This is a genomic window from Caulobacter sp. RHG1, from assembly GCF_013181195.1.
Classification (GTDB): domain Bacteria; phylum Pseudomonadota; class Alphaproteobacteria; order Caulobacterales; family Caulobacteraceae; genus Caulobacter.
Map to the genome: position 1 here is coordinate 568725 of NZ_SMZP01000002.1, position 114454 is coordinate 683178.

At 67.4% G+C, this 114454-nt stretch carries 98 protein-coding genes, 2 tRNA genes and 1 pseudogene (1 of these 101 running past the window's edge); 38 read left to right on the forward strand and 63 right to left on the reverse strand.

The window, feature by feature from the left end; genetic code table 11:
- Window positions 1-128 precede the first annotated feature (128 nt).
- A complete protein-coding gene (locus E1H18_RS06450; protein ID WP_172264967.1) occupies window positions 129-794 on the forward strand; it encodes a hypothetical protein in 666 nt (221 codons plus the stop codon).
- 36 nt (window positions 795-830) lie between these two features.
- Here the strand turns inward: E1H18_RS06450 and E1H18_RS06455 are convergent, their stop codons facing one another.
- Window positions 831-1574 (reverse strand): TlyA family rRNA (cytidine-2'-O)-methyltransferase, encoded by a 744-nt coding sequence (locus E1H18_RS06455; protein WP_172264970.1) that lies wholly within the window; start codon window positions 1572-1574, stop codon window positions 831-833.
- Between the two features lie 116 nt (window positions 1575-1690).
- Between E1H18_RS06455 and E1H18_RS06460 the strand changes: the two genes are divergently transcribed.
- A complete protein-coding gene (locus E1H18_RS06460; RefSeq protein WP_172264973.1) occupies window positions 1691-3172 on the forward strand; it encodes an amidase in 1482 nt (493 codons plus the stop codon).
- A gap of 18 nt (window positions 3173-3190) precedes the next feature.
- Here the strand turns inward: E1H18_RS06460 and E1H18_RS06465 are convergent, their stop codons facing one another.
- From E1H18_RS06465 to E1H18_RS06475, 3 genes are all read right to left on the reverse strand, one after another.
- Complete coding sequence (locus E1H18_RS06465; RefSeq protein WP_172264976.1) at window positions 3191-3553, reverse strand: iron chaperone; 363 nt, start codon at window positions 3551-3553, stop codon at window positions 3191-3193.
- 19 nt (window positions 3554-3572) lie between these two features.
- Entirely contained in the window at window positions 3573-5324 is a 1752-nt protein-coding gene (locus E1H18_RS06470) for a class I adenylate-forming enzyme family protein (RefSeq protein ID WP_172264979.1), read from the reverse strand.
- Between the two features lie 121 nt (window positions 5325-5445).
- Entirely contained in the window at window positions 5446-6852 is a 1407-nt protein-coding gene (locus E1H18_RS06475; protein WP_241735908.1) for a serine hydrolase domain-containing protein, read from the reverse strand.
- Window positions 6853-6947: 95 nt separating this feature from the next.
- Here E1H18_RS06475 and E1H18_RS06480 point away from each other — a divergent pair, with 95 nt between their 5' ends.
- Window positions 6948-8183 (forward strand): serine hydrolase, encoded by a 1236-nt coding sequence (locus tag E1H18_RS06480; RefSeq protein WP_172264982.1) that lies wholly within the window; start codon window positions 6948-6950, stop codon window positions 8181-8183.
- A 40-nt stretch (window positions 8184-8223) separates the two neighbouring features.
- Here E1H18_RS06480 and E1H18_RS06485 read toward each other — a convergent pair whose 3' ends face one another.
- The 4 genes from E1H18_RS06485 to E1H18_RS06500 form a co-directional block, all read right to left on the reverse strand.
- Window positions 8224-10944 carry a valine--tRNA ligase gene (locus E1H18_RS06485; protein ID WP_172264985.1) on the reverse strand — a complete coding sequence of 907 codons (2721 nt, stop codon included), beginning with the start codon at window positions 10942-10944 and terminating at the stop codon, window positions 8224-8226.
- Window positions 10945-11071: 127 nt separating this feature from the next.
- Entirely contained in the window at window positions 11072-11614 is a 543-nt protein-coding gene (locus E1H18_RS06490; protein WP_172264988.1) for a DUF2497 domain-containing protein, read from the reverse strand.
- A gap of 131 nt (window positions 11615-11745) precedes the next feature.
- A complete protein-coding gene (locus E1H18_RS06495) occupies window positions 11746-13230 on the reverse strand; it encodes a TolC family outer membrane protein (RefSeq protein ID WP_172264991.1) in 1485 nt (494 codons plus the stop codon).
- 122 nt (window positions 13231-13352) lie between these two features.
- Window positions 13353-13925 (reverse strand): protein-L-isoaspartate O-methyltransferase, encoded by a 573-nt coding sequence (locus E1H18_RS06500; RefSeq protein ID WP_172264994.1) that lies wholly within the window; start codon window positions 13923-13925, stop codon window positions 13353-13355.
- Window positions 13926-14220: 295 nt separating this feature from the next.
- Here E1H18_RS06500 and E1H18_RS06505 point away from each other — a divergent pair, with 295 nt between their 5' ends.
- The 3 genes from E1H18_RS06505 to E1H18_RS06515 all read left to right on the forward strand — a co-directional run bounded on the left by E1H18_RS06505 (window position 14221) and on the right by E1H18_RS06515 (window position 17757).
- Window positions 14221-14397, forward strand: a complete 177-nt coding sequence (locus E1H18_RS06505) for a hypothetical protein (RefSeq protein WP_172264997.1) — start codon at window positions 14221-14223, stop codon at window positions 14395-14397.
- Between the two features lie 102 nt (window positions 14398-14499).
- Window positions 14500-15573 carry a glycosyltransferase family 4 protein gene (locus E1H18_RS06510; RefSeq protein ID WP_172265000.1) on the forward strand — a complete coding sequence of 358 codons (1074 nt, stop codon included), beginning with the start codon at window positions 14500-14502 and terminating at the stop codon, window positions 15571-15573.
- A gap of 21 nt (window positions 15574-15594) precedes the next feature.
- Complete coding sequence (locus E1H18_RS06515) at window positions 15595-17757, forward strand: amylo-alpha-1,6-glucosidase (protein WP_172265003.1); 2163 nt, start codon at window positions 15595-15597, stop codon at window positions 17755-17757.
- Between the two features lie 17 nt (window positions 17758-17774).
- On the opposite strand, the gene E1H18_RS06520 is transcribed toward E1H18_RS06515, so the two are convergent.
- The 3 genes from E1H18_RS06520 to E1H18_RS06530 form a co-directional block, all read right to left on the reverse strand.
- Window positions 17775-17849 (reverse strand) — tRNA-Asn (locus E1H18_RS06520).
- A gap of 146 nt (window positions 17850-17995) precedes the next feature.
- Window positions 17996-18070, reverse strand: a tRNA-Asn gene (locus tag E1H18_RS06525).
- A gap of 216 nt (window positions 18071-18286) precedes the next feature.
- Window positions 18287-18991: a glutathione S-transferase N-terminal domain-containing protein gene (locus tag E1H18_RS06530; RefSeq protein WP_172265006.1), complete on the reverse strand. Its 705-nt coding sequence runs from the start codon at window positions 18989-18991 to the stop codon at window positions 18287-18289.
- Between the two features lie 121 nt (window positions 18992-19112).
- Between E1H18_RS06530 and E1H18_RS06535 the strand changes: the two genes are divergently transcribed.
- Complete coding sequence (locus E1H18_RS06535) at window positions 19113-19538, forward strand: hypothetical protein (protein WP_172265010.1); 426 nt, start codon at window positions 19113-19115, stop codon at window positions 19536-19538.
- 1 nt (window position 19539) lies between these two features.
- Here E1H18_RS06535 and E1H18_RS06540 read toward each other — a convergent pair whose 3' ends face one another.
- The 3 genes from E1H18_RS06540 to E1H18_RS06550 are packed head-to-tail and all read right to left on the reverse strand — an operon-like array spanning window position 19540 to window position 22695.
- Window positions 19540-19977, reverse strand: a complete 438-nt coding sequence (locus tag E1H18_RS06540) for a VOC family protein (RefSeq protein WP_172265013.1) — start codon at window positions 19975-19977, stop codon at window positions 19540-19542.
- A 55-nt stretch (window positions 19978-20032) separates the two neighbouring features.
- Complete coding sequence (locus E1H18_RS06545; protein ID WP_370526441.1) at window positions 20033-21895, reverse strand: ABC transporter ATP-binding protein/permease; 1863 nt, start codon at window positions 21893-21895, stop codon at window positions 20033-20035.
- The gene (locus tag E1H18_RS06550) at window positions 21892-22695 is read right to left on the reverse strand and encodes a hypothetical protein (RefSeq protein WP_172265019.1); all 804 of its coding nucleotides are present in this window, start codon (window positions 22693-22695) and stop codon (window positions 21892-21894) included. The genes E1H18_RS06545 and E1H18_RS06550 overlap by 4 nt, the downstream gene beginning before the upstream one ends.
- A gap of 67 nt (window positions 22696-22762) precedes the next feature.
- Between E1H18_RS06550 and E1H18_RS06555 the strand changes: the two genes are divergently transcribed.
- Window positions 22763-23374 (forward strand): TIGR00730 family Rossman fold protein, encoded by a 612-nt coding sequence (locus E1H18_RS06555; RefSeq protein WP_172265022.1) that lies wholly within the window; start codon window positions 22763-22765, stop codon window positions 23372-23374.
- Between the two features lie 103 nt (window positions 23375-23477).
- Entirely contained in the window at window positions 23478-23792 is a 315-nt protein-coding gene (locus E1H18_RS06560) for a hypothetical protein (RefSeq protein ID WP_172265025.1), read from the forward strand.
- A gap of 79 nt (window positions 23793-23871) precedes the next feature.
- On the opposite strand, the gene E1H18_RS06565 is transcribed toward E1H18_RS06560, so the two are convergent.
- Window positions 23872-24624, reverse strand: coding sequence for an SDR family oxidoreductase (locus E1H18_RS06565; RefSeq protein ID WP_172265028.1), 753 nt, complete (start codon window positions 24622-24624; stop codon window positions 23872-23874).
- A 105-nt stretch (window positions 24625-24729) separates the two neighbouring features.
- Between E1H18_RS06565 and E1H18_RS06570 the strand changes: the two genes are divergently transcribed.
- From E1H18_RS06570 to E1H18_RS06585, 4 genes are all read left to right on the forward strand, one after another.
- Window positions 24730-25146 (forward strand): helix-turn-helix domain-containing protein, encoded by a 417-nt coding sequence (locus tag E1H18_RS06570; protein WP_172265031.1) that lies wholly within the window; start codon window positions 24730-24732, stop codon window positions 25144-25146.
- Between the two features lie 63 nt (window positions 25147-25209).
- The gene (locus E1H18_RS06575; protein WP_172265034.1) at window positions 25210-25815 is read left to right on the forward strand and encodes a DUF2975 domain-containing protein; all 606 of its coding nucleotides are present in this window, start codon (window positions 25210-25212) and stop codon (window positions 25813-25815) included.
- A complete protein-coding gene (locus tag E1H18_RS06580) occupies window positions 25815-26063 on the forward strand; it encodes a helix-turn-helix transcriptional regulator (RefSeq protein WP_172265037.1) in 249 nt (82 codons plus the stop codon). The genes E1H18_RS06575 and E1H18_RS06580 overlap by 1 nt, the downstream gene beginning before the upstream one ends.
- Before the next feature lie 31 nt (window positions 26064-26094).
- Entirely contained in the window at window positions 26095-26949 is an 855-nt protein-coding gene (locus E1H18_RS06585) for an alpha/beta fold hydrolase (protein WP_172265040.1), read from the forward strand.
- 12 nt (window positions 26950-26961) lie between these two features.
- On the opposite strand, the gene E1H18_RS26665 is transcribed toward E1H18_RS06585, so the two are convergent.
- From E1H18_RS26665 to E1H18_RS06605, 5 genes are all read right to left on the reverse strand, one after another.
- Window positions 26962-27075 (reverse strand): hypothetical protein, encoded by a 114-nt coding sequence (locus tag E1H18_RS26665; RefSeq protein ID WP_370526442.1) that lies wholly within the window; start codon window positions 27073-27075, stop codon window positions 26962-26964.
- Between the two features lie 359 nt (window positions 27076-27434).
- Window positions 27435-28574: an acyl-CoA dehydrogenase family protein gene (locus E1H18_RS06590; protein WP_172265043.1), complete on the reverse strand. Its 1140-nt coding sequence runs from the start codon at window positions 28572-28574 to the stop codon at window positions 27435-27437.
- 109 nt (window positions 28575-28683) lie between these two features.
- Window positions 28684-29898: an acyl-CoA dehydrogenase family protein gene (locus tag E1H18_RS06595; protein WP_172265046.1), complete on the reverse strand. Its 1215-nt coding sequence runs from the start codon at window positions 29896-29898 to the stop codon at window positions 28684-28686.
- A 150-nt stretch (window positions 29899-30048) separates the two neighbouring features.
- Entirely contained in the window at window positions 30049-30930 is an 882-nt protein-coding gene (locus E1H18_RS06600) for a nicotinate-nucleotide--dimethylbenzimidazole phosphoribosyltransferase (protein ID WP_172265049.1), read from the reverse strand.
- Window positions 30931-30975: 45 nt separating this feature from the next.
- The gene (locus E1H18_RS06605) at window positions 30976-31323 is read right to left on the reverse strand and encodes a hypothetical protein (protein ID WP_172265052.1); all 348 of its coding nucleotides are present in this window, start codon (window positions 31321-31323) and stop codon (window positions 30976-30978) included.
- An 89-nt stretch (window positions 31324-31412) separates the two neighbouring features.
- On the opposite strand from E1H18_RS06605, the gene E1H18_RS06610 reads away from it, so the two are divergent.
- On the forward strand, window positions 31413-31631 hold the full coding sequence (locus E1H18_RS06610) for a DUF1289 domain-containing protein (protein WP_172265055.1): 219 nt from the start codon (window positions 31413-31415) through the stop codon (window positions 31629-31631).
- A 3-nt stretch (window positions 31632-31634) separates the two neighbouring features.
- Here the strand turns inward: E1H18_RS06610 and E1H18_RS06615 are convergent, their stop codons facing one another.
- Complete coding sequence (locus E1H18_RS06615) at window positions 31635-31958, reverse strand: hypothetical protein (protein WP_172265057.1); 324 nt, start codon at window positions 31956-31958, stop codon at window positions 31635-31637.
- A gap of 282 nt (window positions 31959-32240) precedes the next feature.
- On the opposite strand from E1H18_RS06615, the gene E1H18_RS06620 reads away from it, so the two are divergent.
- Window positions 32241-32759 (forward strand): TIGR02281 family clan AA aspartic protease, encoded by a 519-nt coding sequence (locus E1H18_RS06620; protein ID WP_172265060.1) that lies wholly within the window; start codon window positions 32241-32243, stop codon window positions 32757-32759.
- On the opposite strand, the gene dusA is transcribed toward E1H18_RS06620, so the two are convergent.
- The 7 genes from dusA to E1H18_RS06655 form a co-directional block, all read right to left on the reverse strand.
- Window positions 32760-33755, reverse strand: a complete 996-nt coding sequence (dusA, locus tag E1H18_RS06625) for a tRNA dihydrouridine(20/20a) synthase DusA (protein WP_172265063.1) — start codon at window positions 33753-33755, stop codon at window positions 32760-32762. It abuts the gene before it with no gap.
- 246 nt (window positions 33756-34001) lie between these two features.
- On the reverse strand, window positions 34002-35414 hold the full coding sequence (locus E1H18_RS06630) for a TolC family protein (protein ID WP_172265066.1): 1413 nt from the start codon (window positions 35412-35414) through the stop codon (window positions 34002-34004).
- Window positions 35414-36481 carry an efflux RND transporter periplasmic adaptor subunit gene (locus E1H18_RS06635; RefSeq protein ID WP_172265069.1) on the reverse strand — a complete coding sequence of 356 codons (1068 nt, stop codon included), beginning with the start codon at window positions 36479-36481 and terminating at the stop codon, window positions 35414-35416. Before E1H18_RS06635 ends, E1H18_RS06630 begins: the two co-directional genes overlap by 1 nt.
- Window positions 36465-38162 (reverse strand): ABC transporter ATP-binding protein, encoded by a 1698-nt coding sequence (locus tag E1H18_RS06640; RefSeq protein ID WP_172265072.1) that lies wholly within the window; start codon window positions 38160-38162, stop codon window positions 36465-36467. Before E1H18_RS06640 ends, E1H18_RS06635 begins: the two co-directional genes overlap by 17 nt.
- Before the next feature lie 311 nt (window positions 38163-38473).
- Window positions 38474-41032 (reverse strand): TonB-dependent receptor domain-containing protein, encoded by a 2559-nt coding sequence (locus tag E1H18_RS06645; protein WP_172265075.1) that lies wholly within the window; start codon window positions 41030-41032, stop codon window positions 38474-38476.
- Window positions 41019-42041, reverse strand: coding sequence for a FecR family protein (locus tag E1H18_RS06650; RefSeq protein ID WP_172265078.1), 1023 nt, complete (start codon window positions 42039-42041; stop codon window positions 41019-41021). The genes E1H18_RS06645 and E1H18_RS06650 overlap by 14 nt, the downstream gene beginning before the upstream one ends.
- On the reverse strand, window positions 42038-42577 hold the full coding sequence (locus E1H18_RS06655) for a sigma-70 family RNA polymerase sigma factor (RefSeq protein ID WP_172265081.1): 540 nt from the start codon (window positions 42575-42577) through the stop codon (window positions 42038-42040). Before E1H18_RS06655 ends, E1H18_RS06650 begins: the two co-directional genes overlap by 4 nt.
- Before the next feature lie 246 nt (window positions 42578-42823).
- Between E1H18_RS06655 and E1H18_RS06660 the strand changes: the two genes are divergently transcribed.
- Both E1H18_RS06660 and E1H18_RS06665 read left to right on the forward strand, forming a co-directional pair.
- Window positions 42824-45115 carry a TonB-dependent receptor gene (locus tag E1H18_RS06660; RefSeq protein WP_172265084.1) on the forward strand — a complete coding sequence of 764 codons (2292 nt, stop codon included), beginning with the start codon at window positions 42824-42826 and terminating at the stop codon, window positions 45113-45115.
- Window positions 45116-45146: 31 nt separating this feature from the next.
- Window positions 45147-46484, forward strand: a complete 1338-nt coding sequence (locus tag E1H18_RS06665; protein WP_172265087.1) for a M20/M25/M40 family metallo-hydrolase — start codon at window positions 45147-45149, stop codon at window positions 46482-46484.
- A 143-nt stretch (window positions 46485-46627) separates the two neighbouring features.
- Here E1H18_RS06665 and E1H18_RS06670 read toward each other — a convergent pair whose 3' ends face one another.
- The 5 genes from E1H18_RS06670 to E1H18_RS06690 all read right to left on the reverse strand — a co-directional run bounded on the left by E1H18_RS06670 (window position 46628) and on the right by E1H18_RS06690 (window position 55051).
- Complete coding sequence (locus tag E1H18_RS06670) at window positions 46628-47557, reverse strand: glycerophosphodiester phosphodiesterase family protein (protein WP_172265090.1); 930 nt, start codon at window positions 47555-47557, stop codon at window positions 46628-46630.
- 54 nt (window positions 47558-47611) lie between these two features.
- Complete coding sequence (locus E1H18_RS06675; protein WP_206679031.1) at window positions 47612-50383, reverse strand: TonB-dependent receptor; 2772 nt, start codon at window positions 50381-50383, stop codon at window positions 47612-47614.
- 108 nt (window positions 50384-50491) lie between these two features.
- The gene (locus tag E1H18_RS06680; protein WP_206679032.1) at window positions 50492-51616 is read right to left on the reverse strand and encodes an ROK family transcriptional regulator; all 1125 of its coding nucleotides are present in this window, start codon (window positions 51614-51616) and stop codon (window positions 50492-50494) included.
- Window positions 51617-51628: 12 nt separating this feature from the next.
- Window positions 51629-52909 (reverse strand): MFS transporter, encoded by a 1281-nt coding sequence (locus tag E1H18_RS06685; protein WP_172265096.1) that lies wholly within the window; start codon window positions 52907-52909, stop codon window positions 51629-51631.
- A gap of 90 nt (window positions 52910-52999) precedes the next feature.
- Window positions 53000-55051, reverse strand: coding sequence for a glycoside hydrolase domain-containing protein (locus tag E1H18_RS06690; protein WP_172265099.1), 2052 nt, complete (start codon window positions 55049-55051; stop codon window positions 53000-53002).
- Between the two features lie 184 nt (window positions 55052-55235).
- On the opposite strand from E1H18_RS06690, the gene E1H18_RS06695 reads away from it, so the two are divergent.
- The 3 genes from E1H18_RS06695 (at window position 55236) to E1H18_RS06705 (ending at window position 60348) form a co-directional block, all read left to right on the forward strand.
- Window positions 55236-58148, forward strand: coding sequence for a TonB-dependent receptor (locus E1H18_RS06695; RefSeq protein ID WP_194247888.1), 2913 nt, complete (start codon window positions 55236-55238; stop codon window positions 58146-58148).
- 68 nt (window positions 58149-58216) lie between these two features.
- Window positions 58217-59506 carry a metallophosphoesterase family protein gene (locus E1H18_RS06700; protein WP_172265102.1) on the forward strand — a complete coding sequence of 430 codons (1290 nt, stop codon included), beginning with the start codon at window positions 58217-58219 and terminating at the stop codon, window positions 59504-59506.
- A complete protein-coding gene (locus E1H18_RS06705; RefSeq protein ID WP_172265105.1) occupies window positions 59503-60348 on the forward strand; it encodes a glycerophosphodiester phosphodiesterase family protein in 846 nt (281 codons plus the stop codon). Before E1H18_RS06700 ends, E1H18_RS06705 begins: the two co-directional genes overlap by 4 nt.
- Here E1H18_RS06705 and E1H18_RS06710 read toward each other — a convergent pair.
- The 7 genes from E1H18_RS06710 to E1H18_RS06740 form a co-directional block, all read right to left on the reverse strand.
- On the reverse strand, window positions 60345-63482 hold the full coding sequence (locus E1H18_RS06710) for a TonB-dependent receptor (protein ID WP_172265108.1): 3138 nt from the start codon (window positions 63480-63482) through the stop codon (window positions 60345-60347). The genes E1H18_RS06705 and E1H18_RS06710 overlap by 4 nt on opposite strands.
- A gap of 6 nt (window positions 63483-63488) precedes the next feature.
- Entirely contained in the window at window positions 63489-64457 is a 969-nt protein-coding gene (locus E1H18_RS06715) for a FecR family protein (RefSeq protein WP_172265111.1), read from the reverse strand.
- Window positions 64457-64951, reverse strand: coding sequence for an RNA polymerase sigma factor (locus E1H18_RS06720; RefSeq protein ID WP_172265114.1), 495 nt, complete (start codon window positions 64949-64951; stop codon window positions 64457-64459). The genes E1H18_RS06715 and E1H18_RS06720 overlap by 1 nt, the downstream gene beginning before the upstream one ends.
- A 219-nt stretch (window positions 64952-65170) precedes the next feature.
- Window positions 65171-65374: a hypothetical protein gene (locus tag E1H18_RS06725; RefSeq protein WP_172265117.1), complete on the reverse strand. Its 204-nt coding sequence runs from the start codon at window positions 65372-65374 to the stop codon at window positions 65171-65173.
- Window positions 65375-65423: 49 nt separating this feature from the next.
- Window positions 65424-65630 carry a response regulator transcription factor gene (locus E1H18_RS06730; protein WP_172265120.1) on the reverse strand — a complete coding sequence of 69 codons (207 nt, stop codon included), beginning with the start codon at window positions 65628-65630 and terminating at the stop codon, window positions 65424-65426.
- Window positions 65631-65696: 66 nt separating this feature from the next.
- Window positions 65697-68486 (reverse strand): TonB-dependent siderophore receptor, encoded by a 2790-nt coding sequence (locus E1H18_RS06735; RefSeq protein WP_172265123.1) that lies wholly within the window; start codon window positions 68484-68486, stop codon window positions 65697-65699.
- Between the two features lie 269 nt (window positions 68487-68755).
- Complete coding sequence (locus E1H18_RS06740) at window positions 68756-69532, reverse strand: IclR family transcriptional regulator (protein WP_172265126.1); 777 nt, start codon at window positions 69530-69532, stop codon at window positions 68756-68758.
- A 304-nt stretch (window positions 69533-69836) separates the two neighbouring features.
- Here E1H18_RS06740 and E1H18_RS06745 point away from each other — a divergent pair, with 304 nt between their 5' ends.
- The 8 genes from E1H18_RS06745 to E1H18_RS06780 all read left to right on the forward strand — a co-directional run bounded on the left by E1H18_RS06745 (window position 69837) and on the right by E1H18_RS06780 (window position 78477).
- Entirely contained in the window at window positions 69837-70511 is a 675-nt protein-coding gene (locus E1H18_RS06745) for an RraA family protein (RefSeq protein ID WP_172265129.1), read from the forward strand.
- Between the two features lie 3 nt (window positions 70512-70514).
- Window positions 70515-71495, forward strand: a complete 981-nt coding sequence (locus E1H18_RS06750) for a hydroxyacid dehydrogenase (RefSeq protein ID WP_172265132.1) — start codon at window positions 70515-70517, stop codon at window positions 71493-71495.
- A gap of 50 nt (window positions 71496-71545) precedes the next feature.
- On the forward strand, window positions 71546-72844 hold the full coding sequence (locus E1H18_RS06755) for an MFS transporter (RefSeq protein ID WP_172265135.1): 1299 nt from the start codon (window positions 71546-71548) through the stop codon (window positions 72842-72844).
- A gap of 41 nt (window positions 72845-72885) precedes the next feature.
- Window positions 72886-74010 carry an MBL fold metallo-hydrolase gene (locus tag E1H18_RS06760; RefSeq protein WP_172265138.1) on the forward strand — a complete coding sequence of 375 codons (1125 nt, stop codon included), beginning with the start codon at window positions 72886-72888 and terminating at the stop codon, window positions 74008-74010.
- 327 nt (window positions 74011-74337) lie between these two features.
- Window positions 74338-75558 carry a hypothetical protein gene (locus E1H18_RS06765; RefSeq protein ID WP_172265141.1) on the forward strand — a complete coding sequence of 407 codons (1221 nt, stop codon included), beginning with the start codon at window positions 74338-74340 and terminating at the stop codon, window positions 75556-75558.
- A 56-nt stretch (window positions 75559-75614) separates the two neighbouring features.
- Window positions 75615-76049: a hypothetical protein gene (locus E1H18_RS06770; protein WP_172265144.1), complete on the forward strand. Its 435-nt coding sequence runs from the start codon at window positions 75615-75617 to the stop codon at window positions 76047-76049.
- On the forward strand, window positions 76046-77422 hold the full coding sequence (locus E1H18_RS06775) for a tripartite tricarboxylate transporter permease (protein WP_172265147.1): 1377 nt from the start codon (window positions 76046-76048) through the stop codon (window positions 77420-77422). The genes E1H18_RS06770 and E1H18_RS06775 overlap by 4 nt, the downstream gene beginning before the upstream one ends.
- Window positions 77422-78477 (forward strand): lactonase family protein, encoded by a 1056-nt coding sequence (locus tag E1H18_RS06780; RefSeq protein WP_172265149.1) that lies wholly within the window; start codon window positions 77422-77424, stop codon window positions 78475-78477. The genes E1H18_RS06775 and E1H18_RS06780 overlap by 1 nt, the downstream gene beginning before the upstream one ends.
- A gap of 5 nt (window positions 78478-78482) precedes the next feature.
- Here E1H18_RS06780 and E1H18_RS06785 read toward each other — a convergent pair whose 3' ends face one another.
- From E1H18_RS06785 to E1H18_RS27250, 4 genes and pseudogenes are all read right to left on the reverse strand, one after another.
- Window positions 78483-79676, reverse strand: a complete 1194-nt coding sequence (locus E1H18_RS06785) for an alpha-hydroxy acid oxidase (protein WP_172265151.1) — start codon at window positions 79674-79676, stop codon at window positions 78483-78485.
- Window positions 79677-79683: 7 nt separating this feature from the next.
- Window positions 79684-80718 (reverse strand): cyclase family protein, encoded by a 1035-nt coding sequence (locus E1H18_RS06790; RefSeq protein ID WP_206679033.1) that lies wholly within the window; start codon window positions 80716-80718, stop codon window positions 79684-79686.
- 169 nt (window positions 80719-80887) lie between these two features.
- A complete protein-coding gene (locus E1H18_RS06795; protein ID WP_206679034.1) occupies window positions 80888-83659 on the reverse strand; it encodes a TonB-dependent receptor domain-containing protein in 2772 nt (923 codons plus the stop codon).
- Window positions 83660-83758: 99 nt separating this feature from the next.
- A pseudogene (locus E1H18_RS27250) lies at window positions 83759-83836 on the reverse strand (hypothetical protein); the annotation flags it as partial.
- A gap of 211 nt (window positions 83837-84047) precedes the next feature.
- Here E1H18_RS27250 and E1H18_RS06800 point away from each other — a divergent pair.
- Complete coding sequence (locus tag E1H18_RS06800; protein WP_172265153.1) at window positions 84048-84785, forward strand: IclR family transcriptional regulator; 738 nt, start codon at window positions 84048-84050, stop codon at window positions 84783-84785.
- Window positions 84786-85049: 264 nt separating this feature from the next.
- Here the strand turns inward: E1H18_RS06800 and E1H18_RS06805 are convergent, their stop codons facing one another.
- Window positions 85050-85949 (reverse strand): PAS domain-containing protein, encoded by a 900-nt coding sequence (locus tag E1H18_RS06805; protein ID WP_172265155.1) that lies wholly within the window; start codon window positions 85947-85949, stop codon window positions 85050-85052.
- A gap of 310 nt (window positions 85950-86259) precedes the next feature.
- Between E1H18_RS06805 and E1H18_RS06810 the strand changes: the two genes are divergently transcribed.
- From E1H18_RS06810 to E1H18_RS06825, 4 genes are all read left to right on the forward strand, one after another.
- Entirely contained in the window at window positions 86260-86634 is a 375-nt protein-coding gene (locus E1H18_RS06810; protein WP_206679035.1) for a TadE family protein, read from the forward strand.
- Window position 86635: 1 nt separating this feature from the next.
- Window positions 86636-88300 carry a TadG family pilus assembly protein gene (locus E1H18_RS06815; RefSeq protein WP_172265158.1) on the forward strand — a complete coding sequence of 555 codons (1665 nt, stop codon included), beginning with the start codon at window positions 86636-86638 and terminating at the stop codon, window positions 88298-88300.
- 18 nt (window positions 88301-88318) lie between these two features.
- Entirely contained in the window at window positions 88319-88594 is a 276-nt protein-coding gene (locus E1H18_RS06820) for a hypothetical protein (RefSeq protein WP_172265160.1), read from the forward strand.
- 136 nt (window positions 88595-88730) lie between these two features.
- On the forward strand, window positions 88731-89177 hold the full coding sequence (locus tag E1H18_RS06825; RefSeq protein WP_172265162.1) for an OmpA family protein: 447 nt from the start codon (window positions 88731-88733) through the stop codon (window positions 89175-89177).
- Window positions 89178-89222: 45 nt separating this feature from the next.
- Here the strand turns inward: E1H18_RS06825 and E1H18_RS06830 are convergent, their stop codons facing one another.
- From E1H18_RS06830 to E1H18_RS06870, 9 genes are all read right to left on the reverse strand, one after another.
- On the reverse strand, window positions 89223-89924 hold the full coding sequence (locus E1H18_RS06830; RefSeq protein ID WP_172265164.1) for a sugar phosphate nucleotidyltransferase: 702 nt from the start codon (window positions 89922-89924) through the stop codon (window positions 89223-89225).
- Window positions 89921-91009 carry a dehydrogenase gene (locus E1H18_RS06835; RefSeq protein ID WP_206679036.1) on the reverse strand — a complete coding sequence of 363 codons (1089 nt, stop codon included), beginning with the start codon at window positions 91007-91009 and terminating at the stop codon, window positions 89921-89923. Before E1H18_RS06835 ends, E1H18_RS06830 begins: the two co-directional genes overlap by 4 nt.
- Entirely contained in the window at window positions 91006-92010 is a 1005-nt protein-coding gene (locus E1H18_RS06840) for a galactokinase (protein ID WP_172265167.1), read from the reverse strand. Before E1H18_RS06840 ends, E1H18_RS06835 begins: the two co-directional genes overlap by 4 nt.
- A 5-nt stretch (window positions 92011-92015) precedes the next feature.
- Window positions 92016-92636: an SIS domain-containing protein gene (locus E1H18_RS06845; protein WP_172265170.1), complete on the reverse strand. Its 621-nt coding sequence runs from the start codon at window positions 92634-92636 to the stop codon at window positions 92016-92018.
- Window positions 92637-92646: 10 nt separating this feature from the next.
- Entirely contained in the window at window positions 92647-93225 is a 579-nt protein-coding gene (locus tag E1H18_RS06850) for an HAD-IIIA family hydrolase (RefSeq protein ID WP_172265173.1), read from the reverse strand.
- 4 nt (window positions 93226-93229) lie between these two features.
- Window positions 93230-93976: a transaldolase gene (locus E1H18_RS06855; protein ID WP_172265176.1), complete on the reverse strand. Its 747-nt coding sequence runs from the start codon at window positions 93974-93976 to the stop codon at window positions 93230-93232.
- Between the two features lie 93 nt (window positions 93977-94069).
- On the reverse strand, window positions 94070-95029 hold the full coding sequence (locus E1H18_RS06860; RefSeq protein WP_172265179.1) for a glycosyltransferase family 2 protein: 960 nt from the start codon (window positions 95027-95029) through the stop codon (window positions 94070-94072).
- Window positions 95026-95979, reverse strand: coding sequence for a glycosyltransferase family 2 protein (locus E1H18_RS06865; RefSeq protein WP_172265182.1), 954 nt, complete (start codon window positions 95977-95979; stop codon window positions 95026-95028). Before E1H18_RS06865 ends, E1H18_RS06860 begins: the two co-directional genes overlap by 4 nt.
- Window positions 95980-95981: 2 nt before the next feature.
- On the reverse strand, window positions 95982-96557 hold the full coding sequence (locus E1H18_RS06870; RefSeq protein ID WP_241735910.1) for a sugar transferase: 576 nt from the start codon (window positions 96555-96557) through the stop codon (window positions 95982-95984).
- 131 nt (window positions 96558-96688) lie between these two features.
- On the opposite strand from E1H18_RS06870, the gene E1H18_RS06875 reads away from it, so the two are divergent.
- Window positions 96689-97498, forward strand: coding sequence for a WecB/TagA/CpsF family glycosyltransferase (locus E1H18_RS06875; protein WP_172265188.1), 810 nt, complete (start codon window positions 96689-96691; stop codon window positions 97496-97498).
- Window positions 97491-98939, forward strand: coding sequence for an O-antigen ligase (locus tag E1H18_RS06880; protein WP_172265191.1), 1449 nt, complete (start codon window positions 97491-97493; stop codon window positions 98937-98939). Before E1H18_RS06875 ends, E1H18_RS06880 begins: the two co-directional genes overlap by 8 nt.
- Here E1H18_RS06880 and E1H18_RS06885 read toward each other — a convergent pair.
- Window positions 98875-100116 (reverse strand): lipopolysaccharide biosynthesis protein, encoded by a 1242-nt coding sequence (locus E1H18_RS06885; protein ID WP_172265194.1) that lies wholly within the window; start codon window positions 100114-100116, stop codon window positions 98875-98877. The two genes, E1H18_RS06880 and E1H18_RS06885, sit on opposite strands and share 65 nt — an antisense overlap.
- A gap of 31 nt (window positions 100117-100147) precedes the next feature.
- Window positions 100148-100921, reverse strand: a complete 774-nt coding sequence (locus E1H18_RS06890) for a polysaccharide biosynthesis/export family protein (protein WP_172265197.1) — start codon at window positions 100919-100921, stop codon at window positions 100148-100150.
- Window positions 100922-101201: 280 nt separating this feature from the next.
- On the opposite strand from E1H18_RS06890, the gene E1H18_RS06895 reads away from it, so the two are divergent.
- Window positions 101202-103319, forward strand: a complete 2118-nt coding sequence (locus E1H18_RS06895) for a hypothetical protein (RefSeq protein WP_172265200.1) — start codon at window positions 101202-101204, stop codon at window positions 103317-103319.
- A gap of 7 nt (window positions 103320-103326) precedes the next feature.
- Window positions 103327-104418, forward strand: coding sequence for an endo-1,4-beta-xylanase (locus E1H18_RS06900; protein WP_172265203.1), 1092 nt, complete (start codon window positions 103327-103329; stop codon window positions 104416-104418).
- Here E1H18_RS06900 and E1H18_RS27255 read toward each other — a convergent pair.
- From E1H18_RS27255 to E1H18_RS06935, 7 genes are all read right to left on the reverse strand, one after another.
- A complete protein-coding gene (locus E1H18_RS27255; RefSeq protein ID WP_172263912.1) occupies window positions 104376-104654 on the reverse strand; it encodes a hypothetical protein in 279 nt (92 codons plus the stop codon). The two genes, E1H18_RS06900 and E1H18_RS27255, sit on opposite strands and share 43 nt — an antisense overlap.
- A 69-nt stretch (window positions 104655-104723) precedes the next feature.
- Entirely contained in the window at window positions 104724-106949 is a 2226-nt protein-coding gene (locus E1H18_RS06910; protein WP_172265206.1) for a TonB-dependent receptor domain-containing protein, read from the reverse strand.
- Between the two features lie 225 nt (window positions 106950-107174).
- A complete protein-coding gene (locus E1H18_RS06915; protein ID WP_172265209.1) occupies window positions 107175-108452 on the reverse strand; it encodes an MFS transporter in 1278 nt (425 codons plus the stop codon).
- A gap of 23 nt (window positions 108453-108475) precedes the next feature.
- Complete coding sequence (locus E1H18_RS06920; RefSeq protein ID WP_172265212.1) at window positions 108476-109438, reverse strand: sugar phosphate isomerase/epimerase; 963 nt, start codon at window positions 109436-109438, stop codon at window positions 108476-108478.
- Window positions 109435-111621, reverse strand: a complete 2187-nt coding sequence (locus E1H18_RS06925; protein WP_172265215.1) for a PQQ-binding-like beta-propeller repeat protein — start codon at window positions 111619-111621, stop codon at window positions 109435-109437. The genes E1H18_RS06920 and E1H18_RS06925 overlap by 4 nt, the downstream gene beginning before the upstream one ends.
- Window positions 111618-112685 carry a sugar phosphate isomerase/epimerase gene (locus E1H18_RS06930; RefSeq protein WP_172265218.1) on the reverse strand — a complete coding sequence of 356 codons (1068 nt, stop codon included), beginning with the start codon at window positions 112683-112685 and terminating at the stop codon, window positions 111618-111620. Before E1H18_RS06930 ends, E1H18_RS06925 begins: the two co-directional genes overlap by 4 nt.
- Window positions 112682-113788 (reverse strand): Gfo/Idh/MocA family protein, encoded by a 1107-nt coding sequence (locus tag E1H18_RS06935; RefSeq protein WP_172265734.1) that lies wholly within the window; start codon window positions 113786-113788, stop codon window positions 112682-112684. Before E1H18_RS06935 ends, E1H18_RS06930 begins: the two co-directional genes overlap by 4 nt.
- 302 nt (window positions 113789-114090) lie before the next feature.
- Between E1H18_RS06935 and E1H18_RS06940 the strand changes: the two genes are divergently transcribed.
- Window positions 114091-114454, forward strand: the start of a protein-coding gene (locus E1H18_RS06940; protein ID WP_172265221.1) for a LacI family DNA-binding transcriptional regulator. Its footprint extends 647 nt past the window's final position; only the first 364 of its 1011 coding nucleotides appear in the window; it begins with the start codon at window positions 114091-114093; its stop codon lies beyond the right edge, outside the window.

The window sequence follows — 114454 nt, forward strand, 5'->3', positions numbered from 1 at the left end:
TCCCGGACGTTTTTCTGTTCGGTGAAGAAACCTGTCAGCCATCGTTCATCTTGGCCGGCGCATACCTAGATCAACGGATGGGCGTGGCGGTCACAAAAAGGCCGCCCCTTGAAAAGACAAGCTCTCTCATGAACACGAACGCTTCCAAGAGCAGGACCTCCAAGATGAAGACCGTTCTGGGCGTCACCGCCGCCCTCGTTTGCGGCCTCCTGGCCCCGACCCTGGCTTCGGCCCAGTCGTATGGCACGACCCGTTATAGCGGCTCCAGCTACGGCGGCGCCTACGACAATCAGGGCTATTACTACGATCCCTGCCAGCGCTCGACGACCAACCGCACCACGGGCGGCGGTCTGGCCGGCGCCGGCATTGGCGCGGCGGTCGGCAGCGGCATCGCCGCCCGCGGTCACCGCACCGACGGCGCGATCTTGGGCGGCGTCCTGGGCGCCGTGGTCGGTTCGATGGCCGGCAAGAGCTCGGCCGCCTGCGCCCCGGGCGGCTACACGGCTCCGCCGCCGCCTCCCCCGCCGCCGGCGGCTTATAACGGCGGCTACGGCGGCAGCTATCAGGAGCCCTACTACCGTCAGGGTTCGTATGACAACGCCGGCCGCGACGGCTATTACGAGCGCAGCTACGAGCGTCAGGACAGCTACCGCGTCGACAACCGCAGCGGCCAGGCCGACGTCAACGGCTGCACTCTGGCCGAGAGCCCGATCTACCTGCCGGACGGCCGCACCCAGAAGCGCTTCGTGCGCGTCTGCCCGGACGCCCAGGGCAAGTATCAAGTCGTCGACTAAGCTTCCAAGCACCTTGTGGTAGACGATCGGCCGCTCCTATGGAGCGGCCGATTTCTTTTGCGCCCAGACCAGCTGTTCGACCTGCCCGTCGCCGCCGGTGATCGGGCTCTGCGCCAGGCCCTTCACCGACCAGCCGGACGCTTCCAGGAAGTCGACGATCTCGCGTTCCACGCGGGCGATGGTCTCTGGATCCTTCACCAGCCCGCCCTTGCCGACATGCTCACGGCCGGCCTCGAACTGCGGCTTGATCAGCGCCACGAGGTCCGCGCCCGCTTCCGCCAAGCCCAGGGCCGCCGGCAGCGCCTTGGTCAGCGAGATGAAGCTGACGTCGCTGACCACCAATTGCGGACGCATCGGGATCAGACCCTCGTCCAGCGATCGGGCGTCGACGCCCGACAGGTCGGTCACGCGCGGTTCGGCCCTCAGCTTGGCGTGCAGTTGGTCGCGCCCGACATCGACGGCGAACACCCGGGCCGCGCCGCGCGACAGCATCACCTCGGTGAAGCCTCCAGTCGAAGCGCCGACATCGACCGCCACGCGCCCCTCGACCGCAACCGGCCACAGGTCCAAAGCATGGACCAGCTTCAGCGCTCCGCGCCCGACCCACGGGTGGGCCGCCTCGGCGACGATCTGAGCGTCCTCCTCGACAGCCTCGGACGGTTTGGCGACCACCTTGCCGGCCACTGCGACGCGGCCGGCCTCCACCGCCGCGCGGGCCTTGGCGCGACTGTCGAAGACGCCACGCTCGACGAGCAGCTGATCGATACGCTTCCTGGCCACGCGGCCTCCTCGAAACTGGGAAACGGGCTTTAGCACGGGGTTGCGGCCAAGGTCTCTTCGGGGTCAACTGAACGTTGATCACCGGCGCACAAGACGCCGGCTTTGGGAGGACTTCCATGCGTTTCAGTCGCCGTGGCCTGATGGCCGCCTCCGCCGCGATCGCGGCCGCGCCCTCCGCCTGGGCCAAGCCCAAGACCGGGCCTCAGCCTTGGACGCCCGACGCCACCGAGCTGGCCGGCCGCATCCGCCGCAAGGAGGTCAGCGCCGCCGAACTGGTCGAGCAGGCCATCCAGCGCATCGAGGTGCTTCAGCCTCAGGTCCAGGCCATCGTGACGTCCGACTACGAGCGGGCGCTGGACAAGGCCAAGGCTGGAGGCCTCACGGGCCCGTTCGCCGGCGTGCCGTTCCTGGTCAAGGACCTGGACCCCTACAAGGGCCTGCCCACGCGCTACGGCACCCGCGCCAGCCTGGGCGCCAAGCCCGAGACCGAGCAGACGGCCTATATCGACGCCTTCGACGCGGCCGGCTTCGTCACCCTGGGCAAGTCCACGACACCGGAGTACGGCTTCCTCCCGACCACCGAGCCGATGGGCTTCCTGCCCACCCGCAACCCGTGGAACGTCAAGCACTCGTCGGGCGGCTCGTCCGGCGGCGCGGGCGCGGGCGTAGCCTCGGGCATGGTTTCGATCGCCCACGCCAGCGACGGCGGCGGCTCGATCCGCATCCCAGCCGCCAATTGCGGGCTGTTCGGCCTGAAGCCTTCGCGCGGCCGGATGATCCCCAACCGGCCCAGCAGCCGCGGCATCGACCTGTCTGTATCGCACGTGCTGACCCACAGCGTCCGCGACTCGGCCGCCATGTTCGCCGCCAGCGAACAGACCGGGACGAACGCGCCGTTCAAGCCGATCGGCGTTGTCTCTGCGCCGCTGAAGAAGAAGCTGAAGGTCGGCCTGGTGATGAACACCGGTACTGGTCTGGCGCCCGATCCACAGGTGCAGACCGCCGTCAACAACGCCGCCAAGCTGCTGGAAAGCCTGGGCCACAAGGTCGAGCCTACGAGCTGGCCGATGGACGGCGCGCAGTTCGGCCAGGACTTCACCGCCCTGTGGGCGAGCGGCGCGGCCGAGCTGGTCGCCGGCATCGGAAAGGCCATCGGCCGCAAGCCCGACGCCACGGTGCTGGAACCGTTCAGCCTGGGCATGGCCGAACTGGTGCACAGCCTGCCGCAAGGCGCCCTGCCCGCTGCGCTGCAACGCTTGAATGCGTCGATCGCCGGCTACGACGCCTGGCTGACGAAGTACGACGTCATCCTGTCACCGGTGCTGGGCAAGCCGCCGGTCGAGCTGGGCTATGTCGCCGGCTGGGTTTCGTTCGAAGAGCTGCAGGCCCGTCTGATGGCCTATGTCGGCTACACCCCGGTGCAGAACGTCGCCGGCGCCCCGGCCATGAGCGTGCCACTGCATTGGACGGCCGATGGACTGCCGGTGGGCGTCCAAATCGCCGGCCGCGCGGGCGGCGAGGCCCTGCTGTTCCAGCTGGCCTATCAGCTGGAAGAGGCGCAACCCTGGGCGCACCGCAAGCCGCCGGTCAGCGCGTAACCTTCAAGTGCGGGGCGGCTAGCCGCCGCCCTGCGTCCTGGTCTTCACGTGATCCAGCATGTCGGCGATCAGGTCGAAGTCCATGGTCTCGGGCTTGCGCCAGCGGACGCAGCCCTTGCCGTGATCGACGCCTTGCAGGCGCTCGGGAAAGGCGTCCATGGCGCTCTCGCCGACATAGAAGGCGATGTGCTGCTTCTGGCTGTTGAAGGCGATCCACGGCAGCTTGGGCGGGCCATAGGCCGGCATGCCGAAGGCCATCAGCTCGCTGCCTTCGCCAAAGCGCTCCAGGCAGAGGCCTCGCAGTCGGTCCAGGGCCGGGCGGCGCTCGGGCGCGACCTCCTCCATGAAGTCGTCCACGCTCGCCGCCTTGGATTGAACCATCGCCGCCTCCTTGGCGGGCTCAGCCCGCCTCGAACACCTTCTTGAGTTCGTTCTTCATGATCTTCCCGTTGGCGTTGCGCGGCAAGGTCTCATGCCAGAACACCACCTTCACCGGCACCTTGAACGCGGCCAGGCGGTCGGCGACGAAGGCGCGCAGCTCGGCCTCGGTCGCCTCGGCGCCGGGCTTGAGCGTCACGACCGCCGCCGGCTCCTCGCCCAGGGTCTTGTGCGGGATACCGACCAGGGCCGCGTCCATCACCGCCGGGTGGTCGTAGAGGCAGTTCTCGACCTCGATGCAGTAGATGTTTTCGCCGCCGCGGATCAGCATGTCCTTGGCGCGGTCGATGATGAAGCAGAAGCCCTCGGCGTCCAGGCGCGCCAGGTCGCCGGTGCGCACCCAGCCGTCGACGAAGGTGTCGGCGCTGGCCTCGGGCTTGTTCCAGTAGCCGCGCACGACCTGCGGGCCCCGGCACCACAGCTCCCCGACCTCGCCGATCGGCAGCTCGCGGTACGGGGCTTCGACCGTCATGATCTTCAGGTCGGTGACAGGCACGGCGGGGCCGCAGCTGTCGGGACGGTTCTCGTAATCCTCGGCCGAGTTGGACGTCGCCGTCGCCGAGGTCTCGGTCATGCCCCAGCCATTGCCGGGCGAGGACTTGGGCCAGATCTCCTTGATCTTGCGCACCAGTTCCGGCGCCGAGGGCGCGCCGCCATAGGCCACGGCCTCGATCGAGGACAGGTCGTACTTCTCGCGGTTAGGATGCTCGATGATCTGCCAAGCGATGGTCGGCACGCCGCCCATCTGCGTCAGGCGCTCGTCCTGGATCAGCTGCATCGCCTTGTCCGGATCCCACTTGCGGATCATGGCGATCTTGGCGCCGCCGAACAGCGACGGGTTAAGCACCGCGAAGCAGCCGGTGGCGTGGAAGAACGGCACCGAGATCAGCGAGCCGCGCTGGGGGCCGTTGGGATCGGGCTCGGGCGGGGCCTCGCCGCGACGCAGGAAGCTGCGCGCGCCAGCCGCGGCGGCGGCGAAGATGTTGCTGTTGACGTTGCGATGGGTGCCGATCGCGCCCTTGGGCTTACCCGTCGTGCCCGAGGTGTAGAAGATCGTCGCGTCGTCGTCCGAAGCGATCGCCACGGCCGGCAGCGGCTTCTCTTCCAGCTTGGCCCAGTCGTTGGGACAGCCGATGGCGGTCTCCAGGCGCTTCACATAGGGATGGGCGATCTCTTCCTTGGAGCGGCTGACATAGACCCGCTCCAGCGCCGGGCAGTGATTCAGGTGCTCGGCCAGGCGTTCGAAGCGCTCGACGTCGACGATGGCGACCTTGGCGCCGGAATCGGTCAGGCCGTATTCCAGTTCCGGCCCGGTCCACCAGGCGTTCAGCGGCGTTACGATCGCGCCCAGCGACAGGCCGGCATAGAGCGCCACGGGCCATTCGGGCAGGTTGCGCATGACGATGGCGACGCGGTCGCCCTTCTGCACGCCGGCCGATTCCAGCTCGGCGGCCATGTGGGTCACGGCGCGGTAGAAGGCCTCGAAGCTGACCCGCTCGTCCTCGTGCACCAGGAAGATCTTCTCACCGTGGGCGCGGCCGGCCACGAGGGTGTCGCGCAGGGTCGGCGGAGCGTTCTTCCAGGTCCGGGTCTTCACGCCGCGGATCTCGATCTCTTCCATCTCACCCGCCGTTCCCGGCGCGGTGATCATGGCATAGGCCTGCTGGACGGACATCGCCGGCCACGGAGTCGGCTTCTGGGCGGCCTGGGTCATGCTTACTCTCCCGGTGTGTCGCGCCCTGTTTGATCGAGCGCGTTCGACGACCAGAGAGCACAGCCGCAATCCGGATGCAAACATCCGTTTGACGCTAGGGGAACATTGATAAGTTACAAGGTCAGCCTGGTGATTTTTCGAGCTTCTCCAGCCAGGTCGTGGCGTTCTTGTTGGCCGGATCCAGCGCCAGAGACTTGCGATATGCAGCGATCGCCGCGGCCTTGTCGCCGTTGGCGGCATAGGCCTCGCCCAGGCTGTCGAAGGCGTTGCCGCTGGCGGGATAAAGCTCAGCTGTCAGCTTCAGGACCGCCAGGCCAGACCGTGGCTTGCCGAACCCCATCAGGCGGTAGCCCCAGTCGTTCAGCTCGTGCTCGTCGGGCTTGAAGCCGGGATTAGCGGCGCGGAACTTGGCGACCACGGCGGCCGGGTCACCGCCTTCCTGCCCGGTCAGCGCCGCGCGCAGGGCCGGCACGCCGCTCAGGGTCATGCCGGGGATGAAGCCCTGGGCGATCTCGTCGACCAGGTCCTCAGGCGTCGAGCCGGCCAGATTGGTCAGGATCACTACCCCGACCTTGTCGTCGGGATAGAGGTACATGGCCGAACGGCTGCCGCCGGTCATGCCGACGACTCGGCGTCCCGGACGCTCCAGGACCAGCCAGCCCAGACCCCATTGCCCCTTCTTGCCGTCGTTGAAGGCGACCGGCGTCCACATGGCCGCCTGGGTGGCGGGCTTCATCAGCTTGCCGTCCTGCAGGGCGATCAGGAACTTGGCCATGTCGTTGGCGGTGCTGTTCATGCCGGCCGCGGCGCGGTGCAGGGCTGAGAAGATCTCGGTCCGCACGTTGGGCTGGTCGGGCGTCGCCTGGCGATAGCCGTAGGAGGTCACCCGGTTAGGATCTTTGTCGCGGGTGTCGCCAAAGCCGCTGTGGCTCATGCCGGCGATGGCGAACTGCTCGCCGGCCAGGGTCGCGTCGCGCGGCCGCTGACGCAGGCCGTTGATGGCCATCTGCACGAGGGCGTAGTTGGTCTGGTTGTAGTCGAACCGCTCGCCGGGCTGGAAGCGGATCGGCTTGGCCAGGGTCGCGGTCCAGGCCGCGCTGCTGTCCCCGTCGTCGTCCTTGAAGTCCGGCAGGCCGGAATTGTGACTCAACAGGCGGCGAACCTCGATGCCGCGCCAGGCCTCCGGCAGCTCCGCGACATAGGTCCCGATGGGCTTGGACAGGTCCAGGCGCCCGGCCTCGACCTCGCGCATCGCCGCTACGCCGGTGAAGGCCTTGGTGATCGAGTTGATCGGGAACACCGTACCCGGCGTCACCGGGGTCTGTTTGGCAACATCGCCGACGCCGTAGGCGCGGGACATGACGATCTTGCCGTCCTTGACCACAGCGATCTGCAGACCGGGGATGTGCTGCTCGGTCATGGCGCGGCGAACGATAGCGTCGGCCCGCGCAACGGGGTCCTCGGCGGCCTGAGCGGCGCCAACCGCGACACCCAGCATCAACAGTCCCAGAACCAGCTTGCCCGTCATCGTCACGCTCCCGCCATCGACGGGGGCGAGAGAACCAGTGACAGGCACGACGGCCCAGTTAAACCTTGGTCATGTCCCGAAGCGGAGAACGCATCATGCGCACCTGGATGAAACCGCTGGCCCTGGCCGCCGGCCTGGCGTTCGCCACCCCTGCCCTCGTGCTGGCCGCCCCGCAGGCCGCCGTCCTGGCCGAGGCGCCCGACGCCGCCCTGGCCGCGCGGATCGACGCCGTGCTGGACCGCGCCATCGCCGAACAGCGACTGGTCGGTGTGGTCGTGCTGGTCGCCCGCGACGGACAGCTGGCCTATCATCGCGCCGCGGGCCTGGCCGATCGCGAGGCCAGCCAGCCGATGACCGAGGAGGCCGTATTCCGCTTCTCGTCGGTGACCAAGCCCTTCGTCAGCGCCGCCCTGATGCGGCTGGTCGAACAGGGCAAGATCAGGCTGGACGCCCCGGTCACCACTTACCTGCCCGACTTCAAGCCGAAGCTGGCCGACGGGACGACGCTGGTCATCACCCTCCGCCAGCTCCTGACCCACACGGCCGGCCTGACCTATGGCCTCGCCGAGGGACCGTCGCACCCGTATCACACGCTAGGCGTCTCGGACGGCATCGACCTGTCGGGCATCAGCCTGGCCGAGAACGTCCGCCGCATCGGCCAGGCCCCGTTGGCGTTCGAGCCTGGCTCGCGCTGGCGCTACTCCGTCGCCATCGACGTCCTGGGCGCGGTGATCGAGAAGGCGACCGGCAAGCCCCTGCCCCAGGTGGTGGCCGAGACGGTGACGACGCCGCTGGGCCTGGAGGACACAGGCTTCGTGGCGACCGATCCAGAGCGCCTGGCCACGCCCTACGCCAACGCCCAGCCGGAGCCGACGCGCATTCGCGACAACCAGGACGTCCCGATCGGCCCGACCTTCGTCCGCTTCGCCCCCAGCCGCGCCCTGCACGCCGAGGAGTTTCCGTCCGGCGGCGCGGGCATGGTCGGCTCGGCCGGCGACGTGCTGAGCTTCCTGGAGACCATCCGCAAGGGCGGAGGGGCGATGCTGAAGCCGGCGACGGTCGCGGAGATGATGAAGGACCAGATCGGCGTCCAGGCCGGCACACAGGGCCCCGGCTGGGGCTTCGGCTATGGCTGGGCGGTGCTGGACGATCCGGCGGTTGCCGGGACGCCCCAGGGCGTCGGGACCCTGGCCTGGGGCGGGGTGTACGGCCACAACTGGTTCGTGGACCCGGTGAACAAGCTGACCGTGGTGCTGATGTCGAACACGGCGTTCGAGGGAATGAACGGGCGGGTGACCTGGGAACTGCGGGACGCAGTGTACGCCAAATAAACCGTCATCCCGGGCACAAGGCCCGGGATGACGAGGATAGTTAGCCCACTGCCGCCAACCGCCCGAGCGCCGCCTCCAGCTTCGCCTTTGCGGCTTCCGCGTCCGCCAGGCGTTCGCGGTTTTCCTCGATGACCTCTTCCTTGGCGCGGGCCAGGAAGTCGGGGTTGCCGAGCTTCTTGTTGGTCTTCTCGATCTCGCCGACGTGGCCGGCGATTTCCTTGGTCAGGCGGGCCTTTTCGGCCGCCAGGTCGATGAAGTCGGCGATGGCCAGGGCGCCGGTCGCCTCGCCCATCACGATAGGCACCGAGCCGGTCGGGGCAGCCTCGGCCTCGCTCACGCTGTCCAGGCGCGCCAGGGTCAGCAGCAGGTCGCGGTGACGGACCAGGCGAGCCTTGGTCTCCGCGCCGGCGCCGACGACGCTCAAGCCCGGCTTGGCCGACGGCGGCACGTTCATCTCGGCGCGGATCGAGCGGATTTCGCCGACCGTGCCGACCAGCCAGCCGATCTCGGCCTCGGCTTCGGCGTCGATCCACTCAGCCGGCAGCTCGGGCCACTCGGCCTTGATCAGCATGGTGTCGCGGGCCGGGCCGAACTCGGCGGTCTTGTCCCACAGCTCCTCGGTGATGAACGGCATCACCGGGTGCAGCAGCTTCAGGATCACGTCCAACGCCCAGGCGGCGGTGGCCCGGGTCTCGGCCTTGGCGGCTTCGTCCTCGCCGTTCAGGATCGGCTTGGCCAGTTCCAGATACCAGTCGCAGAACACGTTCCAGACGAAGCGGTACAGCGCGCCGGCGGCCTCGTCGAACGCCGGGGCTTCCAGGGCCTTGGTGACCTCGGCCACGGTCTTGACCGTCTCGCCGCGGATCCACTTGTTGATCGGCTGCTGCACGGTCGCGGGATCGAAGCCCTCGACGCGGACGCACTCGTTCATCTGGGCGAAGCGCGAGGCGTTCCACAGCTTGGTGCCGAAGTTGCGATAGCCTTCGATGCGCTGCTTCGACAGCTTGATGTCCCGCGCCTGGCCCGACATCGCCGTCATGGTGAAGCGCACCGCGTCGCAGCCCAGTTCGTCGATCAGGATCAGCGGATCCATCACGTTGCCCTTGGACTTGCTCATCTTGGCGCCCTTCTCGTCACGGACGAGGGCGTTGATGAACACCTGCTTGAACGGGGCCTCACCCATGAAGTGGATGCCCATCATCATCATCCGGGCGACCCAGAAGAAAATGATGTCGAAGCCCGTGACCAGGGTGCTGGTCGGGTAGAACTTGGCGACGTCGGCGGTCTTTTCCGGCCAGCCCAGGGTCGAGAACGGCCACAGGGCCGAGCTGAACCAGGTGTCCAGAACGTCCTCGTCGCGGTTCAGGACGACGTCGGCGCCGAACTGGGCGCGGGCGGCGGCATAGGCCTCTTCCTCGGTCTCCTCGACGAAGATCGCGCCGTCAGGACCGAACCAGGCCGGGATGCGGTGACCCCACCACAGCTGGCGCGAGACGCACCACGGCTCGATGTTGCGCAGCCATTCGAAGTAGGTCTTTTCCCAGTGACGCGGCTCGAAGACCGTCTCACCGGTCTCGACGGCCTTCAGGGCCGGCTGGGCCAGGGTCTTGGCGTCGACGTACCACTGGTCAGTCAGGAAAGGCTCGATGACCACGCCCGAACGGTCGCCGTGCGGGACCATGTGCTTGGTCTTCTCGATCTCCTTCAGCCAGCCCTCTTCCTCGGCGCGGGCGACGATCTCCTTGCGCGCGACGAAGCGGTCCTTGCCGACATACTCGGCCGGGACGCTGTCGTTCAGCTTGGCTTCCGGCGTCAGGATGTTGATCGCTTCCAGACCGGCGCGCTTGCCGACGCCGAAGTCGTTGAAGTCGTGGGCCGGGGTGATCTTCACCGCGCCCGAGCCCTTGGTCGGGTCGGCATAGTCGTCGGCGACGATCGGAATGCGACGGCCGACGATCGGCAGGGTCACGAACTTGCCGACCAGGCCCTTGTAACGCTCGTCGTCCGGATGGACCGCAACGCCGGTGTCGCCCAGCATGGTCTCGGGACGGGTCGTGGCCACGACGATGTAGTCGCGGGTCTCGAACTCGACAGCCTTGCCCTCGTCGTCGAAGGCGATCGGGTGCTGGTAGGTGACGCCGTCGGCCAGCGGATAGGCGAAGTGCCAATAGGCGCCGTCGACCTCCTTCTGCTCGACCTCGAGGTCGGAGATGGCGGTCTGGAACTGCGGGTCCCAGTTGACCAGGCGCTTGTCGCGATAAAGCAGGTTCTGCTTGTAGAGCTGGACGAACACCTTGCGGACGGCGGCCGACAGGCCCTCGTCCAGGGTGAAGCGTTCACGCGACCAGTCGCACGACGCGCCGAGGCGGCGCAGCTGGTTGGTGATGGTCCCGCCGCTCTCGGCCTTCCATTCCCAGACCTTGTCGACGAAGGCCTCACGGCCAAGGTCGCGACGGCCGATGTTGCCGGCGGCGGCCAGCTGGCGCTCGACAACCATCTGAGTGGCGATGCCGGCGTGGTCGGTGCCCGGCAGCCACAGGGCGGCCTTGCCGCGCATGCGGTGGAAGCGGGTCAGCACGTCCTGCAGCGTGTTGTTCAGCGCGTGGCCGATGTGCAGGCTGCCCGTCACGTTCGGCGGCGGGATCACGATGACGAACGGCTCGGCGTTCGGATCCTCGCTGGGCTTGAAGGCCCCGGAGGCCTCCCAGGCGGCGTACAGGCGGGGTTCGACGGATTTGGGATCGAAGGTTTTATCGAGCATGGCGGTGCGGATATGCCATCTGCGGCCCCGACGGGAAACCGGCGGGCCTTGGTTTTCTGAGGTAATTTTGAAACGAAAAAGGCGGCCGCCGAAGCGACCGCCTTGATTTCTCGGCTCTGGAGAGCGCTTAGACGCCGCGGCCGCGGGCGATCCGTTGCACTTCTTCCTCGACCTTGGTCTCGACGATGCGCGGCAGGTTCTGGTCCAGCCACTCTTTCAGCAGTGGGCGCAGCAGCTCGCGTACGACGTCTTCCAGGGTGCGAGCGTCCTTGGGCATCAGCAGAGCCGAGCTCAGGCTGCCAAAAGCGCTGGCGGCGGCCGAGGCGGCCGTCGTGCCGACCAGGGTCTCGGCGACCTGATCGCGATCGAAGATCGGCGGAGCGGCCGGGGTCGGCGGCGTGTAGACGGGCGCCGGCTCGGGCTCCGGCGGCGAATAGACGTCGATGTCGCCGACGGTGGCCAGGGGCTCAGGCTCCGGCTCGGGCGCGATCGGGTCGGTCAGCTCGAGGATATCGTCCTCGGGCTCTTCGTAGACGGGCTCCGGTTCCGGCGGCGGAGGCGGCGCGGCTTCAGCCGCAGGCTCCGCCGGCGCGTCATCCTCCGAGATGATGCGTCGAATGGAGGCGAGAATTTCCTCCATGGTCGGTTCTTGGGAGCTCTGATCGGACATGTGCGGGGCCGTCGTAAAGGGATACGAATCCTGGTGCGTCCTTGAAGAACGCTCAGCCCCGATGGTGCAGACTTGCGCGGCTTAAGCAAGCGCAAGTCTGCGACATGGGCTGAATCGACGCGGCGAAACCCTTATTTCGCGGCGACTTGCGGCTTGGTCGACGGGGTGCCCAGCTTGTCGATCGTCTCGACCACCGGCTCCCACGGCACCCAACCCTTGTGTGTGACGCGGTCGTACGAGGCCTTGGGATCGTAGGCGGTCGTGCCGGTCGCCAGCTTGGCGACGTCCAGCTGGCCCATCGCCTGAAGCAGCGAGGCGGAGGCTACGTATTCGTCGCGACGGGCGCCGACCAGGGCCAATTCGGCATTGGCCAGCTCCAGCTGGGCGTTCAGCACGTCCAGTGTGGTGCGCAGGCCGACCTGCTGCTCTTGGCGTACGCCCTCGAAGGCGATGCGGCTGGCCCGCACCTGCTCCTCGTTGGAGACCAGATTGGCGCGGGTGGCCAGCAGGGTGCTCCAGGCGGCCGAAACCTGCTGGATGACCTGACGCTTGGCGCCGTCGACGGCGATGCGGGCGGCATTCTCGCGCTCGCGAGCGGCGCGGACGTTCGAGGCGTTCAAGCCACCGGTGAACAGCGGCACGCGGGCGGTCAGCTGGCCAGCGATCTGGCGGTTGTACTGGCCGAACTGATCACGATTGCCGTTCACCTCGGCGGCGTCGTAGCCAAGGCTGGCGCCGGCCGACAGCGTCGGCAGATAGGCCGACTTGGCCAGGGCGACGCGGGCGGTGGCGGCCTGCTCGGCGTAGCGCGCGGCCAGCACGGCGGGATTGCTGCCCTCGGCGGCCTCGAAGGCCTGCTCGACCGAGGCCGGCAGCACCTCCACCAGCGACGGCTCGGGCGTCAGGTCGGTCGGGTTCTGGCCGACGATCTGGGCGTACGTGGCGCGGGCGACGGCCAGATTGGCCTGGGCCGAGGACTGGCTGGCCTTGGCGGCGGCCAGGCGCGCTTGCGACTGGGCGACGTCGGTGCGGGTGATTTCGCCGACTTCGAAGCGGGCGTTCGATTCGTCCAGTTGGCGGGTCAGGACCGCGACGTTCTCATTGGCGATCCGCAGAGTTTCCTGGTTGCGGCGCACGTCGACATAGGACGTGACCACATTGGCCAGCACGCCCTGCTCGACCCGGCGCAGGTCTTCGCGGCCAGCCAGCACGTCGGCCTCGGCGGCCGACAGGTTGGCGGTGGCTTGCCCCCCCGTGAACAGCGGCTGCGACAGCTGGACCTGGGCGCTGCTGCTTCCGACCTTGTTGACGTCGGTGCCGTTGACCAGCACGCCGCCAACGACGGTCGTGGTGGGCACCGCCAAGTCCGTGCGGGAGTTGGTGATGCTACCCTGGACGTTCACCGTCGGGCGGAAGCCGGCCTTGGCGCGGACCACGCTTTCGTCCGTGGCGCGCTGAACGGCGCGTTGTTGCTGCAGCGTCGGGTTGGTCTGGTAGGCGAGCGCGACGGCGTCGGCCAGCGTCTCGGCCTGAGCGACAGGGACGACGAAAAACGCGCCGGCCATCAGGCTGACGCTGCAAGCGGCCAGCAACCCGGCCCGTCGACGGTTCGACATCTAGATACTATCCCCAATCACGCGACCCCGTCGCGCCCACAGCAATATTATCGCGTGTAAGTCGAACCGCCAGTGGTTGCCAATTAAGCTTTCGTCACGCGAACCCGCGCGACAACCGCTCTTTAGAAGCTGAAGCCCGGTTCAACCTCGAAGCCCGCCAGCAGCGGCGGCGAGGCGTCGAACGCCTGGCGGCGGCCCACGCCGTCCTCGGCGCGGAGATAGATGGCGGCGCGGCCCACCGGACCGGTGCGCTCGATCACGCCCAGGCGACCACCGGCGGCCAGGGCGTCCTGCCAGGCCTGCGGGGCCACGGCGACGGCGCCTTCGCAGATGATGACGTCGTAGCTGCCGGCCGGAACGGACTTCAGGTCGTCGCCGTCGACGCGGGTCACGGCCACGCCCATGGCTTCCAGCACGGCGGCGGCATACGGCGCGGCGATGGCCAGGGCCTTCTCGCCTTCGCGAGGCTTGAGGGTCTGCAGCAGCTTGCCCACTTCGCGCGGACGCAGCAGCCAACGACCCGGCGCATATTCAATGTCGGCGTCGGCATAGGCCAGATAGGCCTTCGAGGCCGGAACGACGCTCTCACGCGCCACCACTCGCAACGCGTCCTGCAGCGGCAGGTCGGTGACGTCGGCGGTGCGAATCTGGCTCTCGACCATGTTCAGCCGCGCGGCGGCGAAGTCGGTGCTCATGGAATCCCTCGAAGGAACTGGACTTTCGAGCAGGCTTATAGGTCCGCGCCCGGTCCGAACGCAATGCGATCGGAGGCCAAGCTCCCCCGACAATGGGCGGAGGAAGGCCTTAAAAGCGTCATCGACTTACGAACGCATGGCTAAAGAGACCAAAGGACGATCATCAGAAGTAGTGACGGCCATTGTCACGTAACTCCGATTGATCAAACTCGCCCTATGGTAAATAAGCAGCCATCGGCGGCGCGTCCGGCGATGGGGAGGAAGTCCGAACAGTACGGCTTCGTGGGGAATTGCCATGCTTGACGCGAAACTTGTTATCGCCGGGGCGCTCGTCGCCCTTGTGGTGATCTACTTCCTGCCGCGTATCGACACCGTCGTGCGCAAGATTTACGGCCGCTATCGGCGCAAGAAACGCGACCTTCGACAGCAGAAGGAACGCGAGGAACAACTTGCGCGACGCACTCAATCGTAATCACGGCGATAAAAGGGCACGAAGCGGAACCAAACACCTTGGACGGTGCTGATCTGAGGCGGCGCAACACCGCGCCTCAGTTCCCGTTTCAAGGTCCGCTCGATGAAGATCGCCCAGGTCACCCCTCTTTACGAGGCTGTTCCGCCGCGCCTGTATGGCGGCACTGAACGCGTCGTCGCCCACCTCACCGACGCTCTCGTCGACCTTGGCCATGAGGTCACGCTGTTCGCCAGCGCCGAAGCTCAGACCAAGGCGAAACTGATCAGCGTCCGCGACCAGGCCATCCGTCTGGATCCGGCCCCGCTGAAGTCCGATCTGGCCGCTCACCTGGCGCAGATCGCCGAAGTCCGCGCCCTGGCCGATCAGTTCGACGTCGTCCACTTTCACACCGACATGGTGCAGTTCCCGTTCTTCGCCGACCGGGCTGACCGCACCCTGACCACCCTGCACGGCCGCCTGGACCTGAAGGACCTGCCCGCCGTCTACAAGCGCTGGCCGCAGTTCCCGCTGGTCTCGATCAGCGACGACCAGCGCCGCCCCCTGCCCTTCGCCAACTGGGCCGGCACGGTGCATCACGGCATGAATTCCGACCTCTACGCCTTCTCGGAGAAGAGCGACGGCTACCTGGCGTTCCTGGGCCGCATCTCGCCCGAAAAGCGCCCCGACCGCGCGATCATGCTCGCCAAGCGCCTGGGCAAGAAACTCAAGATCGCCGCCAAGGTCGACCCCGCCGACCGGGCTTATTTCGAGGACAAGATCGAGCCCATGATGTTGGGCGAGCCGCTGATCGAGTTCATCGGCGAGATCGGCGACCACGAGAAATCCGCCTTCCTGGGCGGGGCCGAAGCGCTGCTGTTCCCGATCGACTGGCCCGAGCCCTTTGGCCTGGTGATGATCGAGGCCATGGCCTGCGGCACGCCCGTCATCGCCTATCGCTGCGGCTCCGTGCCAGAGGTCATCGACGACGGCGTCACCGGCTTCATCGTCGACAATGACGACCAGGCGGCCGAGGCGATCATTCGCGCCGCCAGCCTGGATCGAAACCTCGTACGTCGGCGTTTCGACACAAGGTTCTCGTCCGAGGCGATGGCCCGTCGATATGTCGCGCTCTACGAAAAGCTGTGCGACGGCGCCGCGGTCTATCCCTCCCTGGTCGAGATGGCGGAAAGCGCCTGATTTCGAAGTCTAGGAGGGGTCATGGAGAATCTCGCACCGGCGCTGGACGCTCCGGTCGATTACGGGGTCACGGCGGAAGTCCGTGCGCCGCAGAATCTCTATGCCCTCAAGGACAAGGACACGTTCATCGTCGCCGACCAGTTCGGCGACATCGCCGGCCAGGGTGACGGCCTCTTCCACAACGACACCCGCATCCTGTCGTTCTACCGCCTGAGCCTGGGCGGTCGCGCCCCGTCGCTGCTGTCAGCGGCGGTGGCGCACGACAACGTCTTCTTCACCTGCAACGGCACCAACCAGGCCCTGCCCTATCCGGGCGAGCGGATGGGACCGCCGGGCGTGCTGCACATCGAGCGCAAGCGCTTCCTGTGGGGCGAGCGGATGTACGAGCGCATTCGCTGCGTGAACTACAGTCGCGACACCGTGCTGCTGCCGATGGCGGTCGAGTTCGACGCCGACTTCCGCGACATGTTCGAGGTGCGCGGCACCCATCGCGCCAAGCGGGGGACCAAGGGCCCGCCCCACGTCGACGGCCGCCGCGTGGCCTACAGCTATATCGGCCTGGACGGTGTCGAGCGCTCGTCCTTCATCTGCTTCTCGGACGCGCCCTATCGCATCGGGCCGCACAAGGCCGAGTTCATGTTCACCCTGCAGGCCGAGGGGGTAACCGAACTCTATATCGAGATCGGCGTCGTGGACGGCCACACGCCCAGCCGCGAGCGCTTCCGCGACGCCGCCGCCCGCGCCCGCTGGGACATGCGCGCCCGTCGCCGCCACGGCGCGCGGATGAACAGCTCCGGCCGCCTGTTCAACGAGTGGCTGGGCAAGTCGCGCTCGGACCTGGCCCTGCTGACGACGAAGATGGAGACCGGCCCCTATCCCTATGCCGGCATCCCGTGGTTCTCGACCGCCTTCGGACGCGACGCGATCATCACCGCCTGGCAGATCCTGTGGTTCGAGCCGTCGCTGGCCAAGGGCGTGCTGCGCTATCTGGCCGCCCATCAGGCCCAGGAGCGCTCGGCCTTCCGGGACAGCGCGCCCGGCAAGATCATGCACGAGACCCGCAAGGGCGAGATGCCTGCGCTCGGCGAGGTGCCGTTCGGCCGCTACTACGGCGGGGTCGACACCACGCCGCTGTTCGTGGCCCTGGCCGGCGCCTACCAGGAACGGACGGGCGACGACAAGCTGATCGACGAGCTGTGGCCGGCCCTTGGCAAAGCCATGCACTGGATCGAGCACGACGGCGACAGCGACGGCGACGGCCTGATCGACTACGCCCGCGGCCAGGACAGCGGCCTCTCGAATCAGGGCTGGAAGGACAGCGAGGACAGTGTCTTCCACACCGACGGCCGCTATCCCACCGGCCCGATCGCCCTGGTCGAGGTGCAGGGCTACGCCTTCGCCGCCTATCGCGGCATGGCGCGTCTGGCCGAACGGCGTGGGGAAATCGGCCAGGCCACGATCTGGCGCGACAAGGCCGAACGCCTGCGCGAGAAGGTCGAAGACCTCTTCTGGATGGAGGAGCGCGGCTACTACGGCATCGCCATCGATGGCCAGGGACAGCTGTGCCGGACCCTGGCGTCCAATCCCGGCCACCTGCTGTTCTGCGGCCTCGTCTCGCCCGAGCGCGCTCGCAAAGTCACCGAACAGTTGCTGTCGACCAGCTTCAATTCCGGCTGGGGCGTGCGGACCCTGGCCACGGGCGAGGCCCGCTTCAACCCGATCAGCTACCACAATGGCTCGGTCTGGCCGCACGACACCGCGCTGTGCGTGATGGGCCTCTCCCGTTACGGCGAGCGCGACGGCGTCGTCAAACTGACCTCGGCCCTGTTCGAGACCGCCAGCAACATGCAGATGCGCCTGCCGGAGCTGTTCTGCGGCTTCCCGCGCTCGCCGGGCGAGCCGCCGGTCGCCTACCCCGTCGCCTGCCTGCCCCAGGCCTGGGCGGCCGGCTCGGTGTTCATGATGCTGCAGGCGTGCCTGGGCATCAGCATCGACGCCAATCGCGGCGAGATCGTCCTGATCGACCCGCGCCTGCCGATTGGTATCGACCGGCTGAAGATCGAGCACCTGCGAGTGGGGTCCGAGACTGTCGACCTGACCTTCGAACGCCAGGGCGAACGCGTGTCCGTCCATGCCGACGGCGGGGTGCCGCTGGCGATCCGGTCGAAACCCAGATGGGACTGATTGTCAGGGAAAGAGAGTGGCTCCGCGGGTAGGATTCGAACCTACGACCAGCCGGTTAACAGCCGGCTGCTCTACCACTGAGCTACCGCGGAACAGGTCGCTCTCAAGAAGAGGCCGGGTGATAGCCGCCTCCCCGAGTCGGCGCAAGCCCAGAAAGTCCTGAATTCACAGGCAAAACGCGCGACGTGTCGTCGCGACCAAAAATGTGAATTTGGGGGCGCTTCCGAGAGGAAGAGAGTGGCTCCGCGGGTAGGATTCGAACCTACGACCAGCCGGTTAACAGCCGGCTGCTCTACCACTGAGCTACCGCGGAACAGGTCGCTCTCAGAAGAGGCCGCGTGATAGCCGCCCCACTCTCCCGACGCAAGCGCCTAATTACAAAAAAGCAGCCCGGCTTGCGGCCGAGCTGCTGAAGTCAGTGATGGTGGGGTGTCCTCAAAGAAGACGCCCCGAAAATCGATCCCTCATGGTTAATTGGATCTTAATTTCGAGACCTCCGGCCATTTCGCCGCAGGCGCCGTGATCCATTCTAGGGACGCTTTGGAATCTCCAGCCCGCGCTGCACGGCCGGACGCGCCAAACCCGCTTCAAGCCAGCGCGGCACGTGCTTCAGCGACGCCCAGTCGACCAATTCGCCGGCCCCGTAGAAGCCGACGAGGTTACGCACCCAGCCCAGCATCGCGATGTCGGCGATGGTGTAGTCGTCGCCCATGATCCAGGCGCGAGTCGCCAGACGATCTTCCAGCACGCCCAGCAGGCGCTTGCTCTCGGCGACGTAGCGGTCGCGCGGACGCTTGTCCTCGAAGTCCTTGCCTGCAAACTTGTGGAAGAAACCCACCTGCCCGAACATCGGACCGATGGCGGCCATCTGGAACATCACCCACTGCAAGGTCTCGTAGCGACCAGCCGCGTCGGCTGGGAGGAACTTGCCCGACTTCTCGGCCAGGTAGACCAGGATCGCGCCCGACTCGAACAAGGCCAGCGGCTTGCCGCCCGGGCCGTTGGGATCGATGATCGCCGGGATCTTGCCGTTGGGGTTCAGCGACAGGAACTCCGCCCCCCAGGTCTCGTTGGCGCTAATGTCGACGGTGTGCGGCTCATAGGCCAACCCCGTCTCTTCCAGCAGGATCGACACCTTCACCCCGTTGGGCGTCGGAAACGAATAGAGCTGGATCTTGTCGGGATGCTGGGCCGGCCAGCGCTGGGTGATCGGGAAGGCGGACAGATCCGACATGCTGGAACCTCGTTACGGGAGATGACCCGATTTGGCGTCTCCTCCGGCGTTTTTCCAGTGCGGCAGCGCTTTTCCCGTTTACCAAACCCCGCTATCGGAGCGTCGGGGGAACGCCAACGACATGACGACTGCTGACGATCACTGGCCCGCGACGCTGGAGCGCGTGACCAACGCCTTGGATTTCGAGCTGACCAAGGAACAGGTCGGCGTGAAGACCACCCAACCCAGCTTCTTGATGCGCGCCGTCCCGCCCGCCGATATTTCGGGCCTGCCGGCGCTGGTGGCCACAGCCGTCCACGCAGCGCTCGAAATCGACCGTGCAATCTCCCTGCCCGCCCCCAGCGGACTCGATCCCAAGGCTCGCAGCGTACGCCAGGACCTGGTCGACGCCCTGAACAAGGAAGCGCCGGGCGCGGCTCAGCGCTCGCCGTTCGTGATGGGCTACAAGACCGTCTATCGGCTGGAATTGGCGCGGGTGATGTGGAAGGCGATCTCGGACGCGCCGGCCCGTCGCCTCCAGGAACTGGCCCGCGCCAGGGGCTTCTAGACTACCAGGCGCCGGTGTTGGGCATCGAAACCCACGGTTCGGCCGGTTCCAGATGGCCATTCTGCAGCAGCTCGATCGATATGCCGTCAGGCGAGCGCACAAAGGCCATGTGACCGTCGCGCGGCGGGCGATTGATGGTCACGCCCATGTCGGCCAGCTTCTGGCAGGCGGCGTAGATATCTTCGACCTGATAGGCCAGGTGACCGAAGTTGCGGCCGCCCAGATACTCCTCGTCGTCCCAGTTGTAGGTCAGCTCCAGCAGCGGCGCCTTGTTGGCCTTGGCCGCCTCGGCGTCCTCGGGAGCCGACAGATAGACCAGGGTGAAGCGGCCTTTCTCGCTCTCCATGCGATAGGCTTCGACGAGACCCAGTCCCTCGCAATAGAACCGCATCGACGCGTCCAGATCGCGGACGCGGACCATGGTGTGCAGATAGCGCATGCCGAAAGACTCCCTCGCAAGACCGGGTCGATATAGCCCCCGCCCGACGACGGTTCTAGACCGGCTCGCGCTCGCGGGTCTGGCGACGCCACAGGGCCGCATACTCGCCGCCCGCGGCCAGCAGGGCTTCGTGGCGGCCGCGCTCGACCACCTTGCCCCGGCGCAACACCACGATCTCGTCGGCGTCGGCGATCGTCGACAGCCGGTGGGCCACGACCAGCGTCGTGCGCCCCATCCTGGCCTTGCGCAGGGTCGCCTGGATGGCGGCCTCGGTGCGGCTGTCCAGCGCGCTGGTCGCCTCGTCCAGGATCAGCACGCAGGGTTCCGCGAGAAGCGCCCGGGCGATGCCGACTCGCTGGCGCTCGCCACCGGACAGCTTCAGGCCCCGCTCGCCGACCTTGGTGGCCATGCCCTCGGGCAGGTTGCGGACGAACTCGCCCAGTTCCGCCGCCTCGGCGGCCGCCCACACCTCGGCCTCGGAAGCCCCGGGACGAGCGAAGGCGATGTTGGCGGCCAGCGTGTCGTTGAACAGCGCCACATCCTGCGGGACCAGCGCCACGGCCTTGCGCAACGAGCTTTGCGTCAGCGCCCGCAAATCGTGGCCATCCAGGGTGACGCGGCCAGCCTGCGGGTCGATCATTCGCAGGGCCAGGCGCACCAGGGTCGTCTTTCCCGCGCCCGAGGGGCCGACGATGGCCACGGTCGTCCCCGGCGCGATGTCCAGCGACACCTCGCTCAGACCTTCCGACCGCGCGCCGTGACGGAACGACACCTGCTCGAAGGTCACCGCCCCGCCGCGATGGTCGGCGCACGGCGGCAAGTCGACGGCGTCCGGCGCATCGGCCACGTCGGCGCTCTGGCGTCGCAGCTCCAGCATCGCCTCCATGTCGATCAGCGACTGGCGGATCTCGCGATAGGCAAAACCCAGGATGTTCAGTGGGCCATACAGGTTGATCAGGATCAGCACTGCGGCGGTGACATCACCTGGCCCGATCCGCCCCTGCGACGCCTCCATGCCAGCCAGCACCGCCATGCCGCCCAGGCCAAGACTCATCACCGCCGACTGCAGAACGTTGAGCAGGGTCAGCGAGTTGGTCGACTTGATCTGGGCCTCGCCGTAACGGTCCAGCGCGCTCTCGTAGCCCGCCACGGCCCTCCCCTCGCCGCCGAACGATTTGACGGTCTCGTAGTTCAACAGGGCGTCGACAGCGCGGCCGGCGGCCTCGGCGTCAGCCTCGTTCAACGCGCGGCGGTGGCCGATCCGCCAGTCGGAGATGGCGAAGGTCAGGTAGCCGTAGGTCACCACAGTCGCCAAGGCGACAGCCGCGAACCGCCAGTCATAGGCCTTGGCCAGCACTGCGGCGGCCATCAGCAGCTCGACTCCGGTCGGGGCCAGGTTGAAGACCAGGCTGCGCAGCAGGAAGTCCATCGACCGCGCGCCACGGTCGATTACCCGCGACAGCGTGCCGGTGCGCTTGGACTGGTGGAAGTCGATCGACAGCGACAGAGCGTGCGAAAAGGTCTCGATCGCCGCCCGACTCTGGGCCGCTTGGGCCACGGGCGTGAAAACGGCGTCGCGAGCTTGCGGTGCGGCGGACGAGACGAAACGGATCAGGGCCCAGCCGACGGCCAGACCGGCGAATGACCAGGTCACGGCAACCGCCGCCCCTTGCCCGGCCGACAGCCGGTTGACGGCCGCGCCCAGCATCAGCGGCGCCAGCACGCCCAGGGCCTTGCCGGCGAGCGTCAGGCCCAACGCGACACTCAGCCGCCAGCGCAGGCCCGGGGCCTTGGAGCGCAGCACCAGCTGAACCAGATCGCCCATAGCCTTCCAGAAGCGCACCGTCTGCTCAGGCCCCGCGATCCCGCCCGGCGTCGCCTCACGACCGCTCGACGCCGGCCCGCCCATCCCTCTCAACGGGAAGACCCGATCAGCAGCGTGGTCTGGACGCCGCCGCCGGGGGTCATCCAGTCAATCCGCCAGCCTTGGGCCGTACGCTCGGCGCGGGAGGGGCCAACGGTCAGCGGCGCCGGGGGCGAGGTGACGATCGTCACCCCGTCCTCTCCGCCCTCGCCGCCGACCTGGACGTCGTGCGCGCCGTGGGCCAGCGAGTCGCTCAGCGAGATAACGAAGCGCCCCGCGTCGTCGGTCTTCGCGCCCCCACGGGTCACGCGGTCGACGCGAACGTTCAACCCCGCTCCCGGCGCGGCCACGCCGGAGACGACCGCCCCGCCCTCGCGGTCGACGTCGACGGCCAGGATCCGCGGCGAGGATGAGCCGCCCGTCAGGCGCAGCGCGCCCGCTCCGGCCCTCAGCAGCGCCACCTCGCCCCCTTCGGCGATCATCACATAGCCCTCGGCCTGGACGGTCCGGCCGTCCCGCGTCGTCGACAGACCAAACAAGCGCACACCCGGCTGGTTGGGCACCGACAGGTTCCAGCGCCCCAAAGCGTCAGTGCGGCCCATGACCACCTCGCCGGTCGGCGACCCCAGGCGGACGTCGGCGTCCGGCGTCCCCTCGCCCGACAGCATGACCCGATGCGGCGCATGCTGAGCGCTCTCGACCACCGGCGGCGCAACATAGCCAGCCTCGGCGCTGTCGGGGGTCGCAGCCTTGGGCGCACGCGGCGCCGCGGGACCGCAAGCCGCAAGGATTCCAGCCGCTAGCCCCATCAACAGGAACTGCGACTTGAAAGCCTGGGAGCGAATCCGGATCATGCGGCCTCAAATAGGTATGAAGCGAGGGCGCGCGACCGGCGCGCCTTCTTCATGTGTGGAGTGGACGATGACGCCCAACGAGTCTAGCCGCCTGGGATCCGTCTGCGTCTACTGCGGATCGTCCAACGACGCCGACCCCAGCTTCCTGACGGACGCCTTCAAGATCGGCGAGAGTTTCGCCAAGGCCGGGCTGAAGCTGATCTATGGCGGCGGCGGCGTGGGCCTGATGGGCGCCACCGCTCGCGGCGCGCATTCGGCTGGCGGCGCGGTTCAGGGCATCATCCCGACCTTCCTGCGCGGCCGCGAGCAGCCGTTCGACGACGTCGAGACGGTGATCGTCGACAACATGCACGAGCGCAAGATGATGATGTACGAGCGCTCGGACGCCTTCGTCGTCCTGCCCGGCGGCATCGGCACGCTGGAAGAAATCATCGAACTGCTATCTTGGCGCCGTTTAGATCTTCACCAGAAGCCGATTGTGTTCCATAACCCCGGCGGCTTCTGGGATCCGCTGTTCGCGCTGATCACGCACACCATCGAAGCGCGCCTGACCCCGCCCAGCCTGGCCGACGCGTGGCGCGCGGTCGAGAAGGCCGAGGACGTCACCCCGGCCCTGCTGGCCTGGGACGAAGAAATCTTCCAGGCAGGCGCTGCAGAACCGCTTCGGCAGTTGACTTAGTTTTCAAAAGAAACGAACTATGGGCCGCAAGCTTAGCGGCAGCATGATGCCGCACGCTTATGCGTCGGAGCTCCCATCCGGCGCGGGGATAGGAGACCAAGGAATGCGTACCGCTCTATTTGCGGGCCTGACGGCCTGCGCCCTGATGGCTGGCCTCGTGACGCCGGCTTTCGCCGCCGACGAAACCGCCTCGCTGAAGCTGAAGACGCCCGCCACCGCGGCGCAATTCATCCACGACGGCTCGGTCTGGCACTGCAAGGAAGACACCTGCACCACGACCAAGACCCGGGCCCTGCCCGCCGGCCGCGCGTGCCGCAAGCTGGCCGGCCAGCTGGGCGAACTGACCGCCTTCACCTACCGCGGCGCGGCCCTGGACGAAGCGGCCGTCACCGACTGCAACACGGCCGCCAAGCGCTAAGCTGAGCGCCGAATGCCAGAAGGCCTCCGCCGGTGACGGCGGAGGCCTTTTTCGTGGGCAAGCGCCCAGCGCGTGAAGCCTAGTGACTTCCGTTCAGCGCCTTGAAGACAGCCTCGTAACCGTTCACCTCGGCGAAGCGCAGCGGCTTGACGCGCTCGACCAGGATTTCCCCGCGCGGGGTTTCCTGGCGCTCAATCAGGCCCATGACCTCGGCCGTGTAGTCGGCCAGAGGCATCGAGTTGGGGTTCTCGGCATGGCCGGGCATCAGGTCGGTGGCGACGGCCGGCGGGGCCAGCTCCAGAACCTCGACCGAAGTTCCCGCCAACTGATGGCGCAGGGATTGGCTCCAAGAATGGATCGCCGCCTTGGTGGCGTTATAGGTCGGCGTGGCTGCCAGCGGAATGAAGGCCAGCCCCGAGGAGACGGTCACGATGGTCGCGGCGGGCTGAGCGCGCAGATGCGGCAACAGGGCGGCCGTCAGACGAATCGGGCCCAGCAGGTTGGTAGCGATGGTCGTTTCGACCGTATCCAGGTCGAAGGCGTCCGCCAGCAGATCCTCGGCGAGCATGACCCCGGCGTTGTTGACGACGACGTTCAGGGCGGGATGGTCCGCGGTCACCTTGGCCGCGAAGGCGCGAATGGCGGCCGCATCGGTGATGTCCAGGGTCGCGAAGGCCATGCCGGGATTGGCCGCGCAGGTTTCTTCGAGGGCGGCGGCGCGGCGGCCTGTGATGACGACGTGGTTGCCGCGGGCATGCAGGGCTTCGGCCAGCGCCCGACCGATCCCGGAGCCGCCGCCGGTGATCAGGATGGTGTTTCCAGTGATGTTCATGCGGGGTCTCGCTTGCAGGAAATGTTCGACCTGGACGAGTTAGGGTCATGACTTTCGAATGGAAAGTAGGCACCAGAACCATCCATACGCACCGAATGGAAAGAAATGGACATGACTGGAGATGTCGTCGCCAAGATCGCGGATCCCGACACGGGATTGACCGCCGATCCGCGCGTTGAGGCGCTGGTCCAGGACGTCATCGGGCGCGTCGCCGACAAATGGACGATGCTGGTGCTCGAGGTTCTGGCCGAGCACGGCGAGCTGCGCTTTACCCGTGTAGGCGAACTGGTCAACGGCATCAGCCAGAAGATGCTGACCCAAACGCTGCGTTACATGGAGCGTGACGGCCTGGCGATCCGCACCGTCCACCCCGTGATCCCGCCCAAGGTCGAATACCGTTTGACCGACCTGGGGCTCACCCTCGCGGAGGCCTTCTGCCCGGTCTGGCACTGGGCAGAACGCAATCTCGACCAGATAGAGGCCGCCCGCGAAGCCTTCGATGAACGCGCGGCCCGCCCCTGAGACCCAATATTATCGATTGACAGAAAGTTTTTTAGAATTGAACGTGACGCCATGGAGGATGCCATGGCCACGGTTCTGCATCTGAAGCCGCTCTACAGCGCCCCGGCCAAACCCCCGCCGGAAAGCGCCGCCCAACGCCGCGTCCGCATCGGCAGCCGCGTGGCGGCCTGGCTCTTCGCCGGCCTGCTGGCCCTCTCCGGGCTGCTCCTCGCGACCGCTATCGCGACGATGCTGGTCTACAAGGGCGAGCTGGTCCGGATCGGTCCCGACAACTGCTACATCGGCGAAGGCCCGCCCAATTCGGTGGCGTTCGGCTCCCTGCCCTTGCCTCACCGCCTGGTCTATGTGGCTGTCGGCATCGTGCGGGCCACGCCGATTCTGATGATCTTCTGGAGCTTGCGCGCCCTGTTCAGCGGCTACGCCCGGGGCGAGGTGTTCTCGGCCCAGGCCGCCCGCCGGTTCGGGCGCGTCGGGGCCTGGCTGTGCGCCTACGCCGTCTCGCCGCTCGCCTGCCATCTCGTTCTGTCGGCCACGGGCTATGAGATCGACAAGAACTGGGCGCACATGGCCAGCGTGCAGGCCTTCATCCTGGGCCTCCTGGTCTTCGTGGTCGGTCAGGTCATGCAGATCGGCAGTGAGATCGAAGCGGACCGGGAGGCCTTCGTCTGATGCCCATCATCCTGCGCCTCGATGTCATGCTGGCCCGGCGCAAGGTGCGCTCCAACGTGCTGGCCCGCGCGATCGGCATCACCGACGCCAACCTCTCCCTGCTGAAGTCCGGCAAGGTCAAGGGCCTCAAGCTGGAGACCCTCGAGGCCATCTGCAACTTCCTGGACTGCCAGCCGGGCGACATCCTCGAATACCACCCCGAACAGCCGCCCGACATCGTGGGCGAAGACCTCAAACGCGCCGGCTGACGGCGCGCGCCCCTCTTTCTTGGAGACCCCCATGAAACTTTCGACGCCCGTTCGGGCGATTGCGGCCGGCTGCCTGTCGTTCTCGGCTTTCGCCGCCCAGGCCCAGACCTCGATCGCTGAGGTCGAGCCCGGCAAGATCGCCTACGAGACCTGCGGGACCGGCGACAGGGCTATCGTCCTGCTACACGACGGCATCCTGCATGCAGCCGCCTACGACGCTGTCTGGCCCAGGCTGTGCCGAGACTTCAAGGTCGTGCGCTACGATCGGCGGGGCTATGGCCGAACGCCGGCCGCGACGGCGCCGTTCGCGTCGGTCGACGACCTGACCACAGTGATGAAGGCGGCGGGGATCGAGCACGCCACGCTGGTCGGCTCCTCAGCCGGCGGCGGCATCGCCATCGACTTCGCCCTCGCCCACCCTCAAGCCGTCGACGGCCTGGTCCTGGCCGGTCCCTGGGTCAGCGGCTTCAAGCCTTCGGCGGGCTTCATCGCCCGCTCGCTGAAACTGATCGCCCTGCTGAAGACCGGGAATCTGGAAGGCGCGGTGAAGGACCCGTACATTCTGAGCCCCTCGGCCGACGCCGAACGCGCCAAGGTCGTCGCCTTGCTGAAGGCCAATCCGCAGAACCTGAGCGGCGCAGGGCGCAACCTGGAACGCCCCGGCCCGGACGCAAGGCCGCGCCTGAGCGAAATCCGGGCGCCGACCCTGGTGCTGGTCGGTGAAGTCGACATTCAGGACGTGTTCGATCAGGCCAAGGCCGTCGCCGAGACGATCCCCCACGCGACGCTGGAGACCGTGCCGGCGACAGGACACTTCATGTACCTCGAAAAGCCGGAGGACTTCGCCGAGCGCGTGGCCGGCTTCGTGGACCAGGAGGCGCCCTGACCGCCGCCGCCCTTACTTGAACCAGCGACGCCAGAATGGCCGCCGACGCTCCGGTCGGTCGCCGACCAGGATGCCGCCCATCAGGGCGAACGAGATCATGGCGTGGTTCATCTTCGATACGTTCATGGCGGCGTCTCCCAGGTGAGCCGTTAGGACCAGGAGACGCGCGCGGCTTACAGGGGCTCTCCCCCTCCTAGTCGTCAGCGCGTCAGACTTGAAAATGCGCGCCTTGCTCGGCTCCGCAAGCAATAATTATCCGTATAAGGATGATATCAGCGTGCGGACGATCCGATTTCAAGCCCTTGAAATCACGCGATTCAACAATCCGTACACGATGCAAATTCTGCAATCTCGCGCACAGCAAGGCTTTGCGCGCCATCATCGGCCCGCGCGCCCTTTGAAAGCCTCTCCCGCAAGCAAAAGCCGCCCGCGTCAGCGTGACGCGGGCGGCTTCGGCGTTTCAGGCCGTCGGTCCGTAGGCGGCGTCAGGCCGCCGCGTCGAACGACAGGGATTCGTAGCGCTTCAGGTGATGATCGACCGAGCCGAACAGGCCCTCGATCAGGCTGGCGCGCTTGAAGTAGTGGCCGATGGCCAGCTCGTCGGTCATGCCCATGCCGCCGTGGATCTGGATGGCGTTCTGACCCACGAACTTGCAGGCGCGGCCCACACGCACCTTCATGGCCGAGACGGCCTTGGCGCGCTCGGCGTCGCTCTCGTCGAGCTTGATGGTGGCCATGTAGGTCATCGACACCGACTGCTCGAGCTCGATGAACATGTCGACCATCCGGTGCTGTAGCACCTGGAAGTTGGCGATCGAAGTGCCGAACTGCTTGCGCTGCTTGGCGTAGTCCAGCGTGCCTTCGTGCAGCTTGCGAAGCACGCCCACGGCTTCGGCGCCGACGGCGGCGGTGGCCTCGTCGATCACCTTGTTGACCAGCGGCAGGCCGTCCTCGGCGATCAGGGCGTCGGCGGGCAGCGAGACATTCTCGAAATAGACTTCCGAGGCGCGGCTGCCGTCCACGGTCGGATAGTCGCGGGTGACGATGCCCGGCAGGCTTTTATCGACCAGGAACACCGAGACGCCGCCGGCGTCGCGCTGAGCGCCGCCGGTGCGGGCGGTGACCACCAGATGCGTGGCGAACGGCGCGCCTACGACCACGGCCTTGTGGCCGTTCAGCGTCCAGCCCGCCCCGTCCTTCTTGGCTGTGGTCTTCAGGTCCTGCCAGGTGTAGCGGGCCTGAGGCTCGGCATAGGCGAAGGCGATGGTGGTCGCGCCGCCGACGATGCCCTCGATGACCGAGGCCGCGCCCGCATAACCCGAGTGCTTCATGAAGCCGCCGCCGATCACCACCGTGCCCAGGTAAGGCTCGATGACCAGCGCCTTACCGAACTCTTCCATGATGATCATGTTGTCGATGGCGCCGCCGCCCAGGCCGCCCAGCTCTTCACTGAACGAGGCGCCCAGGATGCCCAGCTCTTCCGCGAAGGCCTTCCAGTAGTCGGCGCGCCAGCCGGCGTCAGAGCTGACGATCTTGCGGCGGGTCTCGAAGTCGTACTTGTCCTGCAGGAAGCTCGCGACCGTGTCGCGGACCATCGACTGCTCTTCGGTGAAGTTGAAATCCATCCCTGATCCCTTTGTTCTCTTAAACCCCGAGGCACATATAGCGGCCTTCCAAGGACGTGTCCGACGAAGGCGCGCCCCTCCCCGCAAGGAAGGGCGCTAGCGTTTCAGCTCAGAGCCCCAGCACCATCTTGGCGATGATGTTGCGCTGGATCTCGTTGGAGCCGCCGTAGATCGACGTCTTGCGGACGTTGAAATAGGTCGGCGCGGCGCGATGGGCGAAGTCGGGGCCGATCGGGTGGGCGTTGTCGCCGTCCTTCGGGAAGCCACGGAAGTACGGCGCGTCGTAGTGGCCGGCCGCCTCTAGCACCAGTTCGGTGATCCGCTGCTGGATCTCGGTGCCCTTGATCTTCAGCAGGCTCGATTCCGGACCGGGGCCCTTGCCGGCCGCTTCACCGGCCAGGGTGCGCAGCTCGGTATATTCCAGCGCCGTCAGGTCGATCTCCAGTTCGGCGACCTTGCGCTTGAACATCGGGTCCTTGATCAGCGCCTGCCCGTCGTCGCTGAGTTCGGCCGAGGCGATCTGGCGGATACGCTCGATGCCGCGCTTGGAGCGCGCGACGCCGGCGATGCCGCTGCGCTCGTGGGCCAGCAGGAACTTGGCGCAGGTCCAGCCCTTGTTCTCGTCGAAGATGCGGTTCTCGACCGGCACCTTGACGTTCTCGAGCCAGACCTCGTTGACCTCGTGCTCGCCGCCCAGGGTGATGATCGGACGGACGGTGACGCCCGGCGACTTCATGTCGATCAGCAGGAACGAGATGCCTTCCTGGATCTTGGCGGTCGGGTCGGTGCGGACAAGGCAGAAGATCCAGTCACCGTGCTGGGCCAGGGTGGTCCAGGTCTTCTGGCCGTTGACCAGGTAATATTCCTTGCCGTCATCGCCGGTGAAGCGCTCGGCCTTGGTCTTCAGGCTGGCCAGGTCCGAGCCGGCGCCCGGTTCCGAATAGCCCTGCGACCACCAGATGTCGCCCGACAGGGTCGGCGGCAGGAAGCGCTCTTTCTGCTCCGGCGTGCCGAAGGTGTAGATCACTGGGCCGACCATGTTGATGCCGAATGGCAGGATCGGCACGCAGTCAGCGCGGGCGGTTTCTTCCGACCAGATGTAGCGCTGCACCGAGGTCCAGCCCGGACCGCCGTACTTTTCCGGCCAGGCCGGGGCGACCCAGCCCTTGTTGGCGAGGGTGCGATGCCAGGAGAGGAAGTCCTCCTTGGCCATCTCCTCGCCTTCTTCCTGCTTGTCTCGCAGGCCCGCCGGATAGTGCTCGGCGATGAAGGCGCGGACCTCGTCGCGGAAAGCGACGTCCTCGGGCGAGAAGTCCAGATTCATGGCGGGCTCCCGTTCAATCGGCCCCTCTTCAGGAGGCCGTTATGGCGTTTCGGGAGTCACGTTATCGGTCGAACGAGCGTTTGGAAAGATGACGTTAGCGTCAACGGAAGCGAACATGATCCGCGTTCAGTTGAGCTTGCCCGTCAGACCTCAGCGAACCTCGCAGGCCAACTTCACCAGAGCCAGGGCGGACGCGCCCCCAACACCCTCTTCGTCCGGCGTATCGAGCGCCAGAAGCGGCCGCTTCTCGAGACGCTCGAGCAGGCGCGCGTGACCCTTGGCCGGGCTGACATGGGCGGCCAGACAGTGGTCGATGGCGGCCGGCTCGACGGCGCGGACGATGGCGGCGGCGGCGCAGGCGGCATAGCCGTCCAGCAGCACGGGGATCTTCTGCGTGCGCGCCGCCAGGATCGCGCCCACGACGGCGGCGGTCTCGCGGCCGCCCAGCTGACGCAGGATTTCCAGCGGATCCTCGCCCATGCCCTCGGCCTTGGCGCGCGCCACGGCGGCGGCGACCGGCTCGGGATCGTCGGACCAGTCCGAAGCCTCACCGCCAAATAGCGCCAGACAGACGGCGGCGGCGGTGCGAGCGGGCTCGGCGACGATGACGCCGGGGATCAGCAGGTCCGGCTGCTTGGCCAGGGCTTCCATGCCGAAGGCCATGGTGGCGGCGGCCTCCTTCTCGCTCATCGAGGGCTTTTCAAGGAAGTCCGGCGACGGGCGGTCGATGGCCAGGTCGAAGGCCTCCAGACCCGCGCCCTGAACGCCGGCGATGCGCGAGACGGTGGCCCCGCCCGAGGCGATGGCCTCCAGGCGGTCGCGGGCATAGCCGCGGGGGCCGACGCCCTGGCGCGCGCCCGCATAAAGCGCCACGACAGGACGGTTGACGGCCGGCGGGCTTTTGCCGCTCCACGCCGTCAGCCAGGCCGAGATCTCGGCCAAGCGCCCGCCTTGCTCCAACGTCGGAGACGGGCCCGGCGCGGGCGGCGAGACGGCGAGTTGGCGGATGTCGGCGAAGGGCGAAGAGGTCATGAGCGCGGACTTAAACCCGTCCGCGCCCAAAGCAACCCCCAGGCGTCAATTGGCGGCGAGCTGCGGCGTGGCGTAGGCGATGCAGGCAGCGCGTTCGGCCAGGAGCTTGGCCTTCATCGTTTCGCTGGGCGCACGACCAGCCCGCATCGCCTGCTCACGACCGACCTCGCCGCGCTCCAGGATCAAACCCTGGCGGCCGGGCGTCTGAGCCTTGATCTGCGCCTCAAGCGCGCTGGCGTCGATCGGCTCCAGCCCCTTGGCCTTCGCCAGGCCCGCGCAGCGCTGGGCGCTGAGGAATTTGGCGTCGCTCCAGCGGGCCTCCTGGGCGAAGGCGGGTGCGGCGGCGGCCGAAACGGCGGCGGCGGCGAGAACGAGGGTGACAAACTTACGCATGGGTCTTTCCTCTCCAGTCTGGCTTAAGGCGTGAGACGGCCGTCGCCACGAAGCTTGCGCTCGTGCGTCGGGTCGCTCAGAATTTCGGTATGACATCCGCCAAGCCGCCTCGCCCCATCGTCACGCCATGCGTGAAGGTGTGCGCGGTCGACGGCGCGTCGGGCTATTGCCTGGGATGTCGCAGAACCCTGCCGGAGATCGCCGGCTGGGCCAGGTTGAGCGACGAGGAACGGGCGGCGATCATGGCCGCCCTCCCCGAGCGCCCGGACCCGATGGTCGCCTTGATGGCGGCCACACGGGCGGGCTAGGCCCTATTTCGCGTTGATGTAGGCGGCGCAATCGCCGTCGCGCTGGGCCAGCAGCTTGGCCTTCTTGTCGCCTTCAGCCGCATCGGCTTCCTTGCGAGCCGCTTCGATCTTGTTCTTGGCCGACGTGCGCACGGCCAGGTCGCGAGCGCTCCCCTCGGTGCGCAGGAACGCGTCCAGCGCAGCGGTGTCCAGCTTGCCCAGGTTTTCCGAGCCAGCCAGACCACGGCAACGCGCAGCTTCCAGGAACTGCAGGTTGGTGACGGCGCCGGCGTGAGCAACACCCGCAAGCGAGGCGGCGGCAAGCGTCGCAATGATCAGCGTCTTCATGGCGTTTTCCCTCAATCGAGCCACTTGAATTCGATGTCGGGAGAGATAACGCCGCCTCGGAGCTTCCTGAAGTTAATTCGAGGACATGATGAGCATTACACAGAAGTAATATTCCAGATTAAATCGATGTAATGAGAGCTGCAAAAAGACTTCACATATACAGGTTATGATATTGGTAACCATCACGTGAAATCCGACCTGCCGATTCACGCCTTGCAAACACCTGCCTGCTAGTCATTTACACAACGGTCGCAGAAGCGGTCATTGAGCCTGTATGGCAGGGTGTCTTCGATGTTGAAGTTCGCGGCGATCGCTTTTGTGGGCGCCCTGTCCGCAGTGGGCGCGGCCAAGGCCGTCGTCTCGCTGGACGACCTGCGCCAGCCGGGCCTGCGTGCGCCGATCGCCACCGCGCCCAGCCTGGGCGGCGCCGAAGGCAATGCAGCCCAGATCACCAAGGACCGCGACGGCCACTTCTGGACCGAGGCCGCTGTCGACGGCAAGGCCGTGCGCTTCCTGGTCGACACCGGCGCCACCGCCGTCTCGCTCAGCCTGGCCGACGCCCAGCGCCTGGGCATCGACACCAGCAAGCTGAACTACGACTACAACGTCATCACCGCCGACGGCCGCACCCGCGCCGCCTCGGTGAAGCTGGCCAGCGTCGCCATCGCCGGAACCAAGATCCGCGACGTCGACGCCCTGGTCATCGAAAAGGGCCTCGAGAACTCGCTGCTGGGCATGAGCTATCTGGGCCGCCTCTCACGCTTCGAGGCGACGCAGAACTCCCTGATCCTGCACCCGTAACTAGGCGACCACGCGCTCCTCGCGCGCAGCCAGGGCCTCACGCACGGCGTCCAGGGCCCGATCCACGACCTCCAGACCCGCGCCAGCCTTGACGCCTTCGACCGTCAGGATGCGCCGCCACGCTCGCGCGCCCGGCAGGCCGTGGAACAGCCCCAGCATGTGCCGGCTCATCGCCGCCAGATGCACGCCGGCCGCCAGTTGCTGCGCCAGATAGGGACGGTAGGCCTCGACCGCCGTGAAGCTGTCGACGTCGGCCACGTCCATCCCGAACACCCTCCGGTCGACCTCGCCCAGCAGCCCGGCCTCGTGATAGGCCGCGCGGCCCAGCATCACCCCGTCCACGCCCTTGGCCAGATGCTCCAGCGCCGCGTCGACATCAGGCACGCCGCCGTTGATGGCGATGGTCAGGTTCGGCCGCTCGCGCTTGAGGCGATAGACCAGATCGTAGTCCAGCGGCGGGATGTCCCGGTTTTCTTTCGGAGACAGGCCTTTCAGCCACGCCTTGCGAGCGTGGACCACAAAACCGTCGATCCCCGCCGCCGCGCAAGCATCGACGAGCGTGAACAGCGCCTCCTCCGGATCCTGGTCATCGACCCCGATCCGGCATTTCACCGTCGCCGGGACTGTCACCGCGTTCTTGATGGAAGCCATGCACTCGGCCACCAGATCGGGCTCACGCATCAGACAGGCGCCAAAGCGGCCGCTCTGCACCCGGTCTGACGGGCAGCCGACGTTCAGATTGACCTCGTCATAGCCGTAGTCCTCGGCGATCCTGGCCGCCTGCGCCAGCTCGGCCGGATCCGAGCCGCCCAACTGCAGCGCCACCGGATGCTGACCCGGATCGTAGCCCAGCAGCTTCTCCCGATCGCCATGCACCACCGCGCCGCTGGTCACCATCTCGGTATAGAGCAGCGCACGGCTGGACAGGATGCGATGCAGCGACCGGCAATGCCGATCGGTCCAATCCATCATGGGAGCAACGGAAAATTTCGTCATAAGCGTTTTATTTTATTCAATATTTTCCGCGCCAACACCTCCGCAGGAGAATTGGACGAACAGAAATCGACCCAAGGATTTCAATGAGGTAGCTGAATTCGAGGTGCGAAAGACACGCTCACTGCAGGCCTCTTGTACACGCCAAGCGCCTAATTGCGAACAGGACCGGGACGCGCGCTCGTCGCGCTCAGCGATGCTGGATGACCACCGAATAGGTCGGCCCAAGCCTGCAAGTCCGCAAGGGCGCTAGTTGGCGCCATCGAGCCCCAGGGCCGCACGGTCGGCGGTCGCCGCCGCCAGATCCGCCCGGGCGGCTGCAATCCGGCCTCTCGCCTCGATCAGGCGGACCGCCGCATCCGTCGCGGTCTCTTCGCGCTGATTGACCAGGAAGAAGTCGCTGGACCCAAGCTCGAACCGGCGACGTTCGGCCACGGCCAGGCGATCGGCCAGAACGAACTCCTGTTCGGCGGTCTCGGCCAGACGCTCGGCGGCGTTCAGCGCCACGCCGATCCCGTCGACCTCGACCGCGATCTGGTCGCGCAGGAACCGGCTACGCGCTTGCAGGGCCTCGATGTCGGCGCGCGCTTCGGCCAGCTTGCCCTTGGCCGCGCGGTTCTGCAGCGGGACGGAAAAGCGAAAGCCCACCACCGCCTCGGTCGGCGTGCGGCTGGAGCCGCCGAGCCCTTCAGCGCCGATGTCCTTGCCCACCTCGGCGCGCAGGTCGAAGCGCGGCTTGAGGTCGTTCTCCGCCAGAGCCAGCCGGGCCAGCGACTGGTCGACACGCGCCAGCACGCCTTGCAGGTCGGGACGGACCGCCGCGGGATCGCCCCCCGTCGCGGCGGTTTTCACGCCGGACAGCGCGCGGGCGTCGGGCGGCAGCCGCCCAGCATCGACTACCACCGGCTGACCGCCCTCGTCGCGGTAGTAGAGCGACAGCGCATTGGCCGCCGCCTGGAAGTCGCCTTCGGACCGAACCACCAGCGCGCGGCGGCGCACCAGGTTCTGGTCGTTCTCGGTCAGCAGAATGTCGGGCTTGGCGCCCAGCTGCACCTGACGCTGGATCGCCCCGCGCCGGCTCTCGGCAAGGGTCAGGAGGTCGCGATAGGTTCGCAGCCTCAGGCCCGCCACCACCCAGTTCTGATAAGCGACGACGGTGCGGGTCTGCACGCCGATCTCGACCGCATTACGCTCGAAGCGGGCGACGTCGATGTCGGACGCGGCCACGACGCGGCGCGTACGGCGCTCGTCAATCAGGCGATCACGCAGCAGCGCGTACAGCACGCCGATCTTCGCCTCGCCGACCTTGTTGGTATATTTCTCGTCCTCGTAGACCGGGAAGTCGCCGCGCGAGACCCGATAGTTGCCGTAGACATAACCGCCGTTGTCGGTGAACGGCCGGGTCGCGCGGCCCTCGACGACGGCGCCGTCGTAATAGCCCAGCACCCGCGAACGGCTTTCCACGTCGAATACCGTGTCGAAGGCCCCCTCGGCGGTCAGGGCGCGGCTGCGCGCCTGACGCTCGCGCGCCAGCTGCTCGACGATCTGCGGCGAGGCGCGCAAGGACGCGCGCAACACCTCGGCCAGGGTCAGCGGCGCCTGAGCGACGGCTGCGCCGGGCGCGGCGACGATCAGGACCAGCGCCATGCAGAGTCGGATCATTACTTCGTTCCGCCCTTGTCCTCGCTCTTCGACCCGGTCGCAGCCGACGCCGTCGGTCCGACGCCCTGGCCGAAGTCAAGGGGGAAGTCGTTGAGCTGACGCCACAGTTCATAGCCGACCGACACCGTCTCGCCCTGCACCCAGCCGCGCACCTTGCCGCCGAGGCGGACGAAGCGCGCTTCCGGCCAGGCGGGCTTGCCCGGCGTCGGCTCGACCAGGATCCGGAAAAGGCCCGAAGGCGCGGCCGTGGGGTCGATCGATCGGACCCGGCCGTCAAACAAACCCTGGGCGATCACCGGCCAACCGCTGAACTGGATGGCGGGCCAGCCCTCGAACTCCAGCCGAACCGCGCGGCCAGGGCGCACCAGCGGGACGTCTCGGCCGTCGATATAGAGCTCGACGACCCGCTCCACGCGCTCGGGCGCGACCACGGCCAGGACGGTGCCGGCCGACACCAGACCGCCGCCCGCCGCAGCGTTCAGGTTCTGGATGCGGCCGTCGCGCGGCGCTGTGACGAGTTGAGCCGACTGGCGGTTCAGCTGCACGTCGATGCGGTTCAGCTTGGCGCGCGACTCGGCGAGCTTGGCCGCGGCGTCGGCGACCTTGATCTGCGCCTGCTCGAAGTCCCGGCGCGCGGCCAGGCCTTCGGCCAGCAACTGGCGCGTACGGCCGACGTCGATATTGGCCACCGACTGGGCCTGGCGCACGGCCGCGATCTCGGCCTCGACCTGGGCCCGCTCCTCGGCGAGGCGGGTCAGCAGGTTCGGATCCAGGTCGACGATCTGGGCGATGGGGTCGCCGGCGTCGACATGTTGACCGTCGTGAACGAACCAGCGCTCGACCCGCCCGCCGACGAGGGCCGAGACCTCCTGGGCGCGATCGGTCGGATCCGGCGCGGCCACCAGGCCCCTGCCCTGCGCGGTCTGCATCCACGGCACGAAGAAGAGGATGAACAGCGAGACCACGATCCCGACCGCGACCATCCAGCCCATCGCGATGACCACGCGGGGCGGACGCTGCTGCGCCAGGGTCTTGAAGTGCGCCAGATGCTCAGGACGGTAGGGCATGCGCTTCCCCCCGCTCGGCCATATAGGCCTGAAGTCCGTCAAGCGATGCGAAGCGGCGCTGCTCGGAGAGACCCAGGTGGAACCAGCCGTCGAGCGCTATGTCCTCGGGGCGGCCGGTGAACAGCAAGGTGGTGGTCCCGCGTTGCTTGATCACTGTCAGCACCTTCGCCAGGATCTGCGATGGTAACAGGTCGTAGAGTTGCCCCAGCACCAGAAGCTTGGGCGCCACCAGCAGGGCATTGGCCAGCCGCAGCGCCATCATCGAGCCGAGGCTGAGGGGGTGGCCGGTCGCCGCCAGCGGCGTGTCCAGCCCCTTGGGCAGCTGCGCGATCCGCTCCTGCAGACCGACCATGGCCAGGGCGTCCAGCATTTGGGCGGCCGTGACCTGGGCGGCGGCCATCGCCAGATACTCGCGGATCGTGACCTCGGCGATCGTCGGCCGGTCCAGCACCAGCACCTGGGAGCGAAGGAGGTACATGTCGAGCGACTCCAGGTCCGCTCCGCCGATCGACACCAGGCCACGCTGAGGGTGGACATGGCGCTTCAGCACCAGGGCCAGCTTACGCTCCACGCCGGGTCCGGCGACCATCACCAGCTGCTCGCCCGCCTTCAGGGCGAAGTCGAACCGCGCATCGTCGAGCTTGACGTCCATCAGTCGCAGCGCGCCGTCGCTGGGCGCCCCCGCGCCCTTGGCCGGCGGCTTTTCCTGGGGAATGGAGAACAGCAGCGACAGCTCCTCGGCGCTGGCCACCAAGTCGTAGAAGGTGTCGAGATAATAGCCCAGTTGCGACACGCCGTAGAACACGCCCGACAGGATCAGCTCGGCCGCGACCAACTGGCCGATCGACAGTTCGCCCCGCAGGATCAGGTTGCCGCCCAGCATCAGCAGCGCGGCGCTGGCGATGGCGTAGATCAGCAGATAGCTCAGGGTCTGGGCGAAGCTGGACCGGAAATAGCGCTTGTGCGCGCCGACATAGGCGGCGGTCATCGCTTCGGAGCGATCCATGGCGAAGGCCAGATGGCGGCTGGACTTGTAGAAGCCGTTGGAGCCGCCGACGCTCTCAAGCCAGCGGGCGGCGTTGTGCTTGGCGTGGCTCAGCGCCACCGCTCCGGTGATCGCGCCGCGCCGCCAGGTCAACCACACCATCACCACCGCCAAGATCAGCATGACGTTGAAGGCCAGGAAGAACGGATGGTAGAAACTGGTCACCGTCAGACCCACCATGGCCTGCAACACGATGGTGAAGGCGCCGATGACCAGCCCCGGCACCGCCTTCTGGACGACCGTCAGATCGAAGTAGCGATTGAACAGGTCCCCGCGGCTGGCGTCGCCGAAGAAGGGGTTCTGCGCATGCACGGCCCGGATCGTGATCTCGGCGACCACGCGTGAAAACACGCGTCGCTCGAACGCCGCCATCAGATAGACCCGCAGGGCGCTCAAGGCCGCCACGATCAGCAACAGCAGCAGCAGTACGCCCGACAGCGTCCACAACGGCGCCGGCAGGGCGATATAGGCCACGCTGTTGATCAGCAGTTGCACCGAAATGGGCGTGGCCAGCGACATCAGGCTGATCGCCAAGGTGTAGACTATACCCAGCCTCACATAGGCGACGTCGGGACCCACGATCTCCGACAGCCACCCCGCCGCCTCTCTAAACCCGATACGCTCGGTCGCCGCCACGTCCGCCTCAATCCCCTGCCCCGCGCCCCGTCCTCGCCTGGCGACCCCAGCTCAAGTCGAATACCGCCCCTTGGGTTCCGGTTGTCGTCTTGCGCCAGCAGGCGGCAGGTGATGGCAGGTCGCGATCGCGCCGCTAACCCGTTGAAAGTAACACGTTCATCTCGAGCCCGGGCGATACACCGATGCGGCCTTCGCCCGCACGACAGCTGTACTACAAAACGTGTCCGCTCCTCAGAAACGGTCTTCGCCTCTTTTGGGTCCGGCTTGAGATCATACGCGCAACGATCCGCCAGACGCTCAAGAGCGGCGCGTCAGAACCGCGCTCCCAGCGAAACAGAAACCACACGCGGCTCGCCATAGATCAGCGACGTCGCGCTGATGGCAGGCGTGATCGCACCGCCACCGGCGGCGTAGATCTCGTTGAACAGGTTGTCGATGGCGATCGAAGCCGTGATGTCGTCGCGACCGGGCGGCTGGACCGATAGCCCCAGATTGACGAGAGCGAAGGCCTTTTGCAGGCCATTGCTGTCGCGGGCCCGCTCGACATAGCGAATGCGACCGCTCTGGAAAGCGTCTCCCCAAACCGTCCAGCGGCCAAATCGATCGCTGTCCGCCACGCGCCATTCGGTCCCAAGGCGCACGGTGTAGGGCGGCGAATAGGAAAACCTCAGCGACGCCGGATTGGTAGGCGACAAACTCGCCAGAACGGCCGGCACCTTCAGGGCGGTGAACCGCGCCTCGGTGAGGGTCGCCGAGGCCGAGAGCGTCAACCGCTCGTTCCAGCGCCCTCGCCAGCCCAACTCCACGCCGCTGATCCGGGCGGCGCCGGCATTGATGATCAGATTGGGCGGATCATTCGCGGCGATGCTGTCGCCGTCGAAGTTCTCGGCCGGGAACAGCGCCCGCTGGACGTCGCGCGACCAGCCGCGAAACAGCGCCAGGTCCACCCGATGACGCCAGCCGCCATACTCGCCGGCCCACTTCACGCCGAGCTCGATGTCGGTGAGGCGCTCGGGTGCGTAGACCTGATAGGCGTCCAGCAGAGACCCGAAGGTCGGCGCATTGACCCCGCCGGCCCGATAGCCCCGCCGCGTGACCGCGTACAGCGTGAGAACGGCCTCGCTGCGCCAGGTCAGTCCCAGGGTCCAGGTCGGGGCGGAGGACTGGGCGCGCCCGGCCGGCCCGCACGCCGCCTCCGACACGTCAGGGACCGGTGTGGGCAACCGCACCAGGCAGGCCCGCGAAATGTCGCGCGTATAGCGCACGCCGCCTTCCACCTCGAACCCGCGACCCAACCGGCGCGTGACGTCGACGAAGCCGGCCAGGCTGTCGCCGCTGCGATACTGAAACTCCGCCCGCGCCGGATTGCTGGGCGTGACGGCGCTGATCCACAGGGTCTTCTGCACGCCGATCGGCTGGGTCGACATGTAGAACAGGCCAGTCTGCCAGGTCGTGCGCTCACCGGTCCGACTGGCCCGCAGTTCCTGAGTGAATTGACCAAGATCGATGTGCCGGACGATCTCGTTCAGCGGCATCGTGGAGCCGTCGGTGTCCAGCGCGCTGTCCAGCACGCTGCGCCGATAGGCCGTGACGGAGCGCACGGCCAGTTCGCCCTCGCGCCAGTCCAGCCGCAGGGTCGCGCCGTCGTTGCGGCGATCCGAGCGCGGCGCAAGGTCGATCTCGGTCTGGCGCGGTCCCCGCGCTCGCTGCCGGGCCAGGGCGATGTCGATGTCGCAGCCCGGCTGGCCGCAGTCGAAATAGGGCGACGCCTCCGGCGTGCGAGCGTTGCCGCCGCCCGTCACGTCTGGCGGATTGGGATAGGTCCCCGACAGGATCGCCGCGCTGCCCGTCTCCCGGGCCCGGAAGCCGTCCAGCACCAACAGGGCCGAAAGCGGGCCACCGGGACGCCAGGCCAGCGACAGGCGAGCAGCCGCTTGGTTGCGATCATCGAGATCGCCGCCGACGCCCAGGTTCTCGACCACCCCGCCACGCTTCAGCCCATAGAGCGCCAACCGGACGGCGATCGGCGCGCCTTCAGGCGTCAGGTCGGCCGCCGCCTCGATCTCACGCAGGCCGTACGAGCCGAAGGTGAGGCGCGCCCGCCCCTCCTGCCCCGGCTCCACAGTGCGGATCAGCAGCGCCCCGCCGGTGGTGTTGCGCCCGAACAGCACGCCCTGCGGTCCCCGCAGCACCTGGATTTCCGAGAGGTCGAACGACGGTAGGATCGAGCCGTTGTTGGGCAGCGGCGCTTCGTTGACATAGGTGATCACCGACAGCGCCGACTCCCCGGCGGTGGCCCGGCGCTGGCCACGGATCACCAGGGTCGGCGTCTCGACCGACACCTGGCCGGCCGCCGTCAGGCCCAGCGCCGCGCGCCGCAACGCCATCACACCCTCGCCGCCCAGCCGCGACAGCTCGGCCGAGGACACCGCCGCCACCGAGGCCGGCACGTCGATCAATCGCTCCTCGCGACGACGAGCCTGGACGAGGACCGTATCCAGCGACGCGCTGGGATCCGTCGAAGACGCGCCGGCGCTCGCGCGAGACGGCGGTTCACGACGCGCCGAAGTCGACACCACCGCGAAGGCGCGCGGACCGATCCGGCGCAGGGTCAGGCCGCTTCCCTGGAGCAGGCGGCGAAGCGCGGCCTCGGGCTCGACCAGGTCACGCCCGCCGGGCGAGCGTAGGCCGGCCACCGTCTCGGGGGCGAACAGCACGTCAATGCCGGTCTGGTCGGCATAGGCGCGCAAAGCGGTTTCCAGGGGGCCTGGCCTGATCTGAACGCCCAGCGGAGCGGCCAGGGCCGCCGACGCGGGCGTCAGCAGCACGGCGCCGGCCAGCGCCCAGGCGGCGCGGTTAGTCCGCCGCACCGACGTCCTTGGACCGCGAAATGACGATCGAACCGTCAGCCGCCTCTTCGATCGTCAGGCTGTGAATGACAGCGACCGCTCGCGCGAACGCCAGAGGGTCGTCGCTCCCGAACGCGCCGCTGACCTTGAGATCACCGGCCGCGCCCCGCACCACGATCCGGCGACCGCCGCGTCGATTGATCTCCGCCGCCGCGTCTTCGAGGGCGTCGCCGCGCAGCAGTAGCCGTCCCTCGCGCCAAGCCGTCGACGCCGCGACGTCGGCGGAGGACACGGCTTGGCGTCCCTTGGCGTCCGCAGACAGAACCTGGCCAGGATCGAGCTCGACCGCCGGGTCGCCGCCGCCGCTGACCCGCACCCGGCCGCGTAGCAACGCGACACGGTAAGCGTCGGCGGTCGGGGTCAGGTCGACCTCGAAGGCCGTGCCCAGAGCGCGCACGACGCGCCCGCCACCGCTGACCTCGAAGGGACGCGCGGGATCATGGGCGACGTCGAAGAAGGCGCGTCCGCTCGTCAGGACGATATCGCGACCGCGTCGATCGATCCGGGCGGAGATGCGCGCGCCGCCGTCCAGCATCACGCGTGAGCCGTCCGCCAGCACCACGGCGCTGCGCTGTCCGGGCGCGGCCTCGAAAGCCTGCTCCGACACGCCAGCCTGCCACCAGGCCCAGCCGCCAGCGCCGGCCAGAACCGCGACACCGGCCAGCCCGGCCGCCATCAGACCGAAGGCGCGACGCCCGTTGCGCGCCCTGCCGCGTGCGAACTTGGCGCGCGCTTCGGCCAGCTCGCGCTCGAGACCATCCGTGACGACGGCGTCGTCAAAATAGCCATCCACCTCGCCCATGGCGGCATAGGCTTCGGCGTGCTCGGGATCGGCGTCCAGCCAGACGTCCAGCGCCGCCGCCTCGGCCGCGCTCCAGGAGGACGCGCGCCGGCGCTCATGCCAGACGGCCGCCCTATCGTAGACGTCGTCAAGGCCGTCATTGGCCGGCGAAAGCGATGCGGGCGTCATGGTCGGCGAACCCGTCGGGTCAGATGAGCCATCGCCCTGCGCACGTCACCCTCCACGGTGCTGACCGACACGCCCAGCGCCTCGGCGATGGCCTGATGCCGCAGTCCGTCGATCCGGTAAAGCAGGAACACGTGGCGAGTGCGCGCGGGCAAGTCGGCCAGGGCCTGGCGGACCTGAGCCAGGGTCTGCCGGTCGATCAGGGTCTGTTCCGGCGAGATCGGCGCCTGGGCGGCGGCGTCTTCCTCGATCTCGACGGCCGCCAGGCGGCGCACCTTCTGGTGACGGGCGCGATCGCGGATCAGGTTAGCCGCCGTCTGGAAGAGATAGGCGTCCAGGCGCTCGACGGCTTCGGTGGGCGGACGACGCGCGAAGCGCAGGAAGACCTCGTTGACGAGGTCGTCGACGTCGGCCCCGCCGCCGACGCGCACGGCGATGAACCGCCGCAGCCCGCCCTCGTGCCGCCGCACGATCTGCTCGATGCTGTCTGGCTGGCGTGGACCGAACGCCGCCTGACTGAACGCCGATTGTCCGGACACCTCGTTCTCCCGTCGAACCCCTCGGCTATTCGAACTCGGGCGGCGGGCGGCGGACGAACCAGGTCCGAGACCGTAGTTTCCCGCTCGCGCCGCTCATTTGATCAGCCGGCGCCCAATTTGCCGCCAACACGACCGGTCGCGCGCTTCGCCGCCGGACGGTGAAAAAAGTCATAAGGGCGATCTCCCCCCGCCCGTCTTGCGCCTCGGAACCGAGCTTACGGCCGGTCCTCAACAAAGGGGATAAACTTGAACCGCATCGCTCTTCGCACGCTTCGGCGCGCCGCCCTGGCCACCAGCGCCTTCGCCGCCCTGGTCGCCGTCGACGCCCACGCCCAGACCGCTGAACCGTCGACCGTCGCCATCGACGAGGTCATCGTCACCGCGCTGAAGCGCTCGACCAGCCTGCAGGCGACGCCGCTCAGCATCTCGGCCGTCGGCGAAACCACGCTGAGCCGCATCGGCGCCACCGGCATCAACGACTATTTCCGCCAGGTGCCTAACCTGTCGCTGGACGGCGGCACGCCCTCCAACCGCCGTATCACCCTGCGCGGCGTGCGCAGCGCCGGCGAGGCGACCACCGGCCTCTATTACGACGAGACCCCGCTGACCGGTCCGACCGGCACCACCCAGGACGCCGGCTCGACCACCCCGGACGTCAACCTGTTCGATGTCGAGCGCGTCGAGGTCCTGCGCGGTCCTCAAGGCACGCTGTACGGCTCGGGCTCGATGGGCGGCACCCTGCGGGTGATCTTCAACAAGGCCGACACCAACCGCTACGCCGGCGCGGTCGAGGCCCAGGCGACCACCACCAAGGGCGGCGACGGCGGCTTCTACGGCAAAGGCATGGTTAATGTGCCGCTGGTCGAGGACAAGCTGGGCGCCCGCCTGGTGCTGTATCGCGAAGAGCGCGGCGGCTATGTCGACAGCGTCCCCTTGAAGCAGGACAACATCAACGGCTCGACCGCCAGTGGCGGCCGCTTGATGCTGACCTTCACGCCCGTCGAGGACCTGAAGATCCATGCGACGGCGGCGTTCCAGAACGAGGCCGTCGACGGCCAGGCCAGCTGGGCCGCCGCTGCGGGCCGCTACAAGTCCGACCGCCGCACCGTCGCCCAGAGCAACTCCAAGCTGGCGCTCTACAACGTCACCGGCGAGTGGGATCTGCACTTTGCGACGCTGACGGCGACCTCGTCCTACTACAAGTGGAAGATGCTGCGGAACAGCGACTGGACCAACAACATCGCCAACAACCGCACCAGCGCCGCCGCCTGCGGCCGGTATTTCGGCCTGTCCGGGACGAGCTGCTCCAGCGCCCAGCTCGGCCAGTACACCGCCTGGGCGGACTCGCGCGGTCCGGCCGTCTCGTGGCAGCCGATGAGCCTGGAGACCTGGACCCATGAAGTGCGGATGAGCGGCAGCCTGTTCGAGGACAAGCTCGATTGGACCGGCGGCGTCTACTACGAAACCCGCAAGGACCATGTCGACAGCATCCAGACCCGCGCCGACGCCACCACCGGCATGGCCATCCAGCCCTTCGACGCCCTGGGCGCGCGCTTCATCGACAACGACGTCAAGCAGACCGCCTTCTTCGGCGAACTGGCCTATCACGTCACCGACGCCCTGACCGTCACCGGCGGCGCCCGCCGTTTCGATTACGACAAGACCGTCTCCGGCGCGGTGACCATCGGCAACGTCATCTCCAACTCGCCGATCACCGCCTTCAGCCAGGTCGACGCCAGCGCCAAGGGCTGGGTCAACCGGGTCAATGTCAGCTACGAGGTCAGCAAGTCGCTGATGTTCTATGCCCAGGCCTCGAAGGGCTTCCGCCCCGGCGGCGCCAACAACATTCCGGGCCTGACCAGCGGCCTGGTGGCGTTCCAGCCTGACAGCCTGTGGAACTACGAAGGCGGCATCAAGAGCGACTGGTTCGACCGCCGCCTGACCGTGAACCTGTCAGCCTACCAGATCGACTGGAACAACATCCAGGTTCAGGCGCAAGCGAACGTCGGCGCCAACTTCTTCATCATCACCAACGCCGGCGCGGCCCGCATTCGCGGCTTCGAGCTGGAAACCACCCTGCGGCCGATGACGGGCCTGACCCTGAGCAGCGCCATCGGCGTGTCCGACGCCAAGCTGACCGAGGACATGACCAACTCGTCGGTGACGGTGTCGGGTTCGACCGGCCTGGCCGGCGACCGCCTGCCGTTCGTGCCGAAGTTCAGCGGCTCGCTGAACGCCGACTACGTGTGGCCGATCAGCGACGGCCTGAGCGGCCTGATCCACCTGGACGCCAGCTACACCGGCGGGACCGCTTCGCAGTTCCGTCCGAGCTTCGTCTATTACGAGAAGGTCCCGTCCTACACGGTCGTCGGCGCTCGCGTCGGCGTCGAGGGCGACGGCTGGGGCGCCTACGCCTTCGCCCAGAACCTGACCAACTCGGTCGGCCCGGTCTCGATCACCTCGGCCGCCGGCGCTCTGGATCAGGTCGTCAGCCTGACGCCCCGCACCGTGGGCGTCACCGTCCGCCGCACCTTCTGACCCCGCTTACAGTTCAAAAGAGATCAATCCGATGAAGAACCGCATGACCTCGGCGGCCCTGGCCGCCCTCCTCTGCGCCGTCGCCGCGCCCGCCCTGGCCCAAACCCCGGCCAAGCCGGCTCAGGTCGACTTCGGCAACGTCAAGCCGCCGGCCCCGACCTCGCCGTTCGCCAAGCAGGCCAAGGCCCTGATGGCCGGCAAGGCCTTCAAGACCGCCAAGGCGACCCTGGCGACCGGCTACGATCAGACCGTCGCCGACATCGTCACCCTGACCGAAATCCCGGCCCCGCCCTTCGGCGAGACCGAAAAGGGCAAGGCGTTCCTGGCCATGCTGGCCAAGGAGGGCCTGACCGAGCTTGAGACCGATGCAGCCGGCAACGTCATGGGTCTGCGCAAGGGAACCGGCGGCGGACTGCTGGTGGTGGCCGCCCACCTCGACACCGTGTTCCCAGCCAGCACTGACGTGAAGGTGCGCCGCGACGGCGACAAGTTGTACGCCCCCGGCATCGGCGACGACACCGTCGGCCTCGGCTCGATCCTGGCCATTCTGCGCGCCATCAACGCCGCCGGCATCCAGACGACGAGCGACATCCTGTTCGTCGGCGACGTCGGCGAAGAAGGCCCCGGCGACCTGCGCGGCATGAAGGAGCTGTTCTTCAAGGGCCGCTACAAGGACAAGATCGACGCCTTCATCTCGCTGGAACCCAGCGGCCCAACCGTGATCGTCAACGGCGGCGTCGGCTCCAAGCGCTACAAGACGACGTTCAAGGGTCCGGGCGGCCACAGCATGGGCGACTTCGGCACGGTCAACCCGGCCTTCGCCCTGGCTGACGCGGCCCGTCAGTTCGGCGAACTGAAGGTCCCCAGCGACCCACGCACGGTCTACAATATCGGCCTGCTGGAAGGCGGCACCTCGGTGAACTCGATCCCGTTCGCGGTGGCCATGACGGTCGACATGCGCTCGTCGGGCGCGGCCGAGCTGAAGGCCGTGGAGGACGCCTACCTGGCCATCCTGCCCAAGGCGGTGGCGGCCGAGAACGCGGCGCGCTCGACCAAGCGTGGCGTGATCAGTCTGGACAACAAGATGGTCGGCGACCGTCCGGTGGGCGAGACCGCCATCTCCAGCCCGTTCGTCCAGAAGCTGGCGGCCGTCGGCGACGCCCTGGGCAAGCCGATGGGCTATGTGGCCGGCTCGACCGACGCCAACATCCCGATGAGCCTGGGCAAGCCCGCCGTCACCCTGGGGGCAGGCTTTGTGACCTTCCGCGGCCACTCGCTTGAGGAAGGCATGGAGGTCAATAAGGACCGCGACGTGGAGAGCATCGCCACCACCATGGCCCAGATCCTGATGGTCGCCGGCGCGAAGTAGCGTCCTGCTGGGGAGCCGTCGATAGCGACGGCTCCCCAGAGTTCGCCCTGGGATCTGAACGCCAGAGACACGACCTTGGCCAGGCAGCCGCAGCGAATGATCGCTCCCGCTGAAGCCTTAGTACGGGGGGCGCGAGTTCCGGATCATCGCCTGCCCGTCCTTTTGAGATAGGCCAACAACTGCTCTGGGAAATTGGTCTGAACGGCAGTTACGCCACGGTCGAGAAGCACGCCCCAGATCGCGTCGGGCCGTGAGAGCGCGTCACCCTCCTCCCGACCGGCCATGAAGCGCGGTCCCAGCGCATTCACCCAGAGGCCCGCCCTTCCCGCCCGGGCGCGAACGCGGGCCAGATAGGCGTCGTCGCAGAACACCACTTCGAACACGGGCGCATGCAGGGTCTCGAACCTGGCCATATCCGGCGCCGGATCCCTGTCGACCAGGCACCGGCCCTCCTGATACTGGTCGAACTTCGGCATGAGGGCCGTCTGCTCCATCGGCAGGCCAGCAAAGAGCGCGGGGCCGAAGCTGCGGTTCACCGAATAGAGCACCTGCCGCTCCATGCCGTGGCTTCGCACCAGTTGCTGCACCTGGGCATGGATCGGGTCCTTGATGTCGAGGAAGAGCAGCACCCGCCCCTTCGCCGCGTCGAGGACCTGCTCGAAGGTCGCGACATGTTGGTCGGTCAGAGGCGCGTCGGGGCCGCCCATGCCTTCGCGCAGCCGCGCCGCCTTGACCACCTCGTAGGGCGTCTCTCGCAACACGCCCTGCAGATTGGTCGTGCGGTCCAGCGAGGCGTCATGCAGCAGAACGATCACGCCATCCTGCGTGGCCCGTAGGTCGATCTCGACCATGTCGACGCCGAGGTCGGCGCAATGTTCGATCGCCGAGATGGCGTTTTCGGCGGGCTGCCGCCAACAGCCGCGATGCGCGACGACCAGCGGGCGAGGATCGGCGAGGCGCTCGGCCACGCCTTGTAGCGGCTGTGCGGAGGTTGGGACCAGAGACACCATGGCGGCGAGCCAGGCCAGCGCAAGACTTCCGGCGCAACGTCGCGCCAGCAAACCGTAGGTCATGTGTTTATCCTGGGGAGAACCGCCGCGCCGACCAAACGGCGCGGGCGAAGCCGATCAGCGGAAGCGCGGCGTAAAGCGCATGCCCACCCACAGCGTCATCGGCACCGTGAAGTTGTTGCGCAGCAGGTCCTTGCCGGGTCCCGTCGTGGAGACCGTACGGCTCTTGGTGATGTTGGAGGCCTGCACAAACACGGTCGGGCCGTTGTCAAAGTGGTAGCTGCCCGAGAGGTCCAGCTGGCTGCGCGGCGCCCAGTAGAGGTCCTGCCAGTAGACGTCGCTCTGGATGGCGCGCAGCGATCGTCCCTGCCGGTTCCACGCCGCGCGCAACTCCAGCTGCTTGCGGGCGTAGAAGAGGCTGGCGTTCTGAGTGTCGTCCGGCTGATTGACCAGGTTGCCAATGGTGCGGCTCTGGCCAGCGCCGAACGGCACCACCAGCTTGCCTTTGTAGATGGCGGCGTTGGCGCTGACCCCGAAGTCCTTGAGCGCGGAATGGACGAAGCCCAGGGAGTTGAGGATGGCGTTCACTTCCACGCCCTTGACGCTGGCGCCGGAGGCGTTGAGCGGCTGGCTGACCCGGGCGTTGGCATAGGTTACGCCCTGGTAGGCGTAGCCGACCGTCGTCGAGGTGAAGATCTCGTCCTCGATGTCCTTCTTGAACACGGCCAGGGCGACGATCCCGCCATACTTGCGCGACGGCGACCATTCCAGCGACAGGTCGTAGTTGGTCGAGAGGCGCGGCTTCAGGTTGGGATTGCCCACCGAGACCGTGACGCCCTGCGCATTGGGATTGCCCTCGTCAATCGCATCGACAAACGTGATCGCGCTCCGCGAGGCCAGGGTGTCGTAGCTGGGGCGGCCGATGGTCTGGCTGGCCCCGACGCGCAAGTCCAGCGACGGCGTCACGTGCCAGACCCCAATGGCGGAGGGCAGGACGAAGTCATAGCTGGAGCTGGCCGGCGCATCTCTGAACACGCCCGAGACCCGGACCTTGCCGACGGTGCTCTGTTTCGTGTCGTCCAGATGCACCCCGCCCTCGAGGGAGAAGGTGTCGGTGCGATAGCTCGCAAGGGCGTAGGCGCCGACGGTCCGCTCCTGGTGCGTGAAATCGTCCTGCTCGTTGAAGCTGGTCTGGTTGGTTTCGTTGAAGGCCGACGACGGCTGTGCGGCCATCTGCGCCAGCGCCTTGACCGGATCGATCATGATCAGCCGCAGGCCGTCGGTGTAGCGCAACGCCGGGCCGAACGATCCCACGCCCTCCGACAACAGCAGCGGCCCGGCGGTCGTGTTGGGGCCGAACTCGGCCCGCTCGACACCATAGGCGGCGCTATCGTCGCTGTAGGAAACGCCCGCACCGAAACCGAAGCCGCGATCATCCCTGTCGCGATTGAAGGCGTAGTCAACGCGCGCCGTATAGAGCGTGTCATCAGCGTTGCGCGCCACGAAGGGCCGGTAATACTGCAGCGAGTAGTTGCTCAGGTTATTGTAGGCGGCGACCGGCAGGATGTAGCGGAAATCGAAGTTTGAGGTGTCGTAGCCGAAGGCGAAATCGGTGACGCCGACCTGCGAGGTCCCCGACACCCCCGGCGCGCGCCGGGTGACGCCGGTGGTGTACTTGAACATCGGATAGCGTTCATCATAGGTCGCTCGCGATGCGCTACCGCGCAGCGTCACCACATGGCCGGGCGCCGGACGCCAGGTCGCACCGGCCTGGACCACCTTGGTCGTCTGGTCGATGCGATCGTCGATATAGCCGATGCGAACGCCGCCGGTGGCGTAGCGACCGGTCGTCGCGGTCTGATCCAGAACCGTGGCCTGGGAATTGGGCGCAAGCGACAGCTCCACCTCGTTGCGCTCGTAGTGGGTCTTGAAGTTGTAGTAGCCGCCCAGGACATAGGCCTCCAACGTCTCGCTGGGTTGGAACTCGAGCTTTCCCGTCAGCCCCCAGCGCTTGCGCGTCGTCGGATTGAACCAGTAGCGGTCCTGGTTTGGGACGGCGACGCCGTTGCCCTGGCCGCTGCCCGTGATCCGCTGGCCCTTGTCGTCGTAGAAATTATAGAAGCCGGTGTCGAAGGTCGCGTGCTGCTCGGTGTAGCTGGACAGCGTTTCGTAGTTGCCCGAGAGCGTGAAGCCGAACTTGTCGTCGGGACCGAAGGTCGTGCTGCCGGTGGCGTTGAGGCGATAGCCGGGTCTGTCCTGCTTGTGCGGCTTGCCCACGTCACTGGAAAAGCCCAGCGCGCCGTCCATCGTCAGGAAGCGCGCACCGCCGTCCTCGAAGGCGCTGCGCGTGACGATGTTGATCGCCCCGCCAACGGCGTTGGGGTCCAGATCGGCCGTGAAGGTCTTCACCACCTGCAGCTGGGAGATCATCGATGTGGGCAGGATGTCCAGGCGCACGCCACGGGCAATATTGCCGATGACCCCGTTGGGCGTACCGGGAGACGCCACGGCCAGCCCGTCAATCGTCACGTTGTTATAGGCCGGGCCCAGACCCCGAAGCGCCGGGGTGATCGACTCGTCCTGAGTGTGCTCATTGTCGTTCGAGGGAAAGACCGCCACCCCGGGAATGCGCTTCAGGGCCTCCACGACCGTCCCGTCCGGCAGGGCCCGCACATCGTCAGCGCTGACCGCGTCGATGATGTTGGTCGCCTGGCGCTTGGTGTCGATCGCGGCCTTGTTGGCCGAGCGCAGGCCGGTGATCACGACTTCGGACACCTTTTCATCGCCGGCGAAGGCCTCGACGCGGCCGGGCTCCGTCGCCTGCGCCGACGCCGCAGCGCAGGCCAGAACGAGCGCGATTGCGCTGGTCGTCAGATATCTCGGTTTCACGCCTGATCCCCATGACTGATAGTTCGCGCAGGCCCTTTCGCCCACGGGGGTGACGCTTTTATTTATTTAAACTGAAATTAATCAGCCGCCGCGCCGCTTGGACCGGGATCAAGCGCGAATGACGATGAGGTCGTGCATGGGCAACAGGGCGGCGCCGATCGGGATGGCCCAGCTTCCAAGCTTGGTGACGTGGATGGGCGGGCGGGCCCGCGCCGAGGGCCACGGCGCAAGCCTCGCCCGCGCCCCGATCTTTTCCAGGATGGGCTGGGGGATCGATCCCGTGACGAGGATCGCGCCGGGATCGATCCAGGCAAAGCCGCTGTAGACCAGCGTCAGCAACTGTTCGGTCGCGCGTTCGACCCAGGCGTCGATCACCGCCGCATGGACCTCGAGACCGTCGGCGACCTCGTGCAGCGACCGCAGGTTGCCGCCAGCGGCGTTGATCTCACGCACCAGGTCGATGCCAGACGGTCGCGGCTTGTCCAGGTCGGGAAACAGCTGTCCGACGTCCCCGGCGTTGCCGAACTCGCCGCTCAGGATGTCGCGCCGCGAGACGATGCATCCCCCCACCCCGTGCCCCACGAACAACGAGAGGGCAGAGCTGAAATCCCGCGCCAGGCCGTGGTCGTGAAAGTCGGCGAGGCCCGCCAGCGTACTCTCGTTCTCGGTCCAGACCGGCAGGCCCAGGCAATCCTCGAAGAAGTCGGGCAGGTCGATATCCCGCCAGCCGGCCAGCCACTGGGTCGTCCAGCGCCGGCGCGGATGGGCGGCCGGCACGAAGCCCGGCACCGCAACCCCCAGCCCCAGGAACCGGGAGCCGATCAGGCTGGTCCGCCCCGCCAACGCCTGCAGCTTCTCGCTGATGCGCTCGATGAAGGCGCGAGGATCGGGGCTGTCGAACGGCTCGGCGTGGCGCACCAGAACCTGTCCGGCGAAGTCCACGAGGACAAGCTCCAGCCACCCCGGATGGGCCATGGCGCCGGCCGCATAGCCTACGCGTCCGCTCAGGCCCAGGGGCACGAGCGGCCTGCCGCGCTGCGTGGCCTGGACGTCAAGCTCGTCCAGGCAACCGAGGTTGATCAGCTCGCGCGCCAGCCGCGTGATGGCGGCGTTGTGCATGCCCAGCTCGTCGGCCAGACGCGAACGCGGCATCGGCCCCTGGGTGCGGATATGCCAGAGGATCCGCTTCTGGTCGGTGGTCAGCAGAAGCGGAGATTTACGCACGCGTTGCATGGTCGGGACCATTCAGGATTGGCTTGATGGCGCCGGAGCGGAAATCCTGGCGCGACCGCTATCGCGGGACAGCGCGACCCAGGCGCCCAGGCCGCCAACCGCCAGCACCGCCGCGATCCCCCATTTGCCCGATATGCCGCCGCTGCGATAGGTGTCGGCCAGCACCCCGAACAGACCAGCCGACACGGCGATGGCCAGCTTGATCGCCGTGGTCAGCAGGGCGAAGGCCGGCGCGTCGATGCGTTGGCCTGTGGCCTTGGCATGGTCGAACACGACAGCGCCAACCCGGTCCCAGATCAGGTTGGCCAGCGCCGAGGTCGCCAGGCCGTACAGCAGCGCCAAGGCCATAAGATGGGCGCTCGGCAGCGGCAGGATCAGCGCAACGCCCGCCGTGACGCCCATCAGGGCGAAGACCCCTGCGATCAGCCCCGGCGGGCCGCGCCACACCGCGCCGTGGGCGGCCATCGGCCCGATCACCGTTCCCACGACCATCGACAGAACGAGACTTCCGGCCAAGCCGGACCCCGGCGCGCCCGGGTGGAGGGGCAACAGGCGCGCCACGGCGCTGAGCAGGCCGTACTGGCACAGCGTGGCGAGGATCGGCATCGCGAGACGGCGATAGGGCAAGGTCCGCCAGTTCGGCCCTCCGGCCAGGACCGTGGCGCGGCCTGTCGCGCTCGACGCTCGCGCCAGACCGAAGACACTGGCCAGGACGGGCAACGCGGTCAGGCCCAGCAGCTTCATGTCGGCCAAGGCGTCATCCGGGGTCAGGAGCGCGGCATAGACCAGAACGGACGCCAGCACGCGCCCGACCGAGGTCATCACCGTCTTGTTCGTCACATAGCGCCGCACCCCGTCAGCATCTGGCGGCAAAAGCGACAGCAAGGCGTTCTGGCTGACGTCGTAGGCCGCATAAGTGAAGCGGAACGCCATCGACATCAGGCAGATGTACAGAATGGCGGGCGTCGTCCCCTCGGGCTTTGGCCCGAACAGCAGCAGCGCGAACACCAGGGCCAGACCGCCGGCGCCCGCCTGCAGGCGCAGGGCCCCGGCCAGCGGATTTCGGCGGCGGGCCAGCCAGTCCGCGATGAACAGATCGGGGAACGCGCTGACGATCACCGTGCCCAGAAGGACCGCGCCCGCCGTCGCGCCCGACAGCCCGGCACGCTCGATGAGATGGAAGCCGATCAAAAGGTCGACGGTCGACCACAGCAGAGACCGCGCGCACTGGCCCAAGCCGAAAAGCACGAAGGTCGAGCGGCCCGGGTCATGGCCCCCGGCCAATCTGGCCATACCGGATCTCATAATCCCGCGAACGCGCTCCTCGACATCCGAGTGCGATGCACGAGATTGATTCCAGAATTGTGACGATCAGCTCGACACCTAGGGGGCCAGGACGAACTCGAGCCTCCCGCCACGAACCAGGACGGCGTGGTCGATGAAGAGGCCGCCCAAGGGACGGCCGTTCCAGCGCACTGCAACCAAGCGTCCGTTCGCTGGCCCGCGCCTCTCGATCCGCACCGTGCGACCGGCGGGCAAGACGAGTCTGGCGCGGTCGAACGATGGCGTGGTCAAGGCGTAGCGCGGCTGGCCCGGGCTCAAGGGGTAAAGCCCGAGCGAGGCCCAGACATACCAGGCCGCCATGCCGCCGGCGTCGTCGTCCATGCCGTCCGCGTAGCCGATCGGGTCGAGCGCAAAGGCGCGACCATGCCAGGGCGCCGTGCGCTTGCCGCCGTTGGTGTATCCATGGTCCATCGGTCGGTGCAGGATCTGATCGACAAGGCGGGCTGTGGGTTCGGCCTCTCCGGTGACCGCGTACAGAAACGGCGCGTGGATGTCCGGCTGGTTGGTCATATTGAACAGCCCATCGCCGAAGAACCGCGTCAGCTCGACGCTGAAGCGTTCCTTGCCCAGCCCCTCGCTCACCAGCCAGTCGAGGTCGAAGACCGGCGCCCAGCGATACTGCCAAAGCGTGCCCTGATAGAGCCCCCGGGCCTTGACCACGTCGAAGTCGTCGGAGACCTGGTCGAACACCCGCCGCCACATGTCGCGGTACGCCAAGGCCTCGGCGCGCAGTCGATTGGCGATGCCGATCTGGCCCAGATCGCGCGCCAGCTCTGCCGCGGCCCAGGTGTCGTAGGCGGTCTCGATCTGCTCGTCGGGCGTCTTGCGCGGAAGGTCCTTCAGTTCGGCGATCATCAGCGGCAGGATCGCCGCCGCGTCGAAGCCGTCGATCCCCTTGCGGCGGAAATCCAGCAGGGCCACGCCCGCATGTTCGGTGCGCACGGTGATGAAGGGCTCGGTCTCGGTCGCCCATGGCGCCTTGCCGGCCAGGTAGAGCTCCGCGAGCGAGGCGGCGATGTCGGATGAACGATCGGGATCCAGCAGGCCGAGCAGCGGCAGCTGCGTGCGGTAATTGTCCCAGATGGCCCAGCCGGCATAGCGGTGACGCCCCTTGGGCGCCTGGTGCAGCGAGCCGTCCGAGCGACGATAGCGGCCATCCACGTCGTCGATACGCACGGGGGTCTGCATGACGCGGAACAGGTGCGTGTAGATCAGCCGCGCCCGCTCGTCGTCGCCCGGAACCTGGACGCGAGCCAGCTCCTTGGCCCAGGCCGCGCGCGCCGCCGCGCGGATCTGGTCGAGGCGGCGCCCGCCGACCACGGTGTCGAGCACCCGGCGCGCCGAGACCGGATCGACCACCGACAGGCCCGTACGCACGGTGACGCGGTCTCCCGCCGTCACCGGCAGATCGAAGGCTAGCCGATCGCCGTCCAGGCGCGTGGGGGCGACGGTGACGGGCTGCTCGTTCAGCGTCAGGGTCGCGGCGAATGACAGGTGATAGAGGCCCGCATCGCAGACCGTGCCGGCCGATATCTTGCCCCGCAGGTCGCCGGCCTCGCGCGCCGTCCATTCGGCCGACCGCTGCCGGGTGTAGCCGTGGCGCGGGTCGAACACGACGCGCACGGTCCCGGCTCGGGGCATGTCGAATTGCGAGACGCCGGCCGCGCCTAGCGCCGCCAGCTGCGCCTCGACGCCGTGGCCGTAGCGGACGCGATACCAGCCCGGCGCGGCGCGCTCGGAGGCCTTGTCCATTGCCCAGACCGCCCCCTCCCCCGCATAGCCTACCGCCACATGCAGGTCGCCCCCAGCGCCGCCGCACCCGACGCCCACGGCGCGGGTGTGCGAAAAGCCGGTCAGCTGCGTGGCGGTGAAGTCGTAGCCCGCGTGTTCCGCCGGGCGCGTGTCGGGCGACAGCTGCACCATGCCATAGGGACCGGTGGCGGCGGGCGTCAGCTGGCCGTGATCACCCGACGTGCCGACGAAGGGATCGACCAGATCGACCGGATCCGCGACGCGCGCCGTGGCCGGCGCCGACAGCAGCAAGGACAGGACAAGCGCATGCAATGCGCCTCGAATACTCGTGCCGCGCATGGCGCCCCCCACCAACTTCTTGCAAGGCGGCGCAAATAGACCCGATCGATGACAACTTGGCGACGATGATCGGAAGCCATCCAAGACGGATCAGCAAAGCAAATACAAAATATTCATGACGCCTGTCAGCCTTGCCGATCCCTCCGTCTCTCCTCGGTGCGCTCATGCAAGCACGGGGGATCCAATGATCAGCTTGAAGTCTCACTACCTGGCCGCCGCGGGCGGTCTGGCGCTCCTCGCCGCGTTTCCGGAATGGGCCGTGGCCCAGGTCCAACCGGCGCCTGAACCCGCCAAGACGACCACGGCCGCCGACGGCACGGAAGTCGATGGGGTCATCGTCACCGGCCTGATGCAGGGCCTGCGCCGCTCGATCGACGAGAAGCGCAACAACGACATGATCTCCGACAGCGTCAGCGCCGACGACATGGGCAAGCTGCCCTCGGCCAACCTGACGGAAGCCGCCTCGCGCATTCCCGGCGTCTCGGCCGTGCGCAACCACTTCACCGGCGAAGGCGACCGCGTCGTCATCCGCGGCATGTCGACCGAGTACAACGCCTACGCCGTCAACGGCGTGCGTATGGGCGGCACCGGCTCGCCCGGCGACAACTTCCACCGCGGCGTGCGCCTAAGCTTCCTGCCGACCTCGGGCATCGACCAGATCACTGTCTACAAGAGCCTGCTGCCCTACATGGACGGCGACGCCATCGGCGGCACGATCGACATCAAGACCCCCACGGCGTTCGACTACAAGCCGACCCACTTCGCAGGCTCGGTCGAGGGCACGCTGCTGCAGCAGCGCGACGACCGCACCTCGTGGGCGGGCGACCTCCAGCTGGGTAAGCAGTTCGGCGACCGTCTGGGCCTGTTCGTCACCGGCAACTATTCCAAGCGCCGCTCGCAGTTCGAGCAGATCGGCAACTCCGGGGATAACATGCCCCGCACCTGGTACAGCACGACCCAGAGCCTGGACTTCGATCCCAAGACCTTCGTCACCCGCGGTCTGGAAATGTCGACCGGCAACACCGACGTCGAGCGCTGGGGCTTCAACGGTTCGCTCGACTGGCGCGGCGACAACCACCTGTTCCACCTGCGCGGCCAGTACAACGAATATACCGAGACCCAATTCCGTAACCGCCTGAACTTCCGCAACGAAGGCGGCACCAGCGTCTCGAACCGGCTGGAACAGGTCGACAAGAAGGCCGGCGGCCTGGCCCAGCCGCAAAACGCCATCGTCGGCTATGGCGCCAAGGGCGCGATCTACAGCTACACCACCGCCCAGATCATCGACCGCGACAAGGACGGCGTGATCACCGACGCCGACAAGGGCGGCGCGGGCTTCTACAGCCTGAACGGCGCCTCGGGCGCCTGGGACCCGAAGGGCTTCCGCCTGCGCCGCTACTGGGAAGGCGGCACGACCAAGGGCCTGCTGTCGCTGGTCAATTTCGGCGGCGAGAGCACCTTCGGCGACTTCAAGATCGACTACGACGTGTCGCACTCGGAGTCCGAGGACAACATCGTCGACAGCTACGAGATGTACTTCGGCCGCAACGCCTATCTCTGGAAAGGCAATGAGGGCGTCGAGATCGTCAACCAGGGCAACCCGCAGTACCTGAAGTGGGTGCTGAACCCGGCAGGCATGGCCGGTGTGCAGGATCTGAAGGAGTTCACCGCCTCCAGCCTGAGCGGCAGCTACGGCGGCGCGAAGGAAACCCTGAACCAGGGCCAGTTCAACGTCTTCTACAAGCCCACCGGCTCGTGGCTGCAGGAAGTGCGCGCCGGCGCCAAGTACTACAAGTCCGAGCGCGAGCGCATCAACGGCTCGCTGATGGACCTGTCGCCCAAGGGCACGATGGCCGACTACTCGTCGCTGTTCGGCGAGCCGGTTACCGACATGTTCGGCGGGCGCTACACCGGCCTCCACCAGCTGGGCGCGGTCATCGACACCGACAAGATGATGGCTGAGATCAAGCGCGGCCAGGCCGGTCAATCGACCCTGCTGACCAAGAACGATGTCGACGCGATCGACTACGCCTCGACCTGGTTCTACGACGAGAAGGTCGTCTCGGCCTACGCCATGGCCACGGCCCGCTTCGGCGACGCCGAGATCATCGCCGGCGTGCGCATGGAAGACACCAAGAACATCATCCGCGCCTGGACGGAAGACCCGGTGCGTGGCGAGGACTACACCAAGGACACCTCTGGCTTCACCAACTGGCTGCCGTCGATCCACCTCAACTACGACCTGAACGCCAACGCCAAGCTGCGCGCGGCGATCTGGACCAGCGTCTCGCGTCCCGACATCAACCGGATGACCTCGGTCAAGGAGTACGGCTACAACAGCGATCCGGACAACGACGGCGTCACCAACCCGACCAGCCAGTGGGTTCTGGAGAGCATCAATCAGGGTAATCCGAACCTGAAGCCGATGACCTCGGTGAACTACGACCTGTCAGCGGAATACTATAACGGCCGCACCGGCGCCTATTCGCTGGCCCTGTTCTACAAGGACATCGACAAGTTCCTGTTCCGCTCGTCGTCGTCGATCATCCAGAACGGCACGGCCGGCGAGTTCGACGATCCGTCGGGCGTGTCGATCTCCCAGCCGCTGAACGGTCACAAGGCCAAGATCTACGGCGTCGAGATCAACGCCCGCCAGCAACTGCACTGGCTGCCCTCGCCGTTCAACGGCCTGGGCGTGGCGATGAACGCAACGCTGCAGAAGTCCGAGGCCGTGACCGGCCTGTCGTGGCACCCCAAGGGCTACACCCTGCCCTTCATGGAAACGCCCAACCAGATCGTGAACCTGGAACTGTTCTGGGAACACAAGGGCTGGGAAGCCTACGTGGCCTATAACTATCAGGCCGCTTCGCTGGAAGACATCGAGGACTACGGCAACGACCCCTACGAGCAGAACTACCACTTCGTGGATCTTATGCTGCGCCGAAAGATCAACGAGAACCTGACGGCGACCTTCAAGGTCCAGAACCTGCTGGACAGCTACACCTACTACTACACCTTCGGCAAAGGTAAGGGCGGCGTTCGCGACTACATCGAGAACGGTCGCTATCTCAGCCTGAACATGAACTGGCGGTTCTAGACCCGCCTCCGGCTCGCGGGGCGCTGCGCCTCGCGAGCCTTCTGCTTTCCAGATCTCAAGGACATCCCATGCGCCCCTTCGTTCGCCTCGGCGCGACCGCGTTTTCGCTGGCGCTCTACGCCACGCCCGTCTTCGCCCAGACCTCGAACTTGCCCGAGCGGGTAATCGTCAACCTGACCGACGCGCCGGCCACCAGCCTGGCCTTCAACTGGCGGGCCGCGCCGGACTCCGGCGACGGCTTTGTGGAATACGCGCCCCTGACGCCGGGTCCCGGCTTCGTCCAGCAGGCCGTCCGCCTTCCCGCCCAGCGCACGGCGGCGGCGTTCAAGACCCGCGACGACCAGGATGTTTCGGCCGAGTACTACAGCGCCCGCATCACGGGCCTCACGCCCGCCAGCCAATACGCCTATCGCGTCGGCAAGGAGGGGGCCTGGTCGCCCTGGCGCCAGGTGCGGACCGCCGCGGCGGAGGCCAAGCCGTTCACCTTCCTCTATATGGGCGACGTCCAGAACGACATCCGCTCCATGGGCGGACACGCGGTGCGACGCGCATTGCGCGAAACGCCAGACGCGGCGTTCATGCTGTTCACCGGCGACCTGATCAACCGCGCCGACAACGACGTCGAGTGGGGCGAATGGTTCGACATGGCTGTCGACCGCATCGCCGAGACGCCGTCGCTGATGACGCCCGGCAATCACGAATACACCAAGCCTCAGGGCGCGATCGCCCAGTCCCTGGCCCGGCAATGGCGACTGCAGTTCACCCTGCCCGACAACGCGCCGGTCGAGGCGCTGAAGGAAACCGTCTATCGCGTCGACTACCAGGGTCTGCGCCTGATCTCGCTGGACGCCGACATGATGGACGAGAGCGCCGAGTCCGCCCGCGCCCAGATCGCCTGGCTGGAGCGTCAGCTGGCCGAAAACCCCGGCCACTGGACGGCCGTCTTCCTGCACTATCCGCTGTACTCGACGGCGCAGGGGCGCGATCAAAGCGAGCTGCGGGCGGCCCTTCAGCCTTTGCTCGACAAGTACGCCGTCGACCTGGTTCTGGCGGGCCACGACCACACCTACGGTCGAGGCCGTCCGCACGCGGCGGGGCCGGTCTACATGGTCTCCAACGTCGGCCCAAAGCAGTATCCGCTGGGCGACCTGAGCTGGACCACGCGCAAGGGCAGCGGCATCCAGCTGTATCAGCAGGTCGAGGTCTCCCCCACCCGCCTGACGGTCCGCGCCTACACCGTGGACGGCGTCCTGTATGACGCATTCCAGCTGGATAAGCCCGGCAAGGCTCCCGCCAAGCTGGTCGATCTGAAGCCCGCGACGCCAGAGCTGATCCTCCGGAAGGACGACAAGCAATGAGCGCCGCGCTCCTGGGCCTTCTGGCGGCCCTGGCCGCGCCGGTCTGCGGCGCCACGCCGACCATGGACCGGCTGCAGGCCGAACTGGACCGACCGCGCGGCGACCTGCTGATCGCCGCGCACCGAGCCGGCCACCTGGGTGCGCCGGAGAACTCCCTGGCCGCCATCGACGAAGCGGTGGCCGAAGGCGCCGACATCGTCGAGATCGACATCAAGGTCTCGGCCGACGGCGTGCCGTATCTGATGCACGACCAGACCGTGACCCGCACCACAGGCGGCAAGGGCGACGCCGAGCGCCTGACCTACGCCCAGGTGCGTCAGCTGACACTGAAGGGCGGCCAGGAGCCGCCCCCCTCCCTGCTGGAGGCGCTGCGCCGGACCTGTGGTCGGGTGCTGGTCGACCTGGATCTCAAGACCGATCGCCTCGCGCCGATCGTGGCCGTCGTCGACGGCCTGGGCATGACAGGCCAGGTGATCTTCTTCGACGGCGACAGCGACCTGCTGCGTCAAGCTCGCAGGCTGGCGCCGACGATCCGGGTGATGCCCCGGGTGGCCAAGGCCGACGACTTGAAGGACAAGGCCGCGGGACTAGCGCCGGTCGCCATCATCCATGGCGATCCGGAGTCGCTGACCCCGGACTTGCAGACGGGCGTTCGCGCCCTGCCCGCCCGCACCTGGATCAACAGCCTGGATGAGGTCGACGAGGTGATCGCCGCCGACGCGCCGGATGTCTGCGCACGCCTGGGCGTCCTGATCGGTCTCGACGCCAATGTGATCCAAACCGACCAACCTCGACGGTTGCGGGCCGCGTTGACGGCCTGTCGCCTGAAGGCGGCGCGCTAGAAGCTGCGGCTCACCGCCAGGGTCACGGTCGGGCCATTGCGGATGTACTCGCGCAAATGGTCCGGCCCTGATCCGAAGGTATACCAGTAGGTATGGCTGTTCAGCGCGTTACGAACCTGAAGCGACGCCAGGCCATTCGCGCCCAGGCGTCGCCGAAGGCTCAAGTCCACGAAGCTGTAGCCGCGCTCGTAGGGATCGTTGCCGAAGCTGTCCATGCCTTCCAGGAAGGCCGACTGGTGGCTCCAGGCGACCGCCGCTTCCCAGGCGCCACGCTGCCAGAACACTTCCACGGACGCGAGCAGTTCGGGCGCCTCGGTCAGCGGCAGCACGTCGTCGGCCGGTCGCCACGAGATGTTGGCGGCCGCCCGACTGACCTGCCAGGTCAGCATGGCGGTCAGGCCCAGCCCCTTCAGCGGCGCAGGCGCCCCATCGAATGCGTGGCGCAGGCCAAGCTCGACCCCGGTGATCCGCCCCCAGCGCCCATTGACGTACGCCTTGACCGGGACGCCATCCTGCGAGCCGGTGTCGACCAGCCCGCCATCCCGGATCGTGGAGGTCGAGGGGCGGTAGAGGAAGTTGCGGATGTCCTTGCGAAACAGCGCCAGGGACCAAGTCGTCGAACGGCCGTAGTGCTCCAATGACAGATCGTAGCCGGTCGCCGTCATCGGCAGAAGATCAGGCGAGCCGCGGCGCACCTGCGTCAGCACCCACTCGGACTCGGGATTGACCTCGCCGTCCTTGTCCGGGTCCTGATCGTAGATGTACTGCTGGCCCAGGGTCATGCGGGCGATGTCGGGGCGGGCGAAGCTCGTCCAGAGCGCCGCACGGAGCGTCAGGGCCTCGCCCAGCGGACGCCGGTAGTGCAGCGAGGGCAGAACGTTGGTGAACGTGTTGCCGTCTCGCGCGACCCCGTCGCCGCGGATCGCGTCCGTCACGGGCACGGCCATGCGGCTACGCGTATGTTCGACGCGGACACCGCCCGTCAGCAGATTGTCGCCCCACCGCGCCGTCGCCATGAAGTAGCCAGCCAGGGCGTGTTCGCGCAGACGAAAGTTCGTCACCCTCGTCTCTCCATCGCCTTCCGGATCGATCCGGAAGTCGCGGCTAACGCCACCATAGGCCCGCTCCAATTCCAGCAGCATGGCGTCGGAGTCGAGGATCACGCCGAGTTGATGGTCTCCGGCGTAGCGCCCGCCGAACAGACTGCTGACCGGGTCGCCGAACAGGCCGCTCAGGTCGGCCAGGGTCTTGGGTCCCTCCAGCGTGGGACGCGAGACTGACACGCTTTGACGGTCGGACCGCATGTACCGTCCGCCGATCTTCAAGACTTCCAGCCAAGACCCGGTTGGCGCGTAGGCAACGTCGATCTGGCCCTGAACCAGCGTCTCGACCGTCTCCTCCGTCCCGCCGGTCAGGCTCCGGAACGCATAGGAAGCCGGATCCTGCACGCCCTTCATCCCGGCCGGGTTAAGGCCCCACACCGGATAGCGCGGATCGTCAGTCTCGATGACCTCCAGCCCGCGATTGCCCAGCCAGCCGACGGCGTCGGTGCGGAACTCCAGATTATAGCCATCGTCGAGATCGTCCTCCGATCGCGACACCGACAGGTCATAGTCGATGGTCCATGGCCCAGCCCACCGCTCGCCGCCCACGGTGACCGAGGACAGCAGGCCCGACTCTCGCGTCGCTTCCCAGAACCGCCTCAGGCGAAAGCCCATCGGATCCCAGACGCCGGACGCTCCGTCGAGGCTGTAGACCGACCGCACCTTGCGATCGGCGTCGGTGATCCGGCCGTCCCCATCGGCATCCTTCATCTGCGCTGTCGTGTAGCCGTAGATGCGGCCCAGGCGGGCGTCGGCGCCGATGATCATGTCCTCAGGCTGAGCCAAGCCTGTCAGCGTCTTGTCCACTTGGCTGAACCGCTCAGTTCCTTTCAGGCCATCGTTTCGGAAGTTCAGGCGGTTTCGGTACTCTTCGCCGTCATAGCGGTTGTACTGGACGCGCAGATGCAGCGCCTGGGCCGTCCCCCGCCAGTCCAGGTTGCCATTGACGCCAATGCGGCGGACGCGGGTCTCGCCGACCGCCAGCTCCATGCCGCGCATCACGAAGGTGTCGGCATCCCAGCCCACCGACTGCACGTCGCGGTACCAGACCCGGGGCAGGTCGTCGCTATCGCCGCCGACCATCTCGAACCGCGAGCGCGCGTCGCTCCAGTTGGCGGCGATGAAGATGGCCAGATCGTCTGAAAGACGGCGAGAGGCGGCGACAGCCAGCTTCCGCGCCGGCGGACGATCGAAACGCATCAGCCAGCCGCTTTCCACCGACAGGCGCACCTGGTCCTTGCCGGCGTCGAACCCCGACGGCGTCTGGATATCGATCAGCCCGCCCAACGCGTCGCCGTCCATATCCGGGGTCAGGGTCTTGCGCACGACAAGGGCGTCGATCCCGTCGGGCGGAAGATAGCTGAGCCGCACGCCGCGATAGAACTTGTCCGCCCGCGACCCCACGCCGCCCAGGCGCACGCCGTTGATCCGATAGGCGTTCCATTCCGTCGACATGCCCCGCACCGTGATCCGGTCGCCCTCCCCGGTCTGGTGGTTGCGCACCACGTTCACGCCGGGCAGGCGCGCCAACGACTCGGCGACATTGCTGGTAGGCAGAGTTCCCTGGTCGTCGGCGCGGACGATATCGCTGACGCCCTCGTTGCGACGCTTCATCTCGAGCGCCTGGCGCGTCGCGCCGATGCGTCCGAGGATGACCAACGCTTCAACCGGCGCGGCCGACGTGGACGTCGGCGCAGGCGAGACGATTTCCGGGGTGTCCGCTTCGACCACCAACATGTCGCCGATGCCGCGCACGCGCAGCCCCTGGCCCGCGACCAGCCGCTCCAGCGCCGCGCGCGCGGTAGCCGAACCGCGAAAACCGCGCGCGGCGCGGCCACGGATTAGCGCGCTGTCGGCGACGATCGCCACCCCCGTTTGCCGCGACAGTTCGCGAATGGCGTCAGGCAGCGCCCCACCCACGATGCGGACATCGCGCACCGCCGGGCTTCCGGACGCCTGCGCCTGAAGCGGCGCGCTCAGCGTCCCGACCAGGACGGCGGCGCCGAGCAGGAACGCGCGGGGCGACGCCATGGCGGGTCAGCGATCGAGCAGAACGCGACCGGAAGCTTCGGTTCGCAGCCTCAGGCCCTGGGTCTCGGCGACGACGGCAAGCACCGACCGCGGGTCGTTCGCCTTGAAGCGCCCGCTGACCCGTCGTCCAGCCAGCGAGGGATGACCAAGAGCAACCTCAAGTCCCGGCGCCTGACGCTGCAATTCCAGCAGCAGATCGGCCAGCTTCATGTCGTCGGCGTCGATCCAGCCCTGGGTCCAGTCAGGCCCTTCGGCGTCGATGGCGATGCGACGCGTCAGCGACGGCGCCAGCGGCGCCTCTCCGGCGACGATGCGATGCCCGGCGGTCAGGACGATCCCGTGCTTTGGCGACTTGAGGTCGACCACCTCGATACGGCCTTCCAGGACGCTGATCTCCACCGTCCCGTCGCTGCGCTCGTCGACGTTGAACCGGGTTCCCAGCGCGGTCACGCGGTGCGAGGCGGTGAAGACCGAGAACGGCCGATGGATGTCCTTGGCCACGGCGAAGAACCCCTCGCCGCGCAGATGGACATCTCGCTTGCCAGCGTCGAAGGCTGTCCTGATATCACTGCCGCCGTTCAGCTGGATCAGCGATCCGTCGTCCAGAGTCGCTCGCAGCGGATGTCCGGCCGGCGCCTCGAACGACTGGCGCACCACCGCCTCAGGGGCAGGCAGGACCATAATGGCCGCGGCAACGCCCGCCATCGCCAGCCCCGCGCCACAGGCCGCCGCCCAGCGCCAGTTCCGCGCCTGTCGGCGAGGCTTGGCCCGGATGGGCTCAAGCATCGCCTGGGCATGAGCCAGGGCCGGGTCGGACAGCATCTGCTCATGCGCCTGCAGAAGCGCCGCCCGCTCGGGACCGCCGTCCAGCCAGACGCGCAAAGCCGCCTCGGCCGCCGCGTCCATCTCGCGACGCCGCAGACGATCGGCCCACAGGGCGGCCTGCGCCTCGATAATATCTCGCTCGTGCTTCATCAGCCGGGTTCGCTCGAAACCGCGCGCCGCACCTCGATGGCCGCCCGGCTGTAGTGTTTCTGGGCCGCTTCGACGGAGATCCCCAGCCGCGCCGCGATCTGAGGATAGCCCAGCTCGGCCGACTGTCTCAGCATGAACACCTCACGGCGCAGTCGCGGCATCGCCCGCAGGGTCCGGGCGTAAAGATCGGCCCGCTGCTTCATGTCCAGCGCCTCGAGCGGAGATGGATCCGCCGACGGAACATGATCCTCGATCATGCCCACGGGCGTTCCGGACCGTCCCCTGTCGCTCAGCAGATTGAGGGCGATGCGGAAGGCGTAGGCGACCGGGTCCTTCAGCGGCGTGTCGCGTGATCGCGCCAACGCCCGCACCTGGGCCTCCTGGGTGATGTCGTCCGCATCGGCTTGGCTACGCACGCGGCTACGGACGAGAGCACGCAAACGATTGGCGTTCTTAGCCAACAGATGCCCTGTACTCGAGTCTTCAATCAACATCGCGAGCCGCTTCTAAGCGGCAATCATGACGCATCGAAAACAGCGCCATGAAATAACGGCCACGCTTGGACATCCCAGTCGGCGAGGCAACCGGCCACACGGCCTGGCGACGCGCCGGAGACTCCCCCCAGACCGTCGCTCGCAAAGTCCTCTAGGAATTAGCAACGGCTCATCAGGTGAGGTGTGGCGATCTTCCCACTCCGCTCACGTGGCGCGCTCTCAGGCAGCGAGCGATACGCCGTTCTCCAGCCGAACCATCAGGCGCTCCAGCGTGGAGCGCTTCAGCGGCTTGCCGTCCCGCAGCTTGACCCAGGTCGTTTCGCTGATGGCGAGGCGGGCCTGCAGGTGTTCCCGCGTGAGCGCAGGAACCCCGGCGCGCACCCGCGCGACCAGCTCCGGAGAAGCGACGACAGTCTCGACCATGGGATATTCACCTTCTCGCGCGGCGGACCTATGACGCCGCGAATGGGCGCTAGATCAGCCCCAGCGCCCGGGCCTTCTCGACCGCCTCGCCACGCGTCTGCGCCTCCAGCACGGCCCGCGCGCCCTCGACATGCTGGTCCACCGTCCGCAGCGAGATGCCCAGCTGGCTGCCGATGGCGGATGACGACAGACCCTTGGCGACCAGGCTCAGGCACTGCGCCTGACGGACCTTCAGGGTCACCGCTTCCGATTTCATGATGCTCGCCTCGCGTTTCAGATGGCGTCGGAGCGACCAGCGTCGGGCCGGCCGCTCCGAGCGGGCCTAGAACCGGAACCGCGCGCCGAGACGGAACATCCGCCCGAACACGTCGTGCAGCGTCGTGTTGACCGCGACCGGCACATTCCCGTCCGAGGGCGAGAACGGCGGTTGATTGTTCAGGATGTTGCGGACGTTGAGATAGAAGTCGACGTCCCGGCCGGCGATGTCGACCTTGTAGCTGACCTGGCCGTCGAGATAGGCCTGGGCCGGGATGCGGTCGATCGGCACGATCGTGGTGTCGCGCGTCACGTCGTACTTGCCGCTGCCGACGTAGCGGACCTGCAGGAAGCTGGCAAAACGGTCGAGGCTGTAATTGACCTGCGCCGTGCCACGCCAGTGCGGGAAGGGATTGATACCGGCCTCCCCTGCCCGATCGATCGGCTTGGCGCCAGGCGTGGTCGTCTCCTGCTTGGCCAGGTAGGACGCCAGGCCCCGCACATGCAGCGAGCCGCCCCAGCCGAACCATTCCTGGATCGGCGCCTGATAGCCCATCTCGATATCGACGCCGCGGGTCTTGGCCGAGGCCAGGTTGATCGGCGAGGCGTTGAACTGGACGATCGTGCCCGCCCCGTTGCGGACCACGACCGGACAGGCGGCCGCGACGCCAGCGAAGCACTGGTCGACGGCCGTCTGGGCCCCGATGTTGCCGATCGCGTCCTCGATCCGGATGTCATAGTAGTCGATCGAGGTGTTGAAGCCCGCCAGCCACGACGGGCTGTAGATCACCCCGAAGGTCAAAGCGTCGGCGATTTCGGGCTGTAGCACGGCATTGCCGGTGTTGTAGGTCGGAATGCCCTGCACGCGGGTGTTGCCGTTGGCGGGATCGGTGACCGTCGAGGTGCTCTGGCGGCCGGCCTGGAACAGCTCCGACAGGTTGGGCGCACGGATGTCGCGCGAACGGGTGCCGCGCAGGCGCAGGTCCTGGAATGGCCGGTAGCTGAGGCCGACCTTCCACGTGTTGACCGAGCCGCTCGTGCTGTAATCGGTGATGCGTCCGGCCGCGTTCAGCTCCAGGGACTCCACCAGCGGCAGATCCTTCAGCAGCGGCACGACCAGTTCGGCATAGGCTTCCTTGACCTCGTAACGGCCGGTCCAGGGCGAGGGGTTGCCGAACAGGAAGGCGCCGGTCTGCGACAGCGGGTCGGCCGTGACCTTGGCCCGCTCGACGCGGTATTCGGCGCCGACCGCGAAGTCGATCGGACCGGCCCAGCCCTCAAGCAGCGGACCCGACAGGTTGGCCGCCATCACGTCCTGCTCGACGATGGCGTGCGAAGCGCTGACGCCGCGCGTCCAGTCCAGAGCCGCTTCCGACGGCGCGCCCTCGCCGAACACGTTGAAGGGCACGCAGCCGTTCGCCGGGTTAGTCAGGCTGGAGCGGCAGACGATCTGGCCACCGGCCGGATTGACCACCGCGTCGATGGCCTGGGCGAAGCGCGCGGTGATTTCGTCGTTGTTGGTGGCGTTGTCCTGAACCGTCCGGCCGTACTGGTAGTAGGCGTTGGCCTTGAGGGACCCGAAGGTGGCGTCCGCGCCGACCACGCCGCGATAGGTCTCCGAGTCCACCGTGGTCGTCACGAAGCCGCGCTCGCGCGAGAACCGCAGCATGGACAGCGAGGTGACGCCGGCGGCAGTCATCTGATTACGGACGCTGGTCGGCAGGAAGGCGTTGTCGCGCTGGATCGTGAACGGATTGGCGGTCTGGTGACGGTTGTAGGTGTTGTTCACCGTCGAGGTCGACGCGCCATACATCCCCTCGGCATAGACGTTGATGTTGTCGGCCAGGTCGTAGCTGACCCGCGAGAACAGGCTGCCGCGCTCCAGCGGGCGCTGGATCTCCTGGATCAGCTCGGTGCGCACGCCGTCGCCGCCGACCTGTAGCGTAGAGGTCGTCAGGGCCCCGAAGTTGTAGGGTGCGGCCACGCCGCCCGGCAGGAACTGGATGCCGCGGAACAGCGCGTTGTTGGCCGCCGTACCGCCCGAGGCCGAGATGACCATGCCGCCGTACGTACCGACGGTGCGCACGTCGTTCTGCAGCAGGAAGGTCGGGGTCCCGGCCGGATTGTTGATCAGGCCGACACCCTGCTGGGCCCACTTGCGACGGCCGGGCGCGACGCCCTCGCTCTTGAAGTAGTCGCCGCTGATCAGGACGTGGCCCTTGCCCCCGGCGAAGGCCGTGCCCGCCGACAGGGTGGCGCGGCGTTCGAAGTTGTCGCCCTTGTCGGTGGAGCCGAGGTTGACCTCGCCCTTCACGCCCTCGAACTGCTTGTCGAGGATGAAGTTGACGACGCCGGCCACGGCGTCCGAGCCGTAAGCGGCCGAGGCGCCGCCGGTGACCACCTCGACCCGTTGCACGATGCCGGCGGGCAGCATGTTGACGTCGACGCTGCCGGTCAGATTGGTCGCGACCACGCGACGGCCGTCCAGCAGGGTCAGGGTGCGGCTGGCGCCCAGCGAGCGCAGGTTCAGGAAGCTCTGGCCGCCCTGCACGGTGCCCGAGTTGCGTTGCGGGCCCGAGCTGTTGGTCAGGGCCGGCAATTGGCGAAGCGACTCGGCCATGGTCGACGGCGCGGCCTTGGCCAGTTGGTCGGCGCCGAGGATGGTGACCGGGGTCGGCGCGGTGAAGCCCGCCCGCGGCACGCGCGAACCGGTGACCACCACCTCGCTGACCGCCTGGTTGCCGTCGCCTTGGCCGGCGGCTGGCGTTGCGGTCTGGGCCTGAGCGCCAGTGGCGATCAGCACGGCCACGGAACCGCCCAGCAGAAGGCTGGCCCGCAGGCCTCGGACGTCGATCATGGTTCCCTCCCTCGGAACTTTATTCATTTTTCTTGGCGAAGGGGTCGGCTCGAAACGTCGCCGCCACGAGGACGCCCCATCGCTGTTCGCGCCGCAATGAAACGGCGTTGCAATGATCCGTCAACATGGTTTTGCAATAGCGTTGCGTTTTATGCCTTTGCCATGGGCGCACGCGGAGACACCCGCGCCGACCGCCGTCGGCGCGCAAAGGCTCTGAGGATATGGGGTTTCGGCTCTGCGCGAACGGCGACGCCGCCCGCGCCGACGGGTTAGGCCGCGCCCTTGGCCTTGGCGCTGGCGGCCTTCTTCGTCGCCGGCTTCGACGCGGCCTCTTCCGTCGACGACGCATAGGGACGCCCGCCCAGCTGGTGGGTAAGGTCGTGGCTGACCTTCAGCAGCAGGGGCGCGACCACCTTGGCCCGCTCGGGATTGAGGCGCGACTCAGGCCCCGACAGGGTCAGGGCGCCCAAAAGCTGCTGGTCCATGCCAAAAACCGGAACCGACAGAGAGGCCACGTGCGGCGTGGTCACGCCGGCGGTATAGAACGGCAGCGGCCCAGGCGGGGTGGGGTTAGCCCGCGCGAAGTGCTTGAGCACCATGGCCGAAGACGACTGGTCCATCTGCCGCTTGGCGCCAGGCTGGATCTCAAGGCGCAGGCGCGACGGCGAGTTGAAGCGGAACAGGCAACGGCGCTCGTCGTTCTCCCGCACCCAGAAGGTGGCTGTCTCCTCAGTCTCTTCGGCGAGATATTCCAGGAGCGGCTCGATCACGCGGCCCAGGTCCTGGGATTCGCCATAGACCGCCGCAAGCCGGACGATCTCGCCGCCCAGCGCGTAGGAGCCTTCCAGCGTCCGCGACAGGAAGCCATAGCGCTGCAGCGACACCGCCAGGCGCATGATCGTGCTCTTCACCAGGCCGGTGCGCTCGGCCAGTTCAGCCAGCTCCAGCGCGCCATCGCCGGCCCGGAAGGCGGCGAGGACCTGCAGCGTCCGCTCGGCAGAGGCGACGCCTTCCAGGGAGGGACGCGGACTGACCTTCTTGGCCATGTTCAACTCCGACACGGTGACGCGCTGCCACCGCCAAGGTCGAACTAAGTATGCGGTTCGCCCAAGTTTTCAAAGCTGCGACTGCGGAAAATGAAACGCATGTCGCGCCCCGCCCCCTCCCGCGGACAAGGGCCATTGCGCGCCACCCCCGTCTTGCGCAGATTGACGAATACAACGGCATTCCATTTTCTATCGAAATAGGTCATCCTCATTGTGAAACGGCGTTGCAATTTTAAAATTGCCGCCCTATCCCAAGAAAAAGTCGCCCGGCTTCGGTCCGCGGCGGGAGGAACACGAGGACCTTATGACCATAGGATTTCGGGTGTGCCGGCGTGAGCGCCGCGTGGATGCGGCGACCGCGGAGAAGTTCGCGCAACTGCCGGCCTCGGTCGTCAGCGACGTCATGGGCCGCATGTTCTCGGGCGGACCCCGCCTGCGGCCGATGCACAAGTCCGGCGTGATGTCGGGCCCTGCCCTGACCGTCCTGACCCGCCCCGGCGACAATCTGATGCTGCACAAGGCGATCGATATCGCCGAGCCGGGCGACATCATCGTCGTCGACGCCGGCGGCGACCTGACCAACGCGCTGATCGGCGAGCTGATGGTGGCCCATGCCGCCAAGCGCGGCGTCGGCGGCATCATCATCAACGGCGCCGTGCGCGACATCGCCAACCTCAGCGCCGGGACCTTCCCGATCTTCGCCGCCGGCGTCACGCACCGCGGCCCCTACAAGGACGGCCCTGGCGAGATCAACGTGCCGGTGTCCCTGGACGGCATGGTCATCCAGCCGGGCGACCTGATCCTGGGCGACGAGGATGGCCTGGTCTGCGTGCCGTTCGACACCGTCGAGAGCGTCTACGAGAAGGCCAGCGCCAAGAACGACGCCGAGCTGGCGCAGATGGACAAGATCCACGCCGGCACCAACGACCGCACCTGGGTCGACGCGACGCTGCGCAAGCTCGGCTGCGAAGGCGTCTGACCCATGACCCGCACAGTACTGGTCGCCGGCCCCCCGCTGGCCGCCGAGGCGCAGGCCTTCGCACAGGAACAGGGCGTGCGCTGCGAGGCGATGGAAGCCTATTCGGACGCAGCCACGATCGCCCGGCGATGCGCGGAGCTTCAGCCCGACGCGCTGATCGTGCGGATGGGCAAGATCACCGAGGAGATCATCGACGCCTCGAAGGCGCTGCGGGTGATCGTCAAGCACGGGGTCGGCTACGACAACATCGACCTGGAGGCCGCCAACCGGCGCGGCATCCCCGTGCTGATCGCGCGGGGGACCAACGCCCAGTCGGTCGCCGAACTGGCCTTCGCGCTGATGTTCAGCGTGGCCCGCTCCACGCCCTGGCTGGACGCCCGCACGCGCTCGGGCCACTGGGACAAGGCTCAGCACACCGGCATCGAGCTGATGGGCAAGTCCCTGGGCGTCGTCGGCCTGGGCAGCATCGGCCTGGCCTTGGCCCGGATGGTCGCGCCGCTGAACATCAAGGTGCGGATCTTCGACCCTTACCTCAAGGGTGAGGTGGGCCTGGCCGACGCCGAGGTGGTCGACGACCTGCACGAGTTGATCCGTCGCAGCGACATCCTCAGCCTGCACTGCCCGCTGACCGAGGCGACCCGCAACCTGATCGGCGCCAGGGAGCTGGAGCTTCTGGGTCCGCGCGGCATCCTGATCAACACCGCCCGTGGCGGCCTGATCGACGAGGGCGCGCTGTTCGAGGCCCTGGCGACCCATCGTATCGCAGGCGCGGGCCTGGACACCTTCGCCCAGGAGCCGCCCCCCAAGGACAGCCCCCTGTGGACGCTGCCCAACCTGGTGGCCACGCCGCATGTCGGGGCCAACACCCACGAGTCCCGCGCCCGGGTCGGGGTGCGAACCCTGGAGCTGGCGCTGGAAGTGCTGGAGGGGAAGCTCTCCGATCCGGGGAGCGTCGTGAACGCCCAGGCCCTCGCGACGGCCTGAAGACCCCAAAACAGCCTAAGAACAAGAACACGGGCGAGGAAGAAACAACAATGTCTGTCACCCAGTCGCTGGAGAAGCGGACGATGCGCAAGGTCACCTTGCGCCTCCTGCCTTTCCTCATGCTTTGCTACCTGTTCGCGCTGATCGACCGCTCGAACGTCGGCATGGCCGCCCTGCAGATGAACGAGGACCTGGGGTTCACCAAAGCCGTCTTCGGCTTCGGGGCCAGCCTGTTCTTCTATTCGTATTTCCTGGCCGAAGTGCCCAGCAACCTGGCCCTGCAAAAGGTCGGAGCGCGGCTTTGGATCGCCCGGATCATGATCACCTGGGGCATCATTTCGGCGGGCATGGCGCTGGTCCATGACGTGCGCAGCTTCTACATCGGCCGCTTCCTGCTGGGCGCGGCCGAGGCTGGGTTCTTCCCGGGCGTCATCCTGTACCTGACCTACTGGCTGCCGCCGGCCTATCGCGGACGGATCATGGCGACCTTCGCCATCGCTATCCCCGCCGCCAGCTTCATCGGCTCGCCGCTGTCGGGCGCGCTTCTGGCCATGGACGGCATCGGCGGCCTGCACGGCTGGCAGTGGCTGTTCATCATCGAGGGTCTGCCCGCCTCGCTGCTGGGGATCGCCTGCCTGTTCGTCCTGACCAACCGTCCGGCGGAAGCCAAGTGGCTGAGCGACGAGGAACGCGCCTGGCTGGTCAACAAGCTGGCCGAAGGCGCGCCGCAACAGAACCTGGCCAAGAAGGAGACCGCCTGGGGCCTGCTGACCGATGCGCGCTTCTGGGCCATGGCCCTGGCCTGCGCCAGCGCCTCGGCCGCCGGCTCGGTGCTGGGCGTCTGGCAGCCGCAGCTGCTGAAGTCCTTCGGCCTGACCGACATGCAGACCGGCCTGGTCAACTCCATCCCCTACGGCCTGGCCGCGGCGCTGATGGTGTTCTGGGGCCTCAACTCGGACCGCACCGGCGAGCGCCGCTGGCACACGGCGCTGTCGCTGCTGCTGATCGCGGTCGCCGTCGGCATGTCGTTCTTCACCAAGGCGTTCATCCCGACGGTGGCCCTGCTCAGCCTGGTGTTGATCGGCACCTACAGCTTCAAGGGTCCGTTCTGGAGCCTGGTCTCAGGATGGATGTCGCCAGCCCGCGCGGCCGCCGGCATCGCCGCCATCAACGCCCTGGCCAACCTCGTCGGCGGCGGGATCATGGTCAATGTCTACGGGCACATCCAGGACGCCACCGGCAGCTACGCCCTGGCCCTGCTGCCGCTGGCCGCCCTGACCATCGTCGCCGCCACCACGCTGCTGCTGCTCAGCCGCGCCAAGCCGGCGCCCCGCGCGATCCAGCCCTGAGAGTTCGCGCTCCAAGAACAACGAAAAGAGGGAGAGACACCATGAAGATCACCAAACGAACGGGCGCGGCGGTCATCGCCGCCGCGCTGGCGGGACTGGCCGGCGCGGCCGCCGCTCAAGTCGCCGCCGACGCCAAGCGTCCACCGATCCCGGCCTCGCGCCTGGGCCAGGTCACGCCCGGCAAGGAGAACACCCCCAACGGCGGCCGTCCCGAGATCCACGACATCGCCGAGATGCGCCAGGTGGGCGGCTACAAGTCGCCGGGCGGCGTGGCCTATTCCGACCTTGCCGCCGAGGCCGGCGGCAAGCTGTGGCCGGTGACCCTGTACTATCGCTGCAAGAACACGCCCGGCGGCACCAGCATCCCGGCCAAGCCGCCCCAGCCGATCGAAGTGTTCGACGGCGTCTATTCGATCGGCACCGACGCCAACAACATCTGGGCCATCAAGACCTCGGACGGCGTGATCCTGATCGACGCCCTGACCACCGAGGCCGACGCCAAGGAATTCATCGTCGGCGGCCTGGCCAAGTTCGGCCTCAGCCCCAAAGACATCAAGCTGGCGCTGATCACCCACGCCCATGGCGACCACACCGGCGGCGTGCCCTACCTGCGGTCGCTGAACCCCGACATGAAGGTCGGCATGGGTGAGCTGGACTGGCACGCCCTGCCCAAGGGCCCCAACGACGTGACCCTGACCGACGGCCAGAAGATCACGCTGGGCGACTTCACGATCACGACCATCGTCACGACAGGCCACACGGCCGGCACGGTGTCGTTCGTGTTTCCGGTCAAGGACAAGGGCGTTCCGCACATGGCCTCGCTGTACGGCGGCCAGGGCTCGCCCAGCGACGTGCCGTCGCTGCTCAACTTCCGCCAGTCGCTGAACCACTTCGCCGACTTCACCGACCTGGTGCAGGCCGACGTCGTTCTGTCCAACCACACGGTCGGCGACGACGGCCTGACCCGCGTGGCGCAGTTGGCGACACGCAAGCCCGGCCAACCCAATCCCTATGTCGTCGGCCGTGAAGGCGTGATCCGCTACGACGCCGAATGGCGCGCCTGCCTCAGCGCCGACATCGCCGAACGGGTCAGCGAAGGCGCGACCTACGACCCGCTGAAGGTCGGCATCCCGATCACCGCCCCGCCGCGCCGCCAGGCGCCGTAGGACGCTCGATCCGAGGCCGGCGTTCGGCGCGACCGCCGCCGTTCGTCAGTCCTCGCATCACCCGATCTTTTCAAAGGGCCGCTGATCTCAGTGGCCCTTCTTTTTGGTCCCTGCTGCGCCCGCCCCTGACGCGAACGAACCGCGCGATTTGTTGCGGAATTGAAAAAAATAGAACGTCGTTGCGTTTTTTAGATTCGTTGCTTACCAAGGTTGCGGGCTCAGTCGCTCCACCCACGAAGAGGGGTGAGCGGCGCTCCGCGAAGCGGCCCGTGGGAGGAAACAGCGGCGGTCAGCGGACACCGCCCCATTCGGGAATTGGGACGCGTAATGTCGAACGACACTCAGCAAGTTGACGTGGGCCGTCGTGGCCTGCTCCGCGGCGCCAGCCTGATCGGCGCCGCCACTCTGGCCACGCCCGCGATCGCTCTGGCGCAGTCGGCCGCAAAGCCTGGTCTGTGCACGGCCGGATCATTGCCTTCAGACCTGGCCACGCCGCCCAAGCCGGCGGGTCTGGACAAGGGCGACCTGCTCGATAACCGCTATCGCATCACCTACGAGCGCTCGGTCCCGGCAGCCATCACCGTGCTGACCCAGCACTTCGCCGCGCTCAGCGCCCGCGACCTGGGCGGCATCGCCGACACCCTGCACTTCCCCTTCGCGGTGCATGAGCAGTTCTCGATCCGCATGCCGGTCGTGGTGAAGACCCGCGAGCAGTTCATGGCCACCCCGCCGGCCTCGGTCGGCGTCACGCTCAAGCCGGTGCGCTTCGGCCCGCAGGACAGCTGGCTGCGCCCCGGCCTCTACGATGTCCTGGTCGGGCTGGAGGTCCTGCACTTCGACCCGGTGATGTGCAGCGCCTCGATGGTCTATGACCGCTACGACGAGAACGGCAAGCTCGTGCACCGGTGCGAAGGCGTCTACCTGGTCACCAACAACGACGGCCGCTGGGCCATCCAGCTGTTCTCGACGATCTTCACCCCCGCCCAGGATATCGGCGTGGAGTGGCCGGACGCCCTGGCCATCGCCTTCCGCCCGCGGATGAACCACGTGCTGGGCATCTGGGACGACGACTACGACATCCTGCCGGGCATGGCGTCGCACAACAGCTATCCCCGCGTGAACGTCATCGGCGGCGGCATCGTCAACATGACCGACACGGCCACCCAGGATCCGATGCGGCCCTATTCGGCCAAGGGCGTGGCCACGCGCCTGCGCATCACCGAGACGGCGCCGGCGCAACCGCCCATGCCGCGCGCCGCTCCCGGCAAGACCCGCTGGGACTCGGTGCAGGAAGGCTTCCAGGACATCAACAAGGGCGAACGCGGCGGCTCCACCACCAAGATGCGCGACGCCCGGGTGCTGCACCACAACGCCAACAAGATCCACCTGATCAGCGGCGTCGAGCGCTGGAACACCAGCGGCGAGGAGCTGAGCGTCACCCAGCAGGTGCAGGTCGTCTCGTACAAGAAGGGCTTCTGGGCCCGCGATCTCGACTTTGGCTACTTCAACACCCACGCGCGCATCAACGACCTGCCGGAACTGAAATAGCGCGCCGTCCACATCGCTCCGCCCCGCTCTTGAAACTCCGCCGAGGAGGGCTCGTCATGGCCAGCCGCGAACGTCGCCTGCTCAACATATGGGACGACACCGTCGACCTCCCCGCGCTGCTGGTCAGCGTGGCGGGCGGCGCCGCGCTGGGCCTGGCGGCCTACAAGCTCGCCCTCGCGGCGTTGATGGCGCGCCAGGGCGAGACGGCCGCGTCCCTCATCAAGGCCTATGCCTTGCTGGGGGGCGTGGGCGGCTGCGTCCTGGCCGCTGTGCTGGTTGGCCTGGTCGTCAAGCCCAAGCGGATCGTGGAGACCGCGCAGGCCAGCGCCGCCGACCAGATCGACCTCCTCGCCTCGCTCGGGGCAGATCCGGACGAAGAGCGCCGCGCGCTCGAGACCACGCCGCCCAAGGTCATCGCCGAAATGCAGCAATTGAAGATCCACGACCTGTTCGTGGCGTTCTCGCGCGGCTCGGACGCGCCCAAGCCATGAGCGTCGATCTCGTCCAGAGCCTCGCCTGGTGCCTGGGAGCGGCGTCCCTGGCCACGCTGATGTTCATCATCATCGGCCTGATCCCCGGCACCTCGGAGACCGCCACCATCGCCCCGGCCACGCTCGTGGTGGTGCTGCTGGGCTGCCCGCCTGAGGCCACCTTGAGCTTCTGTCTGGCGGCGGTGGCCACCAAGCACCTGGTCCACGCCGTGCCGACCGCCATACTGGGCCTGCCCGGCGACAACATGGCGATCCCGATGCTGGAGCCCAGCGCCAAGCTTCGGGCCCTGGGCCTGCCGCACGTAGCGCTGCAGAAGATGGTCTCGGGCGGCGTCGTGGCCCTGTTGCTATCGGTGCCGATCTCCGTCGGCTTCGCCACGCTGCTGGCTCCGTTCGGTGCGTTCGTGAAGTCGTGGGTCGGCCCGATCTTCGCCGTGGTCGGCCTGGCCCTGGCCTTCACCTCGCCCGGCCGCTGGGCCAGCGTCGCCCTGTTCCTGCCCTATGGCGTGATCATGCAGGCGCTGAACGGCGCGGCGGTGAAGGTCAATGGCGGTCCTGGTCTGACGATCAGCTTCATGCTGGGCATGGCGCTGGGCCCGATGTTCGTAGATCTGCTGATGGCGCTGTCACCGACGGCGAGAGCTCGCCTGACCGTCGACGGCCCGCGCCGCATCTGGCTGGCGCCGGAGGCCAAGATGTGGTCCGGCCGCCTGCCTACGCCATGGAGCGTCCTGACCGTCAGACAGCTGCTCTATGTGCTGCTGTCGACCATCGTCTCGGCAGTGACCTTCACCTTCACGGCGATCGGCATGACCTTCCTGGTCGGCAGCGTCACCCAGGCGCGGGTCAAGGGCCTCTACAACAAGCTGACCACCAGCCTCAGCACGATGAATGCGACCTCGGAGAGCACCTACATCGCCGAGATCCTGGTGCCGCTGGTCGCCTTCGGCCTCCCGCTCAGCCCGATCGCCCTGACGGTGGCCTTGCCGCTGTTCAACGCGCCGCCGGTCTATGGAACCGCGCCCGTCAACAACATCCACACCCTGCTGACACCGCTGCAGGTCGGCGTCTATGGCACGCTGTCGGTCATCGCCGCCTGCGCCCTCACCTATCCGCTGGTCATGCGCTACGCCCGCTCGGCCAGCGCCTGGGTGATGCGCAACGTCGCTCAGGAAGCGGTGCTTGCCATGTTCGCCGGCCTGCTGGTCGTCCTGTCCTTCTACGAGGGCGGCGCGATCGGGGTCGCCGTGGCGGTGAGCGTCGGCATCGCCGGCGGGGCGCTCAACAAGCTGGTCGGCTTCAACATCGCCGCGCAGATGATGTCGTACTTCGCCGCCAGTTGGCTGATGAGCACGCTGTTCGGCGGCGGCTGATGGACCCGCGCTTCGCGATCGTCGGCTGCTACACCACCCCCGACCGCCGCGGCCGGGGCCTGGGGATCGAGGTGTTCGCCCTCGACTCTCCGGGCCCGCGCTGGCGCCACATCGCCACAACGCCGGCGGACAATCCGTCCTACCTCGTCATGGACGCCGCCCAGCGCACGCTCTACGTCGCCCACGGCGCCCTGCCGACCATCAGCGCCTATCGCTTCGACGCCGCCACCGGCGCGCTATCATTGCTGGGCGTCCAGGACGCCGGCGGCGTCAATCCGGTCCACCTGGTCATGACGCCGGACGGTCGGCATCTGCTGGCGGCCAACTACAGCTCCGGAACGCTTGTCGCCCTGCCGATCCTGGCGAACGGCGCCCTGGGGTCCCCGCGCCATCGGCTGCAGCTCGCAGGACGGCCCGGACCGGTCGCCGGCGAACAGAAGGGCCCGCATCCGCACAACATGCCGCTCTCCCCCCGTGGCCGCTGGCTGGTCGTGCCGGACAAGGGCCTGGACAAGATCTTCGTCGTGCAGTTTGCCCCGGACGCTGGCGGCTTCTCGATCGCCACGGAGACCATCGTCGCAGCAGGCTCAGGACCCCGCCACGCGAGGTTCCACCCCACCCTGCCGCGCCTTTACGTCAACCACGAGCTGACCGGCCGGATCGCGACCTATGCCTTCGACGAACGCAACGGCCGCCTCCTCACGATAGGCGAGGTCGCCGGCCTACCTGCCCGCTTCGACGGCTGGAACGCCTCTGGCGACATGGTGATCTCGCCGACGGGACGTCGCCTCTACGTCTCCAACCGTGGCCATGACAGCATCGCCGAGTTCGACATCGACGCCGCGACAGGGAGTCTGGCACCCGCGCGGTGGCGACCTAGCGGCGGGCATTTCCCTCGCTTCCTGGCGCTGTCGCCCGATGGCGGCTTCCTCCATGCGGCCAACCAGGATGGCGGCGTCATCGCACGACACCGTCTGGGCCCGGACGGCGCCCTGGGCGAGATCGACCTGCGGGTGGAGACGGGAAGCCCAGCCTGCATCGTCTTCGCAGGCTGAAGACGCTAGTCCAACGCCTCGCCGTCCGGACGTCGGAGGCACGCGCGACTGACCTTGTCGATGGCGGTCAGGCCCAGCATGGCCAGGTTACGGTCGATCTCGGCGCGTAGCAGATCGATGGCCCTCCCCACACCCGCCACGCCGCCCATGGCCGCGGCGAAGGCGAACGGCCGGCCGACGAAGACGAACTGGGCGCCCAGGGCCAGGGCCTTGAGCACGTCGCCGCCTCGGCGGAAGCCGCTGTCGACCATCACCGGCGTGCGTCCGGCCGCAGCCACGACGCCCGGTAGCGCGACCAGCGGCGCGATCGCGCCGTCCAGCTGGCGGCCACCGTGATTGGACACGATCAAACCATCCGCGCCGGCATCGACGGCCATCCTGGCGTCCTCGGGATGAAGGACCCCCTTGATGATCAGGCGACCTTTCCAATGGGCGCGGATGATCTGGATATGGCGCCAGCTGAGCTGACCGCGCTGGGAGTAGTCGCGCTCGGCCCGCGCCGAGATCACCGGCGCGCCGCGCTCGTGCGAGCTGTTTTCGAAGTGCGGCATGCCGTGGCGAAGCAGGGTCTGCAGGAACACGCCGACCAGCCAGCGCGGTCGCACAAGGCCATCCCAGGCCAGCCGCAGGCTGGGCCGAAGCGGCGTCCGAAAGCCCGCCCGGATGTTGTTTTCCCGATTGCCGCCCACCGCCGTATCGACCGTGACGACCAGGGTCCCGTAGCCGGCCGCCGCGATCCGGTCGAGCATCGGCAGGATCTTGTCGGCGTCGTAGTGCAGATAGGCCTGGAACCAGGCGTCGGGATTGACCGCCACCACGTCTTCCAAGGCGATCAGCGAGGCGCCGCTCATGATGAAAGGGATATTGGCCTTGGCGGCCGCCTCGGCCAGAACGAGATCGCCGCGGTATGAGCTCAACGCGCAGATGCCCATAGGCGCGATGCCGAACGGTGCGCCCCAGGTCTTCCCGAACAGCGGGGTGGAGGTCGAGCGCTTGGAGATCGGACGCAGAACGCGGGTGACGAAGGCCAGCCTGCGGAAAGCCACCCGGTTGGCGTCCAGGGACTGGCTATCCTCGACCCCGCCCCGGATGTACTCGAAGATGGGCCGCGGCAGGCGGCCGCGCGCCGCGATCTCGAAATCATCCAGGGCCAGATACTTGTCGAGGTGAGCGCGCGCCGCAGGCTCTGACTTGCTCATGGAGGCGTCAGAACACGGCGATCGGATTGATCGGCACGCCGGTGGCCGTGGTCACGCGGATGGGCGCGAAATTGACCAGGAACTCCCAGCGCTTGCGCTGCGCCGCCGCGACGGCGAGTTGGCCGAGATCGGCGTTGTCGATCAGGTTCATGCCCAGCGCCACCAGCGCGAAATTGTGGGCCGGCAGATAGTCGTCTTCGTTGGTGATGGTCGTGGTCTTGGGGAACGGCACGACGCTGAGCGCCGACTCGCTGCCCAGCACCGCGATGTCGCGCTGGCGCAGCCACGGCACGACCGAGGCGTCGAGACCGGCGGCCTCCTTGCCCACGCTCCACTTGCCGACCTCGGCCTCGCGCTCCCAACGGCCGGTGCGGATGAACACCGCATCGCCCGAGCCGATCTTGACCCCCGCCATCTTCTCCCAGGCCTCGATGTCCTCGACATAGATCGGCGTGCCGGGCTCGAGATACTTCACGCCCTTCAGGCGGGGGATGTCGACCAGCACGCCGCGGGTGAAGAAGCCTTCCTTGGCCGAAATCACCGATCCCTTGCTCAGCCCCGTCTCCATCGACAGGTGCTCGGCGGCGGTGAAGCCATTGTACATCTTGCCGTCGTACAGGTGATGGCCGAAGGCGTCGAAGTGGGTCAGGTCGTAGCCGTGCGCGGCGATGGTCAGGCTGTCGGTCGAGCCGGTGGTGCGCTTGGGCGGACCGCTCAGCATCTTCTGCTGCACGGGCGTGCGTGGCGCCGCCTGGCCATCCTCTGGAACCGGAACGGCGATGATGTCGCGCTCCAGCGAGACCACGAAGCCGTCCTTGACCAGCGCGGCGGCCTGCTTGCGCTTGGCGGCCGTGATCAGGTTCAGCGTGCCCTTCTGATCGTCCGCGCCCCAGCGCCCCCAGTTCGAATACTGGGTCTTCCACTTGTCGAAGATTTCCTGGGTGACGACATGGTCCTTGGGCGACTGCGCGAACGCCGGGCCGCCGAGGGCCGAGCACAGCAGGATCGCCACGGAGGCGGCGGACTTCATCTGGATCTTCATGGGTGTCCCCCCGATGCGCGCCGTACATCGCGGCGCTTCGTTCAGAGCGATGAAACCGCAATCGCTCGACATGGGCAAGATATTTTAGAACGACGTTTCGTTTTGAACTTCTGACAAGCCGCTCGCAAAGAGCGAGGCCCGCCGAGTGATCGGCGGGCCTCCAGTGGGCCTAGTATTGGAAGCGCACGCCGACGCGGATCATCCGCCCGAAGGTCTCGTAGAGCGTGCCGTTGGTGTTGACCGCCAGGTTGCCTGCGGTCGGCGCCACAGGCGGGTCGGTGTCGAGCAGGTTCTTGATGTTGAGATAGACCTGACCGCCTCCGAGCTGGGGCATGTCGTAGCTGATCTGCGTGCTCAGGAGGGTCTGGCCCTTGGACTCGCGGAAGCCCAGCTGACGGGCGTTGCGGGTGGCGTCGTAGAGACCGCCGCCGACATGCTGACCGATCAGGGTGATGCTCAGGCGATCCAGCTGATAGGTGCCCTGGACCTGCGAGCGCCAGTGCGGCTGGTTGCCGACCACTGAGCCGGCCGTGTCCAGCGTGACCAGGCCCGGCGCGGCGGTGATGAAGTGCTCGACATAGGTGGCCACGCCCCGCAGCGTCAGCCGCCCCTTCCACCAGTCGGCCCACTGATCGACCGGCACGCGATAGGTCGTCTCGATGTCAATCCCGCTTGTCTTCAGCGACGAGTAGTTCACCGGCGAGTTGCGGAACCGGACAATGTTGCCGGCCGCGTCGCGGGTGATCAGCGCGCAGAGATCGGCGATTCCCGCAAAGCACTGGTTGACGATCATCTGGTTGTCGACCGTGGCGATCGCGCCCGCGATGCTGATGTCGTAGTAGTCGACCGACATCGACAGGCCCTGCGCCCACGATGGCTGGTAGATGACGCCGTAGGTGGTGGTGTCGGCCTTTTCCGGCTGCAGGTTCGGATTGCCGGTCGTCAGGGTCGAGATGTTCGAGACCAGGGGATTGCCGGTCCGGAATGGGTCGTTGACCGAGGCCACGCCCTGGCGGCCGGCGGTGAAGAGCTCGTTCAGGTTCGGCGCGCGGATGTCGCGCGAGCGGGTGTAGCGGAAGCGCAGGTCGTCGATCGGCTTGTAGCTGAGACCCACCTTCCAGGTCGTGACCGGGCCGCTGGTGCTGTAGTCGGCGCGACGGGCGGCGGCGTTCAGCTCCAGCGACTTGGCCAGGAAGACGTCCTTCAGCAGCGGGACGACGGTCTCGGCATAGGCTTCCTTGATGCTGTAGCTGCCCGACCACGGCTGCTGGTTGCCGATCTTGTAACCGCCCTGCAGCGACAGGGCGTCGGAGGTCACGACCGACGACTCCTTGCGGTATTCCAGACCCGCGGCCAGCGACACCGGGCCAGCCCAGTTGTCGAACAGCGTGCCGGAGATGTTCCAGCCGGCGGCCTTCTGGGTGTTGCGGGTGCGCGCCGGGCTCTCGGCGTTGACATAGGCCAGGGCGGCCGCCGACGGGGCGCCGACGCCGAACGGATTGAACGCGACGCAGCCGTTGCCCGGATTGGTCAGGGTCGAGCGGCACACCGCCTGCCCCGTCACGGGGTTGATCACCGAGTCGACGGCCAAGGCGAAGTTGAAGATGTTGTTGGTCGACTTGACGATGTTCTTGTTGCGGTTCTGGCCCCACTCGACATAGCCGGTGGTCGTCCAGCCGAAGATCTTGCCGTCGAAGCCGGTGACGAACCGCGTGGTGTAGTTCTGGTTGTCGGTGTGGGTCTTGCCGTCCTCCAGGTCCCATCGCGTCATCGTGAGGGCGTTCACGCCGGAGGCGATCATCTGATTGCGCACGCTGGTCGGCAGGAAGGCGTTGTCGCGCTGGATGGTGATGTAGGCCGTCTGCGCCGAGGCGCTATTATGGACGTTCGGTCCGTTGGTGTAGTCGGTGTGGACCGCGCCGTAGTTGCCCTCGGCAAAGACCCGGAAGCTGTCGGTGACGTCGTAATTGACGTGAGCGAACAGGGTCTTACGGTCCAGCGGACGGTTCAACTGCTGGATCGCGGCGTTGTCGATGCCGTCGCCGCCGACCTGGGTGCCCGTCGAGGTCAGCGTGCCGAAGTCGAAGACGCGCGGGCTGCCGTCCGGATTGAAGGTGATGCCCCGGAAGCTGGCGTTGGCCGCGGCGGTCCCGCCGACGCCGCCCAGGATCAGGCCGCCATAGCTGCTGACCAGGCGCACGTTCGAGGCGATGTTCTGCGTCGGCGAGGCCTCGGTGCCGGCCGCGCCGGGGATGTTGATGATCTGCCAGCCTTCACGGGACCAGCCGCGCGAGGCCGCCGGGATGCCTTTGTTGTTGTAGTACTCGAAGCTGCCGATCGCATGGCCCCGGCCGCCGGCGAAGGCATGGCCCGCCGCCAGGTTGACGACCTTCTCCTTGTTGTCGCCGTGCGAGGTCTGGCCGTACTGCAGATTGCCCTTAAAGCCCTCGAACTTCTTGTTGAGGATGAAGTTGACCACGCCGCTGACGGCGTCCGAACCGTAGGCCGCCGAGGCGCCGCCGGTGACGATCTCGACGCGTTCGAGCAAGGCCGACGGGATCAGGTTGGCGTCGACGCTGCCCGTGACGTTGGTGGCCACGAAGCGGCGGCCGTCCAGCAGGGTCAGGGTGCGGGTCGCGCCCAGGCCGCGCAGGTCCAGGAAACTCTGGCCGCCGCCGGTGCTGCCCGAGTTGCGCTGGGTGCCCGAGGTGTTGGTCAGGGCCGGCAGGGTTCGCAAGGCCTCGGACGCCGTCGAGGGCGAGGTCCGGGTCAGCTCTTCCGTCGACAGCGAGGTGACCGGCGTGGGCGTGGTGTAGCCCGTCCGGGCGATACGCGAACCCGTCACGACGACGGCGTCGACGACGCTCTCCTCAGAGGCGCGCGACTGGGCGGCCTGCTGGGCCATCGCCGGCGCGGCGGCCAGGCACATCGTGAGAGTCAACAGGCTGGCGCCGCAGCCGAGCCATGATGAAGCAGCGCCCCTGCGCAGGGCGGTACGCGACTTTTCCATTCGTTTCCCCCGCCCCGTTTGCTGGGGCTTCTATCGTTGTCGGGCGACCGTTGCGGCCGCTCCAGCGACGGCAAGGGACACCGTCGTTGCAATTATGAAATCACGTTTCGATTTATTTTAAAATACCGTTTCATTTATTAGACCCCAAATTGGGAGAGCCGCCGCGCATCGCGGGTAATTTTCGAAATGACCTTTCAAATTATCCCGACGAAGGCGTATGAGATTCCAAGGCTGCTCACGCCCAGGTGGTCGATGCGGGCGCCTGCGACCGCTCGAACGTCCTGTTCTCCGTCTTAAAGGCCCGCTGGAAGCTATCGCGATGAACACCAAGGCAAGACCGCGCCCTGCCCTCTCCGGAGTCGCCTCGGCCGATCGGGTGCTGTCGATCCTGACGGCCTTCCAGATCGGCGACGACACCCTGGAACTGACGGAACTGGCCGAGCGCACCGGGCTGGTGAAGAGCACCATCATGCGCATGGCGATCTCCCTGGAGGCGGCCGGGCTCGTCGTCCGCACGCTGGATGGCCGCTATCGACTGGGCGGCGAGATCATGCGGCTGGCCACGGCCTATCAGGAGGCCATGGACCTGGAACAACATATCCGGCCGCTGCTGCAGCACCTCGCGGTGGAGACCGGCGAGACGGCCTCGTTCTGGATCCGGCAAGGCGACAAGCGCATGTGCCTGTATCGCGAAAACTCGCTGCAGGCCCTGCGCCTGGAAGTGCCCCAGGGCACCGTGCGCGACCTCGACAAGTCGTCCGCAGCCAACGTGCTCATGGATTTTGGCGCTACGCCGCCCACCAAGACCAGCCCGACCGCGCTGCCCTACTACAGCTCCGGCGCGCATACGCCGCTGGTGACGTCGATCTCGGTGCCGGTCTTCTCGGGCGGCGCCAGCCTGGCCGGCGCCCTGACCCTGTCGGGCCCCTCGGCGCGCCTGACGCGAGACCGGGTGAAAGTGGTGAGCCCCGTCCTGATCGAGGTCGCGATCAATCTCAGCCGCACGTTGGGCGGCCAGACCGCTCCGCTCTACGACAACGTCCCGACCGCAGCTTAGAGGACGCTTCTTCCCTCTTCACTGATCTGGGTGGCAAAGCGGCGCCCCGTGCCCCGCGGATGCGATGGGGCCAGACGAAAAAGGCCGGCCAACGGTCATGACGTCGGCCGGCCAATAGTGTCCCGCCGGTGGGGTGGCGGTAGGCTGATCAGGCTACGGAGTGTTGCACCGCCCCCACAAGGCCAAGACCGGCTGGCAAACCCGGATTGGGCCACCTGGCTGGCGCGGCGGCCAGTCGGCTCGCGGCTTGTGATCCCGGGCCCTTCAATAAGCCTCTGCGCCGTTCAGCGCCCGGACCGCGGCGACCAGACCGACGACCGCGAAGTTCTCCATCAGGGGAACCAGGCTGAGTTCGACGTGACGATCCAGACCGTTCTTGACCAGGAGAGTCGTGCTCATGGCGGCGGGAACGTTGGTGCGCAGGACCGTTTCTATTCGGGCTGATAGGTCGTGGCGTTCGGCGGGCTTGACGATGTCGATCAGGCGATAGTCGATCAGCTCCTCGACCTTAAAGCCCGTCATGGCCGCAAAACGCTCGTCGAGCTCGGCGAAGGAACCCCGAACGGTCAGCCGCGCCGAGCCCAGGTCGTGCAGATTGGAGGTCGCGGCGCGGTAGGCCTCGGAAGCCTCGAACCGGCGACGCAGATCGCGCTCCTCGCTGCGGTTCAGCATCACCAGGGCCACGCCGCCCGGATAGGGAAAGGCTCGCATGCTGCAGCGGCGTTCGCCGTCCGGCGAAGCGGCGGCTTCGAACTCCACCACCTCTCCGGCCCGCAGCGCCCGCAACAGCTGCTCGGCGATCAAAACCTGCCCCGGCGCAGGAAACAGCTCGGCGCAGGTCAGCCCCTCCATCTGAGGCGCGCTCAGCCCGGACAACGCCTCGAACGGATGGTTGACGGATTGCACCCTCAAGTGTTCGTCGAAGGCTACGAAGGCCTCGCTCATCGCGCCCAGCACGGCGGCCAGCGCCGTCTCGGACCGCACGCGGGCTTCACGTCCTGAGCTGTCGCCCGTCAGGCCGAAGAACAGCCCCGCAGAGACCACCGCCACGCGCGGGCGGCCGTGGTGGGTGACAATCACCGGCGCCTCCAAGGCGCGATCCTGCCAATGCCCGAAGTTGCGGCTGATCTCGCCGGCGGTGACCGAAAGCGGTTCCGAGTTCAACGACTTGATATCGGTCTCCTTGCAACGGGCCAGCTTTGCGCAAAACTCGTAAAACGTCGTAACGAAGACTTTAAGGATAACGGCGAGCGCGGCGAATTCATCTCGCTATCCTTGTATCTCCATCGGCATAACACCCTGTGCCTGAGATGGAGGTGCGGCGGGGTGTCGCACTTATTGCGCGAAATTGCCGCAGGCACGTCCTTACCAATCTCAAGTGGTGTGAACGCGAAACTCTCCTCCATCAGGGAGGAGACGTCACATGAGAGGACGCTCGAACAACAGACCGTGGCGTGGGGATCAAAGCGGCGCAGTGGCAGTCGAATTTGCGCTGCTCAGCCCGGTCCTGATGATCATGATGGTCGGCATACTGGTCTGGGGCCAGTATTTCTGGGTCGCCCATACCGTCCAGCAGGTGGCCAACAATGCGGCCCGCGCCGCCTTGGCGGGACTGGATCCGGCCGAGCGCGTGTCCCTGGCCCGCGAGGCGATGGACTCGGAAGTCGCGGACTATGCCACCTTGCGTCCCCAGGCCGCCGACATCGGCGTCGACAGCCTGAGCGACCGGATCATCGTCTCGGTTCGCTACGACACCGCCGGCGACGCCTTCCGCGCGCTCGATGGCCTGGTCCCCTCGCCGCCCAAGATGATCACGCGCCAAGCCGCGGTCCGCCTGGGAGGATACTGAGATGCCCCGCTCCACCCTGGCCAAGTCCCGCTTCGCCACTAACGAGGACGGCGGCGTGGCGGTCCTCGGCGCTTTCGCCATGAGCGCGATGCTGGGCGCCACCGCCCTGGCTGTCGACACGGGCTCGGTGTTCCTTGAGACACGCCGTCTGCAGGGCACAGCCGATCTGGCCGCCATGGCCGCTGCGCGCGACCTGGACAACGCCGAAGCCGCCGCCCTAGCCACGGCGCGCGCCAACGGCTGGACCGGCCCCCTGACGGTGACAATCGAGAAGGGCCGCTACGCCCACGATCGCAGCCTGTCGGCATCCGCACGCTTTCAACCTGGCGCCAGCGAGCCCGACGCCGTGCGGGTGAAGGTCGATAGCCAGGCGCCGCTGTTCTTCGGCCAGACGATCACCGGCAAGTCCAGCATAGGCATCTCCCGCCAGGCCACAGCCGCGCGGGCCGACCTGGCCAGCTTCTCGATCGGCACGCGGCTGGCGGCGCTGGATGGCGGCCTCGCCAACGCCCTGCTCAGCGGACTGACGGGCTCCAGCGTCAGCCTGTCGGTGATGGACTACAACGCCCTGGCGGACGCCGACATCGAACTGTTCGACTACCTGGACGCGCTCAAGACTCAGGCGAACCTGAAGGTCGCGTCCTATGACGAGGCGCTGCGCGCCAAGGTCACGACCGGACAGGCCTTGAAAGCCCTCTCGGTCGCCCTCGGCGCCAAGGGCCAGACGCGCGCGGCCAGCGCCGCCGGCAGCCTCGCGCGCGCCGCCGGCAATCGCACGCCCGCCGAGCTGACTCGCCTGTTCGACCCTGGGCCCTACGGCTCCCAGAGCCATGTGCAGGGCGGCGGCGGTGCGGCGGTCAAGCTGGACGCCATGAATCTCGCCAAGGCGGTGCTGGAACTGTCCAACGGCGCTCGGCAGGTCAAGTTGGACCTGGGCGCGGCCGTCCCCGGCGTCGGCGAACTGACCGCCTGGCTCGCCATCGGAGAGCCGCCCAACAGCGCGCCCTGGATGACGATCACCGCCAGCCGCGACGTCATCGTCCGCACCGCCCAAACCCGACTTTACCTGGAAGCCAAGGTCGGCGGCTCCGGCCTGTTGGCCCCCGCCCAGATCAAGCTGCCGCTCTATGTCGAAATGGCCTCGGGCGCGGCCAAGCTGGCGGCGATGTCCTGCGCCCAGGGCGAGGCCACGCTCAGCGTCAGCCCCGGCCTCGGAACCTTGGCCATCGGCGAAATCGACACCGACAAGCTCGACGACTTCAAGAGGCCCCTGACGCCCGCCCCGGCGGCGATTGCCAAGGCCCCTCTATTCTCGGTGACCGGCAAGTCATCGGTGTCACTGGGCGGCCAGGCCTGGAAGACGGTGCGCTTCAGCCAGGACGAGGTTCGAGGGCGGGTCGTCAAGACCGTCTCGACCACCGACCTGGTCCGCGCCTCCGCCTCGACCCTGCTTCAGAACCTGTCGCTGAAGGCCGACGTGCTGGGCTTGGGGCTAGGTCTGGGCGACTCCGCCTTGACCGGAGCGGTTGGGTCGCTGCTGAGCCCCCTCGCTTCGCCTCTGGACGAGGTGCTGAACAGCCTGACCAACCTGGTGGGCGTGCGCCTGGGACAGGCCGACGTCCGCATGAATGGCCTGCGCTGCCGCGACGCCGCGCTGGTTGCCTGACGCAAAGGACCCCTGAAAATGCCCCTGCCCTATCATCAGCTCCGTTTCGCCGGCACGTCCGAGTTCAGCCTGCTGGGCTCGATGTTCGAGCCCCCGAACATCCGCGGCCGAATGCACGCCATCTGCGCCCTCTACGCCTACACGCCGGTTCAGGAGCGCCGCGCCGAATTGCTGGACGCCTTGGAGCTGCTGACCTTGGAGGTCGCTCACCTGATGGCTCTGGATTTGCTGGAAAATGGCTGGCGTCCGACGCCATCAGAGCTTTCCGACAAGGGCATGACGGTCGGGGCCTAGGCTGCGTCATCCATCGGAAATGAGCGTGGAGGCTTGCGGAGACCGCCGTTCTGCGCATGCTCAAGGTTGCGAGCACGGGTGGCGCTGCTCGTCGCACCGCACGGTTCGTCGCGGTTCCCAACGGAGTGGGTGGGCCTTGAAACTGTCACTTGAGAAGCCGTGGACGGCTATCGCCCTCATGGGCGGATTGGCATTGATGGCGCCGACCGTCGCCGTCTCGGCTCCAAAGCCGGGTGGCCTGTGCGCATCCCGTACTTTCAGCGTGTATTTCGCCCAGTGGAGAGCCGAGATCGGTCCCGATGCGCGAGCGGCCCTCACGGCGGATCAGCAGTCCTTCAAGGATTGTGACATCGAGCGCGTCAGGATCGTAGGCCTCGCCGGCGTGAAGGGCTCGACTGACAAGAACCAGCAATTGTCCCAGAAGCGCGGCGATGCCGTCGCCAGCTTTCTGACGGCGGCCGGCTGGCGGCGAGATCGGATGGAGATCGTCGCGCTTGGCGACAAGGGGGCGACGCGAGGCGACGCTGAGCGTCCGATCCGCCGTCGTGTGCGTGTCACCGTCGAGGCTCGGCCCGCAGGTTAGTGTGCGGCATGGCAGGCCTTCTCCAGCTCTGCGGCCGCCCCGGCTTCAGAGCTGGCGAGGCTTGATGAGGTCGGATGCGGCGACCAGGCTTTCCGGCAGGCCGATGTCGATAAAATCGCCCGCAAAGACCCTGCCTCCGACCTGGCCGGACGCGCAAAGCGCCGGCATCAGGTCGCGCTCCAGAGAGAGCGCTCCCGAAGCATCGGGGATCAAGGCGCGCTCCAGGCGCATGACGCCGCCATTGATCAGCCCTTGGCGCAGCGCGGGATCCCGCGGCGTCATACGGGCGACCCGGTCGGCCTCCAGGCTCACGGTCTCGTAGCGATCGGCCGGCGCAACGGATCGCAGGGCCATGCCGGCCGGATAGGCATTCCAGTCCGCCAGGTCGCGCCAGTCGAAATCGAACCAGGTGTCGCCGTTCATCAGCAGAAAGGCCGGGTCCAGCCGGTCGCGCGCATGGACCAGAGCGCCGCCGGTGCCCAGCGGCGCGGGCTCGACCGACACGTCAATCCGAAGACCCAGCCGCTCGCCGATCTGGCTCTCCGCAAGATGATGGTCGATCACCGCCGCGCCGTGTCCCGCCAGCAGCAGAACGTCCGCAAACCCGTGCCGCGCCGCCTTAGCCAGCAGGTGTTCCAGAAAGGGTCGTCCCGCGACCTGCAGCATCGGCTTGGGCATGTCTCGCGTGAGCTCGCCCAGGCGAGACCCAAGCCCTCCCACCAGGACCACGCACTGCCTCACGCTCACCGCGGCACGCTCCAGGCTTCCGCCCCCTCGAAGGTCACCTTGACCGAGCTGGCCTGGCCGCCGGCGGCGTTCAGGGTCGAGATCAGGTGGTGGCGGTTCTCCGGATCGGTGAAGAACATCAGGAAGCCCCCGCCCCCCGCGCCGGACACCTTGCCGCCCCAGGCGCCGTGGGCGATGGCCAGGTCGAACAGGCGATCGACGGTGTCGGTGGCCACGCCGCTGGCGGTGCGCTTCTTGGCCGACCACGAGCGCATCAGGATGGCGGCCATGTCGCGCATGTCGCCGCGCAGCAGAGCCTCGCGCATCAGGGCCGCATCGGCCTTCAGCTGGTGCATGCTCTCGACGGTCTCGGCGTTCATGCCGACCAGACCTTCGATTTGCTCCTTGATGATGGTCTCGGACCGTCGCGACTGGCCGGTGAAGCAAATCACCAAAGAGGATTCGAATTCGTTCAGATAGGCGCGCGGCACCCTCAGCGGGCTGACCAGGACCTTGTCGTCCGCCAGGAACTCGATGAAGTTCACGCCGCCAAACGCCGCCGCGTACTGGTCCTGGCGACCGCCGGCCAAGCCCAGCTTGCGGCGCTCGATCTCGAAGGCCAGGCGGGCGACATCGGCAGGCCCCAGCGGCAGGTCCAGCGCCAGGCGGAAGGCCTCGACCAGCGCCACGACCAGGGCCGAGGACGAGCCCAGGCCCGAACCGGCCGGCGCGTCGATCGTGGTCGAGACGGTCAGGGCTGGCGCCTCGCCATCCAGATAGGCCTGCACCATGTGGTCATAGACGGCGCGATGCAGGACAAGGCCGTCATCCAGGGCAAGCGGTCCCGGCGGGTGACGCTCCTCGGCGTCCAGATCGCGGGCGCGGAAGACGACCTGTCCGTCGGCGCTGGGCGTGATGTGGGCGAAGGCGAAGCGGTCGATCGTGGCGTTCAGCACCGCCCCGCCGAACTGGTCGCAATAGGGCGAAAGATCCGTGCCGCCGCCGGCCAGGCCAAGCCTCAGCGGGGCGCGCGCACGGACGTCGAAGGCGCGGAGCGAACGGCTCCGGCCCGCGGTCTCCATGCGCTCGCCCCGCCAGGCGTTCATGCCGCCTCGCTCAGCAGCACCTGGGTCCCGCCGCGGTCGATGCCGTAGCGCAGGCGCGGCATGTTCTGCGACGCCATATAGGCCTCGAGCTCGGCGCCGTCGCCCGGCGTGAACAGCATCAGGAAACCACCGCCGCCGGCGCCGATCACCTTGCCGCCGGTGACGCCCAGATTGGCGCGGACGTGGTCGTACAGCTGGTCGATGTGCGGCCAGCTGATCTTGGCCGACAGCTGCTTCTTGCTCAGCCAGTGCTCGTGCAGCATACGGCCCCAGCCGTCGAGATCGCCGGCGATCCAGGCGTCGCGAATGCGGTAGCCCAGGTCCTTGATCGCCCCCAGGCTCTGGGCGGCCTGGCGCTGCTTGTCGCCGCCAGCCAGCATGGCGCTGTTCTGGTCGTCCAGGATCACCGCCGCGTCGCGGCGCAGGCCGGTGTAGTAGATATGCGTGCGGTCGATGAACGCCGCCTCGACCTCCGGATCCAGGCTGACCGAGCCGACCTTGACCTGGCCGTTGGGCGCGATGTCCAGCGTGGTCAGGCCGCCGAAGGCCGCCATGTACTGGTCCTGTTTGCCGATGCCCTTGTTCAGGACGTTGATCTCCAGGTCGCACGCCTCTTCGGCCAGGGCCTGACGGTCCGGAACACTGCCCTTCAGGGCATGCAGGGCGTGCAGGAAGCCGACCAGGAAGCAGCTGGACGACCCCAGGCCCGTGCCGCCGACGATGTCGCCGATCGAGCTGGCCTCGAAGCCGGTCTCGACGCCATGGCGCAGCAAGGCCGCGCGCACCAGCTCGTGCTTGAGGTCGGCGCTGCGATCGACGCTCTCGGGATCGGGACCCATCAGGGCCACATGATCGTGGAAGGCCGGCCGGTGGGCGCTGATGTGGATGTACTTGTCCAGGGCCAGGGCGAAGATGAACCCGCCGTCCTGCCGGTAGTAGCTTTCAAGATCGGTGCCCCCGCCGCCGAGGGTCACGCGCAGCGGCGTCCGGGTCGAGATCATGACGCCTACTCGGCGGCGACCGGGGCCGTCGCGGGAGCGATCTGCTCCCAATGGCCCTTCGAGCGCGACAGGGCCGGGTGCGAAACGAGGAGGTGCCACACGACAGCGGCCAGGCCCTCGACGATCGGCGTGATCAGGCCGGGGTCGACGGTCGGGACAATCACGCAGGCGTCGGCGATCTTGCCGGTGTAGCCGCCGTCGCGACCGACGATGCCGGTGACGGCCGCGCCCTTGTCCTTGGCGTACTGCATGGCGCGCACGAGGTTGGCGCTGACCGGCGGCTCCAGGCTGCCGCCGCCGACCGAGAAGATCAGCAGGCCGTCCTTGGCCGTCAGGCGGCTGCTCTCCAGCCAGGTCGAGAAGACGCCTTCCCAGCCCTCGTCATTGATGCGGGCGGTCAGTTCCGAGACGTTGTCGGTCGGGCAATAGGCCTCGAAGCCGCAGATCTTGCGGAAGTCGTTGGTGGCGTGGCTGGCGTGGCCCGCGCTGCCGCCGACGCCCAGGATGAACAGGCGCCCTCCCCCGTCCCGGACATTGGCCAGCGTGGTGGCCACGGCCTCGATCGCCGAACGGTCGATAGCGGCGATCGCGCGCGTGGTCGCGTCGAGGAAATGGTCGGAAAACATGGGTTCTGCCTCACGGCGCCGTTGCGATTGTCGGTTGCTCGACAATGGCCAAAACCGCTTGCAGGAGTGTTTCGACGACGGCTCTAGAACCCAGTTCGGGGACGGAATTGGCGCCGGAATTGTAAAACTTTTTCAAGAGGATCGTCGCGCAACCTGCAGCCTGTCCGCAGGCTACATCGCGGTCCTGGTCGCCGATCATCCATGAGCGCGAAAGATCGACGCCATGACGTTCCGCCAGCTCCAGGATCATTCCCGGCTTGGGCTTGCGACAGGCGCAATCATCGGCGTTGTCGTGGACGCAGGCGACGATGTCGTCGACGGGCAACGCCGCCGCCAGACGGGCATGGATCGCGTCCAGAACCTCGGCCGCCATGAGTCCGCGGCGCACGTCCGGCTGGTTGGTGACGACCAGCAGCAGGTAGCCGGCCGCCTTCAGGGCGGCCAGCGCTTGGGGGGCGTCGGCTTCGATCTCCAGCTCGTCGACGGCGCGCGGTGAAGCAGGCTTGCCATCGCGCCAGACGACGTGGTTCAGCACGCCGTCACGGTCGAGAAAGACCGCCGGCCGGAGACCGTTGGAAGCGCGCGTCATGGCCTTAGAGCTGGAAGCCCGCGGCCTGGGCGTCGTCATAGAACATCGCCACCGTCTCCAGCGACAGCTCGGCCAGGTCCTTGCCGGCCATGGACAGCTTCTTCAGCACATCCGGCGTCGAGGTGATGATGTGGCAGCCGCAGTCGCGGGCCTGGTAGATGTTCAGCACTTCGCGGACGCTGGCCCACAGCACCTCGGCCTGGGGCTTTCGAGCCGCCATGGCGACGGCGGCGCGCATGATCGGCATCGGGTCGATCCCCGTGTCAGCGATGCGGCCGGCGAAGACCGAGATCACCGCCGGAACGTCGTCGGCCAGAGCCTCGACCGTGGCGGCGACCTGCTCCAGCGTCAGGATGGCGGTGACGTTGACCTTCACGCCCTGGGCCGCCAGTTCGCGCACCATCGTCAGGCTGCTCTCGCCCTTGGTGTTGGTGATGGGCACCTTCACATAGACGTTGTCGCCCCAGGCCGCGATCTTCAGCGCCTGGCGCTTCATGTCCTCGAACGCGTCGGAGAACACTTCGAACGAGATCGGGGCGTCGGGAATGCGGGCCAGCAGCGCCTGGGCGAAGGCTTCGTAGTCGGTGATCCCGGCCCTGCGCATCAGGGTCGGATTGGTCGTGAAGCCGGCCACTTGGCCGCCGTCGTGCAACTTGGTGAAATCTTCCAGGCTGGCGCCATCGGCGAACAGCTTGATCTGGCTGGCCAGGTTGGCGTTGGCGACTTCCGTCACGTCGAGGCGATGCAGCATATGGTGTCCCCTTCTGGGAGCGTCGGTTTCACGACGGGACGGGTCCCGCCTTTTCACGCCCGGCGGTGCAAGTTCGAGGCCAAATGTCGGGTGTCAGACTGAGGCATTGAGAGAGGGTTCGGCGATATAGCCCACGGACTTCCGCCAGATCAGCTTGCCGAGGCCGTGCTCCATCAGGAGGCGTCCGCGCAGTCGGCGGTCCGAGCCGAACTCCAGCGTCACGAGGGCGAGAACCGTCCCCGCCGCCAGCTGCAGCAGACCCTTGGCCATCAGCGTGGCCCAGGCCAGCGCCGGACGACGAGCGGCGTCCAGGTAGATCGAGACATAGTGCTGGGTTTCTCGGCGCACCCGGATCAGGCGATAGCCGACCTCCGTGCGATGCGGCGCGACGGTCTCGGTGACATAGGCCTTGGCGGCCCAGACGATGCGACGGCCCTGGCGATGCAGGCGGGTAAACAGCTCGGCGTCCTCGCCGCCGGCGTCGCCGAACGCCTCACGCATCGCCGGCTGGCCATCCGGGAAGCAGCGCGTGACGTCGAACAGCGAATTGCCCGTCCCCAGGCCGTACTGCGGCTTGCCCGAGGCCTTGGTCAGAGCGATCAGCGCCCCGTCGGGCAGATGCAGGTCGCGGACGAACTGCGATCCCGTCGGATCGTAGGCCGGAGGACCGTCCAGGAACCGCGCAAGACGCGGCCCCACGGCGATGTCGGCGTCGGCGGCGCGCAAGGCGCCGACCAACTGATCCAGCCAGTCGGGCGCGGCGATCTCGTCGTCGTCGATCATCGCCACCAGCCGACCTCGGCACTCGGCGAAGCCCCGGTTGCGCAGGGTCGACATGTTGCGGGTCAGCTCGACGACATAGCGCAGCGGCCAGGCGGCCTCTCCAGCCAGCCCCTCCACGACGACGCGGGCGCTGCCGCTGGGATGGTTGTCGATGACCACGATCTCGATCGCCAGGCCCAGGGCGTTGGTCTGGCCCAGGCACGAGCGCAGGGTCGCCGCCAGCCCTTCGGGCCGGTCATAGGTGCAGATGGCGATCGACAGGTCGCTCATGCGGCCTTCTCGTCGATGAAGCCGATCGGCGCGCGCCAGGTCAGCTTGCCCAGCCCCTTGGCCATGCCGATGCGGTTGTCGAAACCGGCGCCGGCCCGCCACTCGCCCGAGACCACATAGAGCCCTGCATGGACGGTCATCTGGGCCAGGCCCAGCAGGCTGACCTTCACCCGCGTCAGCCCGGGATGGTCGCTGGTGGCGATGCGCGAGGCCGCATAGTGCTGCGAGCCGCGCTTCATGCGGGTGACCATGTAGCTGGGCTTGGTGCGGTCGGTCTCGATGTACTCGCGGACCATGGCGGTCGGGCACCAGACGAAGCGCTTGCCGGCCAGGGCCAGGCGGAACAGCAGGTGGGTGTCCTCGCCGTTGCCGTCGCCGAACGCCACGCTGAACGGCTCGGCGGTGTCCAGGCAAGTGGCGACGCGGAAGGCGGCGTTGCCGCTGCCCAGCCCCTTGCCCTTCTTGCGCAGGCGGCCGAACAGATGGAGCGGCGTGTCGGCCGGCTCACGGAAGTCGAGGGTGTAGCGCCAGCCCTCCGGGTCCCATGCGGGCGGATGGCCGGCCTCGAACACCGGATGCTTGGGCCCGAAGGCGGCGTCGGCGCCGGTGCGCTCCAGGCAGCGATACAGCTCCGACAGCCACTGCGGGTCGGGCGCCTCGTCGTCGTCGATGAAGGCGACATAGGTTCCGAGAGCGGCCTTGATGCCGATATTGCGAACGATCGAGACGTTGCGACGCGGGTCGGCGAAATAGCGAAGCGGCGCGCCCTGCTCCGCCAACCGCGCCACAAGGCCCTCGGCCAGACGATCGGGATGGTTGTCGACGACGATGATCTCGAACGGCACGCCTTCGGAGACCTCAGGCCTCAGGCAGGTGGTCAGGGTGCGTTCCAGCAGGTGCACGCGGTCATAGCTGAGCACCACGACGCTGACGGCGATCGGCGCATCCATGGTCAAACCCCCGTTCCACGGAACACGACCACGGCCGTCTTGGCCAGGATCTGAATATCCAGCCACAGCGACCAGCGGCGGATGTAGTCCAGGTCGCGCGCGACCCAGTCGTCATAGTCGTTGATGCGATGACGTCCCTCGACCTGCCACAGGCAGGTGATGCCCGGCTTCACGGCCAGCTTCTGCTTCTGAAAGTCGGTAAACTGGGCGAACTCATGCTGGCGCGGCGGGCGCGGCCCAACCAGGCTGAGGTCGCCCTTCAGCACGCTCCACAGCTGGGGCAGCTCATCCAGGCTGTACTTGCGCAAGGTCCTGCCCAAGGGCGTGACGCGCGGGTCGTCGGTCAGCTTGAAAGCCGGCCCCTTCATCTCGTTGCGGTCCTGGAGCTGGGCTTCCATGGCCTCGGCGCCCGTGACCATGGTGCGAAACTTGTAGCCCGTGAACGACCGCTCGCCCTGCCCCACCCAGTGGCAGGCATAGAACACCGGCCCCCTGGAGGTCGCCTTGACCAATCCGGCGATCACGGCCAGCGCCGGCGCCAGCACGACCAGCAGGCCTGCCGACACAGCGATGTCCATCAACCGTTTCAGCGCGTGCGCAAATCTCAAGACTGGCCTCTGACCGGGAACCGGACGTAAAGGTGGGCGACGGATAGTCGGTGAAACGTCTAGTGACGCTTCTTCACGCCCACATGCGCCAGGCCCCCTTAATGTCCCGTTCCCAAGGCCAGCAATCGTTTTCAGATACCCGAAACGGGGTCGAAGCGGTCTATTTCGCCGGCCTGCGCTTCACGCCGATGACGGTGGACGAGACGGTCGACGCCTTGGCCGCCCGGCCGGCCGACGCGCCGTTCGTCACCTTCGTCACGCCCAATGCCGAGCACGCCTATCTTCGTCGCCACGACCCGGAGTTCCGCGCCGTCAGCGACGCCTGCTGGATCAGCACCAACGACAGCCGCGTGGTCGGCCGCACCGCCTGGCTGGGCGGCCTGCGCCTGCGGTTCGCCCCGGGGGCCTATGTCGTGCGCGACCTGTTCGACAAGGTCATCCAGCCCGACACCCCGCTCAGCGTCATCGGCGGCACCGAGGACCTGATCGCCAAGCTGCGCGCCCAGTACGGCCTGACGAACCTGGCCCACCATATCCCGCCCATGGGCATGATCCGCAACGAAGCGGCCGTGGCCGAGACCATCGCCTTCGTGGCCGCAAACCCCGCCCGCTTCGTGTTCGTGGCCATGGGACCGCCGCAGTCGGAACTGTTGTGCGGCCGCATCATCGCCGATGGCCGCGCCACGGGCGTGGGGCTGTGCATCGGCAGCTCGCTGTCGGTGCTGACCGGCGATTCCCATCCCGCGCCCGACCTGCTGGAGCATTCGGGTTTCGTCTGGCTGTATCGCCTGGCCAAGGAGCCCAAGCGCCTGTGGCGGCGCTACCTTCGCGGCTTCTACGCCCTGGGCCTGGCCATCCGCGACGCTCTGGGACTACGTTTGGGCTTGCGGCGCGCGGGCGCCGATGGCTGACGAGTTCGCCCCGCGCCGCAGGGCCCTGGACGACTGGCGCGCCGGCCTGCAGGAGGAGCGTGCCGTGTCGCGTCAGCGCGAGGACGGCTGGGTGGCGGCCTGGTCCGGCTTCGTCCTGGTGCTGATGGTGCTGTATCTGATGATCGGCCAGAGCCCCTACACCCACCAGGTGACGCGGGACGCGCTGACCGGGGCGGCGCAGACCTCGACGGTCAACCGAACGATCTGGCTGGCCCTGCTGGCGCTCAGCCTGCCCATCGTCTGGCTGCGGCGTAGCGCCTTGGTCGATCTGGCCAAGCGCCTGTGGCCTCTGCTTCTGCTGTTCGTCTGGTTCGGCGCCACCACGCGCTGGGCGATCGACCCCAGCGCCTCGAACAAGCGCTTCATCCTCTACGTCATCAATCTCCTGGTCTGCATGGCCCTGATCACCGGCCTGCGCGACGCGCGCCGGATGCATATGGCCCTGGCGACGGCCTGCGCCGCCATCATCCTGATCGACCTCTTTTCGTGGATCGTCCTGCCCGCGAAGTCGATGACCGTGCTGGGCGTGGCGGCGATCCACAATCACAAGAACACCCTGGGCGTGGTCATGCTGCTGTGCGCCATGGTGATCCTGCCCTACGTCATCTTCCTGCGCAGCCTGGCCGCTCGCGCCGTGTGGGGCGCGCTGTTCGTCGGCTGTCTCGTCCTGCTGGTGGTCAGCAAGTCCAAGACCAGCCTGGCCCTGGTGGTCGTGCTCATGGCGATGATCCCGGCGTTGCTGATGTGCCTGCGCCTGCGATCCGGCGCCCTGCTGGCCCTGATCGCGATCGGCGGACTGGCGCTGCTGGGCGCGGTCTTCGGATGGACGGCCTGGAGCTACATCAACGGCAAGGACCCGCTGTATCCGCTGCACGACGTGACCTTCACCCAGCGCACCGATGTGTGGGCCTTCGCCTTGGGCGAGTTCGCCCAGCGGCCGATCAGGGGCGTGGGCTTTTCGTCATTCTGGGACATCGACCCGATGGTCCAGCCCAGCCTGCAGACCGGCGCGTGGTTCGCAGACGACACCTACACCAACGAGTCGCACAACGGTTACATCGACATCCTGGTCACCACCGGCGTGTTTGGCCTGGCCGGCGCGTTGATCCTGCTGACGCGATGGATGCTGGGCGGTCTGGCCTTTCTGCGACGCGGCCTGCTGGATCCGTCGCGCGCCAGCCAGGACCTGCTGCCGCACGCTCTGTTCCTGGCCACGTTTCCGCTGATCTTCTTCGTCCACAACTGGATGGAAAGCAGCTTCTTCATCGCCAATGCGATGTTCGGGATCCTGATGCTGCTGGTCGGCGTCGACATCGACATGCAGCGCCCAGAGGCGACGGAGAGAAAGCCCGCGCCTAGGCGCCGGCGCGCCCCGCCTTCCGCCTCGCCGCTATTGCCGCCGTCAGGATGGCGATCATGACCACGAGCTCCAGCGTCTGACCGGCGACGGTGCCCAGGATGGCGCCGCCCGATCCCATGCCGCGGATGATCAACAGGATCGCCCCCGCCGCGACCAGCGAGGCGGCGGTGTTCGCCAGCGCCAGCGACTTGAACTCACGCAGCACCTGCAGGGCGGCGCTGACCACGGTCTGGCCAAAAGCCACCGCAGCCCCCACGCCCCACAACAGCACCATCCAGCCGTCATCGCCGTACTTGCCGCCGAAGAGATGGGTGGCGACCAGGGGCCAGGCCGCCCAGATGATCGCGCTCCAGGCCGCCGCCACGATCAGCCCGCCGGCGACAGCCAGGGCCACGATGCGAGCGAAGGCCGGCCATTGGCCCAGGTCGCGCCGCCGCGCCAGGTCGCCGCGCGCCACCATGCTCCACGACGACGCCAGCAGCGGGATCGGCCGCAGCAGCTGCTGGGTCGCCGACAGCGCCGCCAGCGCCACCGGTCCAAACCAGCCGGCCACCACGAAGACGTAGAAGCGCGTCAGCAGCTCGGTGCTCGACACGCCCAGGAAGATCCAGCCCGACTGCCGGGCGTAGTCGCCGTAGCGAGCCAGAGCCTTCAACCCCGGCAGCCCCTGCCGCGCCCACAACGTCCCGCCGATCCCGCACGCGGCATAGGCCAGGCCCAGGCGCAGCAGGATGGCGTTGGCGTCGAGGGCGGCGTGTGCCAGCAGGGCCTGGCCCAGCAATGCGCTGACCAGAACAAAGACCGCCGCAGTCTGGATCGCGGCCACCCCGGGCCGGCCGCGCGAGAAGGTCAGGCCGCGCACATACTGCTGCAGCAGATAGGCCGGCGTGAACAGCGCCGCAGCGACAGCGCCATAGGGGCTGCCGTCCGCCCGCCACGCCAGGGCGCCCGCCAGGCAGGCCAGGCTGACGACCAGCAGGAAGATGAGGTTCACGCCCGCCATCAGACGCTCGACCGGCGCGCGCACGGGATCGCCGCCATCGCCCGGCGACAGCACCTGCAGGTGGCACAGGGTCAACGCGTTCTGGAAACTGGACAGCACGAAGCCGCACGAAGCCCAGAACACGAAGCCGCCGTACTGGTCGGGGGCCACGAACCGGATCAGCAGCAGGTTGACGCCGAAGTTCAGCACCGACCACAGGGCCTGCTCGAGCGCGGAGATCAGATAACGCGACATCCGTCCCCTTCAGCCTGCTGCGCGCGCCGTCCTAGAAGCGATTGCCGCGGTTGATGCTGTAGTTGAAGTTGAAGGGCAAGGCCCCGGTCACGTATTGCCGGATGAACAGATTGACCTCGGCGATGGCGCTGCGCGGCACGAAGATCAGGTCGCCCGGCAGCACGGTAAGAGCGCCCTCCGACTGACCACCCAGGGTCGCGCGCACGTCGATGGTCTGCATCAGCAGGCGCGGATCGCCAGGGCGCTGGCGGATCAGCACGACCTTGCCGGTGCGGGCGGTTTCCTGGAAGCCCCCGGCCGCCATCACCGCTTGGGCGACGGTCAGCTGCCCCTTGATCGGCTTGACGCCCGGATCGCGAACCTCCCCGCCGACATAGATCTGCGACGAGCCATAGGTGGCGATCAGCGCCTCGACATGCGGCGCGCGCAGCACCTGGGCGTAGGCGTTGGTCAGCGCGATGTTGGCTTCCTCCGCCGTCAGGCCGGCGACAGCCTGGGCGCTGATCAGCGGGAACACCCCGCGCCCGTCGGGCCCCACCACCACGGTGGTGTTGAGGTCCGGATTGACCAGGAAGCGCAAGGCCAGCTCGTCGCCCGCCCCGATCCGATAGCGATAGTCCTCGCTGGTCCAGGTCGCGAAGGCCACGCCGGGATCGGCATAGGCGTTGGGCTCCAGCCGACGCGGCGCCTCATAGTCGGAATAGCCGCGCTCACGATATCTGTCGCGAGCGCTCGGCGCGCCGGCGCAACCGACCAGCGCCAAGGCGGCGGACAGCAGCAGGATCGGACGGACCCAGAACGACACGCGAATCTCCATCAGCCGCAGCGGAAACATGGTAAACGCAACTAGCCGAAAGCCCGTTAGGATTTGGTTTCCAGAGCTATTTGAGGCGCGTCAAATTGCGGCGCCCCATTCCCCGCAATATACTGAGACAAAAGGGTTTTCGCCTACCCGCCTTGACCTCGACCCATATCGGGTATCGGCGGCGACCGGCCATTAGTCTTTGTTAATACCCGGCTCCGTATCGGATGGTTAACCGCCGCACTCAGGCGGGTCCATTTTCGGATCGGGTGTCACCGCCAATATGAGCGCCGCGGCGATCGAGCGAGAGGCTTACGCCAATGCCAGCGGCAGTGGACGCATCCGCTCGCCCCTGACGATCCGCGAGCTGCTGACCCCGGCCTTCTACTATCGCAGCGAAGCGCTGGCCGCGTTCCTGATCCCCGTCCTGATCGCTATCGTCGCCGTCTTCCTGGCCCAGCCGATGTACACGACCCAGTCGCGGCTGCTGATCCTGCTGGGCGATGACTATGTCTTCCGCAGCGACGTCGCCGGCGCTGGCCAGGGCATGAGCTTCGACCGCGCGCAGATCGTCCAAGCGGAGATGCAGATCCTCTCGGCCAAGGACCTGCGCATCAAGGCAGTGCAGGAGGTCGGCATCGAACGCGCCTACCCGGCCATGGCCGGCCAGTCCCACGCGCTGGAGAAGGCCGCCGAGCAGTTCGCCAAGGACCTGACGATCGACAACGTACCGCAGTCGAACGTCGTCGAGATCAGCCTGCGCCACCGCGATCCTCAAGCCGCCGCCGATCTCGTCAACACCCTGGTCAAGCTCTACATCGAGCGTCGGCGCTCCATCTTCGAGCAATCTGACCTCACCTCGGTCAACGGCCAGCGCGATCAGTTGAATGGCAGGCTGGGGGAAATCGAGCAGCAGCTGCTCAAGTTCTCCGTCGACCACGGCTTTGGCGATTACTCCAGCGAGTTCGCCACCATCCAGACCCAGCAGGCCTCGCTGGCCAGCCAGCTGCAGGCGCTGGACCAGCAGCTGGCCGCCCGCAGCGGCCGCGTTTCGGTGCTCTCCAAGCGCCTGAGCGCCGCCCCCGCCAATCTGGAGATCTCGACCGATCAGGGCCGCTCGCAGCAGCTGGACGCCCTGACCGGCAACCTTCTGGACCTGCAGAACCAGCGTCGCCTGGCCGCCGCCCGCTTCGTCGACGGCTACCCGCTGGTCGCCGACCTCGACCGCAAGATCGCCGAGGTTCAGGCTCAGATCCGCTCGGTCCCGACCCAGCAGGTCACCTCGGTGCGCCGCGGCATCAATCCGGTCCGCCAGCAGCTCGACACCCAGCTGGCCGACAGCGAAGGCGATCTAGCCGGCCTGCGCCTGGCCCGGACCCAGGCCGCTCACGACCTGCAGGTCGCCACCGCCCGCCTGACCGAACTGGTTCGCATCGGCCCCGAATATCGCGAGCTGGTCCGCAAGCGCACCATGCTCGAGACCGGCTTCTCGGACCTGGCCAAGCGCTCGGAAGACACCCAGCTGTCGGACGCCCTGTCCAAGTCCAAGGCCAATGTCCGCGTGGTCCAGGCCGCCGATCCGCCGGTGAAGGGCAAGAGCGGACGCACGCTGATGCTGCTGGCCGGCCTGGCTGTCGGCGTCATCGCCGCGTTCTCGGTGATCGTGGTCTCGACGACCTTCTCGGACGTGATGATCACACCCCGCGACGTCGAACAGAAACTGGACGTGCCGGTGATCCTGACCGTTTCGGCCAACGCCGAAGGCGGCGAACGCCGTCGGGGTCGCGGTCGCACGCCCCGCGCCTCATTCCTCAGCTATGACGACGCCAAGCTGCTGCTGCGCCTGCTCTCCAGCGTCGCGCCCGGCCCCGGACGCGTCATGCAGCTGGTCGCCGCCAATGGCGAAGAGGGCGTCTCCAGCCTGGCTCTGGACCTGGCCCTGATGGCGTCGGGCGCCAACGCCAAGCGCGTGCTGCTGGTCGATATCGAGCCCGATGTCGACGCCTCGGCCGTTCAGGTCCTGGGCGACAACGGCGCCAGCCTGGGCCGCCTGCCCAGCGAACGCGTCCAGGTCAACGGCGGCTCGCTGCACGTGACCCTGCCGATGGGCGCCGGCTCCAACACCATGACCGAAAGCCGCTGGGAGCAGTTCTTCATTGAGGCCCGGCGCGACTACGACTTGATCGTCATCGACAGTCCGGCGCTCGCCCGTTCTGCGGCCGGCCTGATCGTCGCGCCGCTGGCCGACATGACGCTGGTCGTCGTCGAGGCCGAGGCCACCCGCGCCGCCGTGGCCCGCAACATGATCGAACGCATCGATTCCGCCGGCGGCGAAGTGATCGGCGCTATCCTCAACAAGCGCGGGTTCTATATACCCCGGATGATCTATTCCTGGCTGTGAGGACCGCATGACGCGGCTTGGACTGTCCCGCCGCGCCGCGCTGGCTTCTGGCCTGGCTCTCACCGCCGCGCCGACCTGGGCTGCAGAGCGCTCGCTGCGCGATCTGGCCGCCGCCAAGGGCGTGCTGTTCGGCGCTGCGATCGAACCGCATGTCGTCCAGGACGACCCCGCCTTCGCCGACCTGCTGCAGCGCCACTGCGGTTCGCTGACCGCCGAAAACGCCATGAAGTGGAACGCCCTGCGGCCCACGCCCGACCGCTTCGACTTCGCGGCGGCTGACGCGACCGTCGCCTTCGCCCGACGACAGGGCGCGCAGGTCTATGGTCACGCCCTGGTCTGGCACGAGGCCATGCCGGCCTGGCTGGACGAGGCCCTGACGCCGCGCACGGCCGGCGCGCTGCTGAGCGACCACATCCGCCGCGTTGCCGGACGCTACGCCGGGTCGGTCACGGCCTGGGACGTGGTCAATGAGGTCGTGGAGCGCAACGACGGTCGTCGTGACGGCCTGAGGCTGTCGCCGTGGTTCCGGGCGCTGGGACCAAGCTATATCGGCGCGGCGTTCCGCGCCGCCCGCCAGGCCGCGCCTCGCGCTCGCCTGGCCCTGGCCGACTACGGCCTGGAATATGACGACGAGCGCTGGATGGTCGAGAAGCGCGGCACGATGCTGAGCCTGCTCGAGGACCTGAAGGCCGCGGGCGTCCCGATCCACGCCCTGGCCATCCAGGGGCACCTGGACGGCGCTCGACGACCGGCCTTCGGTGCGGGCCTGCGCCGCTTCCTCGCCCAGGTCGCGAATCTGGGGCTGGAGATCTACATCACCGAACTGGACGTCAACGACCAGAAGGTCCCTGGGAACGTCGCCCGCCGCGACGTGGTCGTGGCCGACAGCTATCGCGCCTTCCTGGATGTGGTTCTGGACGAGCCGGCGGTCAGGCGGGTGACGACCTGGGGCCTGACCGATCGCCACACCTCCAAGAGCGGCATGTTCCCGCGCGCCGATCGCGCCGGGGTGCGCCCCCTGCCCTTCGACGCAGCCCTGCGACCCAAGCTGGCCTATCAGGCGCTGGTCGACGCATTCGCGGGCGCGCCACGCCGCTGATCGGCGTCCTCGCGTGCGTTGAAGGTTCGAAGCGCAGTCGACGGCGAGCTCGCCCCGACATCGGCTTTCGACAGCATCCGATCCAGCGTGATGCGCTTGACGGGCCGGCCGTCGCGCAGCTTGCACCAGGTGGTCTCGCTGATGCCGTAGCGCGCCATCAGCCATTCGCGGGTGATGGCGGGAAGCCGTGACTTCAGCTGCTCGAACTGTCCGGCGGTGATGGTCACGAGGTCCATGGAAATCTCTCAAAAAAGAGGCGGCGGGCCTTTCGGCGCCGCCGCCTTCGCGCAGGGGAGTGGAGCGCTCTAGAAGTTGTAGTTCAACCGCACGCCGCCGTACCGGAAGCTGTTGCGGTCGTAGAGAACATTGCGGGCGTTGATCTGGGATTCATTACCGATGTTGTTGTAGAAGACCTTGTCGAACAGGTTGTTCACGAAGGCCGTCAGGACGTACTTGCCGTCCTTGCTTTCCATGGCCGCGTGAATATTCACGATCGCGAACGGCTTCTGCTCCGTGGCCGGATCGTGCAGGATCGAGAAGTTCGACCGGCTCTCATAGCGATAGGACGCCCCGACCTTGAAGCCCACCGCGTCATTCTCGATCGGCAGGGTGTAGTCGGCGCTGGCGTTGATCTTGATCTTGGGCGCGGCCTGCAGCGACTTGCCCTTCAGGTTGCCCTGGTTGGCCGAGGTCGTCGCGGTCGCGGCCATGCACCCTTGCGCCACGGTCTGGCGCGTGTAGCAGCCGGCCCGCGGATAGTCGCGGATCTGGGCGTCATTGTAGATGGCGCTGAGGCTCAGGCGCAGGTCGTCGGTCGCCCGGAAGGTCGAGGTCAGCTCGACGCCCTGGGTGCGCACCTTGCCAATGGCCAGCACGCGGATGACGGGGGCGACGTTGGGGTTGGAGTTGTCGATCGTCTGGATCTGATAGTTCTTGTAGTCGGCGTTGTAGACGTTGACGTTCAGCGTCAGGCGGCGGTCGAACCACTGGCTCTTCACGCCCAGCTCGACGTTGTTGACCTTCTCGCTATCCAACGGCGTCAGCGGACGGACCGCAGCGGTGGCGTTGTCCTCGATGTCGTAGGCGCGGCCGGTCTCCGAGTGCGACAGGGTCACATAGGCGTTCACCGTGTCGGAGAAGTCGTGCTTGAAGCTGGCCTCGCCGGCCAGGAAGCCATAGCTGGACGTGTCCTCCGAATAGGCCCCGGCCGGACCCAGGTTGAACTTCCAGGTGTAGCCGATCTTGTCGTGCTGATAGCGCAGACCGGCTGTCAGCGAGTCGGCCTCGGTCAGCTTGTAGGTGCCGCGACCGAAGGCGCCGAAGCTCTTGATGCGCGAGGTGCGGTCGGAGTCGAAGGCGAAGATCCCCGGCCGCGCATAGGGCTGGAACAGGTCGCTGTCAGTGTAGATGGCGCCCAGCAGGTAGGTGAAGGTCTGCTCGCTGGGCGAGACCAGGCGGACTTCCTGGCTCCAGTACTTGGTCTGGATGTCGGTATAGGCGTTGAAGGCGGTGACGCTGGGCACGACATTGGTCTGGGGCGAACCCAGGAAGATGTCGTTTCGCGGCTGCTCGCTTTCCGAATAGTTGCTCAGCGAGCTGAGCGTGCCCAGCGTGGCCAGATCGTAGTCCAGGCGCAGCGAGACGCCGCGGTCCTTGGTCTTGGCCCAGCCGTTCTGCAGCGAATAGAACTCGCGATTGTCCTTGGACGGCGTGATCCCCGGGAAGAGCTGAGCGAAGGTGCGCTTGGGGGTCAGGGCGTCCAGGCCGTGGGTCGCGCCGGGCGCCACGTTGATGTAGACGCCGCCGCCGGCGATCGGCGTGGTCACGCGGTCGCTCTGCAGGTGATAACCGGTCAGCAGGGCGCTGAACTTGTCGGTCGGCTCCCACAGCAGCTTGGCGCGCACGCCCTTGCTGTCGAAGCCTTGAGCGCGGTTGCCCAGCGCGATGTTCTTCATCGCGCCGTCCCACTTGTTGTAGAGGCCCGAGACGCTGACGGCGACAGTGTCGCTGAGCGGACCGGTGACGAACACCGAGCCGCGCGTCTGACGATCCGTAGTCTGTTCGAGGATGGCGTTGGCGGCGAACTCGCGACTGGGCGCGCGGGTCACGAAGTTGATGATGCCGCCCGCGGCGTTGCGGCCCGACAGGGTCGACTGCGGCCCGGCGAACACTTCCACCCGCTCGACGTCGGTCAGCTCGCTGGCCAGGGTCGAGAAGGTCGGCTGCGGAATATCGTCGATGATGATGCCCGTCTGGGCCTGGACGCTGACGGCGTTGGCGAAGGTGACCACGCCGCGGATGCCGGGCGGCTTGGCCGCCTGGGCGTTGTTGGCGATCGACAGCGACGGGAACACCGCAGACAGGTCGTTGATGCGCGAGACGCCGGCGGCGGCCAGATTGGCCTGTCCGGCCACGGCGACCGACTTGGGAACGTCCTGGACATTCTCGGTGCGCTTCTGGGCGGTGACGACAACTTCGTCGACCGAGGCGGCCTCTTGGGCCAGAGCCGGCGCAGCGATCGCCAAGATCACGGCAACACTCGCACTCAGAAGACAGGCGTGTTTATAGGATTCCTTGTTGGACACTTCTTATTCCCTCCCGATATTTTTATTCGACGTGACAGATATCGCGCCGGTTGTGTTTTGTTGGCGACACGTCTTTGCCTGTCGCCGGCCTAATGATCGTGCATGTAATCCATTACATTCGCAAGAACATTGTTTTGATGTTTGACGTTTCTTCCCCGTTTTCGGGCCGCCCTAAGGCGGCCCGCCGGGACCCGTGGCGCTGGCCTCAACGTGACCGGGACGCGCCGAGGGTGGTTTGAAGAAGAAGCCCAGCAGCAAGACGCCGATCGCCGCCAGTCCCGTCGGGACCATGAACAGCGAACGGTAATCGACGGTGGCGCAGCCGTCGGCGCCGGGGGTGGTCAGTTGGGCGACCAGAGCCGGGAAGACGAAGCTGGCCACCACCATGCCCACGCCCAGGATCAGCAGGTTGAACAGGCCCTGGGCGCTGGAGCGCACGTCCTTGGGGAACACCTCGTCGACGAAGATGTAGACCGTCGCGAAGAAGAAGGCGTAGCAGATCCCGTGCAGCAGCTGGACGGCGACGATCACCGGCACGCTGTCGGGGAAGAAGGCGAAGACCAGGAAGCGGGCCGCATGGCCCAGGATCCCGACGATCATCGTCGTGCGCCAACCCAGCTTGGCCAGCACCGTCCCCAGCACGAACATGGTCAGGATCTCGGCCACCTGCCCCAGGCTCAGCACCACCATCGACAGGTTGCCGGCGATGCCGACCCGGTTGGTCAGGAAGGCGTCGGAGACCACGAAATAGCCGTTGTGGATCACCGCATCGATGAAAGTGACCACGAACAGGGTCAGCACGAACGGCGTGCGCAGCAGCTTGACCGCCCGCAGCCAGGCCAGCTTGTCCACGCCCTGCACGTCCTTGCGGGCCGGGGTGTGCGGCAGGGTCAGGCTGTAGGCCGCCATGGCGAACGACAGGATCGCGGCGACCAGGAAGATCCAGCGCACCTCGTTGGCGGTGGCGTGGGCGCCCAGGATGAACACGAACGGCCAGCTGGCCAGCACCCAGCCGATCGTGCCGCCCATCCGCACCGGCCCGAAGTCCTTGGCCGGCTCGCGCAGGTTGGCGAAGGCGATCGAATTGGCCACCGACAGGGTCGGCACGTAGAACAGGCTGTAGACCATGTAGAGGCCGAAGAACGGCCAGAAGTCCGTCACGAAGGCGCAGGCCGCCAGGGCGACGCCGCCGATCAGGTGACTGAAGGCCAGGAAGCGCTCGGCCGCGAAGTTGCGGTCGGCGAACTGGTTGGAGAAGAAGATCCCGACGATCGCGGCAATGCCCCACGAGCTGCCGACCAGCGACTGCTGCCAGGCCGAAAAGCCCAGCATGCCCATGTAGGGGAAGATCTTGGGCTGCCAGGCGCCCCAGATCGCGATCTGCAGCACCATCATCAGCAGCAGCCGGTTGCGGACCCCGACGTCCGACTTCGTGGGCGAGTTGATCATCTCCCCTCCTCCTCTTCTTTGTCTCAGGCCTTCAGGCGCGACAGGTAGGCGTAGCTGATCTTCAGGGCCTCAAGCCGGTCGCGGACGAACGGCGGCTCCTGCTCGACGAAGAAGTCGCGCACGCCTTCCGCATAGGCGGCCGGCAGCAGCGCCTTCCAGTTCATCATCCCCGAACCGACCTCGGTCGGATCCTGGACCAGGACGAAGTTGGGCTTGGTCGAGGCCTTGATGTCCTTGACGTGCATGGCGGTGAACCGGCCCTTGTGGGCCTTCAACACGGCGACGGGATCCAGGCCCGCAGCCGCGGCCCAGCCGGCGTCCAGCTCGAAGCTGACCAGCGACGGGTCGGTGCGGTTCAGCAGGATCTCCCAGCCGTTGCGCGCGCCATCCTTCCCGCCGGCCAGCGGCGCGAATTCGGGATTATGGTTGTGATAGCCCAGACGGATCCCGGCCTTCTTCAGCACTGCGCCCTTCTCGTTCAGAAAGTCGGCGTTGAACTTCCAGTCGTCGGCGGTCATCTCGCCGCCGATGCGGCCCAGAAGCTCGCCGAAGCCTTCGCCCGCGCGCGGCGCCAACGAGAAGCGGTCGGGGATGTAGAAGATCGGCATCTGGATCGACTTGATGCCGATCACGTGGGCGTCGTCGATCAGCTTCGACAGGTCGCCGTCCAGGCTGGGATCGGCGCCGCGGGCGCGGCCCTGGACGTGGGCGCTGGGGGCGGTCAGGCCCGCGGCGTCCAGCGCCTGGCGAAACTGAGCGGGCGTGCGCCCCAGATAGCCGGCCAGTTCGATGGTCTTGAAGCCGACGGCCGCGACCGCCTTCAGCGTGCCCTCAAGATCGGCCTTGGCCTGGTCGGCCAGGGTGTACAGCTGCATGCCGATCGGCAGGCCGGTGCGGGCGAAGAACGGACGCTGGGCGGCGGCCGCGGGCATAGCCAGCGCCGCGGCGGCTGCGCCCATCAGGCCTCGCCGGGAAAGGGTGTTCATGGACGTGCTCCCTGGATTTTCTTGTGTTGTTTCAGCGCCGTATTCGGCAAAGCGAAAGCGACATAGGCCGCGCCCTGAGGGCCGCTCTTGTCGCGCGCGCCGCTGGTGGCGATGAGGACGTACTGCTTGCCGTCGACCATGTAGGTCACGGGCGTGGCGTTGCCGGCGAACGGCAGGTCGCCCTGCCACAAGAGCTTGCCCGTAGCGCTCTCGAAGGCCCGCAGCTTGCGGTCGTAGATGGTGGCCCCGATGATCACCAGGCCGCCGGCCGTGACGATCGGGCCGCCATAGTTCTCCGAGCCGGTGTTGCGCAGGCCCTGGGCGACCAGCGCCGGGTACTCGCCCAGCGGGATCTTCCACAGGTACTTGCCGGTGTTGAGGTCCAGGGCGTTCAGCGTGCCCCACGGCGGCTTCACGGCCGGATAGCCGTCCGGATCGAGGAACTTCTTGTAGCCGGTGAAGCGATAGGCCGGGGTATCGGCCGGATCGGCCTTGGTGACCACCTCGCGGTCGCCGCCGGGCGTCTCGGCCCCGTTGCTGCGCAGGTACTCGATGACCATGTTCTTGTAGTCGTCGGGGATGGCCGGGAAGGCCGGCATCCGGCCCTTGCCGCTGTTCATCACCTGGCGGATCTCGTCGGCCGACATCCGCGAGCCGATATCGACTAGCGACGGGAACTCGGGCGGCGAGCCCTTGCGGTCCGCGCCATGACAGGCCGAGCAGACGTCCTGGTAGAGGAACGCGCCCGGCGTCGCGCCCAGCTTGGGGTCGACCTTGGTCAGGCCGCCCGTCCAGGCCACGTCGTTGGAGTTGATGTAGATGATCCCCTTGGGATCGACCGCCGGCCCGCCCCACTCGGCCCCGCCGTCGAAGCCGGGGAACACCACCGTCTGGCGACCCACGCTCAGGGGAATGAACTGGCCCTCGCTGCGGAAGGTCTTGAACGCCGCCTGCGCAGCGGCCTGGGCCGCCGGGGTGCGCGTGGTCAGCATGTCGGCCGTCAGATGCTGCCGAGCGAAGGGCTCGATGCCCGTCGGGATCGGCTGGGTCGGCGAAGTATATTCGCCGGGCACGTCGCTGGCCGGGAATGGCCGCTCCTCGATCGGGAACAACGGCTTGCCGGTCGCCCGCTCGAACAGGAACACGAAGCCCTGCTTGGAGGTCTGGGCGACCGCATCGACCTTGCGGCCCTCCTTCATCACCGTGACCAGGGCCGGCGGCGACGGGAAGTCGCGGTCCCAGATGTCGTGGTGCACGCCCTGGAAGTGCCAGATCCGCTTGCCGGTGTTGGCGTCCAGCGCCACCAGCGAATTGGCGTACAGGTTATCGCCCTCGCGATCGGCGCCGTAGAAGTCGTTCACCGCCGAGCCCGTGGGCGCGAAGACGATGCCGCGCTCCAGGTCGATGGCCATGCCGGCCCAGACATTGGCCGCGCCGGCGGACTTCCAGGCCTCGGCCGGCCAGCTCTCGTGGCCCGGCTGGCCGGGGCGCGGAATGGTGTGGAAGATCCAGCGCAGCTTGCCGGTCCGCACGTCATAGGCCCGCACCGCGCCCGGCGCCGCCGGCTTGTTCTCCGACGTGCGGAAGCCGACGATGATCATGTCCTTGTACACCAGCCCCGGCGAGGTCAGGTACGTGGCGTTCTTGGTGTAGTCGTTGCCCAGGTCCTTGCGCAGGTCGATCTTGCCGCCCTCGCCGAAGCTCCGGATCGGCTGGCCCGTCGCCGGATCCAGGGCGTAGAGATCGCTCATCACGCCCGCGAACAGCCGCCGCTCGCCGCCCTCGCTCCAGTAGGTCAGGCCCCGCGCCGGCTGCTTGGCTGGCACCTTGGCGTCGAAGCTCCACAGCAGCTTGCCGCTGGCCCCGTCCAGGGCGATGACCTGCTGGTTGGTGCTGTAGGCGTAGAGCGTGCGGCCCACGACCAGCGGACTGGTCTGCAGACCGCCCATGCCCGCATCGAAGCGCCAGGCCTCCTTCAGATCACCGACCGTCTGGGTGTTGATCTGGGTGAGCTTCGAGTAGCGGTCGCCCGCCGTCGTGCCGCCATAGCTGGCCCAGTCGACCGTCTGGCCGCGAGGAGCGGCGTCGAACTTGCCGCTCACCACGAGCCCGGCGGCGACCGCCCAGGCGACGACGACCGCGCCAGCCGCAACGCCGGCGACGAGTTTGCCGGTGCGGGTCATGCCTTGCCTCCCAGGCCCAGGAGCTTGCGGTTGAAGCCCGCGTCGGCGTCGACCGCGACGAAGTCGTCGAAGGCCTTTTCGGTGACGCGGATGATGTGGTCGCGAATGAACGGCGCGCCCTCGCGGGCCCCGTCCTCGGGGTGCTTCAGCGCGCACTCCCACTCCAGCACCGCCCAGCCGGCATAGTCGTACTGGGCCATCTTCGAGAAGATCGCCTTGAAGTCGATCTGGCCGTCGCCCAGCGAGCGGAAGCGGCCCGGCCGGTCGACCCAGCCCTGGTAGCCGCCATAGACCCCTGCCCGGCCGTTGGGCCGGAACTCGGCGTCCTTGACGTGGAACGCCTTGATGCGCGGGTGGTAGAGGTCGATGAACGCCAGATAGTCCAGCTGCTGCAGGAGCAGGTGGCTGGGGTCGTAGAGGATGTTGGCGCGCGGGTGCTGATCAACGGCGTCGAGGAAGCGCTCGAACGTCGCGCCGTCGTGCAGGTCCTCGCCCGGATGGATCTCGTAGGCCAGGTCGACGCCGGCCGCGTCATAGGCGTCCAGGATCGGCCGCCAGCGCCTGGCCAGCTCGGCGAAGGCCTCCTCGACCAGGCCCGCCGGTCGCTGCGGCCACGGATAGAGATAGGGCCAGGCCAGGGCGCCGGAGAAGGTGGCGTGGACATCCAGGCCCAGGTTGCGGCTGGCCTTGGCCCCCAGCATCAGCTGGTCCACCGCCCAGATCTGGCGCGCGGCCGGCTTGCCGTGCAGCTCGGGCGGCGCGAAGGCGTCGAACAGCGAGTCATAGGCTGGATGCACGGCGACAAGCTGGCCCTGCAGGTGGGTCGACAGTTCGGTGATCGCCAGGCCGTGCTGGGCCAGGGTCCCGGTGACCTCGTCGCAATAGGTCTGGCTCTCCGCGGCCAGGGCCAGGTCGAAGATCGAGCCGGTCCCGCCGGTCGGGATCTGCACGCCCTCATAGCCCAGGCTCGCAGCCCATTCGGCGATGGTGTCCAGGCGGTTGAACGGCGGCTGCGCGCCCAGGAACTGGGCCAGGAAGATGGCGGGGCCCTTCAGCGTCTTCATTGAGGAGCTCCTTCCAGATTGACCCAGCCCGCGCCGGCGGCCTCGACGGCGCGGGTCACGAACGTCATGCCGCGCACGCCTTCGTCGATGCTGGGGACCGAGCCCGCCGCGCCGTCTAGAATGGCGTCGGCCATGTCGCGATAGAGATTGGCGAAGGCCTCGATGAAGCCCTCGGGATGACCGGTCGGAATGCGCGAACTGGCGCGAGCCGACGCGCTCAGATAGCCGGCCGCCGCGTGCAGCACCTGGGTCGGCTGGTCCAGCCAGTTGACGACCAGCACCGACGGGTTCTCGTGCGACCAGTCCAGCCCGCCCCGCTCGCCATAGACCCGCAGGCGCAGGCCGTTGCGGTCCCCGGTGGCGATCTGCGAGGCGACCAGCACGCCCGGCGCGCCGTTTTCGAACCGCAGCAGGATGTTGCAGTCGTCGTCCAGCGTCCGCCCCGGCACCACCCGCGACAGGTCCGGACAAATCCGCGCCACCCGCTGGCCGCTGACGAACTCGGCGATGTTGAAGGCGTGGACGCCGATGTCGGCGATGCAGCCGCCGAGGCCGGCCTGGGCGGGATCGGCCCGCCAGCTGGCTTGCTTGTCGCCGCCCTGCTCGATCGGCTGGGCCAGCCAGCCTTGCGAATATTCCACGACGACCTTGCGCACCGCGCCCAGGCGGCCGCTGGCGATCAGGTCACGCGCCTCGCGGACCATCGGATAGCCGGTGTAGGTGTAGGTCAGCCCATAGTGGCCCGGCGCGGCGTAGGCGACAGCCTTCAGCGCCAGGGCCTCGTCCAGGGACAGGGCCGCGGGCTTGTCGCTCATCACGTGCAGGCCGGCTTCCAGCGCCGCCTTCGACACCGGAAAATGCAGGTGGTTGGGCGTGACGACCGCGACCAGCTCTATCCCGTCGGGACGGCCAGCCTCGCCCGCGATCATCGCTTCCACATCGGCATAGACTCGATCTTCAGCGACGCCATAGCCGGCGGCCGCCTGGCGCGAGCGGTCCAGGTCGCGGCTGAAGGAGCCGGCGACCAGACGGATGCGTCCGTCCAGCTCGGCGGCCATCCGATGCACCGGGCCGATGAACGAGCCGGGACCGCCGCCGACCATGCCCAGACGAAGGGGGCCGCGATGCGAAGAGAGGGAAGACGCTGGCACGCTGGGTCCTGATTTCAAACGGAAACGAAGGCGCTGGCCGCGACGACGCGGACGCGCGCGAACGGCTCGCCATGAAGCGATGTGGTCATGTCCTTGCGCCCTCCCGGCCACCGTTTTGCACGGCTTGTCACGGGTTCACACAGCGCGTGGAAGCTACTTCCAGTCGCGCCATGTAATCCATTACATAGCGCTATCACCATCGCTTCGGGACGGCAAGGGTTGCCAGAGCCGAGCGGCGCCATCAGGGTTCGCGCATGGCTACGATACAAGACGTCGCTCGACGCGCGGGGGTTTCCACCGCCACGGTTTCGCGTGTGTTCAGCAATCCCGATATCGTCTCGGAGGATACCCGCGCCGCGGTGACGGCCGCCGTCGAATCGTTGGGTTACGCTCCCAACTACGCCGCCAAGAGCCTGCGCACGCTGCGCACCGACAAGATCGTGGTCACGGTGCCCGACATCGCTAACCCGTTCTTCTCCAGCGTCATCCGCGGCGTGGAGGAAGCCGCCCAGGCCGCCGGCTATGCGGTGCTGCTGGGCGACACCCGTCACGAGGCCGAGCGTGAGGATCTCTATGCCGGGATGCTGGCCCGGCGCGAGGCCGACGGCCTGATCTTCC

Coding starts and splice junctions, on each gene's coding strand:
- E1H18_RS06450 (WP_172264967.1), top strand. CDS start 129: ATGAACACGAACGCTTCCAAGAGCAGGACCTCCAAGATGAAGACCGTT.
- E1H18_RS06460 (WP_172264973.1), top strand. CDS start 1,691: ATGCGTTTCAGTCGCCGTGGCCTGATGGCCGCCTCCGCCGCGATCGCG.
- E1H18_RS06465 (WP_172264976.1), bottom strand. CDS start 3,553: ATGGTTCAATCCAAGGCGGCGAGCGTGGACGACTTCATGGAGGAGGTC.
- E1H18_RS06470 (WP_172264979.1), bottom strand. CDS start 5,324: ATGACCCAGGCCGCCCAGAAGCCGACTCCGTGGCCGGCGATGTCCGTC.
- E1H18_RS06475 (WP_241735908.1), bottom strand. CDS start 6,852: ATGACGGGCAAGCTGGTTCTGGGACTGTTGATGCTGGGTGTCGCGGTT.
- E1H18_RS06480 (WP_172264982.1), top strand. CDS start 6,948: ATGCGCACCTGGATGAAACCGCTGGCCCTGGCCGCCGGCCTGGCGTTC.
- E1H18_RS06485 (WP_172264985.1), bottom strand. CDS start 10,944: ATGCTCGATAAAACCTTCGATCCCAAATCCGTCGAACCCCGCCTGTAC.
- E1H18_RS06490 (WP_172264988.1), bottom strand. CDS start 11,614: ATGTCCGATCAGAGCTCCCAAGAACCGACCATGGAGGAAATTCTCGCC.
- E1H18_RS06495 (WP_172264991.1), bottom strand. CDS start 13,230: ATGTCGAACCGTCGACGGGCCGGGTTGCTGGCCGCTTGCAGCGTCAGC.
- E1H18_RS06500 (WP_172264994.1), bottom strand. CDS start 13,925: ATGAGCACCGACTTCGCCGCCGCGCGGCTGAACATGGTCGAGAGCCAG.
- E1H18_RS06505 (WP_172264997.1), top strand. CDS start 14,221: ATGCTTGACGCGAAACTTGTTATCGCCGGGGCGCTCGTCGCCCTTGTG.
- E1H18_RS06510 (WP_172265000.1), top strand. CDS start 14,500: ATGAAGATCGCCCAGGTCACCCCTCTTTACGAGGCTGTTCCGCCGCGC.
- E1H18_RS06515 (WP_172265003.1), top strand. CDS start 15,595: ATGGAGAATCTCGCACCGGCGCTGGACGCTCCGGTCGATTACGGGGTC.
- E1H18_RS06530 (WP_172265006.1), bottom strand. CDS start 18,991: ATGTCGGATCTGTCCGCCTTCCCGATCACCCAGCGCTGGCCGGCCCAG.
- E1H18_RS06535 (WP_172265010.1), top strand. CDS start 19,113: ATGACGACTGCTGACGATCACTGGCCCGCGACGCTGGAGCGCGTGACC.
- E1H18_RS06540 (WP_172265013.1), bottom strand. CDS start 19,977: ATGCGCTATCTGCACACCATGGTCCGCGTCCGCGATCTGGACGCGTCG.
- E1H18_RS06550 (WP_172265019.1), bottom strand. CDS start 22,695: ATGATCCGGATTCGCTCCCAGGCTTTCAAGTCGCAGTTCCTGTTGATG.
- E1H18_RS06555 (WP_172265022.1), top strand. CDS start 22,763: ATGACGCCCAACGAGTCTAGCCGCCTGGGATCCGTCTGCGTCTACTGC.
- E1H18_RS06560 (WP_172265025.1), top strand. CDS start 23,478: ATGCGTACCGCTCTATTTGCGGGCCTGACGGCCTGCGCCCTGATGGCT.
- E1H18_RS06565 (WP_172265028.1), bottom strand. CDS start 24,624: ATGAACATCACTGGAAACACCATCCTGATCACCGGCGGCGGCTCCGGG.
- E1H18_RS06570 (WP_172265031.1), top strand. CDS start 24,730: ATGGACATGACTGGAGATGTCGTCGCCAAGATCGCGGATCCCGACACG.
- E1H18_RS06575 (WP_172265034.1), top strand. CDS start 25,210: ATGGCCACGGTTCTGCATCTGAAGCCGCTCTACAGCGCCCCGGCCAAA.
- E1H18_RS06580 (WP_172265037.1), top strand. CDS start 25,815: ATGCCCATCATCCTGCGCCTCGATGTCATGCTGGCCCGGCGCAAGGTG.
- E1H18_RS06585 (WP_172265040.1), top strand. CDS start 26,095: ATGAAACTTTCGACGCCCGTTCGGGCGATTGCGGCCGGCTGCCTGTCG.
- E1H18_RS26665 (WP_370526442.1), bottom strand. CDS start 27,075: ATGAACGTATCGAAGATGAACCACGCCATGATCTCGTTCGCCCTGATG.
- E1H18_RS06590 (WP_172265043.1), bottom strand. CDS start 28,574: ATGGATTTCAACTTCACCGAAGAGCAGTCGATGGTCCGCGACACGGTC.
- E1H18_RS06595 (WP_172265046.1), bottom strand. CDS start 29,898: ATGAATCTGGACTTCTCGCCCGAGGACGTCGCTTTCCGCGACGAGGTC.
- E1H18_RS06600 (WP_172265049.1), bottom strand. CDS start 30,930: ATGACCTCTTCGCCCTTCGCCGACATCCGCCAACTCGCCGTCTCGCCG.
- E1H18_RS06605 (WP_172265052.1), bottom strand. CDS start 31,323: ATGCGTAAGTTTGTCACCCTCGTTCTCGCCGCCGCCGCCGTTTCGGCC.
- E1H18_RS06610 (WP_172265055.1), top strand. CDS start 31,413: ATGACATCCGCCAAGCCGCCTCGCCCCATCGTCACGCCATGCGTGAAG.
- E1H18_RS06615 (WP_172265057.1), bottom strand. CDS start 31,958: ATGAAGACGCTGATCATTGCGACGCTTGCCGCCGCCTCGCTTGCGGGT.
- dusA (WP_172265063.1), bottom strand. CDS start 33,755: ATGACGAAATTTTCCGTTGCTCCCATGATGGATTGGACCGATCGGCAT.
- E1H18_RS06630 (WP_172265066.1), bottom strand. CDS start 35,414: ATGATCCGACTCTGCATGGCGCTGGTCCTGATCGTCGCCGCGCCCGGC.
- E1H18_RS06635 (WP_172265069.1), bottom strand. CDS start 36,481: ATGCCCTACCGTCCTGAGCATCTGGCGCACTTCAAGACCCTGGCGCAG.
- E1H18_RS06650 (WP_172265078.1), bottom strand. CDS start 42,041: ATGACGCCCGCATCGCTTTCGCCGGCCAATGACGGCCTTGACGACGTC.
- E1H18_RS06665 (WP_172265087.1), top strand. CDS start 45,147: ATGAAGAACCGCATGACCTCGGCGGCCCTGGCCGCCCTCCTCTGCGCC.
- E1H18_RS06670 (WP_172265090.1), bottom strand. CDS start 47,557: ATGACCTACGGTTTGCTGGCGCGACGTTGCGCCGGAAGTCTTGCGCTG.
- E1H18_RS06680 (WP_206679032.1), bottom strand. CDS start 51,616: ATGCAACGCGTGCGTAAATCTCCGCTTCTGCTGACCACCGACCAGAAG.
- E1H18_RS06685 (WP_172265096.1), bottom strand. CDS start 52,909: ATGGCCAGATTGGCCGGGGGCCATGACCCGGGCCGCTCGACCTTCGTG.
- E1H18_RS06690 (WP_172265099.1), bottom strand. CDS start 55,051: ATGCGCGGCACGAGTATTCGAGGCGCATTGCATGCGCTTGTCCTGTCC.
- E1H18_RS06695 (WP_194247888.1), top strand. CDS start 55,236: ATGATCAGCTTGAAGTCTCACTACCTGGCCGCCGCGGGCGGTCTGGCG.
- E1H18_RS06700 (WP_172265102.1), top strand. CDS start 58,217: ATGCGCCCCTTCGTTCGCCTCGGCGCGACCGCGTTTTCGCTGGCGCTC.
- E1H18_RS06705 (WP_172265105.1), top strand. CDS start 59,503: ATGAGCGCCGCGCTCCTGGGCCTTCTGGCGGCCCTGGCCGCGCCGGTC.
- E1H18_RS06710 (WP_172265108.1), bottom strand. CDS start 63,482: ATGGCGTCGCCCCGCGCGTTCCTGCTCGGCGCCGCCGTCCTGGTCGGG.
- E1H18_RS06715 (WP_172265111.1), bottom strand. CDS start 64,457: ATGAAGCACGAGCGAGATATTATCGAGGCGCAGGCCGCCCTGTGGGCC.
- E1H18_RS06720 (WP_172265114.1), bottom strand. CDS start 64,951: ATGTTGATTGAAGACTCGAGTACAGGGCATCTGTTGGCTAAGAACGCC.
- E1H18_RS06725 (WP_172265117.1), bottom strand. CDS start 65,374: ATGGTCGAGACTGTCGTCGCTTCTCCGGAGCTGGTCGCGCGGGTGCGC.
- E1H18_RS06730 (WP_172265120.1), bottom strand. CDS start 65,630: ATGAAATCGGAAGCGGTGACCCTGAAGGTCCGTCAGGCGCAGTGCCTG.
- E1H18_RS06735 (WP_172265123.1), bottom strand. CDS start 68,486: ATGATCGACGTCCGAGGCCTGCGGGCCAGCCTTCTGCTGGGCGGTTCC.
- E1H18_RS06740 (WP_172265126.1), bottom strand. CDS start 69,532: ATGGCCAAGAAGGTCAGTCCGCGTCCCTCCCTGGAAGGCGTCGCCTCT.
- E1H18_RS06745 (WP_172265129.1), top strand. CDS start 69,837: ATGACCATAGGATTTCGGGTGTGCCGGCGTGAGCGCCGCGTGGATGCG.
- E1H18_RS06750 (WP_172265132.1), top strand. CDS start 70,515: ATGACCCGCACAGTACTGGTCGCCGGCCCCCCGCTGGCCGCCGAGGCG.
- E1H18_RS06755 (WP_172265135.1), top strand. CDS start 71,546: ATGTCTGTCACCCAGTCGCTGGAGAAGCGGACGATGCGCAAGGTCACC.
- E1H18_RS06760 (WP_172265138.1), top strand. CDS start 72,886: ATGAAGATCACCAAACGAACGGGCGCGGCGGTCATCGCCGCCGCGCTG.
- E1H18_RS06765 (WP_172265141.1), top strand. CDS start 74,338: ATGTCGAACGACACTCAGCAAGTTGACGTGGGCCGTCGTGGCCTGCTC.
- E1H18_RS06770 (WP_172265144.1), top strand. CDS start 75,615: ATGGCCAGCCGCGAACGTCGCCTGCTCAACATATGGGACGACACCGTC.
- E1H18_RS06775 (WP_172265147.1), top strand. CDS start 76,046: ATGAGCGTCGATCTCGTCCAGAGCCTCGCCTGGTGCCTGGGAGCGGCG.
- E1H18_RS06780 (WP_172265149.1), top strand. CDS start 77,422: ATGGACCCGCGCTTCGCGATCGTCGGCTGCTACACCACCCCCGACCGC.
- E1H18_RS06785 (WP_172265151.1), bottom strand. CDS start 79,676: ATGAGCAAGTCAGAGCCTGCGGCGCGCGCTCACCTCGACAAGTATCTG.
- E1H18_RS06790 (WP_206679033.1), bottom strand. CDS start 80,718: ATGAAGATCCAGATGAAGTCCGCCGCCTCCGTGGCGATCCTGCTGTGC.
- E1H18_RS06800 (WP_172265153.1), top strand. CDS start 84,048: ATGAACACCAAGGCAAGACCGCGCCCTGCCCTCTCCGGAGTCGCCTCG.
- E1H18_RS06815 (WP_172265158.1), top strand. CDS start 86,636: ATGCCCCGCTCCACCCTGGCCAAGTCCCGCTTCGCCACTAACGAGGAC.
- E1H18_RS06820 (WP_172265160.1), top strand. CDS start 88,319: ATGCCCCTGCCCTATCATCAGCTCCGTTTCGCCGGCACGTCCGAGTTC.
- E1H18_RS06835 (WP_206679036.1), bottom strand. CDS start 91,009: ATGAACGCCTGGCGGGGCGAGCGCATGGAGACCGCGGGCCGGAGCCGT.
- E1H18_RS06840 (WP_172265167.1), bottom strand. CDS start 92,010: ATGATCTCGACCCGGACGCCGCTGCGCGTGACCCTCGGCGGCGGGGGC.
- E1H18_RS06845 (WP_172265170.1), bottom strand. CDS start 92,636: ATGTTTTCCGACCATTTCCTCGACGCGACCACGCGCGCGATCGCCGCT.
- E1H18_RS06850 (WP_172265173.1), bottom strand. CDS start 93,225: ATGACGCGCGCTTCCAACGGTCTCCGGCCGGCGGTCTTTCTCGACCGT.
- E1H18_RS06855 (WP_172265176.1), bottom strand. CDS start 93,976: ATGCTGCATCGCCTCGACGTGACGGAAGTCGCCAACGCCAACCTGGCC.
- E1H18_RS06860 (WP_172265179.1), bottom strand. CDS start 95,029: ATGAGCGACCTGTCGATCGCCATCTGCACCTATGACCGGCCCGAAGGG.
- E1H18_RS06865 (WP_172265182.1), bottom strand. CDS start 95,979: ATGGATGCGCCGATCGCCGTCAGCGTCGTGGTGCTCAGCTATGACCGC.
- E1H18_RS06870 (WP_241735910.1), bottom strand. CDS start 96,557: ATGGACATCGCTGTGTCGGCAGGCCTGCTGGTCGTGCTGGCGCCGGCG.
- E1H18_RS06875 (WP_172265188.1), top strand. CDS start 96,689: ATGTCCCGTTCCCAAGGCCAGCAATCGTTTTCAGATACCCGAAACGGG.
- E1H18_RS06880 (WP_172265191.1), top strand. CDS start 97,491: ATGGCTGACGAGTTCGCCCCGCGCCGCAGGGCCCTGGACGACTGGCGC.
- E1H18_RS06885 (WP_172265194.1), bottom strand. CDS start 100,116: ATGTCGCGTTATCTGATCTCCGCGCTCGAGCAGGCCCTGTGGTCGGTG.
- E1H18_RS06895 (WP_172265200.1), top strand. CDS start 101,202: ATGAGCGCCGCGGCGATCGAGCGAGAGGCTTACGCCAATGCCAGCGGC.
- E1H18_RS06900 (WP_172265203.1), top strand. CDS start 103,327: ATGACGCGGCTTGGACTGTCCCGCCGCGCCGCGCTGGCTTCTGGCCTG.
- E1H18_RS27255 (WP_172263912.1), bottom strand. CDS start 104,654: ATGGACCTCGTGACCATCACCGCCGGACAGTTCGAGCAGCTGAAGTCA.
- E1H18_RS06915 (WP_172265209.1), bottom strand. CDS start 108,452: ATGATCAACTCGCCCACGAAGTCGGACGTCGGGGTCCGCAACCGGCTG.
- E1H18_RS06920 (WP_172265212.1), bottom strand. CDS start 109,438: ATGAACACCCTTTCCCGGCGAGGCCTGATGGGCGCAGCCGCCGCGGCG.
- E1H18_RS06925 (WP_172265215.1), bottom strand. CDS start 111,621: ATGACCCGCACCGGCAAACTCGTCGCCGGCGTTGCGGCTGGCGCGGTC.
- E1H18_RS06930 (WP_172265218.1), bottom strand. CDS start 112,685: ATGAAGACGCTGAAGGGCCCCGCCATCTTCCTGGCCCAGTTCCTGGGC.
- E1H18_RS06935 (WP_172265734.1), bottom strand. CDS start 113,788: ATGGTCGGCGGCGGTCCCGGCTCGTTCATCGGCCCGGTGCATCGGATG.